Annotated in this window: 112 protein-coding genes and 2 other annotated features (1 of these 114 only partly in view); of the genes, 84 read left to right on the plus strand and 28 right to left on the minus strand. The window is 35.8% G+C overall.

Annotated features, from left to right (window positions below; all coding sequences use genetic code 11):
* Nucleotides 1-523 precede the first annotated feature (523 nt).
* The 16 genes from B9N79_RS07485 to B9N79_RS07560 all read left to right on the plus strand — a co-directional run bounded on the left by B9N79_RS07485 (nt 524) and on the right by B9N79_RS07560 (nt 17,671).
* Nucleotides 524-1,480, plus strand: a complete 957-nt coding sequence (locus B9N79_RS07485; RefSeq protein ID WP_046217072.1) for a catechol 2,3-dioxygenase — start codon at nt 524-526, stop codon at nt 1,478-1,480.
* A gap of 113 nt (nt 1,481-1,593) precedes the next feature.
* Nucleotides 1,594-2,955: an MFS transporter gene (locus B9N79_RS07490; RefSeq protein WP_040057967.1), complete on the plus strand. Its 1,362-nt coding sequence runs from the start codon at nt 1,594-1,596 to the stop codon at nt 2,953-2,955.
* Nucleotides 2,956-3,390: 435 nt separating this feature from the next.
* Nucleotides 3,391-4,032 (plus strand): GntR family transcriptional regulator, encoded by a 642-nt coding sequence (locus B9N79_RS07495; RefSeq protein WP_019395284.1) that lies wholly within the window; start codon nt 3,391-3,393, stop codon nt 4,030-4,032.
* A gap of 245 nt (nt 4,033-4,277) precedes the next feature.
* Nucleotides 4,278-5,009, plus strand: coding sequence for a PIG-L deacetylase family protein (locus B9N79_RS07500; RefSeq protein ID WP_019395285.1), 732 nt, complete (start codon nt 4,278-4,280; stop codon nt 5,007-5,009).
* Nucleotides 5,009-5,731 carry a 4-carboxy-4-hydroxy-2-oxoadipate aldolase/oxaloacetate decarboxylase gene (locus B9N79_RS07505; protein ID WP_040057966.1) on the plus strand — a complete coding sequence of 241 codons (723 nt, stop codon included), beginning with the start codon at nt 5,009-5,011 and terminating at the stop codon, nt 5,729-5,731. Before B9N79_RS07500 ends, B9N79_RS07505 begins: the two co-directional genes overlap by 1 nt.
* Before the next feature lie 36 nt (nt 5,732-5,767).
* Nucleotides 5,768-6,148 carry a RidA family protein gene (locus tag B9N79_RS07510; RefSeq protein ID WP_040057965.1) on the plus strand — a complete coding sequence of 127 codons (381 nt, stop codon included), beginning with the start codon at nt 5,768-5,770 and terminating at the stop codon, nt 6,146-6,148.
* Nucleotides 6,149-6,344: 196 nt separating this feature from the next.
* Nucleotides 6,345-6,650 (plus strand): hypothetical protein, encoded by a 306-nt coding sequence (locus B9N79_RS07515; RefSeq protein WP_094041228.1) that lies wholly within the window; start codon nt 6,345-6,347, stop codon nt 6,648-6,650.
* A 40-nt stretch (nt 6,651-6,690) separates the two neighbouring features.
* On the plus strand, nt 6,691-8,445 hold the full coding sequence (locus tag B9N79_RS07520) for an ABC transporter ATP-binding protein (RefSeq protein ID WP_040057964.1): 1,755 nt from the start codon (nt 6,691-6,693) through the stop codon (nt 8,443-8,445).
* Entirely contained in the window at nt 8,432-10,276 is a 1,845-nt protein-coding gene (locus tag B9N79_RS07525) for an ABC transporter ATP-binding protein (RefSeq protein ID WP_046217074.1), read from the plus strand. The genes B9N79_RS07520 and B9N79_RS07525 overlap by 14 nt, the downstream gene beginning before the upstream one ends.
* Nucleotides 10,277-10,573: 297 nt before the next feature.
* The gene (locus B9N79_RS07530) at nt 10,574-11,782 is read left to right on the plus strand and encodes an MFS transporter (RefSeq protein WP_085118095.1); all 1,209 of its coding nucleotides are present in this window, start codon (nt 10,574-10,576) and stop codon (nt 11,780-11,782) included.
* Nucleotides 11,783-12,162: 380 nt separating this feature from the next.
* Entirely contained in the window at nt 12,163-13,230 is a 1,068-nt protein-coding gene (locus B9N79_RS07535) for a hypothetical protein (protein ID WP_040057962.1), read from the plus strand.
* Between the two features lie 38 nt (nt 13,231-13,268).
* On the plus strand, nt 13,269-13,709 hold the full coding sequence (locus tag B9N79_RS07540; protein WP_046217076.1) for a DUF5367 domain-containing protein: 441 nt from the start codon (nt 13,269-13,271) through the stop codon (nt 13,707-13,709).
* Nucleotides 13,710-14,355: 646 nt separating this feature from the next.
* The gene (locus tag B9N79_RS07545; RefSeq protein ID WP_046217077.1) at nt 14,356-15,255 is read left to right on the plus strand and encodes a macrolide 2'-phosphotransferase; all 900 of its coding nucleotides are present in this window, start codon (nt 14,356-14,358) and stop codon (nt 15,253-15,255) included.
* Nucleotides 15,256-15,463: 208 nt separating this feature from the next.
* Nucleotides 15,464-15,946 (plus strand): small multi-drug export protein, encoded by a 483-nt coding sequence (locus tag B9N79_RS07550; protein WP_040057960.1) that lies wholly within the window; start codon nt 15,464-15,466, stop codon nt 15,944-15,946.
* 444 nt (nt 15,947-16,390) lie between these two features.
* The gene (locus tag B9N79_RS07555; RefSeq protein ID WP_048896759.1) at nt 16,391-16,996 is read left to right on the plus strand and encodes a TetR/AcrR family transcriptional regulator; all 606 of its coding nucleotides are present in this window, start codon (nt 16,391-16,393) and stop codon (nt 16,994-16,996) included.
* A gap of 18 nt (nt 16,997-17,014) precedes the next feature.
* On the plus strand, nt 17,015-17,671 hold the full coding sequence (locus B9N79_RS07560) for a CPBP family intramembrane glutamic endopeptidase (protein ID WP_046217078.1): 657 nt from the start codon (nt 17,015-17,017) through the stop codon (nt 17,669-17,671).
* 193 nt (nt 17,672-17,864) lie between these two features.
* On the opposite strand, the gene B9N79_RS07565 is transcribed toward B9N79_RS07560, so the two are convergent.
* Entirely contained in the window at nt 17,865-18,359 is a 495-nt protein-coding gene (locus B9N79_RS07565) for a DUF2798 domain-containing protein (protein ID WP_040057957.1), read from the minus strand.
* A 345-nt stretch (nt 18,360-18,704) separates the two neighbouring features.
* On the opposite strand from B9N79_RS07565, the gene B9N79_RS07570 reads away from it, so the two are divergent.
* From B9N79_RS07570 to B9N79_RS07590, 6 genes are all read left to right on the plus strand, one after another.
* Nucleotides 18,705-20,582, plus strand: coding sequence for a glycoside hydrolase family 3 protein (locus B9N79_RS07570; RefSeq protein ID WP_046217505.1), 1,878 nt, complete (start codon nt 18,705-18,707; stop codon nt 20,580-20,582).
* A gap of 14 nt (nt 20,583-20,596) precedes the next feature.
* Nucleotides 20,597-21,820 carry an exo-beta-N-acetylmuramidase NamZ family protein gene (locus tag B9N79_RS07575; RefSeq protein WP_019395300.1) on the plus strand — a complete coding sequence of 408 codons (1,224 nt, stop codon included), beginning with the start codon at nt 20,597-20,599 and terminating at the stop codon, nt 21,818-21,820.
* Between the two features lie 444 nt (nt 21,821-22,264).
* Complete coding sequence (locus tag B9N79_RS26020; RefSeq protein WP_019395301.1) at nt 22,265-22,438, plus strand: hypothetical protein; 174 nt, start codon at nt 22,265-22,267, stop codon at nt 22,436-22,438.
* A gap of 216 nt (nt 22,439-22,654) precedes the next feature.
* Entirely contained in the window at nt 22,655-23,905 is a 1,251-nt protein-coding gene (locus B9N79_RS07580) for a M20 family metallo-hydrolase (protein WP_085118097.1), read from the plus strand.
* A 99-nt stretch (nt 23,906-24,004) separates the two neighbouring features.
* Nucleotides 24,005-24,529 carry a type 1 glutamine amidotransferase domain-containing protein gene (locus B9N79_RS07585; protein WP_019395303.1) on the plus strand — a complete coding sequence of 175 codons (525 nt, stop codon included), beginning with the start codon at nt 24,005-24,007 and terminating at the stop codon, nt 24,527-24,529.
* Nucleotides 24,530-24,728: 199 nt separating this feature from the next.
* The gene (locus B9N79_RS07590; protein WP_019395304.1) at nt 24,729-25,346 is read left to right on the plus strand and encodes a cell wall hydrolase; all 618 of its coding nucleotides are present in this window, start codon (nt 24,729-24,731) and stop codon (nt 25,344-25,346) included.
* Between the two features lie 52 nt (nt 25,347-25,398).
* Here B9N79_RS07590 and B9N79_RS26025 read toward each other — a convergent pair whose 3' ends face one another.
* Nucleotides 25,399-25,566 carry a hypothetical protein gene (locus B9N79_RS26025; protein ID WP_019395305.1) on the minus strand — a complete coding sequence of 56 codons (168 nt, stop codon included), beginning with the start codon at nt 25,564-25,566 and terminating at the stop codon, nt 25,399-25,401.
* A gap of 432 nt (nt 25,567-25,998) precedes the next feature.
* A complete protein-coding gene (locus B9N79_RS07595; RefSeq protein WP_040057953.1) occupies nt 25,999-26,631 on the minus strand; it encodes a DUF1796 family putative cysteine peptidase in 633 nt (210 codons plus the stop codon).
* Between the two features lie 197 nt (nt 26,632-26,828).
* Between B9N79_RS07595 and B9N79_RS07600 the strand changes: the two genes are divergently transcribed.
* On the plus strand, nt 26,829-27,605 hold the full coding sequence (locus tag B9N79_RS07600; protein WP_019395307.1) for a class I SAM-dependent methyltransferase: 777 nt from the start codon (nt 26,829-26,831) through the stop codon (nt 27,603-27,605).
* A 4-nt stretch (nt 27,606-27,609) separates the two neighbouring features.
* Here B9N79_RS07600 and B9N79_RS07605 read toward each other — a convergent pair whose 3' ends face one another.
* Together B9N79_RS07605 and B9N79_RS07610 are read right to left on the minus strand one after the other, a co-directional pair.
* Nucleotides 27,610-28,725: a DUF418 domain-containing protein gene (locus tag B9N79_RS07605; protein ID WP_040057952.1), complete on the minus strand. Its 1,116-nt coding sequence runs from the start codon at nt 28,723-28,725 to the stop codon at nt 27,610-27,612.
* The gene (locus tag B9N79_RS07610; protein ID WP_040057951.1) at nt 28,722-29,276 is read right to left on the minus strand and encodes a hypothetical protein; all 555 of its coding nucleotides are present in this window, start codon (nt 29,274-29,276) and stop codon (nt 28,722-28,724) included. The genes B9N79_RS07605 and B9N79_RS07610 overlap by 4 nt, the downstream gene beginning before the upstream one ends.
* Before the next feature lie 86 nt (nt 29,277-29,362).
* Between B9N79_RS07610 and B9N79_RS07615 the strand changes: the two genes are divergently transcribed.
* The 3 genes from B9N79_RS07615 (at nt 29,363) to B9N79_RS07625 (ending at nt 30,798) form a co-directional block, all read left to right on the plus strand.
* Complete coding sequence (locus B9N79_RS07615; protein ID WP_040057950.1) at nt 29,363-29,953, plus strand: TetR/AcrR family transcriptional regulator; 591 nt, start codon at nt 29,363-29,365, stop codon at nt 29,951-29,953.
* Nucleotides 29,954-30,066: 113 nt separating this feature from the next.
* A complete protein-coding gene (locus B9N79_RS07620; protein ID WP_019395311.1) occupies nt 30,067-30,354 on the plus strand; it encodes a hypothetical protein in 288 nt (95 codons plus the stop codon).
* A 75-nt stretch (nt 30,355-30,429) separates the two neighbouring features.
* Complete coding sequence (locus B9N79_RS07625) at nt 30,430-30,798, plus strand: VOC family protein (RefSeq protein ID WP_019395312.1); 369 nt, start codon at nt 30,430-30,432, stop codon at nt 30,796-30,798.
* A gap of 27 nt (nt 30,799-30,825) precedes the next feature.
* On the opposite strand, the gene B9N79_RS07630 is transcribed toward B9N79_RS07625, so the two are convergent.
* On the minus strand, nt 30,826-31,224 hold the full coding sequence (locus B9N79_RS07630; RefSeq protein WP_040057949.1) for a hypothetical protein: 399 nt from the start codon (nt 31,222-31,224) through the stop codon (nt 30,826-30,828).
* 69 nt (nt 31,225-31,293) lie between these two features.
* A complete protein-coding gene (locus tag B9N79_RS07635; RefSeq protein ID WP_046217080.1) occupies nt 31,294-31,899 on the minus strand; it encodes a LysE/ArgO family amino acid transporter in 606 nt (201 codons plus the stop codon).
* A 125-nt stretch (nt 31,900-32,024) separates the two neighbouring features.
* On the opposite strand from B9N79_RS07635, the gene B9N79_RS07640 reads away from it, so the two are divergent.
* The 3 genes from B9N79_RS07640 to B9N79_RS07650 all read left to right on the plus strand — a co-directional run bounded on the left by B9N79_RS07640 (nt 32,025) and on the right by B9N79_RS07650 (nt 35,936).
* On the plus strand, nt 32,025-33,488 hold the full coding sequence (locus tag B9N79_RS07640) for an aminotransferase-like domain-containing protein (RefSeq protein ID WP_046217081.1): 1,464 nt from the start codon (nt 32,025-32,027) through the stop codon (nt 33,486-33,488).
* Between the two features lie 70 nt (nt 33,489-33,558).
* Nucleotides 33,559-34,071, plus strand: a complete 513-nt coding sequence (locus B9N79_RS07645) for a YfiT family bacillithiol transferase (protein ID WP_040057946.1) — start codon at nt 33,559-33,561, stop codon at nt 34,069-34,071.
* Between the two features lie 65 nt (nt 34,072-34,136).
* Nucleotides 34,137-35,936, plus strand: coding sequence for a right-handed parallel beta-helix repeat-containing protein (locus tag B9N79_RS07650; protein WP_046217082.1), 1,800 nt, complete (start codon nt 34,137-34,139; stop codon nt 35,934-35,936).
* A 55-nt stretch (nt 35,937-35,991) separates the two neighbouring features.
* On the opposite strand, the gene B9N79_RS07655 is transcribed toward B9N79_RS07650, so the two are convergent.
* Nucleotides 35,992-37,041: an NAD(P)/FAD-dependent oxidoreductase gene (locus tag B9N79_RS07655; protein WP_040057944.1), complete on the minus strand. Its 1,050-nt coding sequence runs from the start codon at nt 37,039-37,041 to the stop codon at nt 35,992-35,994.
* A 199-nt stretch (nt 37,042-37,240) separates the two neighbouring features.
* On the opposite strand from B9N79_RS07655, the gene B9N79_RS07660 reads away from it, so the two are divergent.
* From B9N79_RS07660 to B9N79_RS07670, 3 genes are all read left to right on the plus strand, one after another.
* Nucleotides 37,241-38,248 (plus strand): FecCD family ABC transporter permease, encoded by a 1,008-nt coding sequence (locus tag B9N79_RS07660; protein WP_040057943.1) that lies wholly within the window; start codon nt 37,241-37,243, stop codon nt 38,246-38,248.
* Nucleotides 38,245-39,258: a FecCD family ABC transporter permease gene (locus B9N79_RS07665; RefSeq protein WP_040057942.1), complete on the plus strand. Its 1,014-nt coding sequence runs from the start codon at nt 38,245-38,247 to the stop codon at nt 39,256-39,258. Before B9N79_RS07660 ends, B9N79_RS07665 begins: the two co-directional genes overlap by 4 nt.
* Nucleotides 39,259-39,350: 92 nt before the next feature.
* Nucleotides 39,351-40,247: an NAD(P)/FAD-dependent oxidoreductase gene (locus B9N79_RS07670; protein WP_040057941.1), complete on the plus strand. Its 897-nt coding sequence runs from the start codon at nt 39,351-39,353 to the stop codon at nt 40,245-40,247.
* A 44-nt stretch (nt 40,248-40,291) separates the two neighbouring features.
* On the opposite strand, the gene B9N79_RS07675 is transcribed toward B9N79_RS07670, so the two are convergent.
* Together B9N79_RS07675 and B9N79_RS07680 are read right to left on the minus strand one after the other, a co-directional pair.
* Nucleotides 40,292-40,810 (minus strand): GNAT family N-acetyltransferase, encoded by a 519-nt coding sequence (locus B9N79_RS07675; RefSeq protein WP_019395322.1) that lies wholly within the window; start codon nt 40,808-40,810, stop codon nt 40,292-40,294.
* Nucleotides 40,811-40,956: 146 nt separating this feature from the next.
* Nucleotides 40,957-41,160 (minus strand): alpha/beta-type small acid-soluble spore protein, encoded by a 204-nt coding sequence (locus B9N79_RS07680; RefSeq protein ID WP_019395323.1) that lies wholly within the window; start codon nt 41,158-41,160, stop codon nt 40,957-40,959.
* Between the two features lie 142 nt (nt 41,161-41,302).
* On the opposite strand from B9N79_RS07680, the gene gloA2 reads away from it, so the two are divergent.
* Nucleotides 41,303-41,695: an SMU1112c/YaeR family gloxylase I-like metalloprotein gene (gene gloA2, locus B9N79_RS07685; protein WP_019395324.1), complete on the plus strand. Its 393-nt coding sequence runs from the start codon at nt 41,303-41,305 to the stop codon at nt 41,693-41,695.
* Here the strand turns inward: gloA2 and B9N79_RS07690 are convergent.
* A complete protein-coding gene (locus tag B9N79_RS07690) occupies nt 41,690-42,142 on the minus strand; it encodes a 2-thiouracil desulfurase family protein (RefSeq protein ID WP_026009784.1) in 453 nt (150 codons plus the stop codon). The genes gloA2 and B9N79_RS07690 overlap by 6 nt on opposite strands.
* Before the next feature lie 141 nt (nt 42,143-42,283).
* Nucleotides 42,284-42,688: a hypothetical protein gene (locus B9N79_RS07695; RefSeq protein WP_019395326.1), complete on the minus strand. Its 405-nt coding sequence runs from the start codon at nt 42,686-42,688 to the stop codon at nt 42,284-42,286.
* A 168-nt stretch (nt 42,689-42,856) separates the two neighbouring features.
* On the opposite strand from B9N79_RS07695, the gene B9N79_RS07700 reads away from it, so the two are divergent.
* The 3 genes from B9N79_RS07700 to B9N79_RS07710 are packed head-to-tail and all read left to right on the plus strand — an operon-like array spanning nt 42,857 to nt 44,163.
* Entirely contained in the window at nt 42,857-43,402 is a 546-nt protein-coding gene (locus B9N79_RS07700) for a TetR/AcrR family transcriptional regulator (protein ID WP_019395327.1), read from the plus strand.
* Between the two features lie 12 nt (nt 43,403-43,414).
* On the plus strand, nt 43,415-43,774 hold the full coding sequence (locus tag B9N79_RS07705) for a DMT family transporter (RefSeq protein WP_048896907.1): 360 nt from the start codon (nt 43,415-43,417) through the stop codon (nt 43,772-43,774).
* Nucleotides 43,771-44,163 (plus strand): YvaD family protein, encoded by a 393-nt coding sequence (locus B9N79_RS07710; RefSeq protein ID WP_019395329.1) that lies wholly within the window; start codon nt 43,771-43,773, stop codon nt 44,161-44,163. Before B9N79_RS07705 ends, B9N79_RS07710 begins: the two co-directional genes overlap by 4 nt.
* Here the strand turns inward: B9N79_RS07710 and B9N79_RS07715 are convergent.
* Nucleotides 44,160-44,822: an MBL fold metallo-hydrolase gene (locus B9N79_RS07715; RefSeq protein WP_085118099.1), complete on the minus strand. Its 663-nt coding sequence runs from the start codon at nt 44,820-44,822 to the stop codon at nt 44,160-44,162. The genes B9N79_RS07710 and B9N79_RS07715 overlap by 4 nt on opposite strands.
* A 108-nt stretch (nt 44,823-44,930) precedes the next feature.
* On the opposite strand from B9N79_RS07715, the gene B9N79_RS07720 reads away from it, so the two are divergent.
* Nucleotides 44,931-46,274 carry an MATE family efflux transporter gene (locus B9N79_RS07720; RefSeq protein ID WP_019395331.1) on the plus strand — a complete coding sequence of 448 codons (1,344 nt, stop codon included), beginning with the start codon at nt 44,931-44,933 and terminating at the stop codon, nt 46,272-46,274.
* A 30-nt stretch (nt 46,275-46,304) separates the two neighbouring features.
* Here the strand turns inward: B9N79_RS07720 and coaA are convergent, their stop codons facing one another.
* Nucleotides 46,305-47,240, minus strand: coding sequence for a type I pantothenate kinase (gene coaA / locus B9N79_RS07725; protein WP_019395332.1), 936 nt, complete (start codon nt 47,238-47,240; stop codon nt 46,305-46,307).
* A 216-nt stretch (nt 47,241-47,456) separates the two neighbouring features.
* Here coaA and B9N79_RS07730 point away from each other — a divergent pair, with 216 nt between their 5' ends.
* A complete protein-coding gene (locus B9N79_RS07730) occupies nt 47,457-47,681 on the plus strand; it encodes a DUF3951 domain-containing protein (protein ID WP_082864708.1) in 225 nt (74 codons plus the stop codon).
* A 63-nt stretch (nt 47,682-47,744) separates the two neighbouring features.
* Here the strand turns inward: B9N79_RS07730 and B9N79_RS07735 are convergent, their stop codons facing one another.
* Complete coding sequence (locus tag B9N79_RS07735) at nt 47,745-48,689, minus strand: D-2-hydroxyacid dehydrogenase (protein ID WP_082864709.1); 945 nt, start codon at nt 48,687-48,689, stop codon at nt 47,745-47,747.
* 123 nt (nt 48,690-48,812) lie between these two features.
* Here B9N79_RS07735 and B9N79_RS07740 point away from each other — a divergent pair, with 123 nt between their 5' ends.
* The 3 genes from B9N79_RS07740 to B9N79_RS07750 all read left to right on the plus strand — a co-directional run bounded on the left by B9N79_RS07740 (nt 48,813) and on the right by B9N79_RS07750 (nt 50,184).
* Nucleotides 48,813-48,989 carry a CsbD family protein gene (locus B9N79_RS07740; protein ID WP_082023604.1) on the plus strand — a complete coding sequence of 59 codons (177 nt, stop codon included), beginning with the start codon at nt 48,813-48,815 and terminating at the stop codon, nt 48,987-48,989.
* Nucleotides 48,990-49,163: 174 nt separating this feature from the next.
* Nucleotides 49,164-49,562, plus strand: a complete 399-nt coding sequence (locus B9N79_RS07745) for a hypothetical protein (RefSeq protein WP_046217085.1) — start codon at nt 49,164-49,166, stop codon at nt 49,560-49,562.
* Between the two features lie 142 nt (nt 49,563-49,704).
* Nucleotides 49,705-50,184: a site-2 protease family protein gene (locus B9N79_RS07750; RefSeq protein WP_019395338.1), complete on the plus strand. Its 480-nt coding sequence runs from the start codon at nt 49,705-49,707 to the stop codon at nt 50,182-50,184.
* Nucleotides 50,185-50,293: 109 nt separating this feature from the next.
* Here the strand turns inward: B9N79_RS07750 and B9N79_RS07755 are convergent, their stop codons facing one another.
* The gene (locus tag B9N79_RS07755) at nt 50,294-51,679 is read right to left on the minus strand and encodes an amino acid permease (RefSeq protein ID WP_372450214.1); all 1,386 of its coding nucleotides are present in this window, start codon (nt 51,677-51,679) and stop codon (nt 50,294-50,296) included.
* Between the two features lie 605 nt (nt 51,680-52,284).
* On the opposite strand from B9N79_RS07755, the gene pruA reads away from it, so the two are divergent.
* From pruA to B9N79_RS07770, 3 genes are all read left to right on the plus strand, one after another.
* Nucleotides 52,285-53,847, plus strand: coding sequence for an L-glutamate gamma-semialdehyde dehydrogenase (pruA, locus tag B9N79_RS07760; protein ID WP_040057938.1), 1,563 nt, complete (start codon nt 52,285-52,287; stop codon nt 53,845-53,847).
* A gap of 73 nt (nt 53,848-53,920) precedes the next feature.
* Nucleotides 53,921-54,835 (plus strand): proline dehydrogenase family protein, encoded by a 915-nt coding sequence (locus tag B9N79_RS07765; RefSeq protein WP_019395341.1) that lies wholly within the window; start codon nt 53,921-53,923, stop codon nt 54,833-54,835.
* Nucleotides 54,836-55,207: 372 nt separating this feature from the next.
* Nucleotides 55,208-56,887, plus strand: a complete 1,680-nt coding sequence (locus B9N79_RS07770) for a sigma-54 interaction domain-containing protein (RefSeq protein ID WP_046217086.1) — start codon at nt 55,208-55,210, stop codon at nt 56,885-56,887.
* Between the two features lie 133 nt (nt 56,888-57,020).
* Here B9N79_RS07770 and B9N79_RS07775 read toward each other — a convergent pair whose 3' ends face one another.
* Nucleotides 57,021-57,704, minus strand: coding sequence for a YIP1 family protein (locus B9N79_RS07775; protein ID WP_046217087.1), 684 nt, complete (start codon nt 57,702-57,704; stop codon nt 57,021-57,023).
* A 461-nt stretch (nt 57,705-58,165) separates the two neighbouring features.
* On the minus strand, nt 58,166-58,477 hold the full coding sequence (locus tag B9N79_RS07780) for a putative sulfate exporter family transporter (protein ID WP_046217088.1): 312 nt from the start codon (nt 58,475-58,477) through the stop codon (nt 58,166-58,168).
* A 114-nt stretch (nt 58,478-58,591) separates the two neighbouring features.
* Between B9N79_RS07780 and B9N79_RS07785 the strand changes: the two genes are divergently transcribed.
* From B9N79_RS07785 to B9N79_RS07820, 8 genes are all read left to right on the plus strand, one after another.
* Nucleotides 58,592-59,470: a LysR family transcriptional regulator gene (locus tag B9N79_RS07785; RefSeq protein WP_019395346.1), complete on the plus strand. Its 879-nt coding sequence runs from the start codon at nt 58,592-58,594 to the stop codon at nt 59,468-59,470.
* Nucleotides 59,471-59,879: 409 nt separating this feature from the next.
* Nucleotides 59,880-61,205: an LLM class flavin-dependent oxidoreductase gene (locus tag B9N79_RS07790; RefSeq protein WP_019395347.1), complete on the plus strand. Its 1,326-nt coding sequence runs from the start codon at nt 59,880-59,882 to the stop codon at nt 61,203-61,205.
* A 25-nt stretch (nt 61,206-61,230) separates the two neighbouring features.
* Entirely contained in the window at nt 61,231-61,728 is a 498-nt protein-coding gene (locus tag B9N79_RS07795) for a GNAT family N-acetyltransferase (RefSeq protein ID WP_040057934.1), read from the plus strand.
* A 57-nt stretch (nt 61,729-61,785) separates the two neighbouring features.
* Nucleotides 61,786-62,457, plus strand: coding sequence for an amino acid ABC transporter permease (locus B9N79_RS07800; RefSeq protein ID WP_019395349.1), 672 nt, complete (start codon nt 61,786-61,788; stop codon nt 62,455-62,457).
* A gap of 12 nt (nt 62,458-62,469) precedes the next feature.
* A complete protein-coding gene (locus B9N79_RS07805; protein ID WP_040057933.1) occupies nt 62,470-63,207 on the plus strand; it encodes an amino acid ABC transporter ATP-binding protein in 738 nt (245 codons plus the stop codon).
* Between the two features lie 15 nt (nt 63,208-63,222).
* Entirely contained in the window at nt 63,223-64,389 is a 1,167-nt protein-coding gene (locus B9N79_RS07810) for a M20 peptidase aminoacylase family protein (RefSeq protein ID WP_040057932.1), read from the plus strand.
* Entirely contained in the window at nt 64,380-65,723 is a 1,344-nt protein-coding gene (locus B9N79_RS07815; protein WP_046217089.1) for an MmgE/PrpD family protein, read from the plus strand. Before B9N79_RS07810 ends, B9N79_RS07815 begins: the two co-directional genes overlap by 10 nt.
* A 79-nt stretch (nt 65,724-65,802) precedes the next feature.
* The gene (locus B9N79_RS07820; RefSeq protein WP_040057930.1) at nt 65,803-66,600 is read left to right on the plus strand and encodes a transporter substrate-binding domain-containing protein; all 798 of its coding nucleotides are present in this window, start codon (nt 65,803-65,805) and stop codon (nt 66,598-66,600) included.
* Nucleotides 66,601-66,641: 41 nt separating this feature from the next.
* Here the strand turns inward: B9N79_RS07820 and B9N79_RS07825 are convergent, their stop codons facing one another.
* Nucleotides 66,642-67,694, minus strand: coding sequence for a sulfotransferase (locus B9N79_RS07825; RefSeq protein ID WP_040057929.1), 1,053 nt, complete (start codon nt 67,692-67,694; stop codon nt 66,642-66,644).
* A gap of 338 nt (nt 67,695-68,032) precedes the next feature.
* Between B9N79_RS07825 and map the strand changes: the two genes are divergently transcribed.
* Nucleotides 68,033-68,782, plus strand: coding sequence for a type I methionyl aminopeptidase (gene map, locus B9N79_RS07830; RefSeq protein WP_019395355.1), 750 nt, complete (start codon nt 68,033-68,035; stop codon nt 68,780-68,782).
* Between the two features lie 64 nt (nt 68,783-68,846).
* Nucleotides 68,847-69,470: a pyridoxamine 5'-phosphate oxidase family protein gene (locus B9N79_RS07835; RefSeq protein WP_040057928.1), complete on the plus strand. Its 624-nt coding sequence runs from the start codon at nt 68,847-68,849 to the stop codon at nt 69,468-69,470.
* 41 nt (nt 69,471-69,511) lie between these two features.
* On the opposite strand, the gene B9N79_RS07840 is transcribed toward B9N79_RS07835, so the two are convergent.
* The gene (locus B9N79_RS07840; RefSeq protein ID WP_019395357.1) at nt 69,512-70,810 is read right to left on the minus strand and encodes an MFS transporter; all 1,299 of its coding nucleotides are present in this window, start codon (nt 70,808-70,810) and stop codon (nt 69,512-69,514) included.
* A gap of 552 nt (nt 70,811-71,362) precedes the next feature.
* Here B9N79_RS07840 and helD point away from each other — a divergent pair.
* Nucleotides 71,363-73,678: an RNA polymerase recycling motor HelD gene (gene helD / locus B9N79_RS07845; RefSeq protein WP_040057927.1), complete on the plus strand. Its 2,316-nt coding sequence runs from the start codon at nt 71,363-71,365 to the stop codon at nt 73,676-73,678.
* Nucleotides 73,679-73,733: 55 nt separating this feature from the next.
* Here helD and B9N79_RS07850 read toward each other — a convergent pair whose 3' ends face one another.
* Nucleotides 73,734-74,162: a cell wall hydrolase gene (locus tag B9N79_RS07850; RefSeq protein ID WP_040057926.1), complete on the minus strand. Its 429-nt coding sequence runs from the start codon at nt 74,160-74,162 to the stop codon at nt 73,734-73,736.
* A 322-nt stretch (nt 74,163-74,484) separates the two neighbouring features.
* On the opposite strand from B9N79_RS07850, the gene cspD reads away from it, so the two are divergent.
* Together cspD and B9N79_RS07860 are read left to right on the plus strand one after the other, a co-directional pair.
* Nucleotides 74,485-74,685: a cold-shock protein CspD gene (gene cspD, locus B9N79_RS07855; RefSeq protein ID WP_019395360.1), complete on the plus strand. Its 201-nt coding sequence runs from the start codon at nt 74,485-74,487 to the stop codon at nt 74,683-74,685.
* Nucleotides 74,686-74,995: 310 nt separating this feature from the next.
* Complete coding sequence (locus B9N79_RS07860) at nt 74,996-75,367, plus strand: hypothetical protein (RefSeq protein WP_040057925.1); 372 nt, start codon at nt 74,996-74,998, stop codon at nt 75,365-75,367.
* Between the two features lie 33 nt (nt 75,368-75,400).
* On the opposite strand, the gene B9N79_RS07865 is transcribed toward B9N79_RS07860, so the two are convergent.
* A complete protein-coding gene (locus B9N79_RS07865) occupies nt 75,401-76,027 on the minus strand; it encodes a YitT family protein (RefSeq protein WP_085118102.1) in 627 nt (208 codons plus the stop codon).
* A gap of 177 nt (nt 76,028-76,204) precedes the next feature.
* Between B9N79_RS07865 and B9N79_RS07870 the strand changes: the two genes are divergently transcribed.
* Entirely contained in the window at nt 76,205-76,645 is a 441-nt protein-coding gene (locus B9N79_RS07870) for an Lrp/AsnC family transcriptional regulator (protein WP_019395363.1), read from the plus strand.
* Between the two features lie 16 nt (nt 76,646-76,661).
* Here the strand turns inward: B9N79_RS07870 and B9N79_RS07875 are convergent, their stop codons facing one another.
* Nucleotides 76,662-78,239: a hypothetical protein gene (locus B9N79_RS07875; protein WP_019395364.1), complete on the minus strand. Its 1,578-nt coding sequence runs from the start codon at nt 78,237-78,239 to the stop codon at nt 76,662-76,664.
* Nucleotides 78,240-78,420: 181 nt separating this feature from the next.
* Here B9N79_RS07875 and B9N79_RS07880 point away from each other — a divergent pair, with 181 nt between their 5' ends.
* On the plus strand, nt 78,421-78,723 hold the full coding sequence (locus tag B9N79_RS07880; protein ID WP_040057923.1) for a hypothetical protein: 303 nt from the start codon (nt 78,421-78,423) through the stop codon (nt 78,721-78,723).
* A 196-nt stretch (nt 78,724-78,919) separates the two neighbouring features.
* Nucleotides 78,920-80,359 carry an aldehyde dehydrogenase family protein gene (locus B9N79_RS07885; RefSeq protein ID WP_040057922.1) on the plus strand — a complete coding sequence of 480 codons (1,440 nt, stop codon included), beginning with the start codon at nt 78,920-78,922 and terminating at the stop codon, nt 80,357-80,359.
* Between the two features lie 72 nt (nt 80,360-80,431).
* Here B9N79_RS07885 and B9N79_RS07890 read toward each other — a convergent pair whose 3' ends face one another.
* Complete coding sequence (locus B9N79_RS07890) at nt 80,432-81,724, minus strand: hypothetical protein (RefSeq protein WP_048896760.1); 1,293 nt, start codon at nt 81,722-81,724, stop codon at nt 80,432-80,434.
* Between the two features lie 271 nt (nt 81,725-81,995).
* On the opposite strand from B9N79_RS07890, the gene B9N79_RS07895 reads away from it, so the two are divergent.
* The 5 genes from B9N79_RS07895 (at nt 81,996) to B9N79_RS07915 (ending at nt 88,538) form a co-directional block, all read left to right on the plus strand.
* On the plus strand, nt 81,996-83,399 hold the full coding sequence (locus B9N79_RS07895) for a M20/M25/M40 family metallo-hydrolase (protein WP_046217090.1): 1,404 nt from the start codon (nt 81,996-81,998) through the stop codon (nt 83,397-83,399).
* Nucleotides 83,399-84,640 carry an MFS transporter gene (locus tag B9N79_RS07900; RefSeq protein WP_040057920.1) on the plus strand — a complete coding sequence of 414 codons (1,242 nt, stop codon included), beginning with the start codon at nt 83,399-83,401 and terminating at the stop codon, nt 84,638-84,640. The genes B9N79_RS07895 and B9N79_RS07900 overlap by 1 nt, the downstream gene beginning before the upstream one ends.
* Nucleotides 84,641-84,719: 79 nt before the next feature.
* A complete protein-coding gene (menC, locus tag B9N79_RS07905; RefSeq protein ID WP_046217091.1) occupies nt 84,720-85,832 on the plus strand; it encodes an o-succinylbenzoate synthase in 1,113 nt (370 codons plus the stop codon).
* Nucleotides 85,833-85,862: 30 nt separating this feature from the next.
* Nucleotides 85,863-87,194, plus strand: a complete 1,332-nt coding sequence (locus B9N79_RS07910) for a D-serine ammonia-lyase (RefSeq protein ID WP_040057918.1) — start codon at nt 85,863-85,865, stop codon at nt 87,192-87,194.
* A 171-nt stretch (nt 87,195-87,365) separates the two neighbouring features.
* A complete protein-coding gene (locus B9N79_RS07915) occupies nt 87,366-88,538 on the plus strand; it encodes an iron-containing alcohol dehydrogenase (protein WP_085118104.1) in 1,173 nt (390 codons plus the stop codon).
* Nucleotides 88,539-88,576: 38 nt separating this feature from the next.
* Here the strand turns inward: B9N79_RS07915 and B9N79_RS07920 are convergent, their stop codons facing one another.
* On the minus strand, nt 88,577-89,773 hold the full coding sequence (locus B9N79_RS07920) for a macrolide family glycosyltransferase (RefSeq protein WP_040057916.1): 1,197 nt from the start codon (nt 89,771-89,773) through the stop codon (nt 88,577-88,579).
* Nucleotides 89,774-90,113: 340 nt separating this feature from the next.
* Here B9N79_RS07920 and B9N79_RS07925 point away from each other — a divergent pair, with 340 nt between their 5' ends.
* The gene (locus B9N79_RS07925) at nt 90,114-90,896 is read left to right on the plus strand and encodes a hypothetical protein (RefSeq protein WP_046217094.1); all 783 of its coding nucleotides are present in this window, start codon (nt 90,114-90,116) and stop codon (nt 90,894-90,896) included.
* A 244-nt stretch (nt 90,897-91,140) separates the two neighbouring features.
* Here B9N79_RS07925 and B9N79_RS07930 read toward each other — a convergent pair whose 3' ends face one another.
* Nucleotides 91,141-91,653, minus strand: a complete 513-nt coding sequence (locus B9N79_RS07930) for a hypothetical protein (RefSeq protein ID WP_019395375.1) — start codon at nt 91,651-91,653, stop codon at nt 91,141-91,143.
* Nucleotides 91,654-92,106: 453 nt separating this feature from the next.
* Nucleotides 92,107-92,338 (plus strand) — a binding site (T-box leader).
* Between the two features lie 35 nt (nt 92,339-92,373).
* Nucleotides 92,374-92,604: a binding site (T-box leader), on the plus strand.
* 42 nt (nt 92,605-92,646) lie between these two features.
* On the opposite strand from B9N79_RS07930, the gene thrS reads away from it, so the two are divergent.
* Nucleotides 92,647-93,843, plus strand: a complete 1,197-nt coding sequence (thrS, locus tag B9N79_RS07935) for a threonine--tRNA ligase (RefSeq protein ID WP_053102077.1) — start codon at nt 92,647-92,649, stop codon at nt 93,841-93,843.
* A 20-nt stretch (nt 93,844-93,863) separates the two neighbouring features.
* Here thrS and B9N79_RS07940 read toward each other — a convergent pair whose 3' ends face one another.
* The gene (locus B9N79_RS07940) at nt 93,864-94,304 is read right to left on the minus strand and encodes a DMT family transporter (protein WP_040057914.1); all 441 of its coding nucleotides are present in this window, start codon (nt 94,302-94,304) and stop codon (nt 93,864-93,866) included.
* A gap of 127 nt (nt 94,305-94,431) precedes the next feature.
* On the opposite strand from B9N79_RS07940, the gene B9N79_RS07945 reads away from it, so the two are divergent.
* Nucleotides 94,432-94,725 carry a hypothetical protein gene (locus B9N79_RS07945; RefSeq protein WP_040057913.1) on the plus strand — a complete coding sequence of 98 codons (294 nt, stop codon included), beginning with the start codon at nt 94,432-94,434 and terminating at the stop codon, nt 94,723-94,725.
* Between the two features lie 175 nt (nt 94,726-94,900).
* On the opposite strand, the gene B9N79_RS07950 is transcribed toward B9N79_RS07945, so the two are convergent.
* Nucleotides 94,901-95,101, minus strand: a complete 201-nt coding sequence (locus B9N79_RS07950) for a cold-shock protein (protein WP_019395379.1) — start codon at nt 95,099-95,101, stop codon at nt 94,901-94,903.
* 472 nt (nt 95,102-95,573) lie between these two features.
* Here B9N79_RS07950 and B9N79_RS07955 point away from each other — a divergent pair, with 472 nt between their 5' ends.
* The 16 genes from B9N79_RS07955 to B9N79_RS08035 all read left to right on the plus strand — a co-directional run.
* Entirely contained in the window at nt 95,574-97,025 is a 1,452-nt protein-coding gene (locus tag B9N79_RS07955) for a sugar porter family MFS transporter (RefSeq protein WP_019395380.1), read from the plus strand.
* A 563-nt stretch (nt 97,026-97,588) separates the two neighbouring features.
* On the plus strand, nt 97,589-98,539 hold the full coding sequence (locus tag B9N79_RS07960) for an ABC transporter permease (RefSeq protein WP_019395381.1): 951 nt from the start codon (nt 97,589-97,591) through the stop codon (nt 98,537-98,539).
* Nucleotides 98,532-99,482, plus strand: coding sequence for an iron chelate uptake ABC transporter family permease subunit (locus tag B9N79_RS07965; protein WP_019395382.1), 951 nt, complete (start codon nt 98,532-98,534; stop codon nt 99,480-99,482). Before B9N79_RS07960 ends, B9N79_RS07965 begins: the two co-directional genes overlap by 8 nt.
* Complete coding sequence (locus B9N79_RS07970; RefSeq protein ID WP_019395383.1) at nt 99,479-100,240, plus strand: iron ABC transporter ATP-binding protein; 762 nt, start codon at nt 99,479-99,481, stop codon at nt 100,238-100,240. The genes B9N79_RS07965 and B9N79_RS07970 overlap by 4 nt, the downstream gene beginning before the upstream one ends.
* An 87-nt stretch (nt 100,241-100,327) precedes the next feature.
* Complete coding sequence (locus B9N79_RS07975) at nt 100,328-101,281, plus strand: siderophore ABC transporter substrate-binding protein (RefSeq protein WP_040057911.1); 954 nt, start codon at nt 100,328-100,330, stop codon at nt 101,279-101,281.
* A gap of 116 nt (nt 101,282-101,397) precedes the next feature.
* Nucleotides 101,398-102,258 (plus strand): AraC family transcriptional regulator, encoded by an 861-nt coding sequence (locus B9N79_RS07980; RefSeq protein ID WP_046217095.1) that lies wholly within the window; start codon nt 101,398-101,400, stop codon nt 102,256-102,258.
* Nucleotides 102,259-103,013: 755 nt separating this feature from the next.
* Nucleotides 103,014-103,937, plus strand: a complete 924-nt coding sequence (locus tag B9N79_RS07985; protein WP_040057909.1) for a TIM barrel protein — start codon at nt 103,014-103,016, stop codon at nt 103,935-103,937.
* Nucleotides 103,938-104,549: 612 nt separating this feature from the next.
* Nucleotides 104,550-105,449 (plus strand): myo-inosose-2 dehydratase, encoded by a 900-nt coding sequence (gene iolE, locus B9N79_RS07995; RefSeq protein WP_040057908.1) that lies wholly within the window; start codon nt 104,550-104,552, stop codon nt 105,447-105,449.
* A gap of 11 nt (nt 105,450-105,460) precedes the next feature.
* Nucleotides 105,461-106,867 (plus strand): sugar porter family MFS transporter, encoded by a 1,407-nt coding sequence (locus B9N79_RS08000; protein ID WP_040057907.1) that lies wholly within the window; start codon nt 105,461-105,463, stop codon nt 106,865-106,867.
* A 453-nt stretch (nt 106,868-107,320) separates the two neighbouring features.
* A complete protein-coding gene (gene fba, locus B9N79_RS08005) occupies nt 107,321-108,190 on the plus strand; it encodes a class II fructose-1,6-bisphosphate aldolase (RefSeq protein WP_046217096.1) in 870 nt (289 codons plus the stop codon).
* 54 nt (nt 108,191-108,244) lie between these two features.
* Nucleotides 108,245-109,006: a DeoR/GlpR family DNA-binding transcription regulator gene (locus tag B9N79_RS08010; protein ID WP_040057905.1), complete on the plus strand. Its 762-nt coding sequence runs from the start codon at nt 108,245-108,247 to the stop codon at nt 109,004-109,006.
* Between the two features lie 499 nt (nt 109,007-109,505).
* Nucleotides 109,506-111,440, plus strand: coding sequence for a 3D-(3,5/4)-trihydroxycyclohexane-1,2-dione acylhydrolase (decyclizing) (gene iolD / locus B9N79_RS08015; protein WP_046217097.1), 1,935 nt, complete (start codon nt 109,506-109,508; stop codon nt 111,438-111,440).
* 39 nt (nt 111,441-111,479) lie between these two features.
* Complete coding sequence (gene iolB / locus B9N79_RS08020; RefSeq protein WP_046217098.1) at nt 111,480-112,298, plus strand: 5-deoxy-glucuronate isomerase; 819 nt, start codon at nt 111,480-111,482, stop codon at nt 112,296-112,298.
* Nucleotides 112,299-112,310: 12 nt separating this feature from the next.
* A complete protein-coding gene (iolC, locus tag B9N79_RS08025; protein WP_046217099.1) occupies nt 112,311-113,318 on the plus strand; it encodes a 5-dehydro-2-deoxygluconokinase in 1,008 nt (335 codons plus the stop codon).
* A 40-nt stretch (nt 113,319-113,358) separates the two neighbouring features.
* Nucleotides 113,359-114,816, plus strand: coding sequence for a CoA-acylating methylmalonate-semialdehyde dehydrogenase (locus B9N79_RS08030; RefSeq protein ID WP_040057902.1), 1,458 nt, complete (start codon nt 113,359-113,361; stop codon nt 114,814-114,816).
* Nucleotides 114,817-114,929: 113 nt separating this feature from the next.
* On the plus strand, nt 114,930-115,343 hold the 5' portion of the coding sequence (locus B9N79_RS08035) for an MFS transporter (RefSeq protein WP_040057901.1). It continues 774 nt past the right edge of the window; 414 of the gene's 1,188 nt are visible here — the first part of the coding sequence; its start codon is at nt 114,930-114,932; its stop codon lies beyond the right edge, outside the window.

The raw sequence follows: 115,343 nt of genomic DNA on the forward strand, positions 1-115,343 counted from the left end.
AAGTACTACATGTTTAGCCTCTATTGTTGGACTTTCCCCATTCTTTTTTAGATTCTGTTATCCCTTGGCTTTTATCTAAACAGCGAATATTCTCTCTAGTTAGAGGAGATGCAAAAACTTTAGTACGGTATAAGTTTCTTCTTCCTCATTTGGTTGTGAATTTTTGGATTTTATGTACGGTTTTTAAATGATTCATTTCAGACTCTTATATATCGAGCAGATGTCAGATACTTAAACAAAAACAAAATTGTTAAACAATGTTGTAATAAAATTGTAATTTACTTTGATTATTCTGTCAATTGCAAATGGGGATAAAGGGATTTAGTTTTATTAGAGAGGGAGTTAAACGGCTTTAATGATTTAGTAGTTTTATCTATTATAAAACATTCCATAATCTAGTTGTTCTTTATAATCTTTAAGAATCGGTAGTTTCTGACTATTCAAACTTTGATTGACAGTAAAAGAAAACTTAATTATAATCAAAATTGTTAAACAATATTGTTCAGTAAAAGGGGATGTTGAAATGCTTAATAATGAACAAGTAAGGGATGTAGCGCATTTAGGGCATGTAGAATTGTTAACACCAAAAATTGAGGATAGTCTTAATTTCTTTACAAATATTTTAGGGATGGAAGAAGTAAAGAGAGAAAAACAATCTGTGTACTTAAGAGCGTGGAATGATTATGAATTGTATAGTTTAAAGTTAACAGAAGATAAAAAAGCAGGTTTAGGGCACATGGCGATGAGAACGTACAGTCCAGAAGCGCTAGAAAGAAGAGCCAATTCAATAGAAAGAACGGGCTATGGACGTGGCTGGACGGAAGGTGATATTGGCCATGGCAAAAGTTATCGTTTCACTGACCCAGATGGTCATGTGATGGAAATATATTACGAAACAGAAAAATATGCTCCGCCCGCTCATTTAAAACCATCGTTAAAAAATCAACCACAAAAGTATACTGCTCGAGGGGTAGGGGTGAAGCAACTGGATCATATTAACTTGCTTGCTTCAAAGATAGATAAGAATAGTATCTTCATGCGTAATGAATTAGGTTGTAAATTAAGTGAACAAATTGTTCTCAATAATGGAGAACAAGCTGGAGCTTGGTTGCATCTTACGAACAAAGCATATGAAATTGCTTATACTTTGGATGGAACAGGAGAAAAAGGGAGATTACATCACCTTACATTTAATTTAGAAAGTCGTGAAGCGGTTTTGAGAGCGGCCGACATCTTTTTAGATAATGGGGTGTTTATAGAATTTGCCCCAAGTAAGCATGCTATACAACAAACCTTTGCCACGTATGTATATGAACCAGGTGGAACAAGAATAGAGATATGTACAGGGGGATACTATATTACAGCCCCAGATTGGGAACCAATTACTTGGACAGAAGAAGATCGTGCGAAGGGCCAGGCTTGGGGAAACAAAACGGTATCTACCTTCCATACGTATGGTACGCCAGTATTAAATAAATAAACATTGAAATTGTTTCGAACTTAAAATTGTAAACGTTGTCAAATTTTAAGTTCGAAACATGATATATAACAACCTCTAGTTTTATCAAAATATAATAGCGGAGGAGAATATTTATGAACGTATATGCTCTGCAAAGGTTTCTCGATGAAAGTAAATTTAAGCGCTTTCATTACCATTTGGTATTTTGGTGCTTGTTTATCATTTCATTTGAAGGCTATGATTTAGTTGTTTACGGATCTGTCGTACCTGTTTTAATTAAAGAATGGTCTTTATCGCCAATTCAAGCGGGTGTCATTGGAAGTTATGGCTTGTTTGGTATGATGTTTGGTTCTATCATCCTAAGTATGTTAGCAGATCGATTTGGAAGAAAAAAGCTGTTAATTGTATCCGTCATCTTTTTTAGTGGGTTCACAACCTTATCTGGCTTTGCAAATGATCCCGTTTGGTTCTCATGGTGTAGATTTCTTGCTGGGATTGGATTTGGTGGGGCTTTACCTACTGTCATTACCCTATTAACTGAATATATTCCTAAAGAGAAACGAAATAAGGCTATTACTCTTGTTCTTTGTGGAAATCAAGTTGGGGGAATGTTGGCACCAGCTGTTACTGTGTTGTTTATGTCCTCTATTGGATGGCGTTCTGTTCTGTGGTTTTCCATTATTCCGTTGTTTTTAATTCCTTTAATGAACAAAGTTTTACCAGAATCGATTCATTTTCTTACTCGAAATGAAAAGTTAGATGCAATAGAAAAGACATTTTATAAAATAGATAAAAGCTATAGAGCAAAACTTAAAAGTGAATACAATGATGTAAAAGATGTAGAGGATAAAAGTACAGGTATGTTTATTTCAAAATTATTCAAGAATAAACTTGCGCTAAGCACTTTCCTTTTTTGTGCGGTATATTTTATGAGTTTATTAATGATTTATGGACTAAATACTTGGTTACCTAAATTAATGGAACAATCTGGTTATCCTCTTGTATCGAGTTTAAGTTTTGCTATTACCTTAAATGGTGGAGCTCTAGTAGGAACCATTTTATTAGGTATTATTGCAGATCGAAAAGGTTCTAAGAAATTATTGATGTGTATGTACATGCTTGGAGCAGTGTGTCTTGCATTGCTTGGAATAAAAGGTAACACTTTTTTTCTTTATTCTTTAGTTGGTATTACAGGGGTTTGTACAATGGGGGCTCAAAGCCTGTTAAACGCCTTTGTATCACAATATTATCCTAATGATGTACGTTCTACAGGTATCGGTTTAGCAAATGGTGTTGGAAGATTAGGTGGAATGCTTGGACCTACTTTAGGTGGAATGCTACTCACATTTAATATTTCTATGAGTTTATGTTTTATTACTTTTGCCCTTCCTGGAGTATTTGCTTGTATTTTTCTATTTTTTGTGAAGAAAAACTCGACTACTGTTTCTTTGACATATAAAGAGAACATACAAGTTCATTTTAATGACTCAAAGTAACGGTTCATTTTATTAATATCTAAAAACTTCTGTTATTATCCCCAATCTAGCTGCTAAACAGCTAGATTGGGGATTTTGTTATTCTCTTAATAATTGGCTTCATCATATAGTCATTTAATAATATATAACTCTCCATATTGGATCTTGTTCATCCTAGTCTAACTAGCAGTATAAAAATATATATGAAATGGGAATTTGGATTATAACATCAATAGCTAACATATAAGATTAGTGCTCTAAATTAGGAAGGATCTTGTTGTAATGCGCTATTGTCACGTTAAAAATTATATAGTACATCAGCGCTACCCGTTCTACTTATGAAATAAGGATGTAAAAGCATGTTATATTACTATTTATTGTTCAACAATATTGTATTAATTAATCAATGATGTTGGTATAATATAACTATAAACTTGAGTAAAGAGGGATCAATCTATGAGTAGACCCATGGAGAATGCTTATCAATTTATAAAAGAAAAAATATTAGATGGAAGTTATAAACCTTCTCAAAAATTAACAGAGAATGAACTTTCGGAAGTCATTGGAGTTAGCCGAAATACAATTAAAAAAGCTTTATTAAAACTAGAACAAGAAAATTTAGTAGAGATTGAAAAGAATAAAGGGGCATTTATCAAAGCATATACTTTAGAAGAGATGATGAACTATTTAGAAATACGTGAAGTGTTAGAGGGATTAGTAGCCCGTACAGCGACCAAAAACATCAGGGATGTTGAACTGAATAAGTTAGAAGAAATATTAGAACAGATGGACGTTTCATTGAAACAAAATCAATTTGATGAGTATTCTAATTTAAATAAAGAATTTCATCGCATTATGTATCAAGCCTCAAAGAATCAACAAGCAGTTAAAATTTTGAATGTCATTAGAACACAATTATCAAGGTATCATTTTAGAACAATATTGATTCCTGGGAGAAACCAAAGCTCTTTTCAAGAACATAAAAAAATTTTTGAAGCATTAAAAACTTATGATGAAGAATTAGCCCAAGAAGCGGTAATGGACCATATTGCAAATGTACGTACTACAATTAAAGAGAATTTTTCATTGCTATTATAATCTAGTTTAAGATGAGGGAGACCTCATCTTTTTTTTATAATGATTTATGAAATCGCTTTAAAAGTTCCTAAATGTTCATTATAAATGTTACATCATTCAACATTTCCTTTTGTTCTTAGAAAGAAATGAATATTGACAAGAATGAAAACGCATTCTATACTAAATATGTAAACAAAATTGTTGAACAATATTGAGTATCAAATTCGTTTTTTAGAACTTAATCAAAGAATTTAGGGGGATGGAAAATGATTGATAAGAATACGAATTTATTAGTTGTAAGTGCACACGCTGCAGATTTTGTTTGGAGAGGTGGCGGTACAATCGCTAAGTACGTAAGCCACGGAGCGAACGTATCGCTTGTCATTTTAAGTTATGGAGCAAGAGGAGAATCAAACGATCTTTGGAATATTGAAGGCCAAACGTTAGAAGGTGTAAAAGCTCATCGACAAGGAGAAATTGAAGCAGCAGCAAAATGTCTAGGGGTTGAAAATTTCGAAATTTGGGATTATCAAGACTATCACATGGAGATTAATTCAGAGCGAATGGATCGCCTCGTTCGTAAAATTAGAGAAGTAAAACCTCATCATATATTAACTCACGGACCTAGAGATGCCTTTAACCCTGACCATGAGACAGTCTCTAAATTTGTATTTGATGCAAGTGTTTTATCAACTTCGAATGGAGTTAGATTAGAGGGAACAGAGAGAACAAAACAAGCTAGTATCTTTGGTTTTGAACCACACCAATCGGAAATTAGTGATTTCAAACCAGAAGTGATTATTGACATAACTGAAACGTATGAGCAAAAGCAAGCAGCTATGAATTGCTTTAAAGCACAGAACCATTTAATTAATTATTATGGAGCAAAGGCACAACTGCGCGGGAACCATGCTCGTAGATGTTCTGGAAACAACGAATATAAGTATGCTGAAGCATTTAGCCGTTTTTTCCCTTATGTTGGGAGTGAATTCATCTAATGGAAAAATACGTTGTAAAGAATATTACAAGACCCCACGCAACACTTATTGAAGAATATAAGAAACTTGATGTTTCAACTGTTTATGAAGCGCAAGGTAAGATTGGACTTATGAATAATAGTTTGAAGCCTATTTTAGAGAAAACATTAGTCTGCGGTCCTGCAGTAACGGCTGTTTGTCATGCAGGAGATAACTTAATGATTCATGCTGCAATTGAAGTTTGTAAACCAGGTGATGTCCTTGTTATTACAACTGTAGGCGAGGGAGTAGCAGGTATGATTGGGGAATTAATTGTTTCTGCCTTAATTAAACGTGGGGTTCAAGGTGTTATCATTGATTCAGGAATACGAGACGTAGCTCAAATTCGTGAATTAGGTTTTCCGATTTGGACGAGAGCAGTATTATCTCAAGGAACGACTAAGACAAGAGGTGGTTGGGTAAATGCACCTACTGTTTGTGCCGGAGCTTCGGTTGATCCAGGTGATTTGATCATAGCGGATGAGGATGGCGTTGTTGTTGTGAAAAAAGAAGATTTTCAGTCTACATTAGAGTTATCAAAACAACGTCTCCAAAAAGAAGAGGGAACAAAGCAGAAAATTACACGAGGAGAACTAAGCTTAGACTTCTACAATCTTAGACCAACGCTTGAAAAAGAGCAGGTTGTTTATTATGAAGATGAGTTTAAAAAGAAATGCCTGAAATCAAATGAATTAAATGTATAGAGAATTGGTGAATTTTGAAAAGGAGCGAATGGATGAATGGCAAAACGTCAAGTTTTACATGTGAAAGGATCTAATCATCAGAATCCAATACCAACAGCAGTGAAAATCGGAAATATGGTATATACGTCAGCAATCATTGGTTCTGATCCAGAAACAGGTCAAATGCCAGAAAGTGTTGAAAAAGAGGTAGCTAATCTTTTTCATTATATGAGAGAAATTATGGAGCTTGCTGGGGGAACTACCGACGATATTGCTCATCTAAGCGTTTCATTAACTGATCGTGAATATAAAAAAATGGTTAATGTAGAGTGGCTGAAGATGTTTCCAAAAGAAGATGATCGTCCGGCAAGACATAGCACTGTTCAAAAATTAAGAGACGGACTTAGAGTGCAAATTGAAATGACAGCAGTTTTGTAACATCTAACAGGAAGAAAATATTTATTCAATCCCTACCTTATGCAAGGTAGGGTTCTTTTTATTCATAAAATCTATGAGCAAATGAGCATTAAGAGATTGGAAAATAAGAAAAAATTCGTTTGACAAATCGTATACGTTTGTATACAGTATAAATATAAAAAAGTGTATACAAATGTATACGGAAGGGTGTTTATGAATGGAGGATTTTAAGGATTATATGAGAAGTGAAAAGCATCGAGGCGGTCATAAAAGAGGGCATCATCATGGTGCTAAAACATTTCGAAGAGGTCGAGCATTAGATTTTTTAGAAAGACTACATATAAAACGAACAATATTAAAACAACAGCTTGATTCACCAGAATATGCAGAAATTAAGCAAGTTATTCTTGGTGAGTTGAAAGCAATTGAGTTAGTTATTGATGAATTTACGAAACATTTTGAGCTCCATGAAACCGAGGAGAGAGAGCTCTCTAGAGAGAAAACAGAGAAAGAAGAAAAATAATGATTTTATTGAAAGAACAAATTTTAGCTCAAGGAGACGAATGAAAGTGAGTGGATTAAAAGGATACATAAAGCCTTATTGGAAATTCGTTATTCTCGGCCCTCTTTTTATGTTGTTTGAAGTGTTCTTTGATTTACTACAGCCAAGGTTAGCCGCTTATATTGTAAACAATGGGGTAGTAGAGCGAGATTTCAATGTTATCGAACATACAGGAATACTCATGTTTTTAGTAGCATTTCTTTCCTTAATAGCGGGGGTCGGATGTAACATCTTTGCGAGTCGGGCGTCGCAAAATATTGGAGGAGATATTCGAGCAGATTTGTATAAGAAAGTGCAAACCTTCTCATTTCAAGATATAGATAAGTTTAAATCAGGATCTTTAATTACGCGCATGACAAATGATGTTGTACAAGTTCAAACATTAGTGCAAGTAGCGCTTCAAGGTCTTGTACGAGCCCCATGTTTACTCATTGGTAGCGTCATTATGTCGTTATTGATGAACCTTCGGCTTGGCCTTATTTTGCTTGGAACTCTTGTTGTACTCATTGGCGTTTTGATTGTCCTTATGCGTTTTTCTTATCCACTGTTTTCAAAAGTTCAACAAAAACTAGATATGGTAAATACGAGAATACAAGAAAACCTAGCAGGTATTCGTGTTGTAAAAGCTTTTGTGCGCTCAAGTTATGAAACAAACAGATTTCAAAAAGTTAATAGGGATTACACGCAAAGTTCTATAAAAGCTTCACGTTTTATTGCCTTGAATTCTCCTATTATGACGCTCATTATGAACATTTGTCTTGTTGGCATTCTCTTATATAGTGGTCCTCTTGTTTGGAGAGACTCTTTTAAAGTAGGAGACTTGGTTGCTTTTGTTAACTATGTGGTGCAGGCTCTTTCTTCGTTAATTATGGTAAGCGGCCGATTGATGGACGTGTCTCGTGCGAATGTATCAGCTCAACGTATACAAGAGGTTTTGTCTACTGAACCTAGTATTGTAGACGCTAAAAGTGAGAAAAAATCTTTACTTCTAGGAGAACATATCTCATTTAAACATGTAAACTTTTCGTACAATAATAGCAAAACAGGAGAGGACTCAATATTACGGGATATCAACTTTGAAGCTTCTCGAGGAGAGACTGTGGCTATTATTGGCTCTACAGGAGCTGGAAAATCAACGCTTGTGCAGTTAATTCCAAGGTTGTATGATGTAACATCAGGCTCTGTTGTCATCGATGGAAGAGATATTCGAAATATTCCACTTGCAGAACTTCGACACAATATTGGAATGGTTCTTCAAGATTCCTTTTTATTTACGGGCTCTATAAGAGATAATATTTCACTTGGTAAAGTAGATGCAAAAGAAGAAGACATTATAGAGGTTGCTAAGATAGCCCAAGTACATGATTTTATCTCCAAACTACCTCATGGTTATGACACAAAGGTCGGCCAAAAAGGGGTTAATTTATCTGGAGGCCAAAAGCAACGTATTTCAATTGCTAGAACACTGCTAATTAAGCCTTCTATTTTAATTATGGATGATAGTACAAGTGCTTTGGATTCTGAAACAGAAAGAAAATTGCGCGATGCTTTAAAAGGGTTAATAAAGAATAATATAACATTCATCATCGCACAGCGCATCTCATCTTGTATAGATGCTGAAAAGATTCTCGTAATGGATGAGGGAACAATTGTAGGAAGCGGTACACATCAAGAGCTATTAGAGAGTTGTGGCGTGTATCAAGATATTTATCGCTCTCAGTTTGGTGAAAGGGAGGTGTCTTATGAGCACAAATAATCATGGGGGATCCAAAGACGCTACTAACCTAGCACAAATGGGGTTTCAGCCTGGTAGGGGGCCACGACCAGGAACAGTGAAAGGTGAAAAATCTAAGGATGTAAAAGGGACATTACGTAGAATATGGCAGTATTTAAAAAAGCAACGCCGTAGTTTATTGTCAGTTATCATCTATACTGCGATAACTTCCCTTTTGCTGTTGCTTGGTCCATATCTTATCGGTAAGATGATTGATAACTATATTGTTCTACATCGATGGAACGGACTTGTGAAAATGAGTATTGTTTTGTTAGTAATTTATGTGCTTGGAGCAGTATTTACATGGCTTCAACAATATACGGCTGCGAGTTTATCACAAGAAACAGTACGAGAAATGCGGCAGGATTTATTTGAGAAATATCAAGCATTGCCAGTTAAATTTTTTGATCAGAAGACACATGGCGAACTAATGAGCCGAACAACAAATGATATTACAAATGTGTCAAATACCCTGAATCAAACGGTCATTCAACTTATTTCAAGTATCTTTATGTTAGTTGGTAGTATTGTAATGATGCTTAGTTTAAGTCTCCCGATGACTCTGGTTACAATGCTTACTGTGCCAATTATTGTATTCATTACAAAGAAAATTACCAAATATACGCGTCGCTATTTTTCAGAGCAGCAAAAAAGTTTAGGAGAAGTGAACGGGTTTGTGCAGGAGAGTATTTCAGGATTAAGAGTTGTTAAAGGATTTGGAAGAGAAGATAGATTTATTGAAGAATTTCAAGATATGAATGAGAACCTAAGATCAGTTGGTGTTAAAGCTCAAAGTCTTTCCGGCTCAATGGGTCCTATTATGAATACGATGCGTAACTTAAGTTTTTTAATTATTGCGGTAAGCGGTGGAGTCTTCGCTTATCACGAGATGATTACAATTGGTATTATTGTTAGTTTTCTTAACTATTCCAATCAATTTAGTCAGCCGCTTAACCAGCTCGCTAACCAATATAATATGCTTCAATCAGCTATTGCAGGAGCTGAACGCGTATTTGAAATACTAGATATGAAGTCTGAGGATGGGGAAGAAAGTCATGCAGGCTCTCATTCGGAATTTAAAGGGGACGTTAAGTTTAACAATGTACATTTCAGTTATAATGAGGATGTATCCATATTAAAAAATCTGTCTCTCCATGCTAGACCTGGTCAAAAGATTGCTCTAGTCGGTCCAACAGGAGCAGGAAAAACAACAATTATTAATCTATTAACCCGTTTTTATGATATTCAATCAGGAGAGATTTTAATCGATGGAAAGGACATATATACATTAGATAAGAAAGAGATAAGAAAACAAATTGGCCTTGTCTTGCAAGATGCTTATGTGTTCTCTGGGACGATTCTGGAAAATATTCGTTATGGTCGTCTAGATGCAACAGACAAGGAAGTAGAAGACGCTGCAAGGCTTGCTAATGCAGATTCTTTTATAAGAAAGCTGCCAAATGGATATAACACCCCCTTAAGCGTGGAAGGAAGTAATCTAAGTCAAGGACAAAGACAGCTGTTAACAATTGCTCGAGCCCTGCTTGCGAATCCTTCTATTCTTATATTAGATGAGGCAACAAGCAGTGTTGATACAAGAACAGAGCTTCATATTCAAGAAGCAATGAAAACTTTAATGAAGGGTAGAACAAGCTTTGTAATTGCTCATCGACTTAGTACAATTAAAGATGCAGATGTTATTCTAGTTATTAATGACGGCAAGATTATGGAACAGGGATCACATGAACAGTTATTAGAGAAGGATGGGTTTTATGCTAACCTTTACAATAACCAGCATAGTCAGGTCATGTGAGTTGAAATAATTGAAACCCTAAAAAAAAGCGGTATTAATCTGACGGACAGCTGAAAGAAGATAAAGTAGAGGAGCTAGACAGTTATTGTCTAGCTTTTTTATAATGGGCCATAAACTAGCTTCCACTTGTCATATTTAAATATGAAAGCATTGAGAAAGGTATTCTATCAAATAATTAAATATTGACAGAAGAATAAAAGGAATATAACATGAATATAGTTTAGTTAACTTAACTTAACCTAATTATTTTAGAGGGAAGAATCTGAAAATAATGTTTTTCTACAGGGAGATTTCTAAATGTATACTTTGTCAAAAAATAAAAAATTTATGTTTCTTTTAGGTGCTGAACTTTTTTCAGTATTAGGTTATTCCATGTTTCTCCTTACTATATCTTGGTATGTAGTTGATCAGTTAAAACAACCGCAATATATGGGGCTTCTTTTAGCCGTTGCCTCGTTGTCGCGTATGTTCACAATGATAGTAGGGGGAGTAATGGCCGATCGCATCCAAAAGTCTAAAATCCTTTTTAGCACAGGAATAGCTAAAACCATTCTTATAGGGGTTCTCCTTTATGCTTATCTTGGTGGAAATCTTACGTTTGCTATTCTCTTAGTTGTTTCGTTTCTACTTGGTTGTTTGGATGGACTATTTTTTCCTGCTTTGTCTTCATTAATACCAGCGCTAGTAGAGAAAAAGGAGCTTCAAGGCGCAAATACAATGATCCATAGTTCTCAAGAGTTAGTTTTTTTAATAGGTCCAGTTCTTGCGGGAGCTTTAATTAATTACTATTCCTTTTCTATTCCTTTTATCATAAGCATGATTAGTATGTTCATTTATTCATTACTTGTTTTTCCCGCTATAATTAAGGATGAGAAACCTTTGTCAACTGGGGAAAAAAGTACAGTTTTTAGAGAACTTCAAGAAGGGTATAACTACGTTCGGACTTCACCCTTATATATAGTAGGAATCGGAATTATCATTGTCATTAATTTCTTCATTTTTGGACCTCTTTTTCTAAGCCTACCTTTATTAGCGAAAGAAGAGGGAGGGACAGCTCTTCACTTAAGCTTTCTAGAGGCAGGTTTTTCAATAGGTTCTCTCGTAGCTACAGTGGTTTTACTGATCGTTACACTTCATAAAAATCGTGGGAAGTTAACATTATATTCGTTAATAACAAGCGCCATTCTTATGTGTGTGTTCAGTCAAATCCCTTCTATATGGGGCCTCATTCCAATGGTAAGTTTAATTGGTTTCCTAGGCTTTATGACCTTTATACCAACAGATGTGATGATTCAAGAGAATACGGATCCAAAAATGATGGGAAGAGTCATGGGGATTGTTTTCTTAGCTCAAACAGCTTTCGACCCTATTTCTCAGACGTTGTTTTCCTTTTTAATGACATTAGGTATTTCCGTTCGCTACTTATTATTTGGATTTGCCTCTATAGGAGTGGTATTTTCTCTTTTTATCTTTATGAAGGCTAAGAATTGGCGTATGATGCATTAATTATCTCAAGGCTAAAATAGTTTAGTAAATAGTTGCAAGATAAATTATACCGTTAGAAAAAAGAAAAAACTTAATTAGTTTATAAAATTTCTTAGGAGCAGTACGAAGTCATTTACAAAGGGAATATGCTATATAAAACTAAAAGGTGTAAAATATGAAAAGATTCCTCTCAAACATTGAAAGAGGAATTTTTTTATACAGAATACTTTATCATTATTTAGTTCTTCAGTAATAAATAAGAATAAATGTAATTGGATAAAATATACAGTTGTGATAGATAAAATAGAAGGATTTATTACTTAGTACAGTTGTTAACTTTAACTGATTGTATTGTTGAGATAACAATAAAGAAAATAAAATAGTATTGGAGAGCTTTCTTAATGAAAAGTATTGAGCCTAAAATTCTTTTCAATATGTTAGAAGGGTATAAACCTTTTACAAACTTGTTAGGGATTGGTGACCCTAACGTCCATAAAATAGATAATCAGTGGTGGATGTTTTTTAGTGGGTTTCAAAAAAATTTTAAGAATAACGTATTTAGCGCTACATTACCAATAGGAGAGCATTTAAATAGGGAAATGAAATGGACGATTACATCAGATCCTCATCATCCTAAAAAAGCATTGCCCCTTGTTCAACAACCAAATAAGAATGAGTGGGATAGCTGTGGTCTTCATGAACCTTGTTTTGTTAGCGGAGTAAAAATGAATAATAGAGGACAAAGAGTTCCTTGTAGACGCATTTACTATACTGGTAGAAGTACGAGAAGTCCATTGCGTAATAAAAGACCATTTTCAATTGGGCTCATAGAATTAACAACAAATGGGTGGAAAAGGTATTCAAGACCTATTATTACAGGAACAGAGATTGCCCCTAATGTTTGTGCTCCAAAAGTGATATTTAGTAATGGAAAATGGCACATGTGGTATGCGATGACACCAGAAGAACCACCCAAAAAGAATAAACCAAGATATGAAGTTTATTATACACAAAGTGAAAATGGAATAAATAACTGGACAAATCCAAAGCTTTTTTTTACAAGGGAAGATGGTTTTACACATGCTTATCCGCTAAGAACGCAAAAATCCTACGAAATGATAGTAAGTAGGAGTGGGAATTTGTTTGGAAAATCTGGCTATCCACAACAGAATTTATGGCATCTTAAAGCATCTAAATTAAGTGGAGAACGTACAGATTGGACTAGAGAACCAATGTCAATTATTGAAGCGGATAAGGGGGATCCTTGGTATCAGGGCGGCTTCTTCGGGTCAAGTATTTGTGAAGGAGATTCAGTAACGGAGACGGGAGTTCGCTATGTTTTTTTCTCAAGTATCCATGAGCCTATTAACTGGTTCTCGATTTCCATTGCTAGACTAAAAACATTAAAAAAACCCCCTGTTCCAGCTCCTTTTTATTTTAGCCTTGGTTTCTTTCGAATTGATGATTAATCTTAGAAGAATTTCTTTTAATCGGAGAGTGAGGGAATATGTTTTTTCTAACTTGGGGATTTTTAGTTTGGTTAGGAGCTACAGCTTTATTAAGATTTTTAAGGCATTTTTTCTTTTCACTAGAAAACCCCGTATTGTTAGTCACTGCATATATTTTGGTTATTCCTTTACTATTAATCCTTACCTTACCCATTTATCGATACAAACACTTAGATCCCTCTAATCGATTAAAAGCAGCGATTTTAATTGCTATACCAGGTATGTTATTTGATGCTGTATCTTTAATTTACTTCTCAAGTATCTTTATAAATTTAGATAGTAAAATGGATGGAATCTTCGGTTCTTGGCTTTTACTAGCTTATTCTGTTATTCTTCTTTCAGGATTTACGGTAGGAAAAAAACAACCAAATAAAGAAAAAGCTAATGTAGAAGCTGGTGGAACGAGGAATTCATCTAATAGTTTCTATTTGTATAATTAGTTGAAACCAAAAAGTGAAATAAGAGTGAGCAGGATTAGAGGTATTTTTAAAGAACATAACAGGTGATAAAAATCAACCTGAAAAATTCAGCAAAACCTATATTAATACATCATGGAAAGTTAAATAAAACAACCTTTCGTTAAAATAAAGGGATTGAAAATCACAATTTTGTAATATAAAATGAAATTATTATAAAATAAGGAGGATTATTAAAAATGACAGCTTCTATGAGACTACGTATCCATGCTTTGAACAACTAATTGAATATGTTCAAGGACTCTGTTTAATAATTGCAGAGTAAACAGGATAAGTCTGCTCATTTTTAATCATCTTCAACGGAAATTGTAATATGTGACATTAACAAAAAGGAGAATTTATTTGTCTTTCTTTTGTTATGTTTAAAAATGTGCTCTTTTCCATCCAATGATATATGAATTGGGTTTCTCACTGTGTTATAAAGTGTAAAACATAGTTGAGGAATGTTTACTTCAAGCTGCAGACAGAGAATTCTGCAGCTTTTTTTATGTTTAAAAATCCGATCTATATCCATTCTTAACAAGTATGTTGTGTTATTAATTATAAGAATTCGGGCTAAAGAGAATAGAAAGAGCAGCGGAAAAACTTAAAAAAGTATGGAGGAATTTATATGAATAAAGTAGAGATTAAAGCATTAGCAAAACGTAAAGGCTTAAATATAAACGAAAAAACAATAAGATTAAATGAATCAGGTCTTGATTTTCAGGTTGCACATGTAGAAGATGAGCAAGGACAAAAATGGATTTTACGAATTCCGCGCAGACCAGATTCTATGGCAAAAGCGGATCAAGAGAAGACGGTATTAGATGCTGTTAATCAATATACCACAATTCAAGCACCAAATTGGGAGATTTTTGCTGATGAGGTTGTAGCGTATAAGTCGCTAGACGGAGTGCCTGCTGGAACTATTAACCCTGAAATTCAAAATTATGACTGGGTTCTAAATATAGAAGACATTCCATTAGCATACCATGAATCGTTCGGACGTACGTTAGCGGAAATACATCAACTGCCAATAAGTTTAGTGGAAAATAATGGCATTAAAATTTATACAGCATATGAGGCAAGAGAATTAATGAAAACGAGAATGCATAAAATAAAGAATGAATATGAGGTTCGGGAGGATTTATGGAATCGTTGGATGAAATGGGTGAATAACGATAATATGTGGCCAAAGCATACTGGACTGAGTCATGGAGATGTTCATCCAGGACATATTTTAATTAATCGTCAATCAGAAGTTACTGGCTTAATTGATTGGACTGAAGTAGCGGTTACAGATGTATCGCGTGATTTCATTGTTCACTATTTATTTGCTGGAGAAAAAGGGTTAGAAAAAGCTATTAAGGCTTATGAACAGGCAGGCGGGAAGACGTGGCCGCTTATGAAAGAACATATTTTAGAATTGGAAACAACCAGGGCAATTTCAGTTGCTGAGTTTGCTGAAAGCTCTAGACTGCAAGAGTATAAAGAAATGGCTAAACAAATGCTAGGTTCTATTAATCAATAAAAAGTTTTTTATAACAGGAGACTTGGTTAGCCAAGTCTTCTGTTATGAAAGATTTAAATAAAGGATATTATAAAGAAATCAATTTAATAAGATAACAGTTTGTTTATTTCCTTATTAAATATGAACCCTTTCTTATTAAGGGAATACATTGTTTATTGGATGCTTATTTGAAAGTTAAATGAATATTAAAGGATAAAGGAGAGGTGAAATGAATCTAATAGAATGGGCACAAGACGCTCATATTTTATGGCAGTATACAGTTCTATTTCTGCTTGCTGCAGCTCCTTGGATGGATGTGTCTATTGTTGTTCCACTCGGAATTGTGTGGGGATTATCTCCTTTTAGTGTTGGAATAACAGCATTTTTAGGGAATTTTCTTTTGATTTTATTGCTTGGGCTATTTTTTAGGCAGTTTTCAGTATGGAGAGCGAAAAGAAGAATGGAAAAAGGAATTACTACTCCAACCAAAAAGGAAACGAGATCAAGACAAATTTGGGAAAAATACGGTATACCAGGCTTAGCTTTGCTTGCACCTATTTTAGTAGGTACAGATATAGCTGCAGTTTTGGCCCTAACTTTTGGTTCTTCACGCCGGCATGTAATCGGATGGATGACGGTTAGTTTAGCAATATGGACAATTTTATTTGCTGTTGGATCGATTTATGGTTTTAGCTTTTTGAACTTAATTTGATTCTTTAAAAATGGATTTCTGTATATATTAGGTTTACCTAGCGTGTTGTAGTTATTACGATTTTAGCAGCAACTGCGCAAGGGGGTACCAACTTTCTATTTAGCACGACAGTGCCTTATTTCTTACAGAGGTATATTCCTTTTGTATTAGTTTGCCTTTTAAGTTTTTTAATCTGAAAGATAACAAAACTAATAATTGATAATTTGTTTTTACATAAAGATGATTAAAAAAGCGCAGATCTCTTGTTTTTCAAGAAGCCTGCGTTTTTTCTTTACTACAACGAAATAAAAGGACTAAGTGTAGATGAAAGGAAAGCGTCCAGGAATAAACGACATAAACGTATTCATAAAAACAAAAAATGTTGACAATTAGTAAATTTATAGAATAATATACAAATAGTTACATTATTGACTGATTAGTCAATCAAAAAGAGGGGAGTTAATAATGCCTAGACAAGATCAACAAAATAAACAAATCCGGGATGAAAGAAGAGCGCAAATATTACAAGCAGCTTTGCGAGTATTTGCACGAAGAGGTATGGTAGCAGCAAAAATTAGCGATATTGCAAAAGAAGCTAAACTTAGTCATGGACTTGTTTACCATTACTTTAAGTCAAAAGAAGAGATCTTCATGACATTAGTACAAAAAGCATTAGAAAGTTCTCTTAATGTTATTTATTATGCTAATGAACAGGTGGGAACTCCTTTAGAAAAGTTACGTTGGATGACAGAACAAATTATGAAAAGTATTAATAACGGTGAAGAAGTTCTTCTTTTTCTAATCATGATTCAAGCTAGCACCTCAGATATTGTATCAGAAGAAGTAAAAGAAATTTTAACAGGAGAGCATGCTGTTTCGCCTGTTATGGCTACTATCCCGCTAATTATGGAAGGACAAAAAGTAAAGGAAATTAAGCAGGAGGATCCAGTACAATTAGCTGTTACATATTATGCCTTTATCCAAGGGCTAGCCATAAATAAAATTCAATGGGAAGAATGTCCAATGCCAGAGGCTCATCTTATTATGAACATATTTAAGAAAACTCCATAATGTAAAGGAGCTCTTGCCATGAAATTAGAGAGCAGTAAGAGAAAAAAAGTAATTATTTTACTATCCCCCATTATTGTTATCTTACTTGGATTTATCACAGCTACTGGTTTCTCAAGATTTATAGACGGATGGGCATGGATTCCCTTAGCAATTGTGTATTGGAGTTCTCTTGGATTTTGTATTGTATACTTTAAAGAAAACAAACAGGTTAAAGACTGGTTAAAGAAACCCGAAAACTCCATATTACCTATTATCTTATCTCTGCTTCTTGGCATGTTTCCTCTCTCTATATTAATCATAAATTATAAATTATTTGATTCAATTGTACTGATTGTTCTTTGGATTTTATTTGCTTTAATCAATCCTTGGTTTGAAGAGCTGTATTGGAGAGGTGTATTATTAGATGCCGCGATTGAATGGTTTCCAAAGTGGATGAGCATTTTGTATACAACAATCCTTTTTGTACTAAGCCATCCGCTTATGTGGGGAGTATTTTCAATTGCAAGTACATCTTATCACCTTTATATTTACTTAATGGTTATGGGGATCGTTTGGTCCCTTACGTATTTTAAAACTAAGAGTTTAAGGTGGGTGATCCTTTCGCATTTTATTGTAGATGTAGGAAACTTAACGGTCTTAACTTTTCTTAATATATATGTACCGCCAATTATGTAAGAAGAATGATTTAAAAAGATGATGAGAAAACAGGGAAGTAGCGGTCCATAAAGGGAGATCTCCAGCTTCCCCCTGTTTTCTCTGTTGATTTTGCAGACACATAGCTTAGAAATCGTGGATAAAAACAATTAATAACAGAGCTCTTTGTTCCTCAAGAGGCCCCTAGTTTACAATGAATTTCCTACTACTTGTGCTAGCTTACTCCATCTGTTTGAATCACTTTCTGTCTTTTCACAAATTTTGCAAATGAAAAGCGAACTAAAGGTCCGATAATGAGAAGCTGAAGCGGAAGAGCAAAAATGAAATTTTTACCTACTGTTAAAAAATAGTGTTTAAACAATGAACCTTCTCCTAATGCATTGGCAAAATGGGCCATTGCGACTCCATAAATAGACATTGATAGTACCATTCCAATGACCATACAAAAGGCAAGAGATAAAATGACAAAAAGCTTGTTTGATTTGTCATATGGTAATGAGAAAGCCACTTTATGTGCGATAGGTCCGACGATAAATAGTTCTAAAATAAAAGCAATTGTGAACCCTAAAATAAGTTGAAGCAGCATTCCTTGTAATGAGATAGTACCAATTAAGTCATTTATAACGAGGTTATAAAAAGTCATACCGATAACCATTCCAATACACATCATCATTCCGAAATAAAAGTTTTCCTTTTTTGTTGTTGGCAATGTTGATCATCCTTTCTTTTCAATTCTTTGCTATTATAGCGAGAGAGGAATACTCTTCATAAGTGAACATTTTGTGAACAATTTAGTTTAGATAATTTTTGCATCGCAGCGTTTGGATTTTAAAAAAGAAAAGATAGCAAAAAGTGTTGTGAAGGTTATCGTTGTAGGAATAAAGCGGTATATACATCTATACCTTATATATGGTAAATTTTATTTAACAGATTTTTTCTTTATAAAAATAGCAGAACTTGCCAAACTACTCAGTAATGATGTGAGAACGAAAACCGAAAAAGAGGAGGAACAGCCTTGAAAAAAAGGAAGGTAATTAGTGTCTTCATCGCAGGGATGTTAGCGCTTACAACGTTTGGATGTAGTGGAGAAGCTAAAAAAGAAGAAAAAGCGAAAGAGAGAACGGCAAAAGAAATTGTGCAAGATATGACAGTTGAAGAAAAAGTAGGGCAAATGATTATGCCAGACTTTAGAAATTGGAAAGAACAAGGAGCTGAGAAAGCAACAGGCTTTACTGAGATGAATGAAGAAGTAGGAAGTCTTATTGAGAAGTATCATCTTGGTGGGGTTATTTTATTTGCAGAAAACGTTGTAGATACAGAGCAAACAACAAGGCTTGTGAACGGATTAAAAAAGAGCAGCAACGATGTGCCGCTTTTTGTAGCAATTGATCAAGAAGGAGGAATTGTGACAAGGCTTCAGTCAGGAACAAATCTTCCAGGAAATATGGCATTAGGAGCAACAAGAAGCGAGAAAAATGCCCATCAAACAGGAGAAATCATTGGACGTGAACTTCATGCGCTTGGGATTAACGTGAACTTTAGTCCTGTCCTTGATGTAAATAATAATCCAAACAATCCTGTTATCGGTGTCCGCTCTTTTAGCTCTAACGAAGAACTTGTTTCAAACCTCGGTGTTCAAACAATGAAAGGCTTGCAAGGAGAAAAAGTAGCGACAACTGTCAAACATTTTCCTGGTCATGGAGATACGGCAGTTGATAGTCATTATGGTTTGCCTGTTGTTAATCATTCCAAAGAACGCTTGCGTGGGGTGGAGCTAGCACCTTTTAAAAAAGCAATTGAAAATGGTACAGATATGATTATGACTGCTCACGTGCAGTTCCCAGCTTTCGATGATACCGTCTATAAGAGCAAAAAAGACGGAGAAGACATTATTGTTCCTGCCACACTATCGAAAAAAGTATTAAATGATTTGCTTCGAGGAGAAATGAATTATGACGGCATTATTGTGACAGATGCGCTTAATATGAAAGCAATTGCTGATAATTTCGGGCAAGAGGAAGCCGTTATTATGGCCATTAATGCAGGGGTTGATATTGCGCTTATGCCTGCTTCTGTTACATCGCTTGAAGAAGAAAAAAATTTAGCGAACGTTTACAATGCAGTTGTTGAAGCTGTTGAAAAAGGTGAAATTAAGGAAGAAGAAATTGATGATTCTGTTGAAAGAATTCTTGATTTAAAAATAAAAAGAGGATTGTATGAGGAAAAAAATATTTCAGAGGACAAGAAAGTTAAAAATGCTCTAAAGGTGGTAGGCAATAAAAAACATAAGAAGCAAGAAATGAAGATGGCCCAAGAAGCGGTAACCGTTGTGAAAAATGAGCAAAAAACGTTGCCATTAAACCCGAAAAAAGGAGAAAAAATTGTTGTATTTACTCCATATGATTATCAAGGGGAAGCAGTAAAGAAAACAGTTCAAAATATGATCAGTGAAAAGAAAATAAAAAATGTTGAAGTTGACGTTGTCCCATTTGAGAAAAAGGTGTTTAACGAAGAGATGAAAAGAAAAATAGATGAAGCAGACTATGTTTTGACAGGTTCATATGTTATACAAAACGACCCTGCTGTAAACGACGGAGTCATTGAGGATGAAATTAATGAACCTTCAGCATGGGCAGTTTCTTTTCCTCGCGCAGCTATGATGTATACGCAAAAAAGTGAGAAGCCTTTCGTGCTCATGAGTCTGAGAAACCCATATGATGTTGCTAACTTTGAAGAAGCTCATGCTGTTTTAGCTCTATATGGTTTTAAAGGCTATAGTAACGGAAGATTTCAACAGCCTAACATTTCAGCAGGAATTCACGTTATCTTTGGTGAAGCAAAACCAAAAGGGAAATTGCCTGTTGCCATCCCTTCTGTAACAGCTAAAGGAGAAACACTTTATCCGTATGGCCATGGAATCAAGCTTAAATAAGGGGAGGAGAAAAGATGAGAAAGAAACTGACGTTGTTAGCCCTTTTTCTACTTGTTTTTTCATCATGGAATACAGCCGAAGCAAAGCCGCGCCAAAAGAAAGTTGAGCTTGGTGTTGAAACCCTTTTTCGTGAGCATAAAGACCTTTTAAAAGGAAAGCGAGTCGGCCTTATTACAAACCCAACAGGAGTGGATTCAGAGTTAAGAAGCAGCGTTGATTTATTTGCTGAAGACCCGGATATTGAGCTAACTGCTCTTTATGGCCCTGAGCATGGTGTAAGAGGAGACGCTCAAGCTGGAGATAAAGTTGACTATTATATGGATGAAAAAACCGGATTACCTGTTTATAGTCTTTATGGAGATACGAGAAAGCCAACACCTGAAATGTTGAAAAACGTAGATATTCTTGTTTTTGATATTCAAGATGTTGGTGCACGTTTTTACACTTACATTTATACAATGGCATATGCAATGGAAGCCGCGAAAGAACAAGGAATTCCGTTTGTTGTGCTAGATAGACCAAACCCACTTGGGGGAGAAGTTGTGGAAGGACCTGTTCTTGAAGAAGAGTATTCTTCATTTGTTGGGAAATATCCTATTCCACTTCGACATGGCATGACAGTTGGAGAGCTTGCTCAACTTTTTAACGAAGAATTTGGGATTGGTGCAGATTTAACAGTTGTTAAAATGAAAAAATGGAAGCGATCTTTTGACTATGATGAAACAAACCTTCCTTTTGTAATGCCTTCCCCTAATATGCCGACTCTAGAAACGGCGTTTGTTTATCCTGGAACAGGTCTTATTGAAGGAACGAACGTGTCGGAAGGAAGAGGAACAACAAAGCCATTTGAACTGTTAGGAGCTCCGTTTATTAATGGAACAGAGCTTAGTGAGAAGTTAAATAATTTACATTTAGATGGAGTGAAATTCAGAGCTGCTTCTTTTACCCCTTCTTTTTCAAAGCATAGCGGACAGCTTAGTCATGGTGTTCAAGTTTATGTAACAGATAGAGAGAAATATCAAGCAGTTGAAACAGGTTTGCACATTGTTAAAACGATTCATGATTTGTACGGAGAAGAGTTCTCGTTTAATAAGAGTGGAAACTTCGATTTATTAATCGGAAACAGCTGGGTAAGAGAAGAGTTGGAAAAGGGAACAGATGTAGAGGATATTATAGCAAAGTGGCAGAAGGATACGAAAGTTTTTAAAAAGGTAAGAAAGCAATATTTACTTTATTAAAATAGAAAAAGCTCTCCTCTTGAAGAGGAGAGCTTTTTACTGGACAAAGGAGCCCATTCGTCTACAATGGGCGATTGTTAATGTGAAACAAACATTAGCTTCTTTTCTAGTATATCATTTTGCTGAAATAAAATAAATAAAAAAAGTTTAGTTTGTTAAATCCATCATGTCAAGAAAACTGTAAAAAGCATGTATAAATTTAACGTATTGTTAAGCTTATACATGCTTTTTATGCGAAAAACAATATAGTTTATGTAAATCCCTTTGTTTGTCCCCAATTGTTATTCTAGCATATTTCATTAATAAATAAAATATTTTAATTAAAAAAAGTTCGCCAATCAATGTGTTAGAATACAGGGTGAGGTATATTTCTTTAGGTTTACAATAACCTAAAACTATCATAAGCTAAGGGGAAAGAGCTGTATAAAGGGGAGGGAGTTAGCAATGAAAGTACAGCAGCTTGTACTACTTAGTGTGTTTGTGGGGCTTTTATTTGCAAGCGCTATCAATTTCATAAAAGAAGGCTTTATCCCTATTGCTTTTTTAGCAAGCGGAGTTAGTCTTGTTATTATTGTGGCTCTTATATTATGGACAGTGAAATGGCGCCATGAATCATAGGAAGAGTCTATGCATTTGCATAGGCTCTTTTTTTGTAAGAGTTACTTCAGAGACGGAAGGATTTTTTATACATATGAAAAGCGGTCTCTTTCATACGAAGAGTAATGAGGAGACAGTGGATTCGCTTAGTTTCTTCTATTTAACATTATGTCTAATGTAGATGAAGAGAAGCTATGCTATATTTTTTAGTAATCTTATCATTTAGGAGGGGTTGTTATTCTTACATCTTCCATTATTAATCATAAAAGGGTAGAAAGCAGAATAAAAGAACTATCGGCTATAGGGAAAATTGAGGAAACGGGGGTTTGTCGCTTAGCTCTATCAAAGGAAGACAGACAAGCTGTTGAACTTGTTCAATCCTGGATGGAAGAAGGGGGGTTGAAGACTCATATTGACAATTTTGGGAATCTCGTTGGCCGCTTAGAAGGTCGGGATAAAAGCGCCCCTATGCTTAGAATTGGCTCACACATTGATTCCCAGCCATATGGGGGAAGGTTTGATGGAGTTATTGGAGTTATTGGTGGATTGGAGGTTGCCCAAACGTTACATGAAAAAGGCATTGTCCCCCCTGTTTCAATTGAAGTTGTTGCCTTTTGTGATGAAGAAGGATCACGGTTCAATAAAGGCTTGTTTGGTGTACGGGGGATGCACGGAAGATTAGAAGAAGACGAACTAGAGCGAAAAGATCAATATGGCACAACAAGAAAAGAGGCACTCATTGAGTTTGGTTGTGACCCTAATCAATTTTCAAAGTGGGAATATAAAGATGAAGAAATAGCGGCATATTTAGAACTTCATATTGAACAAGGCCCTGTTCTTGAAGAAAAAGGGCAAGGAGTAGGAATTGTAACGGGTATATCTGGGCCGTTATGGCTAACTGTTGAATTGTCAGGGTTTGCAGGACATGCAGGAAGCGTCCCAATGTCAATGAGACAAGATGCGCTAGTTGGAGCAGCTGCCATTATTACAGCGCTTAACAACATAGCTTCTCAAAATATCAAAAACCCTACAGTAGGTACAGTGGGAAATATTGAAGTGTTTCCAAACTCCCGCAATATTATTGCTGAAAAAGTACGGTTTACGATTGATTTACGCGATATGGACATGGAAAGACGAAATGCTTATGAGCAAGATCTTCGTAAAACAATTGGAGATATTTGTGCAGAACAAGGCTTAACTTATACAATTAAAGAAGATACAAACTCAGAGCCTCGCTACTGTGCCAAATGGATTAAAAATTGTATGAAAGAGGGGGCCGTGCTTATGAATATTTCTCCACCAGAACTTATGAGCGGGCCATTTCATGATGCATTAGTTATGTCTTATATTTGTGATTACGGAATGATTTTTGTTCGTTCTAAAGATGGGATAAGTCATAATCCAAAAGAGTATTCTTCATATGAAGATATTGCATTGGGAACAGAGCTTCTTTATCATACAACTGAAAAAGTATTAGAAAAGCTTTAATCTATGGAGAGCTGGATGTAGTAAAGCCAGCTCTTTTTGTGCGTTCTTCTTTTTCTATTGGAAAAGACAATGTTATACTAAAGCCTGGAGGTGGGAAATGTGAGATTACAAAATAAGAAAGTAATTGCCCTTGTTAGTGATGAATTTGAAGATTTAGAACTTTGGTATCCAATTCTTCGTCTGCGTGAAGAAGGAGCAATCGTTCATGTTGTAGGAGAGGAAAGCAATAAAACGTACATAGGAAAATATGGTGTTCCTATTCAGTCTGACTACAGCTTCAAAGAGGTTGCCTCGTCTGACTACGATGCTGTGTTAGTTCCTGGAGGGTGGGCTCCTGATAAGCTCCGTCGCTATGAAGAAGTTATTACTATTATTAAAGAAATGGATGAAGCGAAAAAGCCAATCGGTCAAATTTGTCATGCTGGATGGGTCCTTATTTCAGCTAAAATTTTACAAGGTGTAAATGTAACAAGTACACCAGGTATTAAAGATGATATGGAAAATGCCGGAGCTGTTTGGCATGATCAACCTGTTGTAACAGATGGTCATATTGTATCAAGCCGTAGACCTCCTGATTTACCTCCATATGTAAAAGAATTTGCCGACGTTTTAGCAGCCAAATAAAAAGAAAGGGGAAACCCTTTCTTTTTTTATGGGTCAAAATGAGTGAATGCCTTGCTCTATATAAGGTAGCTTCTTTTTTTGAGTAGAATTTACCTTTTTTAGATTTCTTTACATTTTAAAGTGTTGCTTTCCATAAAACTGTGTTTTAATAGACAAGAAGACTTTCAAATTCAAAATCAAGTTGTAAGGAGGAGAGATGGTGAGACATCTAAAGAAAATTATTCCTCTTTCTATGGGGCTAAGTTTGTTCGCAAGTCCTCTAGGAGCGGATAATACAGTAAGCGCTGCAAGTACAGATACAAATGCTGATATTATGCAACTTCAGCGTAAACTTAGTTTACTTGGCTACTTTAATACAACACCAACGGGATACAATGGAGAGATTACGAGAAACGCTGTAAGTAATTTTCAACGAGACTTTGGGCTTGGCATAGATGGAGTTGCAGGTCCATTGACATTGCAAAAGTTAGAAGACGTAGAAAAAATAGCGCATGTTGTATATGGTGAAGCACGAGGAGAATCTTTTGAGGGACAAGTTGCTGTTGCGGCTGTAGTGATAAACAGAGTTCATTCTCCAGAGTTTCCTAGCAGTGTCGCATCTGTGATTACCCAACAAAATGCATTTACAGCTGTGAATGATGGACAATATTATCTTTCACCAAATGCAACTGCTTATCAGGCAGTGAAGGCTGCTTACAAGGGATGGGATCCTTCTTATGGATCGACTTATTATTACAACCCTGTCGACTCAACAAATACGTGGATTTTCTCTAGAAAAGTGATCCGAACAATTGGTAAACACAATTTTGCATACTGAACTTATTGGCTCTTATACATAAAAAACGAATTCCATCTCGGGATTCGTTTTTTTATATAATCAAATGACAAACAACCAAAAGTCCAGAAATCATGCCTACACCAATCAAACGCATCACCCATTTTTGAATGGAGGACGACGATTTCGGGAAAATAAAAAACAGTTGAAAAGCAACTGTCGCAACTATAATAGCAATAGCTGCCCAAAGAAGATGAATCATAAAAATTCCTCCTATTCATGGTGGAAAAACCACCGTATTTTTCTAATACAGAATTCGCACTTATTCGTCATTTTCGGTCCGTCTTTGAAAAGTTTTTTGAAGATGGACCAAAGCAGAAGTCAAATCAAAGATGGTCGTAAACTTTTGTAAGAAAAACGAAATTATAAAAAGTGGAAGGAGTCTTTAATTAGCTTTTATAATAGAAAATGTAATAGTCACAATATAAACCCCTTTGTTTTGTGACTCCCATCCCCTGAAATAGAAGATAAGAAGCCTTTCAATTTGAAAGGCTTCTTTTTTTGAAAAAAAAAATCTCCAAGAAAACTTGGAGAGGGCGCAATATCTAATATTTTTTAGGGGGAAATATCAGATATATAGATGTTCATTATTTTTATACCCGCCATAATGACACTTAAACCCTTTTTCGAAAAATTATTTTAATGACATTCCATCAAAAAGTTTCGTCCATTTTGCTTCATCACGAAGCTTATCCATATCAAAAATAGGATACTGAAGAACGCAAGTATGAGCCAAATTCCACTGTAATTCTGTAAAATCTTCTACCTCTCCATTTATGACTAATAGCACTTTGAAATTTCCCTTCACTAAACTCGCAAGAACGCTTTCAAGTCGTCTTGCGTCTTCATATGTGCCTCCGAGTCTTACAAAGAGAAGATCATCGCTTTTCTCAAGCGTATTTAGGAAACGTTCAGCACGTCGCTTGTATTTGGCATATACTTCATCATATTCTGGCCATGATGTTGGTGTATTGTTTTTCGCTAAAAAGTCGTGTGCTGAATCAATATTATAAAGGTTATCACGAATTTTAAGAGTTAGACCGTTTGCAAAATAAGATTCAAACGTTAGGTTTTCTTTCTTGAGAAAGTTAGCAAAACGATTTTCTAAAAGCTTGTTCACCTCACTTAATGAAAAGCTAATCATCCAGTCTAGCACCCCTGCAAAAGGGCGTAGATTATGATTACGTAAGTAGATTGCAGGAAAACAATTATGCCCTAAACTAAATGCAGCGTCATAAGGTTTTTGAATATCTTTTAAAGTAGCCATGTTTTATAATATGAAGAAAAAAAGGAGTGGAAACGGCGCCTGTCCTTATCCTTAGTGCCCTTTTCAAAAGAACGAAGAAATTTATGGTGGAGAAGGCGCATAGGATTAAAAGAGATGATGAAATTTGAGTGATCAAAGAACCCCGTTTTTTATAGAAGATGTAGATTATAACTTGGTGAAAGAATGGAGAGGAGTTTATGGACAATAAAGATGTGGTGCGAAAACAGTTTGGGGAAAATGCGGAACAATATATTAAAAGTCCAACACATGCAAAAGGACAAGATTTAAACGAAGTAGAACAAATTATAAAAAAACAAGACTGTGCTTCTCTTCTTGATATTGCAACAGGGGGAGGACATGTTGTGAATAAACTCGCCCCTCTTTTTAAAAAAGTAGTAGCTCTTGATCTTACAGAAGAAATGCTTCAAAAAGCAGAATCATTTTTAAATAAGAATGGACATAGAAATGTTTCGTTTGTTTGTGGAGATGCTGAGAACCTTCCTTTTGAAGATAGCACGTTCACTGCTGTTACTTGTCGTATTGCCCCACACCATTTTTCCAATGTTAAAGCTTTTATTTCTGAAGTACAGCGAGTGCTCACTCCAGGAGGGGTGTTTGTCCTTATTGATAATGTGGCACCTGAACAGGAAGAATACGATACCTTTTATAATAACATTGAAAAATTTCGTGATCCGAGCCATGTTCGAGCTTATAAAAAGAGTGAGTGGGTTTCTCTTATTGAGAAAAATAGCCTAAAAATAGAAAGCGCTACTCTTTTTCCGAAAGAGTTTCAGTTTTATACATGGTGTAACATGATGAAGTTGGCGCCTGAAAAAGTGGAGGAATTAGAAGACGAAATGAAGAATGCTTCTGATGATATTAAACGATATTTCTCTATTGCTATAGAAAAGGAGAAGCTTCATTCATTCAAAGGAGAAGCCCTCTTATTAACGGCTCATAAAAAAACGAACTAGATTTCTAGTTCGTTTTTTTAGTAGGCAAGTATGAAAGCCATCTCCACCAAGATTCAAAAGGTCCTCTAGGAAAAAATCTAAGCCAGACATTAGAGAAAAGAGAAAGGAGGCATGAAATGATTATGAGAACTGAAACAGTAAGAAAGGCGTTATCTCTATCACCTAAACCAAGTCCCCAGCCATAAAATATATATGAGGAAAGTATATTTTGTAAAATGTAGCAGCTTAAAGCAGTTCGCCCAATCTCGGAAAGTCTTTTGAAGAAAAAACGGTTTTTCTTTTTTTCATATAACATGATTACAAGGCTAATATAGCCTAATGAAAGAAGGGGAGCAAATAAATAACGCACAGAAAACATAAAAAGCTCGCCTTGCACTATAAGAAGAAAGTTAAACGGAAGTGCTCCTATTCCGATCTTTAATAGCTTTTTTCTCCATCTTCTTCCACTTTCGTCAAAAGCGAAAACTCCAAGACATAAAAGCTTTCTGCCAAGCAGAAAAAGAAAAACGTTAAGAGGAATAATGAAAATAGACTCAGATCGGTAAATCCAAAAAGAATCAAAACGATACATAACTTGATCAATCCAGCTACCATCTCTATATAAATTTAGATTAACTTCATCAGAAAGGGCTGAAGAAAGTAATGTGAGGAGGAAGACAGAGACTACCATTAAAAAGTGAAGACTTCCTGTGCTAATCATTACTCTTTTGACTGTGCGATCACTTTTTGTGACAACAAATGAGACAATGATCGCTGTTATGGCATAGCTCATCAAAATGTCATATTCCATAACAAGAAGATAATGAACGTAGCCTTCTATTAAAAGTAGAAAGCAAGACCAGAGATAAAGTCCAGGCCAGCGTTCACCTCGTTTCAGCGCTCTTTTTCGTTTTAGTTCTAAACCAGCACCGAAAAGGAGTGTAAGCATTCCAAGAAACTTTCCGTTTACAAGGAAGAGCACAAATGCTTGAAGAATGCCGTTTGCTGTCTTCCAAAACTCTTCACCATTTCCAAAAAGTACGCTCGTATCTCCAAAAGAGGAAAAGAGCCAAATATTTGTGCCGAGCGTTCCAATAATGGCTAATCCACGCAGTATATCAAGTGCTTCTAATCGCTTCATTGAGATATCCTTTTCGAACGAGGTTTTTGCCGTGGCCAAATGGTGTAGCTAAAGCTAATAAAGAAATCAATGAGCAGGATGATTCCCCAATATTTTAGGAGAGAAGCAAGCCCAGCTGTTTGACTGTTATTTCCTATAAAAAAGATGAGGAAAAGGATAAGAAGAGAGCTAACGAGAAATGAAGCAGCATGCTTATAAAAACCATATCTTTCAAATGAAGCATGCTCTTTTCCATAAAGGCGTCTCTTTTCAGGCTTTTGTTTTTTTATAAATCGATAAGAAAACTGTTTATCAGCCCACTGAATCATACTATGACCATAAATAAGACTTACGCCAATGTAAACGGCTGCTAATCCATGTAGAGAAGTAGAGGTAGCGCCATTTTTTAAATCAATGTAAGTGAAAATAAGTAATAAAAGGTCAATAAGCGGTGTACAGGAAAGAACGATAATACTTAGCTTTTTTTGCCTCCATTTATATCTTAGGAAAAGACCTCCTAAGATAAATATCCAAAAGCTAATCTCACATAAGACGATGAAAAATCCAATCATATAAATGTCCCCCTTTTTTAATACAGTTGTATTAAAAACAATATAGCACATGTGTATTAAAAAAGTAAATATGTTATAATAAAGTTATGCCAAAAATCGTCGATCATCAAAAACAACGTGAAAAAATCGCAGCAGCAGCATGGGAAGTAATTCGAACAAAAGGTATGGAGCAAGCTTCGATTCGCAACATTGCGAAACAGTCTGGATTTTCTGTTGGTTCTATTCGTCATTATTTTCCTTCTCAAGCTAGTTTGCTGACATTTGCAATGAACTTAGTATCAGAGCGGGTGAATGAACGAATTCACTCTATGTCTTTTGAGGGAGAACCTTTTAAAGTAATGAAAGAGTTTCTCCTGCAGTTTCTACCAACTACAAAAGAAAAAGAAGTCGAAATGGAGGTATGGATGGCCTTTATTATTAAATCTTTGTCAGACGATTCGTTGAAAGAAGCGAGTGACGAAGTGTATAAAGGAATCAAGTTTGGAGCAGCAAGCGTTATTGATGCTCTAAAAAAACTAAAACTGTTAAAGGACCACCTTGATGAAGAATATGAAGTTGAGCGACTTTTTGCTCTTCTTGATGGACTTGCTCTTCATGCAGTCTTACAGAAAACAGAATTTTCAACGGAGAAGCTTGAGAGAATTATTGAACAGCATTTAAAGTCTCTCTGTAAATAACAAAAACCCTAGTTATGCTAGGGGTTTTTTGATGTTTAAATTAAGAAGAATTAGTATTTCTGCTTCAGTAGGGAAGGCTATTTCATAAATACATTGATTTGGAGAGATGGAAAATGAAAAAATGGCTTTTCTTACTTGTGTTTGTTTTCTCAACTTTAACTTTACAAGCATGTGCTCCTAGTAAAGGGGATCCTTCTACATCAAACCGGAAAGAAGAAAATGAACAAAAAGACGGAAAAGGGGAAGAATCAAAACAGGAAAAAGAAAACGAGAAGAAAGAGGAAAAAGAAAAGAAACAAGAGGGAAAAGATGAGAAAGAGAACAAAGAATTAAATATGGACGATTACCAAGGTGACAGTGATGATAGTGATGAGAAGAAAAAGAAAAAAGATGATGATTAATCGTGTACTTTACTCTAGGCGTTCTTCTTCTTTTTGATTACAATAAAGAGAGCTGAAAAAGAAAGAAGGGCACATATGCTATTTTCATTTTCTCGTATTGACCACGTTCAACTTACAGGGCCAAAAGGGTGTGAAGAAAAAGCAAGGAGCTTTTACAATGGAATTTTAGGTTTGAAGGAAATTCCAAAGCCGTCAAGTGTTAAAAGTAGTGGAGGATGCTGGTTTGTGATAGGAACACAGGAAATTCATATTGGCATCGAAGATCCGTTTACACCGCCAGTTAAAGCTCATCCTGCGTTTGTTATTCAAAACATAGAAGAGTTAAGAAGTCATCTCAAGGAGCAGGCAATTGAAATAAAGGAAGATCGTCCAATTGTAGGAAGAACGCGTTTTTTCGTTCGCGATCCTTTTGGTAACCGCCTTGAATTTCTAGAATATGAATAAGCGCAGGAAACCTCCTGCGCTTATATTCTAAAGCGGTAACGAAAAAGCAATATAGTCTAGAGCTAAAGCTTGTTCTTCTTCCTCATCTGAAACATGATGTTTTTTAACGGCTGCTGAAAGAACATCTCCAACTGTTTCATATTCCTCAAAGTGCTCTTCAACTGTTTTGATAAAAGAATCTTGATCAAAAGCAGAACTTAACGCATCTGGCAACTGTTTTACAGTATTGCCGACTGCTTCTAACAGTTCTTTTTTATCAACAGCGAGCTTTGTAGCTGGCTGTATTGTTCCATGACTTTCTCTGTGTTCAAGTGGTGTTTGTTTTTTCTCATTGATGATGCTTTGTTGTTCATCTGTAAATGAAAGATGTGAAATGCCTTCATTAAGCTGTTGCTCTTGTTCATTTGTTAGTTCAGTTGTAGCCATGATATCTCTCCTTCATTTTCAGGGTTACATAAAAAATACCACAATCAGAAAAAACTAAACGTCCTACGCTTAGAAAGAATGTATAATCATATAAATAACAATCCCCCAAATAATAAGTGCGGCACTTTTATTTAACAGGTAGACGGTTTTTCCAGAGGAATCAACAGTTTGTACAAAACGACCTGCAACAGCCAGAAAGAAAAACCATGCCCATGAAACTAAAATAGCAGCAAGCGTAAACCAGATTTTATTTTCTCCGCTATAAAGAAGCGAGTTAGAACCAATAACTCCAATTGTATCTAAAAGGGCATGAGGGTTAAGAAGAGAAACGGAAAGGGCAAAGCTTATCTGTTTTTTTGAAGATAAAGCTTCTGTTTTTTCGTTCTCTTGCTGCTTTGTTTGCCAAATTGTCCATCCCATATAAGTTAAAAAGATAATTCCACAGCTATAAAACACAGTTTTTAAAAAAGGGACTTGCAATAACAAAATGGAAAGGCCCAGAACAGAAGTTAAAATAAGAACTGTATCACATATTGAAGCAGTAATGACAGAAGGGAAGGCTTTTTTTAAAGAGGATTGACTTCCTCCTTGATTAAAAATAAATACATTTTGAACTCCAAGGGGCAAAATAAGCCCTAAAGCTAAAAAAACTCCATGAATAAATGCTTGAATCATCATTTTCTCACCTTTTCTTTATAGTCTTTCTATAGAATAGTAAAAGAAAAAGCTCTTGTCCCCACCCATTTAAGAGGGCATTAACCCAACCAAATGCTAAAATAAAGAAAGGAGGTGGTGTATTTTTGGATTGGAAGCCAAATCGTTATGAAGAGAAACCGCTATATAAGCAAATTACCGACTATATGAAAAGGAAAATCGAAAGAGGAGAATGGGGATATGATACAAAAATCCCTTCACAGCGGTATCTTGCCTCTTGGTTTAATGTAAATCGGAGTACGATTGTCTCAGCTCTTCAAAATTTAATAGCAGAAGGATATGTTGAAGGAGAGTATGGGGGAGGAACAAAGGTCACATATGGAAAATGGGAGAAGCAATCACCTTTGCCAAATTGGACCGCATATATTGAAAAAGGGAGTCACTATCCAAACCAGCCTTTTATTCAGAAGATTAATCAATATGAATTTGAAAAAGATCTGATTCGGTTAGGAACAGGAGAATTAAGCGCGGATTTACTTCCGAAAAAGCTTTTTCAACAGTTGATGAGTTCCGCAGATGAAACAGACTTTCATCTCGGCTACTCTGAGCCTAAAGGGGATGTGCAGCTAAGAGAAGCGATTAGCAAACGATTGCGAGAAAAAGGAATTTATACAACACCATCTTCTATTTTAATCGTCTCAGGAGCCCTTCAAGCTATCCAACTGCTGTCACTTAGCTTATTAGAAAGATCAGCCCGTATTTTAGTAGAACGTCCTTCTTATTTATATTCAGTAAATGCCCTTCAGTCTGCTGGAATCAAATTAATTGGAATAGAAAGAAGTATGAACAAACCTCTATCAATTGAAAAAGTAGAACAGTTAAAAAATCGTTTTGATCTTTCCTTGTTTTATGTGAACCCAACGTTTCATAATCCAACAGGAGCTTTAATGGGGGAAGATGAAAGAAAAGCACTTGTTGAAAACAGTATTCGCATGGGGCTTCCTATAATTGAAGATTCAGCTTATGAAGATTTATGGATTGATGAAAAGCCTCCTCTTCCGCTTAAGAGCTATGATAAAAGTGGACAAGTTCTTTATTTAGGAACGATGTCCAAGTTAGTAAGTCCAGGGCTAAGGATAGGATGGGTTGTTGGACAAGAGGGAGTTATTGAACGTTTAGCAGATACAAAAATGCAAACAGACTATGGATCAAGTACAGTTTCACAATATGTTGCTAGAAGGTGGATGTTAAGCGAAAAATATGAAGAACATGGCGCATATGTACGAAAGATGTTAAAAAAGAGAAGGGATTTTATGCAATTTCTTCTAGAATGCTATTTTTCGCATCTTGCTACATGGACTATACCAAAAGGCGGATTTTATATATGGGTTGTGTTTCACTTTCCTTTGAACTTTGATAAGTTATTTAAAAAAGGAGTCGAAAAAGGCATTTTAATTGCACCTGGACATATATACGACAGATTAGACCGTACATCACTGCGTCTTTCATATTCTTATGCTTCACTAGAAGAAATGGATAAGGGACTTAGAATACTAGCAGAACTTATTGAAAAAGAAGTGTTAATGCAAAAAAAGGAAAATAAGCTGTGATGCAGCGAGAACATAAAAATAAATTTTATCGATGAAGACGTTTACGTATAAGCATTGGGAGGGAAAGGAAATGGAAAGACGTTATCCAATTGGAACATTTGTTAAGCCAAGTACGTTTACTCAAGAAGATAAGAAATCTTACATAGATGAAATAAAAAACTTGCCAGAGCGACTAACAAAAGCTGTTGAATCTCTTGAAGAAAGAGCACTTGATAAAGCGTATCGTGATGGTGGTTGGACGATTCGCCAAGTTGTGCATCATGTGGCAGACAGTCACATGAACAGTTTTATTCGTTTTAAGCTAGCGTTAACAGAAGAAAATCCAACAATTCGTCCGTATGATGAAGGAAAGTGGGCGGAACTTCCAGATTATAAAGCAGACGTGCATGAATCTTTGCTTCTTCTACAAGCACTTCATAGACGCTGGGTAACCCTTCTAGAAAGGATGACTGAAGAAGATTACGGGCGAACGTTTAGACATCCTGAAACAGAAGAAACGCTAACATTATACGAAGCTCTTGCTCTATATGCATGGCATGGAAATCACCACCTTGCACACGTGAATATAGTTGGAGAGAAATAAGAGTGTAAAAGAAAATCGAAAAAGTAGAATGTAATAAAAAATTGATGAGTTGTGAGGTGGCTTTCATGATTAACGAAAACGTTCTTTTGGTGTCCAAGACATCTTCTGATTCTTTTAGGTCTGTTAGTGAGGCGATTGCCAATGCAGACAATGGAACCAAAATTATCATTGAACCTGGTATATATTATGAAAATGTCCCTCTTAAGATTGACAAAGAAATTTCTCTTGTTGGACATGGACATCCTTCTGAAGTAATTGTATGTAATATTTTAACGCCAGTTGCGTCTGTCTATGCGAAAGAAGCAAAAATCCAAAATATAACCTTTTACCGCGGTACAGAAAAGAAACAAAGCGATTTTGGAGTGGTGGTCTTAGCTGGAGAGAGTATTTTTGAAAATTGTCATTTCATATCTGAAACGGCTTACGGTATAAAAGTTGCTGGAATAGAAGCAAACCCATTTTTTAAAAACTGTCAGCTTTATTTCTGTAATGGAGTTGGAGCACATCTGACAAGCAATGCAAAGAGTCGATTTGAGAATTGTTCTATTTATCACAATAAGGGTTCAAATGTTGTTGCAGATAATGGGGCACATCCTTCCTTTGAAAACTGCCGTATTTGGGGAAGCAAGCAAACAGGTGTGTATGCGAGTGGAGAAAGCATTGTATCTATTCGCTCCTCTAAGATTTTTCAGAATGAGAATACAAATCTTGTTGTAACAGATGAAGCTAGAGGGGACATTTATTCATCGAAAATTTTTGAAGGAAAAACCCGGGGAATTGTCGTAGAAAACAACGGTCATGTTTGGATTGAGCACAGTGATATTTACGAACATCTTCATTCTAATATTGCGGTTCTCTCAGATAGTACATTTCGTGCCACTCGCTGCCGTATTCATCATAGCGTATACGAAGGAATTTTTATTACACAGCGAGGTGAAGCGTTTTTAAAAGAATCCTCTGTTTATAGCAATAAAGGTCATAATGTTTCGGTTTCGGAGAAGGGCCATATAAGTATGAGTGATTCGCAAATTTATGATAGTAAACAAAACGGCCTTCTCCTTGAAAAAAACGGAGAAGGCACGCTTGAGAGATGTGATATTCATCATAATCACTATGCAAATATTAAAATAAGAGAAAAAGGAAGCATAACGGCAAGTGAATGCTCTGTTTACAATAGCGAACAAAATGGCCTTTGGATTAAGGAAGAAAGCTCGGCTTTTTTCTATCGTTGCCGCTTATTTAAAAACGGTTATTCAAATATTCATTCAAGGTTGAACAGCCATGTTACGCTTTCCCATTCTGAAAGCTATGAAAGTCGGGAAAATGGCATATGGGCAACAAGATCAGCAAATGTACATTTAAAAAAATGCCATATTTATAAAAATGAAGCTGCAAATGTTCAAGTTGAAAAAAAGTCTGTAGTTACAATAGAAGATTGTCATATTTACGATGGAGAGCAAGAAGGAGTTCTCGTTAACGAATGGTCGAAAGTACTTGTTTCACACTCGAAAATTTGTGCTCATGAATGGGATGGCGTTGTTGTAAGGGAAGGAAGCTACCTTTCAATGGAGCATAGTGCTATCTATGACGGTGCACAGCATGGGTTGTTCGTTGAAAGGGAAGGAACATGTGAAGTCATTCATTGTGAGATTTATAATCACCAAGGTTCAAATACAGGTGTTGCAACAAAGGGATTTTTATCTCTTAAAAAATCTTTTCTTCACAATGCGAACAAATTTGGTGTTTTTGCTGTTGATGAAGGGGAAGCAACAGTAAGTCAATGTGAAATTCATCATCATAAAGAAGGCGACTTTCGTGCAACTGAAGAAAGTCAAATTTATCGAAACGAAAAAAAACAAGAATAAGAAAAAAGGTGAAAAAGCAAGAAAAGCTCTTTTTCACCTTTTTTAAATGAAAAATCTATTTTACAAGTCGTTTTACAAGTTCTTTGTTTCGTTTTTTAAATATTTCATTATGAGAAGATACCATGGCACTTTTATGAGCGGTTGGTTCAATAAACAATTTTGCTTTGTTAACAGCATTTGCTGCATCTTGGAATGCCCCAGCAATTAAATGTAGTTTCCCATCATGGTGGAGAATATCCCCAGCAGCATAGAGTCCTTCAATAGAAGATTCGCTGTTTGAACTTCCTGAAATAAAATAGTCTTTTGCAATATCAACATTAAGATCACTATTTTTGAGAAGAGCTTGATCTCGTTCATAGCCATGATTAATGATGACTTCGTCAATTGAAACAATAGTTGTTTCACCTGTTTTATGGTCGGTTAACTCAACGTGTTCAACTGTATCTTGTGTATCTGAAGCAATAAGTTTTGTAATAGATGTATTGAAAAAGCAGTGAGCAGAGCTGTTTAATAGTTGTTTGACTTGTGCTTCATGTCCTGTTAATGTCTCTTTTCGGTATGTAACATATACTTTTTTAGCAATTGGCTCAAGCTCATTTGCCCAGTCTACAGCTGAATTTCCGCCTCCAGAAATAATAACGGTTTTATCTTTGAAACGCTGTAGAGATTTCACAGTATAGTTTAAGTTTGAAACTTCAAAACGCTCTGCGCCTTGAATGTCTAATTTCTGAGGATTTAAAATGCCGCCTCCAACAGCAACGATTACTGTTTTTGAAATATGCTCGTTACCTGAAGCTGCTTTTAGTACAAAAAATCCTTCGTTATTCTTGGAAATAGAAATAATTTTTTCAGACAGCACAACAGTAGGATCAAATGTTAATCCTTGTTCAATAAGTTGTTCAATTAATTTCGCTCCAGGAACAGGAGTAAGTCCACCAATGTCCCAAATCATTTTTTCTGGATAGACATGCACTTTTCCACCTAACACTGGCTGGTATTCAATAATTTTTGTTTTCATTTCGCGAAGTCCGCTATAAAAAGCTGAGTAAAGCCCAGCTGGTCCGCCTCCAATAATTGTTACGTCAAAGAGTTCTTTTTCACCCATATGTTGTGCACTCCTTTTAAAAATCAATAGTATTGATTATCATTATCAATTAAATAGTACACCTTTTTTGCTTTTTTTACAATCCTAAATCATATTGACAAGGAAAAAGAACAAGTATAACATTGATAAAGGTTATCAATTAAAAGAGCTTTTTCTAGTTGTTGTCATACATAAAATAAAAAAGATATGAGAGGATATCATGAATAAGAAAAGGGGACGTATTGCTTTTACATATAAAATGATTGCCTGTATTATCATTTTAATTGGCATATTTATAGCAGGCTGTGTATTTGGAGCAGCAGAAACGACCATTAAAGACGTTTGGCTTACTTTTACTTCAGATGTAAAAAATGAGCAAATTACAATGCTTCGTGAAATTAGGTTGCCGCGTGAAGTAGCAGCTGTTCTTGTTGGAAGTGCCCTTGCTGTTGCAGGAGCGATTATGCAAGGGTTAACGAGAAATCCGCTCGCAGATCCTGGGCTTTTAGGATTAACAGCAGGAGCGAACGCGGCCCTTGCGATAGCCGTTGCTTTTATTCCGGGCGCAAGTTATATGGGAACAATGGTTGCTTGCTTTATTGGAGCTGCTGTCGGGTCTATTATTGTATTTGGAATTGGCTCTGTTAAAGGAGGTCGTTTCTCACCTCTTCGTATTGTTTTAGCAGGTGCTGCAGTTTCTGCTTTCCTGTATGCTGTTGCAGAAGGAGTAAGCCTTTATTTTAAAACGTCAAAAGATGTCTCAATGTGGACTTCAGGAGGAATGATTGGAACAACGTGGACACAGATAAAATTCATGGCTCCCGTTGTGGTTATCGGTATTCTTCTTGCTCTTCTTCTATCTAAACAGCTTACAATTTTAAGTCTTAGTGAAGAGGTAGCTGTTGGATTAGGGCAAAAGATTGGGCTTATTAAAGCGCTCCTTTTTATCGTCATTATTTTATTAGCAGGTGCAGCTGTATCACTAGTAGGGAACATGGTGTTCATTGGCCTTATGGTTCCTCACATCGTTCGAACGATTGTTGGGACAGATTACAGGTTTATTTTGCCAATATCAGCTGTTGTGGGGGCTGCTTTCCTTGTCCTTGCCGATTTGATTGGGCGGACGATTAGTGCTCCTTATGAAACGCCTGTAACTGCTGTTGTAACTGTGATAGGATTACCCTTCTTTCTATTTATTGTTCGTAAAGGAGGAGGGAAGTACTTATGATTTCACCATCTTTGCAAAAAAAGCAGCGCCTTTTATTTAGCTTGTTTGTGCTTGTTCTTTTGATTACTATTTTTATTTGTCTTGGTATAGGTTCTTCTGCTCTTTCGTACAATCGTCTTCTTCCTGTATTTTTAGGAGATGGTACATTTAAAGAAGAATTTATCTTATTTTCCATTCGACTTCCACGCATTTGCATAACTATTTTAGCGGGAATGGCTCTTGCGTTATCAGGCTCTATTTTACAAACGATTACAAGGAATGATTTAGCAGAACCTGGTATTATCGGTATTAATTCAGGTGCAGGTGTAGCTGTAGCTCTTTTCTTTTTATTTTTACCAATTGAAGCTGGCTCATTTATTTATATGCTTCCACTAGCTGCTTTCATCGGAGCGCTTGTAACCGTATTGCTTATTTACTTTTTCTCTTATGATCGTTCGTCTGGCTTACAGCCTGTTCGACTTGTACTCGTTGGAGTTGGTTTTTCATTTGCTCTTTCGGGGCTGATGATTGTGCTTATTTCGTCTGCAGGACGGGAAAAAGTAGACTTTATTGCTAAATGGATTAACGGTAACATTTGGGGAACAGATTGGCCTTTTGTTTTGGCGCTGCTTCCATGGGTTGTTATTCTTATTCCATTTACAATGTACAAAGCAAACAAACTTGATGTTTTAACATTAAGTGAATCAGTTGCAATAGGAGTAGGGCTGAGAATTGAAAAAGAGAGAGTTATTCTACTGTTATCTTCTGTAGCACTAGCTGCATCAGCTGTTTCTGTTACAGGGGGAATTTCATTTATTGGTCTTATGGCTCCACATATTGCCAAAACGCTCGTTGGACCAAGAAGTAGAATGTTTATTCCACTTGCAATTGTCTTAGGAGGATGGTTACTTTTTGTAGCCGATACAATTGGTCGAAATATTATCGAACCAAATGGTCTTCCAGCAGGAATTGTCTCTGCACTGATTGGTGCTCCATACTTTGTTTATTTACTTTTAAAACAAAAAAAATAAGTAAAAAAGGCTTCTGTATATAGCAGAAGTCTTTTTTATGTATAATTTCTTCCCTATTAATGAACGTTAATAAACAATAGAGGAGGGATAATATGAGGGTATATGATTGTATCATTATAGGTGGGGGAATTGCCGGTCTTCAAGCTGCCATTCAGCTTGGAAGATATCGCTATAAAATTCTTGTTCTTGATACAAGTGAAGGTCGTTCCATATTATGCAAAGGATATCATAATTTATTAGGGTGGCCCCAAGGGGTAAGCGGTGAAACATTAAGGAAGTTAGGTCGAAAGCAAGCCTTATCATACGGAGTTGCTTTTGAAGGGGAAAAAGCTGTTTCTGTTATAAAAAACCAAATCTTTGAAGTACAAACAGAGCAAAACACTTTTGTTGGAAAAACACTCCTATTAGCGACAGGTCTTCGCGATCATTTTCCTCCTATTTCTTCTTTAAAAGCTTGCCTAGGAAAAAGTATATATGTTTGTCCAGATTGTGATGGGTACGAAATTATTGGGAAAAAAACAGCCGTATTAGGGGCTGGAAAAGCTGGAGCTTCCCTCTCATTAGAACTTGCATACTTTGATCAACCCATTACATATATTAATCATGGTGAAGAACTCGATCTAGAAATGCAAAAAACTCTCCACGAACATAACATTTCTATTCTTTCTGGTAGTGTAGCATCTATTAAAGAAGAAAATGGGATAATCAAATCAGCTCTTTTAAAGTCAGGAGAGAAAATAGAAATGGAACGCGCTTTTTTAGCTTTTGGTGGAAATAAAATTCATAATGAGCTCGCCCTTATGCTGGGAGTTGAACATGAAAAAAAGGGACATGTTATTGTTAATCCACGCACGAAAGAAACCAATATAGAAAACGTGTGGGCAATTGGGGATTTAGTTGCTCATTCTCAGCAGGTAGCTATTGCTTTAGGAGACGGAGTGCAGGCGGCTATTTGGATTCATAAACGATTAAAAAAACAGAACATCTAATCAAAAACCGTACTCTTCAAAAGGCGAAAAGTACGGTTTTGTTATTAGAATGATTTTACGTTTCTTTTTTGTCTGATAAGCTCCCAGTATGTTCGTTCCCCGCTATTACTAGTGTTACAAAACCCGCATTTTTCAAGCACTCTTGCTGATGCTTTATTTTCTATCACACACTCAGCAACTATTTTATGTATATGTTCATGTGAAAAGAGCCATGAAATAAATGCTTTTACAACTTCACTTCCATATCCGTATCCTCGGTAGTCTGTCACAACTCCGTATCCAATCTCAACATGACCCTTTTGGCCAGGATACTCGTAACAGCTTATTTGGCCAACAAGCAGCCTTTGTTTCTTGTGTACAATGAATCTATTCCACTGTTGTTTAAAAGGGTGATTAAGCACATCTAGAGCAATGATAGGAAGGAGAAGAGAGTAGTTTGCATTTGGCCACTGAGGAGAGATAGCGTAAGGGAAAAGTCTTTCTAAATGTGAGCGACCTTTCAAAACTGCTTGGGCATACGAACTTTTAAATGAGACGAGCTGCAAGCGCTCTGTTTCAATCATAATATTTCCTCCAGCTTGTTCATTCGCGAAATAACGAGAACCAACAGAACAAAAAACATTAAGACCTTTTCTAAATATAAGGGAGAAGGTAAAGGAAAACAATTTTAGATGTTCTAAGAAGAAAAAGAGGGATAAAAAACGTCCCTCTAATGGTAAGTTGATCCGCCTAATTTTTGTTCAGCCATTTGAACTAAACGTTTTGTAATTTCTCCACCAACTGAACCGTTAGCGCGAGAAGTAGTGTCAGCACCTAGTGTTACACCAAATTCAGAAGCAATTTCATGCTTCATTTGTTCAATAGCAAGTCTTGCTTCATCACGAAGTAAATCATTTGAACGATTGTTAGCCATAAAGGTCACCTCCTTTTTTATATAATTTCACCATTTTTTAGAAATATGTATAAAAGAAGATTTTTTTTTAGATTATGATAAATCTCAATGTAGGATAGGAGATTTACCGTTATAATAAAAGAAAAAAAGAGAGGGGAAACATATGAATATTAAAGGAATTCATCACGCTGCCATTATTTGCTCAGACTATGAAAAATCTAAAGATTTTTATATGAATGTGTTAGGATGTAAAATGCTTCATGAAAGCTACCGTGAGGAGAGAGGTTCTTTTAAATTAGACTTAGAAATAGGAGGAAAGGATAGAATTGAACTGTTCTCTTTTCAGAATGCACCAGAGCGTCCAAACTATCCTGAGGCAAGAGGGTTACGTCATCTTGCTTTTGAAGTAGAAAATTTACAAACATGTATAAAACATTTAAACAAATATGGCGTTCAAACGGAACCTGTAAGAATAGATAAAATTACAAATAAGCGATTTACTTTTTTCAAAGATCCAGATGGATTACCGCTTGAGCTTTATGAAGAAGTTTTATAGATAGTAAAGATCTTCTTCACTTAGCACGGTAATGCCTGCTTTTCTCAATAGAGCGCTTGTTACACCTTCTCCTTGTATTCTCTCGCCGGTGAACGTTCCGTTGTATATAGATTTGCTTCCACATGATGGACTAAACTGTTTTAAGACAACATGAGTTACCTGGAGCTTTAAGGCCATTTCTAGTGTTTTATAAGCACCTTTTACATAGAGATCTGTCACATCTCTTCCTGACTTTTCAATAACTTTTGCGTCTCCAGACAAAACATCTTTACCAGTTCCACCAACAATTTCTGCAGATTGTCGGGGTGTAGAAAATCCACCTAGGAGTTCAGGACAGACAGTAACCGCTTTTTTTTCTTCTACTAAAAAACGTATTTTCTCTTTCAAACGATGAGTGCCGTCATACCGGCACTCTATACCTGCTAAACATGAACTAACTAAAATCAAGAACAACACCTGCACTTTCTCCTCTGGTAGTCAAAGTATAAAATGAGATGGAAAAAACAAGAGGATTTCCAAAAAAAGTTGGAAGGTATAGTGAAAATAAGAAAGGCTAAAAGAGGACGTATAGGTAACAGTTAAAATCCATTATACAGAAGCTTCAGCATAGATTTCGTGTGATAAGGTCATATAAAGATCTTCAAGTTCTTTATGATATTGACGAGTATGATGCATTGTATCCTCAACTGCAAATGAATCCAAAAACTCATGATCAAACATTTCAAATTTTTGAATAAACGCTTCAAGCAACCTTTTGTTCTTTTCAGAAAGAAAGTAATAATATGTATCTTCTATTGTTTCCTTAAGTCGATATGCTCTACTTAATAGTTCAAGAGCAACTTGTCTGCTTGAAATAGATACAGCGGATGGATAGAGATGATTATACGAAATTTTCAAGTAGTATAAAGCATCTGCAGAGAGAGACATAAGCTTAGCGAGCTTGTTACGCAACGCCTTCACTTTACAATCTTTCACTTCGCCATTTTCTGTCAACTAAGATTCCTCCTTATAAATATTTCTTCCCTTATTTCATTCGACACGGCGTCTAAAAACCCTTTTAATATTCAGAAGATTGTGCAGTGTTTAGTTAGGGAAAAAGTGGAAAAATAGATGGTACTAAAAAAACTTTTATGGTACCATTAGTTTTAGGAGGTGGAAAATATGGAAAATAGAATAATGGAGGAAGCAACAAAACTTTTAAAATTAAAAGGAGTAAAATTTACAATGAATGAGCTTGCTACTGAACTATCTGTAAGCAAGCGAACGTTATATGAACATTTTCCTTCTAAAAACCATCTTATCAATAAGATTGTGGACTGTTTTTTAGCGGAAATAAAAGTAAAGGAGGAGAAAATAGCGTTAGATACAACACTTCCTCTTATAGAAAAAATCAGACTGTTACTTGTTTGCGTTCCAGCAGAAGGGGAAGCAATGGATGCAAGACTCCTTCTTGAACTAAAAAAGTATCACTATGATCAATGGGAAAAAGTTCAGCTATTTTTAAAAGAAGAGTGGAACATCATAACACATTTATTAGAACAAGCAAAAGATGAAGGAATTCTTAAGAACATATCGATTCCGCTTTTTATTGAAATGTACATTGGAGCTTTTAATAATGCTTATACTTCCTTGCACGAACACAACCTTACGCTGGGGGAGCTTCTTCAACAGATTGTGGAGGTTTTAATGAACGGAATTAAAGCTTAGGAGGAGAGAATGTTGCATTGGATATATTTAAGTATAGCGATTATTTTGGAGCTTGCAGGAACTGTAACAATGAAACTAACAAATGGGTTAGAGAAATGGGGGCTTAGCCTCCTTATGCTCATATTTTATGGAGGAAGTCTTACTTTTTTAACCCTTGCCTTAAAAAACATAGAAATTTCAATTGCTTATGCTATTTGGTCTGGAATGGGGATTGTCCTTATTACAGGGGGTGGCTTTCTGTATTTTAAAGAAGAAATAAGTATAGTAAAAGTTATCGCTATTCTTTTTATTTTGATAGGAGTCATAACGCTAAACATCACATCAGGCGAGCATGAAGCTTATAAAAATGAGAAAGTTGTGGAAAACAGATGAAATCTCTTCCCTATTTTTTTCTCGTTACAGATATCGGATTTATTCTTTATTGGTTGCTCACGTTTTTTAATTTGATTCCTCTTCACTATGCATTCAAAGATTACGAAAATCCCATTCTTGTAGCATGGAATTGGTCGTTCTTTCCACTAGATATCCTTATTTCAATTACGGGATTTATAAGCTTAGCTCTATATAAAAGAAACAATAGGAAATGGGAAGCTTTTGCTTTTTGTTCTCTTGTTCTTACTTTTTGTGCAGGCCTTATGGCACTTAGCTTTTGGAGTGTAAGAAAAGACTTTGACATCATGTGGTGGGGAGTAAATTTATTTTTGCTCATTTATCCATGTTTCTTCCTCAAAAGCATGTTTACCTTAAGGGAAAGAAGTTAAAATTCCCGCTTTTGAATGTCTCGAAAAGTTAGAGGACCACCGTGGCCAACATAGATTTTACTTGGTTTCTCATGAAGCAAACGTTGAATACTTTTTTGAGCAGTATCCATATTATGAGCAAAGTAATGGTGTCTCGGTTTGTGAGGAAGAAAAAAGCCGCCAATGTGTCCACCCATTAAAAGATCCCCTATAATCATTTCCTTATTTTTTAAAATAACAGAGAGGGAACCGTCTGTATGACCAGGAGTATGAACAACTTTTCCGTTTACACCAAAAGGCTTAAGTGAAAGCGTGGTATCTATCAACATATCAGGCGATGTTCCTTTGATTTTACCGTGTAAAAAAGGTTTGATAAGGGCTCCCCGTTTTCGGGTCGGCTTTAAATAGGAGTCTTGTCCTTTTTCTAAGGCGCCTACATCTTCTCTGTGAATGGCTACGGGCGCATTGAATACGCTCCTTATCTCATTGATATTGCCAAAATGATCAAGATGACCATGTGTTAAAAGAATAAGGGATACGCTGTTTTTAGTTACGCCAAGTTTGTAGAGAGATTGAAGTAAAAAATCGCTTTTCTTAGGGGACCCTGTATTAACGATAATTGTTTTTTCTTCTTGAATGACGAACACGTTTGCTCGCCCAACTTTTAATGAATGAATCATCTTTACGCTCCTTTTTAAATGTATTAAAAAATGTGAAGTCAAATAGCATGAATTACCTTCTTCTTTTTGGCATAATAGGGAAAGACAATAAAAAGGGGGAGGATGAATATGGCACGGTATGACTTTACAGAGGGAAATATATTTAAGCAAATGTTATGGTTCTCAACCCCCATTTTACTAACAAACTTGCTTCAGACGTCTTATCAGTTTATTGATAGTTTGTGGGTTGGTAACTTGCTAGGGGCTCAGGCGCTTGGAGCTGTTGCAGTATCAGGTACCGTGATTTTTACGATCTTATCATTTGTCATTGGGGTAAACAATGCCTCATTAACCATTTTATCTCAGCAAAAAGGAAAAGGAAATGAAGAAGGCTTAAAAAACTATTTAAATGCCTTCGTTGTTACGCTTACATGTTTAGCATTTGTGCTTGGAGTTGTTGGTTATTTCTTAGCTCGTCCGATTTTAATGATGCTAGGAACGCCGCCATCAATGGTTGATGAAGCTACGTTATACTTAAAGATTAACTTTGTTGGTATTCTCTTTTTGTTTGGCTATAATTTTATCGCAACCGTTTTACGAGCATTAGGAGATAGCCGAACACCATTAAAGTTTGTATGTATTGCGGTTCTCCTTAATACAGTGCTTGCACCGTTATTTATTATACAGTTTCATTTTGGAATAGAAGGAGCTGCATATGCAACACTTATTTCACAAGCTTTCGCTTTTCTGTATGGACTAGCTTTAATGATTAGGAAAAAGCTTGTTCCATTCACAAAGCCAAGTTTACCTCAAAAGGAAGAAATCCTGCTTATTTTAAAGCTTGGTATTCCTGCAGGACTGCAAATGATGGTGATTTCTTCAGGAGTAATGGCCATTATGAGCGTTGTGACAAGCTTTGGAGAACATACTGTAGCTGGTTTTGGGGCAGCACAGCGTCTGGATTCGTTGCTAATGCTTCCAGCAATGGCTCTTGGTACAGCTGTCAGCAGTATGGCTGGTCAAAATATAGGCGTTTCGAAGTGGGATAGAGTGCATAAAATCGCTCGGTATGGCGTTTTATACAACTTAGTCATTATGCTTGTTGTTTCTGTTATCATTTTCTTCTTTGCTCATGAAGCTGTTAGTCTTTTTACAAATGACGAGAGTGCTATTAAGTTTGGAGGAGAGTACCTCCAAATTATCGCCTTTTTTTATCCGCTCCTTGGGATTAATTTTATTTTAAACGGAGTTGTCCGGGCTTCGGGAGCTATGATTCAAATTTTACTTTTAAATGTTGTTTCCCTTTGGGTGCTACGCTATCCCCTCACATATGGTTTATCGTCTTTTTTTGGAGAGATGGGCATTGGTCTTGGAATGGGCATTAGCTTTTTAATTAGTAGTATCGTTGTCTATTTCTATTACAAATATGGAAAATGGAAAGAAAAGGAGCTTTTTAAAAAGAAGAAAATGTGAAAAGAGAGCCACTATATGTGGCTCTCTTTTTTATAGTTGCTTCATGCGAATTTTTTCTACTCCATGGTCTTGGCCTTTACGAAGGATAAGATCTGCACGATAGCGGGTTGGAAGAATGTTCTCATGAAGGTTCTTTTGGTTAATATCTTTCCAAATGTTTGTTGCTATGTTTGTTGCTTCTTCTTCAGAAAGGCTTGCATAGCGATGAAAATAAGAATCTGGGTTTTGAAAAGATGTTTGACAAAAGATTTTAAAACGTTCTACATACCAACGGAAAATATCAGACTCATCAGCATCTACATAAATCGAGAAATCAAAGAAATCAGACACGGAAAGCTGAGGGGTCTCAAAATTTTGCATTTGTTGAAGAACGTTAATGCCTTCCAAAATTAAAATGTCAGGCTGTGAAATATGAGTATATTCATCTGGAACTCTATCATACAGCACATGTGAATAAAGGGGCGCATTAACATGTGGGTCCCCAGATTTTACAGCTGTTAAAAAATCAATTAAATATTTTGTATCATAGCTTTCAGGAAAACCTTTGCGGTGCATAAGTCCTTTTTCTTCTAATACATGTTTAGGATATAAAAAGCCATCTGTTGTTACAAGATCAACACGCGGATGTTCAGGCCAGCGAGACAAAAGCGCTTGAATAACGCGTGCTGTTGTACTTTTCCCAACGCCGACACTTCCGGCAATTCCAATAATGTAAGGTACTTTACTGCCTTGTTTACCAAGAAAGTCGTGTGTACCTTTGAAAAGCATTTGAGAAGCTTTTACATAAAGATTTAAAAGACGAGAAAGCGGTAAGTAAATGTTTGATACTTCACGGACGGATAGTTTATCATTAATGCCTCGGAAGTTTTCGACTTCTTCTTTTGTTAATGGAAAAGGTGTAACAGAACGAAGCTTAGACCATTCCTTTTCCGTGAACGTTATGTATGGAGAGTATGTTCCATTCATGATTTAATCCCTTCTCTACTACTAATAATGTAATTATAAAAACTATAGCACATAAAAAAGAAGATGAATAGAGGAGAAAGAAAACGTATACAAAATTCAATGGATCTTTCTAGTCTTTATCTTCCTTTTTTTATTCATCCATAGTTTTCATTTAGTCGGTTCTATTGAAACCAACAAAGTGAAGAAAACGTATAAAAACAGAGGAGGGGAAGCTCGTTGCTTTTTTTATCTCTGATGTTTCTTACTTTTACAACAGTTTTTATTTTGATAGTTTTGGTTGCGTGCTACAAATTTTTTATTTTAAAACGTACGGTTTCTAAAAGCCACTATACACCATTTGATTATATTACAGGACAAAATACTGTCGAATTTCATGAAGAAGAAAATAATAGGGAAGAAGATAATGATAATGGAGAAAAATTTAAAAAATCTCCCTGTTAGAGCTGTATTCCATCAAAATCTTAGAGAGGATTTTGATGGAAATACAGTGTCTCTTTTGTAAAATTAGTAGCCTTTTTCGTAGTCTACTGTATTAATAGAAGGTGTTTTTCCACTGAGATAGTCTTTTATATTTGGAAGAAAAATCTCTTCTACAACTCTCTTCGCATAATATTCAGTAGCGCCAGAAGTATGTGGAGTCACAATCACGTTTGGAAGCTCCCAAAGCGGGCTGTTTTCTTCAAGTGGTTCTTGTTCAAAAACATCAAGTCCAGCTCCTGCAATTTCCTCGTTTTGTAAAGCTTGAATAAGTTCTCTTTCACGAACAAGCTCACCTCTGCCAATATTCACAAGAAATGCTGAGCTTTTCATTTTTTTAAACTGCTCTTCACCGAACATTCCGTGCGTATCTTCAGTGAGAGGAAGTGTAATCACAACATAATCACAGTGAGGTAAGAAAGAAGAGAGAGCTTTTGTTGTGTACATTTCATCAACATACTTTTCTTCTTTACCTGAATGGCGAAGACCTAGCGTTTTCATATTAAAAGCTTTTGCAATTTTAGCTGTTTCTTTACCAATGGCGCCCATTCCAATGATTCCAATTGTTTTCTCATGAAGTTCTAGGCTCAATCCGCTATTATGCCACTTTTTCTCGAGCTGATTTCTTACATATGTATGAATCTTTCTTGTTAAAGATAAAAGAAGTCCAAAAATAGTTTCTGAAATAGGATAAGCATGAACGCCGCTTGCTGTAGAAAGAAAAACCTTCTTTTCTTTAAGTTCTGCGAGAGGAAGTGTATCAACACCAGCGCTCCAGCTTTGTAAAAAGCGAAGATTCTTAAATTCTTCAACATTCATCTCGTTTCTCCAACCGAGCACAACTTCTGCTTCTTCTACATAGTTTTTCCATTTGCTTTGGTCTTTTTCAATAATTACCTTGAATCCTACGGCAACTTCTTCAATTGTGGAACGGTATTCTTCAACATCGTGTACGATAAGCATTGTTTTCATCTTTATTCCTCCTTAGAGCTAGTCTATCATAAAGCTCTTTTCAATCAGAATTTATAATATGTTTAATTCTTTTAAGAGAGGGAAAAGAAAAAGTAACAATTTAAGAAGGAGAAGGTGATGTAAATGAGTAAAAACAACGGACTTAGTGAAAAAGTAAAAAGTGCAGTGAATAAAGTAAAGGGAGAAACAAAAGATCAAGTCGGGAACGCAACGAATGATTATCACATGCAAAATGAAGGTAAGAAAGATAAATTAAAAGGCGATGTTCAAAAAGAAATTGGAAAAGCAAAAGACCGCTAAGAATAAGCTCTTCTCTTCAGAGAAGAGCTTATTCTTATGTGAAAATGTCTTCTTAATAGAGGTAAAGGTCTTTAGATAGAAGTGAAGAGGAAAAAGAGTCTTTTTTACTATCCAATACCTTACTTTATCCCTTTATAATGGAAAGATAGAGTTGTATGGAAGGAAGGATAAGATATGGCAAGACAGCAAGGATTAGAGCATCTTACACATGAGATTAGCGATGCTGCACATAAAGTAGGAGATGCGCTACATCATGTGAGTGATACAGTAGGAGAGGCAATTGAACGAGAGTTTCTAAAAGCAAAATATTTAGCACAAGCTCTTGTCCTTGAAAGCTACGCAAACACAGTAAGAAGAGCTGTTAACAACTTCAATGAAGGAGCTCACGAAAACGTAAATGCTTGTGGTGTGCATGCGAGCTCTTGGCTTGGACATCAAAAAGACGTTTACATAGAGCATCAGGCTCAGCTTACAACAAAATCTCGAAAGGCAAATGAAACAGGCTCAATTCTTATTCAAAAACTAGAAACACTTGCTGCTGACTTACGGGGCAAGGCTAAAAACATAGCATAGCATATGTAAAGAGCACATCTTTGTGTTCTTTTTTTCTTTTCTATCTAAAAAAAGGTTTTGAACAAAAAAAAGGTGGAATGTAGGAGAGAAAAGGAAACTTTTTTTAAAGCTTCCTTCCATTAAATTAACAGGAGGGACCATCATGTTTGGGTTTGAAGATTTACCTAAGTTTTTCTTTTCATTTTTAATTGTCCTTCCACTTGTTGCCATCACTCATCAACTAGGACATTTAATCGTTGCTATTCTTTTTGGGGGAAGAGTAGATTTTACAATTGGTCGTGGTAAAACGATTTTTAAAAAGGGGAAATTTAAAATTAAGTCTGTTTATTTTTTAGATTCCTTTTGTGTTTATGAAGAATTAAAGATTGATAATCGATTTACTCATGCTTTTGTATATGCAGGAGGAATAATTGCTAATCTAGCTTCTATTTTGATTATGAATGGGTTAGTAGTATACAGTACAGTGGAACCTTCTCTATTCTCTTATCAGTTTGTTTATTTTTCTGTCTACTATGTAGCATTGTCTCTTTTACCTATTAAGTTTTCAGAAACAACGTCAAGTGATGGTCGGGCGATCTATGATGCCCTTCGCTATGGAAAAATTGCCTGTAATCCAGACTGAGTCTAATTGTTACGTAACAAATAAAACTTAGAAGGAATTTCTGAGCGTGAGATAAAATAATGAAGAGATAATGAAAAAGCCCCTTACACGGAAGTAAGGAGCTTTTTCATTATGAAATTTCTTCTTTTGTAGTTGTTGCAACGCTTGTTACATCCTTCTTTTTAATTAAGAAATAAGATCCTACAACACATAAAGCAATCAATGTTGTGAGATAAAACTGTGAGCGAAGCGAATCAATGAATGCCATTGCAAAGAAAATGCTAGCCATTGCAGCGATTGTAATATACGTTAAGTAAGGGAAAAACCACATTTTAATTTTAAGCGCTTCAGGGTTTGTTTTCTCATACATACGGCGCAGTCTTAACTGTGAAAAGGCAATAACGAGATAAACAAGTAGCGCAACTCCACCAGAAGCATTTACTAAGAACAAAAAGATTTTATCTGGTGAAAGATAGTTAAAACCAACGCTAATGTAAGAAACAATTGTACAACCTATAATGGCGTTAAATGGAATTCCTTTTTTGTTCACTTTCAAGAACATGCGAGGTGCATCACCTTTTTGAGCCATTGAAAACAGCATACGTGAGCTTGTATAGAGACCTGAATTCAAGCAGGAAAGGACAGCTGTTAATACAATAAAGTTCATAATTTGGGCTGCTCCTGGAACGTTTACAAGCTCTAAAATAGACACGAATGGACTTTTTAAAAGAGTTGGAGAGTCCCAAGGTAGAATTGTAACAAGAATCATCATTGATCCAAGGTAGAAAATCAGAATACGGTAAATAACTGTTCTTGTAGCAATTGTAATCGCTTTTTCGGGATCTGCTGATTCTCCAGCTGCTGTTGCTACAATCTCAGTTCCCATGAATGAGAACATTACAAGTGCAACACCTAAAAAGACAGAGCTTATTCCATTTGGAAGAAAGCCACCTCGGTCTACAAGGTTTGTTGTTCCTGGTGATTCAACGCCTGGGATAAGACCTAAAATGATTGCTCCACCAAGAATTAAAAATAAAGCAAGACTAACTACTTTTATAAGAGAAAACCAGTACTCAAATTCTCCAAATGACTTAACGGAGTACACGTTTGTAAGGGTTAATAAGAAAGTAAGAATGAGACTCATAGTCCAAGACGGAATGCCTGGAAACCAATATTGAATAATATTTGAGCCTGCAATAGCTTCAACAGCAATAACGATTACCCAGAAAAACCAATAAAGCCAGCCAATCGTATATCCTGCCCAAGGACCTAAAGCTTGTCTTGCATAAGTAGCAAAAGAACCGCTGGACGGATTAGCTGTAGACATTTCACCAAGCATTCTCATGATGAGAATAACGAATAAACCTGCAAAAGCGTAAGAGAAGATAGATCCTGGTCCTGTTTGACCGATAAGGGTTCCGCTTCCTATAAAAAGCCCAGCTCCGATTATTCCTCCTAAGGAGATCATTGTAATATGCCGAATTTTTAGTTCTTTCTTTAGTTGCGGTTGTTCCATATTCATTATGTAGTTCCTCCTTTGCGACAGTGAAATAGAAAACGCTTTCAAAGTCGTAGATTTGTTAGGAAACGAGCTATATTCCTCCTTTACTAAAAAAGATAAATAAAAATAGGGTTCATAAATATTCTTAATTGTATGATAATTTAAGTTATACAACATTGTCTACTATTTTTAGCAAATTAAAGTATTTTTTATACAGTTTTACTTGTAATGCTCTTAAGTATATATAAGAAATAAGAGAAAGTATAATATATTGTTCGACTTTCTCACATGGAATTTTACATTTTTAGATTTAAAAGGCAATTTTTTTCTTTAAGATCCTTTTTTCTATAGAAGATAATGTTAGAAAAAGGGGTTAATTGGTATATAATTTTTGAACACTTTTGTTTAAAAATAAAAAAATGAACATTTTTGTTAAAAAAGTGTGTACAAATGAAAATGAATATGTTTATAATAAAGCATAGAAAATTTAATAAATTATAAAAAGTCAGATAACTAAAGAGGAGATATACTCCAAAAGATGTTTTTAAAGAGATGGCTTTACACGTAATTTGTTATGAAAGTGGTTTTACAAAATTGACTGTTTAAAAGGAGAGAATAAAATGACAACAAATACAGAAATCAAAGCATACAAACATGAACCATTTACAGATTTTACGGTAGAGGAAAATAAGACACAGTTTCAAGAAGCTTTAAAGCTTGTTCAATCATCTCTTGGAAAAGATTATCCACTTGTTATTGGTAAGGAAGAAATTGAAACAGAAAACAAGATCGTTTCTGTGAATCCAGCAAACAAGAGTGAAGTTATTGGTCGTGTTTCAAAAGCGGATCAAAAGCTAGCGGAAAAAGCAATGGAAGTAGCACTAGAAACTTTTAAAACATGGAAAAAAGTTGATCCTGCCGAACGTGCAGAAGTACTATTTAAAGCCGCTTCTATCATTCGTAACCGCAAACATGAATTTTCAGCTTATTTAGTGAAAGAAGCAGGTAAACCATGGAAAGAAGCTGATGCTGATACAGCTGAGGCAATTGATTTCCTAGAGTTTTACGCTCGTCAAATGCTGAAACTAAAAGACGGTGTTCCTGTTGAAAGCCGTGAAGGAGAGAAAAACTCATTTGGTTATGTACCATTAGGGGTTGGAATCGTTATTTCTCCATTTAATTTCCCATTTGCAATTATGGCTGGAACAGCAGCTGCTGCCGTTGTAACTGGTAACACAGTGCTTCTTAAACCTGCAAACAACACTCCTGTTATTGCAGCGAAGTTCATTGAAGTAATGAAAGAAGCAGGCCTTCCGGATGGTGTGCTAAACTATATTCCTGGAAGCGGCGCAGAGTTAGGTGACTATCTTGTAGATCATCCAAAAACTCGCTTCGTATCTTTCACAGGATCTCGTGAAGTTGGTTGCCGTATTTATGAGCGTGCTGCAAAAGTACATCCTGGCCAAATTTGGCTAAAACGTGTTATTGCTGAAATGGGCGGAAAAGATACTGTTGTTGTTGACCGTGATGCAGACCTAGATTTAGCAGCTTCTTCTATTGTTTACTCTGCGTTTGGCTTCTCTGGACAAAAGTGTTCAGCAGGATCTCGCGCAGTTGTACATCAAGATGTGTATGACGAAGTATTAGAAAAAGCAGTTGAGTTAACAAAAACATTAACATTAGGAAATCCAGAAGACGTAAATACGTATATGGGTCCTGTTATTGATCAAGCTTCATTTGATAAGATTTCAAAATATATTGAAATTGGAAAAGAAGAAGGAAGATTAATGATTGGTGGTAAAGGAGACGATTCAGAAGGTTACTTTATTGAACCAACAATTTTCGCAGATGTAGATGAAAAAGCGCGTCTTATGCAAGAAGAAATTTTTGGCCCTGTTGTTGCTTTCTCAAAAGCGCGTGACTTTGATCATATGATGGAGATTGCAAATAACACAGATTATGGTTTAACAGGAGCTCTTTTATCAAATACAGAAAGCCATATTGAACGTGCGAAAGAGGAATTCCACGTTGGGAACCTTTATTTTAATAGAGGTTGTACAGGAGCGATTGTTGGTTACCATCCATTTGGTGGTTTCAATATGTCTGGTACAGATTCAAAAGCAGGCGGCCCTGATTATTTAATTCTTCACCTACAAGCTAAAACAACGAGTGTAACTCTTTAATTAAGAAGAAGGAGAGCATTTTGCTCTCCTTTATTAAAAAAGTGTAAGGAACATAGAGAGGGGAGAGAATCATATGTTAGCAAATGTATCAAAAAATGTGTTTCTTCACGCTTCACAAAATAGAGTGCTAAATAAAGCAGCTAAAAAATGGGGACTTCGATTTGGTGCTGGGCAAGTTGTTGCTGGAGATACAATCGAAGGGGCAATGAAAAAAGTCCGTGAACTTAATGAAAAAGGATTAGTTTGCACGTTGGATCATTTAGGTGAATTCGTCTCAAGTAGAGAAGAAGCAACAGAAGCCACTCAATATAACGTACGAACATTAGAGGCAATGGCCGCTAATGGGGTAGACTGTAACTTATCTGTTAAAATGACGCAGCTTGGACTAGACATTGACCGAAGCTTTTGTTTAGATAATATGCGTCGTATTTTGGACACAGCGAAACAGTATAATAACTTTGTACGAATTGATATGGAAGACTATGCTCATTGTCAAATGACACTTGATATTTTACGAGAACTGCGAGAAACATATGATAACGTTGGGACTGTTATTCAATCATATCTGTTCAGAGCAGAGCAAGATGTAAAAGATTTGAAAGGAGTTCCGTTACGCCTTGTGAAAGGAGCGTATCAAGAATCTCCAACAGTTGCTTTTCAAAACAAAGAGGATGTTGATAAAAACTACGTACGCATTATTGAAGAACATCTATTAAATGGAAGCTATACAGCTATTGCTTCTCACGACCATAATATTATTGACAAAGTGAAAGAAATGGTCAAAAAGTATAATATTCCTCGTACGCAATTTGAATTTCAAATGTTATATGGATTCCGTTCAGAGCTTCAGCTAAGTCTAGTTCAAGAAGGATATAAAGTGCGCGTTTATGTTCCTTTTGGAAAAGACTGGTTTGGCTACTTTATGCGCCGTCTAGCAGAAAGACCGCAAAATGTGGCATTCGCTCTTAAAGGATTCTTCTCAAAATAAATAAAATAAGGGTGTCATTTTTCGAAAGAATTGCCTACATTAAAACAACAGCGAAAAAAACACCCTTCTAAATAATGCATCTTTTTCTTCTATTATATAATCATCATTTATAACCTTCATTTTCTCCCGAAAAATTCTTGTTCCATTCGTATTACTTCAATACATTCACTTTTCTTATTAGAGAGATATTGGTTCCTTTCGTAATTATTTGTTATGCTAAAATTACAAAACTTTCTTCATTTCTTATGTAATGTTAGAATTATTAAAATAAGCGAGTTCTCTATATTGTAAGAGAAAAACGCTCAAAATAAGATTAAGCATAGCATCACATATATATATTAGGTGAAAAATATAGAATGAAAGGAATCTCATATGCTCGAATTTGAACAAAATAATCTTCACGCGTCTTTCCTTATTACTTCTTTGGATCAAGACATCTCTGAGATAAAAAATAAACTAACAGAATATTCGTTCGTTGTCGTTGAAGGAGAGAAGTACTATGTTATCTCTCACAATGAACGCCATTTCCTTGCGGGTGATGATATATTAGTAAAACAATGGATTGAACAAACAGAATGGCCATCATCTCCTGTTTATGTAGAAGAAGAACTTTCATTAAACGATCAAGAGTGGAATCGCCCTGTTCTTGTTTCAAACAGGGAAGGAAAAATAAAAGGCATCATAAACGCAACTTCCTGGATTAAAACATTGGAACGAAGAAACGAGAATTTAGAAAATGCTTTTTTTACGCTTGCTGAAACGATTAATGATGCTGTGACAGCTGTTGATCGAGATGGAAACGTTGTTTGTTGGAATACAGCCGCTGAAAATACATATAAGATTAGGCGAGAAGATATTATTGGCCAGAAGATAGGTGAGCATTTTCAGTCCGATTCTATCATTTTGCATCGGATTTTAAATGAAGGACGTCCTGTTCGAGGAACCTACCACAGGCCGAACAGCGATAATCATGTCCTTATTAATGCATCCCCAATTACAAGCCAGAATCAGATTATCGGTGGTATTGCAACAGAGCAGGATATTACGCAGATGGTTCGGTTAAATGAAGAGCTAGATTCTTCGCTTCCGCTCTTAATTCAGAAGCCCAAACCTTTTTCGTCCATTGTTGGCACTAATTCAGATCTTCATCAAGCGCTAAAAGTAGCTCAAAAAGTAGCATATGCAGAAATTCCTGTTCTTTTAACAGGGGAATCTGGATCCGGAAAAGAGATGCTTGCTCAAGCTATTCATTATGGTGGTTCAAAACGTACAGGACCTTTTATAACCTTAAATTGTTCAGTTGTTCCTCCGAATTTTCTAGAGTTTGAGCTTTTTGGATATCAAGAAAGAACATTTACTGAAGATGAACAGGTTACTCAAGAAGGGAAAATTCAACAGGCATCTAATGGAACGCTGTTTATTGAAGAACTTGATAAAATGCCGCTCGATGTTCAGCAAAAGTTCTTAAATTATTTGGATGATCAGGCTTTTTATCGTGTAGGGGAGAATGAACCTGTAACCCTTTCAGAAAATACGCGTGTTATTGCATCAACATCTCAAAACTTAGAAGAAATGATGCAAAATGGAGAGTTTAACGAAAGTCTTTATTATCATTTAACAGTTATGAATATTTATATTCCACCGCTTCGCGAACGTAAGGACGATATTCAAGAACTTGTTGAGCAGTTTACGCAAGAATTCAGTACAAAATATAAGAAAAAAGCACCTGAAATTTCCAAAGAAGTCATGGAAGTGTTGCATACTTACAGCTGGCCTGGAAATGTCCAAGAACTTAGAAACGTTATCGAGCGATTTATTTTACTCTGTGATGGAGATCATGTTAGTGTTAGTTACCTTCCACATAACATGAGAGAAGGTTTTTCTTTGCCAGAAGATGAACAGGAAGTAGAAGAAAATGAAGAGAAAAATGAGGCTGTTCTAATTGAGGAAGCACTTAAGAAAACGTATGGCAATAAAAGTGCAGCAGCGAACTTATTAGGGATATCGCGAGGGACATTATATAATAAGTTAAAAGAATATGGACTAAACTAGCGATATTAAAAAGAAAAGCGACATAACGTCGCTTTTTCTTTTTTTGTATAATGGTGAAAAGCTGTACGCTGTTTGAAAAAATGCGCAGATAATTTCGCCTATGTATTCTCTCCTAACGTTTTATCTTCATTTTTTAAGAAGAGAAAGGGATTGAAGCAATCGAAAGAATAAATACAACAATCATTAAGATGATCCATAATCCAATTGTCATCACAATAATCGTAAGGAATCCTTTCCACGCTGACATTTCTTCAGCTCTTCCAATAGAAATACACCATACAAAAATTGACCATATACTTGCTACAATATGTAAAATGATCCATATCCCGATTAGTACAGGTAAAAATGTAAAATCACGTTCTACATAGACTTGTTCTGGGTTTTGTAAGAAAAGAATGGTAGATAAGACTGCTACTATAAGCAAGGCAATATTTGATGGTAAATAAGTTAACATGCTAAATAAATAAGTTTTGCGATGGTCTTGTAGCATATTGCCTTTCCCACCTATCCACTTTGAGACCGTTTTAGTGGAAAATCCTATGACATATGAAATGATAAAAGCAATGAGCCAGGAGATTAAAAATAGAACAAGAAAGCTCAGTGGAATAAAAAGGAAACTAATTTCAGAAACATCACCAAGCATCATAAAACCATAAAGAAAAAAGCCGAGGGCAAGAGTTAAAACAACTCCATAAAAACCAACACCCGTAAAGCCCGCATTTAATAATAGAAGAAACATAGCCCACTTACTTTTGATTACTTTGTTCTGCTCCCAGAAGGCTGAGGGCCGATAAAAAAGGTACCAGTAGTTTTTCATTGTATTTCTCCTTTTAAAAATTCAAAATGTTATCTTAAATAGAAAAAAATGAAAAAAGACAACAGAAACAATCGTAGCAAAGGAAGAAACTCTTTCACAAGAGACATTTAGCATATTTATACAATTAAGGGGATTGTTCCGAGGGGGGTGGCGGGGGTATTATGATCTACGAATAAGGAATTAAATGTATAAAAAAGCTCATTTCTTCTCGAGTGAACAAGTGGTTTGTAACGAAAGATTTAAAGTGATAATTATTTATGATAGTTATTAAGAACTATATAATATTCCTAAAAACAATCTTTTTCCTCTCTTTGCGTATATTATTTATAGGTGTAAAAGGCATTGTAATTATAGAAAAAGCGGCTGAGGAGAGAAGCGAGAAAAGCGTATAGAAAAGAAGGATCGTATATGATCCTTCTTTTCTATACTACATACTTTAAATGTGACCTATGAAATACAGATCAATAAGTCCAAAAAACGATGAAAAACCCACCAACAGATAAAACGAAAGAATCGAACAAACAGGCAAAGAAAGCACTCTTCCCGTTTTTTATGAGGGTTTCTATTCTGACCTGTAATCCAAGAGCTCCCATAGCCATGAAAATGAGCAAGTAAGCAATTGTTTGCAAATAGAATCTTGTTTCTTCTGTAAAAAGCCCAAGCGTATTGAGAAAACTCATGATAAGAAATCCAATGATAAACCAAGGAAAAGTAACGGTCGTACAGGGGAGTTTTTCTTTGTCCTTATTAAAAAATAAACGCTTCTTATCCATAAATGCTGCTTTTTCCTCTTTTAGCTATTATTAACTTTACGTAAAGGAAAAGGATAAGTAAAATACATGTAAATGATAGTAATGATTAGTTTCTTTAATAATAGGAGGGAAGTTATGTACTATGATGCTTTGAAAACATTTGTTAATGTAGTCGAGGAGAGAAATTTTACAAAAGCAGCCGAGAAACTACGGATTTCTCAACCTAGCGTAAGTTTACATATTAAAAATCTTGAAGAAGAATTTCAAACAACACTTCTTAAAAGAACGCCTAAAATGGTTACAGTAACTCCTACGGGAGAAATGCTTTATGAAAGAGCAAAGCAAATTCTTCATTTATACAAACAAGCAAAACAAGAAATTTACGAACATCATCACTTTGTTCAAGGTAAATTAACGATCGGGGCAAGTTTTACAATTGGTGAGTATGTGTTACCAAAGTTACTCAGTGAATTTCATCAACTATATCCACATGTAGAAATTGAAGTACTTATTGATAATACAGCACAAATTGCTGAACATGTACGACTTTTTCAAGCTGACATTGGCCTTATTGAAGGCCGAATCAATCATACTGAACTTCAGATTTCGCCATTTTCAGAAGACGAGCTTTCTATTATTGTAGAGGAAAACAGTTTGTTTCTGACTCAAAAAAATCTTTCTTTGTCAGATTTGCAAAATCAAACGTGGATTACGCGAGAAAAGGGATCAGGCACAAGAGAGTATTTAAAACATGTGCTTGATTCTAACGGTTTAAAAGCCCGTGCATTTATTACAATGAGCAGTAATCAAGCTATTAAAGAAGCGGTGTTGAACGGAATGGGAATGTCCATGTTATCTACATATGCTCTTAAAAAGGAGGAAAGGATAGCGATTCTTCCTGTGAAAGAAGCAGTTTTTAAACGTAAATTTTCTTATATAGAAAGTCCTGTTATAGAAGAAAACAAAAATAAAGCTCTTTTTCTAACATTATTAAAGAAACTAATGAAAAAATAAATAGAATAAAATGATCTTTTTCTTTGTCGAAATTTATCGAAAAATTAGCGTTAAATCGTTGAACCCGACTAATATTATCGGTATAATCAATCATTAAGCGTTAATTTCAAGGAACAAGAGACTTTTGCAATAATTTTTGTTTGACAGATGAGGGTCTGTCATATAAATTATAGGAAGGACTTTAAAGTTGATAATACTTATTAGAATACTTGGTTTTAAAGCCTTTATTATATAGTAAAGGCTTTAAAAAGACTGAATATCTCGAATTCAATATGATTACTTGTTCATTTTTCTACATAACCTAAGGAAGTATACAAAATATAAAGTGAAAAATTGAACATATGAGTGCCTTTAACTTTTGTTTATAAAAAGATTAAACGTAAATTTTTTATAGGAGGAAATCGTTGTTATGAGTAACAAAAAAGAAATAAAAGTTGGCCTGTTTCTTGCTGGTACTGGCCATCATATCGCATCTTGGAGACATCCGAAAGCAGTTGAGGATGGAGCAATGAATCTCCCTTATCTAATCAATTTAGCTCAGACAGCTGAAAAAGGGAAATTAGACATGATATTTTTAGCTGATAGCTTATCTGTTAACAAAAATTCTCATCCAAATATTATTACACGCTTTGAGCCTCTTACCCTTTTAACAGCTATGGCAGGGGCAACAAAACATATTGGCTTAGCTGCAACAGCTTCTACAACGTATAGCGAACCTTTTCATATTGCAAGACAGTTCGCTTCTTTAGATCATTTAAGCAGTGGACGTGCTGGATGGAATGTCGTAACATCTTCTATCCCTCAAACAGGTCTAAACTTCAGTAAAACCGAGCACCTTGAACATGACAAGCGCTATGAGCGTGCAGAAGAATTTGTGGAAATTGTAAAAGGTCTTTGGGATTCATGGGAAGAATCCGCGTTTATTCGCAATAAAGAAGACGGTAAATTTATTAATGAAGATAAAATGCACGAGCTTGGACATAAAGGTGAATTTTTCTCTGTTCAAGGTCCTTTAAATATTGCCCGTGCTCCTCAAGGATATCCAGTTATTATTCAAGCTGGTTCATCGCCGGCAGGACAGGCTCTGGCAGCGCAAATTGCTGAAGTGATTTTTACAGCCCAAAACAATATCGAAGACGCTAAAAAGTTCTACAAGGGAATTAAAGAGCAAGTGCGTTCTTTTGGTAGAAATCCTGATGAAGTTCTTGTTATGCCTGGGATTTTCCCGATTATTGGTGATACGGAAGAAGAAGCACATGCTAAATATCAAGAACTTCAAGATCTAATTCCTGTTGAGCTTGGATTAAGTATTTTATCCAATTACTTAGGTGGCATTGATTTAACTCAATATCCACTCCAAAGTCGGTTTTCTGACTTGAATATTGAAAAAGTAGACGGTGTCCAAAGTCGCTATGAACTTATTAAGAAAATGGCTGAAAAAGATGATCTTACATTAGAACAATTATATAAGTCTGTAGCAGGTTCACGTGGACATCATATCTTCATTGGTACACCAGAACAACTTGCAGATAAAATGGAAGAATGGGTTGAAGGAGAAGCTTGTGATGGTTTTAACCTTATGCCGCCACTTCTTCCTGAAGGCTTAGAAACCTTTGTTGAAAAAGTCGTTCCGATTCTTCAAGAGAGAGGCGTATATCGAAAAGAGTACGAAGGTAAAACACTTCGTGATCATCTTGGGTTAAAAGAACCTAAAAATCGCTATGCTTCTAATTGATTTTAAAAGATGCTGAGGTGACAAAATGAGAAACTATCGATTAGCAACTGAAGAAGATGCAGAGAAGCTTTTAGACTTAACACTTCGAGCATATGAGCCAATTCGAGAGCTAGGAATTAACTTTGCGGCAGCAACAGCAGACCTTGCATTCGTGAAGAAAAACGTTCGAAATAATATGTGTTATGTGTTGGAAGAAGATAGAAACATTATTGCAACAGCTTCACTTAGGATGCCTTGGGGCCCTCAGCCAGGACCCTTTGAATATCCGCATATTTGGTGGTTTGCAGTAGATCCAAGCTATGGTAAAAAGGGCATTGGAAGCTTAATGATGGAATGGTTAGAAAATACGGTACTAAGCGAAACCTTAAAATGTCCAGCAGTTTCTTTAGGAACGGCTGACAAACATCCTTGGCTTATTGAAATGTATGAGCGCAAAGGATATAAAAAGGCAGGGTCACAAGACTTAGGAAAAGGACATATTACCGTATATTTAGTTAAGAAGCTTCGTGAAGATTTTCAGTAAATCTTTATAGAGTATAAAAATAAAAAAGTTATTTAGAGAAGTAAGGTGGTGTGGAATATGAATTTTGATTTAAATTATTTCATTAACGTTTTTCCGGACGTTATCCCGTATATTCCGGTTACATTGTTAATGGCCGTAGTTTCGATGATTGTTGCAATTATTGTAGGACTTGTACTTGCTCTTATTACAAAGAGTAAAATCCCTGTTTTGCATCAGTTAGCAAGCTTATACATTTCATTCTTTAGAGCGGTACCAACGCTTGTGCAACTTTTCTTAATTTATTATGGACTTCCACAGATTTTTCCGGGACTGCAGGCAATGCAAGCTCTAACAGCTGCCATTATTGGTCTAAGTGTGAAGAATTCCGCATATTTAGCTGAAATCTTTCGCGCAGGGTTAGACTCTGTTGATAAAGGGCAGCTTGAAGCATGTACATCTGTTGGAATGACAAAGTTTCAAGCATACCGAAGAGTGATTTTACCACAAGCAGCGAGAAATGCAATTCCTGCAACAGGGAATACGTTTATTGGATTGTTAAAAGAAACGTCTCTAGCATTTACACTAGGCTTAACAGAACTTTTTGCACAAGGTAAGATTTTAGCGTCTGCATCTGCTCGTTACCTTGAAACATATTTAGCAATTGCTATTTTATATTGGTTATTAACAATTATTTACAGTATTGTTCAATCTGTAATCGAAAAAATCATTGGGAAACCGTACCGAAACTAGGAGGTGTAACAATTGATCGTTGTAAAAGACTTGGTAAAAAAATTCAAAGATTTAACGGTTCTAGATGGAATAAGTCTAGAAGTTGAGCGAGGAGAAGTTGTTGCAATTATCGGTCCTTCTGGTTCTGGTAAATCAACGTTTCTTCGCTGCTTGAACTTGCTTGAGACTCCTAATAGGGGAGAAATTCAAATTGGGGATGTTAAGCTGAATGCAGAGAGATATAGTCGCAAAGAAGCGAATGCTTTAACAAGGCAAACAGCGATGGTTTTTCAACATTACAATCTTTTTAAAAACAAAACAGTGCTTCAAAATGTAACAGAGGCACTTATTATAACGAAAAAAATGAAACCAAAAGAAGCGAATGAGATTGGAATGAATCTTTTAGAACAAGTTGGCCTTGCTCATAAAGCGGACAGCTACCCTATTACACTTTCAGGGGGACAGCAGCAGCGAATTGGAATAGCAAGAGCACTTGCTATTGATCCATATGCTCTTTTGTTTGATGAGCCTACATCAGCTCTAGACCCTGAACTTGTATCTGGAGTGCTTGCGGTTATTAAAGAAATCGCAGAAAGACAAACAACAATGCTAATTGTAACTCATGAAATGGACTTTGCGCGTGAAGTAGCAGACAAGGTTATTTTTATGGCGGATGGCCATATTGTTGAGCAAGGAACACCAGAGGAAATCTTTGACTTCCCAAAACATGAACGTACCAAAAAATTCTTACAGCAAGTTGGTAGTCAATAAACAAAAAGGAAAGGAATGAAGAACGTGACTTCACCTCAAAAAGGAAATGAAAAGCTTTTAGAACAGCTTACAAACATGCGTCGTGAACTTCATGAACATCCTGAGCTTTCTATGATGGAAATTGAGACAACAAAACGAATTCGTCGCTGGTTAGAAGAGGGGGAGATTGATATTCTTCCTTTTGAAAACCTTGAAGTCGGGGTTATCGCAGAAATTAAAGGTACAAAGCCAGGACCAACGATTGCGATTCGCGCAGACATTGATGCATTACCTATAAAAGAAGAAACAAACCTTCCATTCTCATCTAAAGTAGATGGGGTAATGCATGCTTGCGGCCATGATTTTCATACTGCTTCAATTATCGGAACAGCTCTTCTCCTAAAAGAGAAGAGAGATCAACTGCAAGGGACTGTGCGTTTTATTTTTCAACCAGCAGAAGAAATAGCTTCTGGTGCCAAGAAAGTCATCGAAGCAGGAGCGCTTGAAGGAGTAGAAGCTATCTTTGGTATGCACAACAAACCAGATCTTCCAGTTGGAACAGTAGGCGTACGCGAAGGGGCCTTAATGGCAAGTGTTGATCGTTTTGAAATTGACGTTATTGGTGTTGGCGGTCATGCAGGTATCCCGAATAGCAGTATTGATTCAATTGTGACAGCAAGCTCTATTGTGACAAGTTTGCAATCTGTTGTAAGCCGAAACGTAAGCTCGTTGCAAAATGCGGTTGTAAGTATTTGTACTATTCATGGAGGAAGTTCATGGAACGTCCTTCCTGATAAAGTGAAACTTGAAGGAACCGCAAGAACATTCCAAGATGATGCACGGGCGAAAATTCCAGAGTTTATGCAGCGAACAGTTGAAGGAGTTGCAGCAGGCTATGGAGCGAAAGCTGAATTTCGTTGGTACCCATATTTGCCTTCTGTTCAGAATGATGCTCGCTTTGCTGAAGTTGCAAAAGAGGCAGCTATTGAGTTAGGGTATGAAGCAGTGGAAGCAGAAAAAAGCCCAGGTGGAGAAGACTTCGCTGTATATCAAACGAAAATTCCAGGTTTCTTTGTATGGATGGGTACAAATGGTACCCAAGAATGGCACCATCCAGCCTTTACATTGGAAGAAGGTGCGCTTGAAGTTGCATCTTCCTATTTTGCCAATTTAGCATTGAAAGTGCTAGAAACATGGAAATAACAAAAAAACTATCCGAGCTTGTATATTCTTCATACCCGCTTAAAGATAAAAGAGCGCTAGAAATGGCGAAGCTTGGGGTAATTGACTATCTTGCTTCAAGCTTTGCAGCCCGAGATGACGAAGGAGTTCAAAAGCTGTTAAAACTTATTGAAGAAGAGGGCGGTTATCAGAACGTCCCCATTATCGGTCAGAACAAAAAAGCAAACTTTTTGCAAAGTGCTTTAATAAATGGTTTTCTCGGTCATGCGCTTGATTACGACGATGTTCACTCAGATGTAAGAGGGCACCCAAGCACTGTTATCTTACCAGCGCTTTTGTCTCTTTCCTCTTGTGAAAATGTAAGTGGGGAACGTTTCTTGAGTGCTTATGTGATAGGTGTAGAAGTTATGGCGAGATTAGGGCAAGCCATTGGCAGTGATCACTATATTAAAGGGTGGCATAATACAGCAACGCTTGGAACAATTGCTGCAAGTATAGCATGTGGATATTTAAAAAATGTTTCTGTAGAAACATTTCAAAAAGTTATCGGCTTTGCAGCAACGCAGACGGGGGGAATGAGGGCTCAGTTTGGAACAGAAACAAAGCCCCTTCATGCAGGATTTGCAGCACGTAATGCTTTGCAAGCTTTAAAACTTGCAGAAATCAATTTTGGAGGAACAAAAAGCGCATTAGATGGCGATAGCGGTTTCTTTGCTCTCTATGGGGAAGATCCTGCTCCTTCAGCTCTTCTCTTCTCACGTTGGGGAGAAGAGTGGAAAATTTATTCACCAGGTCTTTGGTTTAAGATTTATCCATTTTGTTCTGCTGCTCATCATGCAGCAGATGCTGCTGTTAGGCTTTCATATAAAAATGAATTTCGTATAGAAGATGTGACAAACGTTAAAATCTCTTTTCCGAAAGGAGGAGATGCTGCACTTGTAGAACAAAATCCGCAAACTGGTGAACAAGGTCGCTTTAGCGTTGAGTACGTTGTGGCGCTTGCTTTACATAAAAAAGCACTTGGACTAGAAAATTTTAAAAATAAATGCATTGATTCTAGCATCAAAACTTTTTTACCTCGTATTGAGAGGGTGTATAGAGAGGACGTAGAGCCTTCGCCAACTGCAGTTCCAAAAGGTCGCTTTACAATTGTTGAAGTTGAAGCAAACGGTGCTACTTTCACAGAACGTGTTGATCTTCCTAAAGGAGCGCCTGGAAATGGATTAACTTTTGAAGAACTACAAGAGAAAATGTCCAGTGCTTTGCAAGATGAAGAAAAAACAGTGAAAATAGTAGATGAAATTCAACAGCTTGAGAGAAGTCAAACAATGGGGAAGCTTCTTGACGTATTATAAAAAGAAAAAAAGAGCACATAGTATGAAGAGATCAAGAAATTTTAAAAGGTATTTTAGGTGAAAGAAGGGAGTTCATTAAATGAAAAAGCTATTAACGCTTGTTACTGTAGTTCTCTTATCTGTTGCACTTGCTGCGTGCGGAAATTCTTCAGATGAGAAAAGCAAAGGTTCGGATGAAAAAGTAATTAAAGTTGGAGCAACAGGTCAAAGTTTTCCCAACGCATATCAAGAAGATGGTAAACTTGTTGGTTATGATGTAGAGGTAATGAACACAATTGCTAAAAATCTTGGATACAAAGTAGAATGGACAAAAACAGATTTTAGTGGTCTAATGGGACAGCTGAACTCAGGTCGAATTGATACCGTTGCAAATGCGGTAGCAGTAACAGCTGAGCGTGAAAAAATGTATAAATTTACTGATCCATACTCTTATATTGGAACACAAATTGTTACAGGCAAGGATAATAAGAACGTAACTCAAATTGATGATTTAAAAGGAAAAACAGTTGCTGGTGTCTTAGGTTCTAACCATGTTGAAAAGCTTCAAGAGTATAATACAAAAAATAAAATGAACCTTAACATCAAAACGTATGAAACGCGTGAAGGAGCAATGAACGATGTTGAATTGGGCCGTATTGACGGATATGTAAACTCAGGTTCTGTTCTTTCAGCTGAAATTAATAAACATGATTTCAAAGCAAAGCTTGTTGGAAAGCCAATTGATGAGGATGCAACTGCATTTCCTTTCCAAAAAGATAACGATGAGTTAAGAGAAAAAGTAAACAAAGAGCTCCAGAAACTTAAAGAAGATGGCACATTAGAAAAACTTTCTCAAAAATACTTTGGTACAAACACTGTTGAAAGTCAAACAAAATAAAAAGAGAACTCTTACACAATATGTGTAGGAGTTCTTTTTATTTACGTATAGTTGAGTTTTTTTAACGCTGGTTCACAAATATTTTGTAGTTCTTTTTTCTTTTCTTCTGGTAGAGTTGGCCATGTATCAGGCTTGGCGCGGAATGTTGGTGCTGCTTTTTCGACCCAAATATCGTCTGTTTTCTCATCCCAGCCGTTATTTATGAATGTAATAAGTTGTTTTAAGTTGTCTTTGGGGTTTTTTACAAGCTTTTCGTAGCACAGGTGATGCACTTGATGAGAAGGGAGCTTAGCAAGTATTTCCTCTGTGTGAAGAACAGCAGAAGCGAGCTCAGCACCGAACGTTTGAAAAGGAATCTCAAATTTATTTAATTTTTCAACACTAAACTGATCTGGATGAAGCCATGAAAGGTCCCCGAAATCTTCAGGTCGGGTGTTATGATCTGATGGCTTTAAGCCTGTTTCTTCAAAAGCTTGTTTAAATGCCATGCCAAGCTTAAATCCTTGAAAACGATTAAATGCCATAATATTTTCTCTGACGTCTCGATACAGAAAAACAAACTTTGCATCTGGAAACATCTTAAGAAGTCGATCTACAAAGAGAATGGATAAACCAGAGCGTTCAACCCATACCTCTTTTTGAAATTTGTTTAAAAGCCAGGAAAATAACCGATTATATTGATTTGAAAGATGATCTTTAGGAAAATGCTTAACAACGGTTTCCATTTCCTCAAAAAGAGAATCAGGATCATTTGTAATGTGTGGCAATGGCATTGACATAATCCCAGGTATGCCTGTTTTTTCGTTGAATTTTGACGTTTCAGTTATGTTGTACAGAAATTCTTTGAATGAAACACCTTTCTTCATATAGAAAGGAATAAGGTTCGGTGCTTTTTCAGATAAAAAGCTCCAAAACTTTTCTCCATCCCATACCTTATCTGAAAGGCCAATCCACTTATCTTCTTGACTTGCTTGAAAATGAATCGACATAAAAAATTCTGATAAGCTTAAAAGGTGTGGGTGCATGTTAATGCAATTAGAAAGAGCTGTTGACCCACTTCTTCCAGCTGAAATAATAAATGTTTTCTCACTCATGCTCTCCATCTCCTTTGTTCAGTGTTTAGAGTTCATTTGAAGAAATTTTCATGTTTGCTTTTATATGTATATTTTAACAACTTTACTTAATTCACTTCAATTTTGAACTGTATTAAAAAAGAATAAAATAAATGGTTGCGGTCTCTTTTTCTCACTCATACTATAAAAGACCAAAAAAGCAGAGGAAAACAAAATCTCAAAATATAAGGCTTCCCGTATTATGTTTCTGTAAAGCATATGTTAATATAGTAAAGATGTATCTTTGCGTACGGACAAATGAAGTAAAGCAATGCTACAAAAGAAATGTGAATTTAATTCATGAGTTAGGAGTTATGAGAATGATTACTTTAAAATCAGCGAGAGAAATTAACTTAATGCATGAAGCGGGAAAGCTGTTAGCTTCTTGTCATAAAGAAATTGCAAAAATGATTAAACCGGGCGTAACAACGTTAGAAATTGAACGTTTTGTTGAAGGGTTCCTAAAAAAGCATGGGGCAACAGCTGAACAAAAAGGATACAAAGGTTATAAATATGCAACATGCGCATCTATTAATGATGAGATTTGTCACGGTTTTCCGCGCAAACAACCATTAAAAGATGGAGATATTGTTACGATTGATATGGTTGTAAACTTAAACGGAAGTCTAGCGGATTCTGCTTGGACATATGAAGTTGGAAATACAGATGAAAAAACAAAACATCTTTTAGAAGTTGCAAAAGAATCTTTATATAAAGGAATTGAAGTAGCACAAGCAGGGAATCGTTTAGGTGACATTGGCCACGCTATTCAGTCTTATGCAGAGGGAGAAGGCTTTTCTGTTGTAAGAGATTTCACAGGTCATGGCATTGGACCAACAATTCACGAACCACCCCACGTTGCTCATTACGGTCCAAAAGGAAAAGGTCCACGCTTAAAAGAAGGAATGGTTATTACAATCGAGCCAATGATTAATGAAGGAACATGGCAGGCGAAAATGGACGATAATGGTTGGACAGCGCGAACTGTAGATGGCAAGCTATCTGCTCAATATGAACACACTATTGCTATTACAAAAGAAGGTCCTATCTTATTAACAAATCAAGATTAACAAAAAAGATCCTAATTATTAGGGTCTTTTTTTGTTAAAATGAGGAAGTGAAGGGGGAGTGTTTATGACGTTGCTTTTCTCGCAGAAAGTTAAGACAGAAAGAGAGCTTTTAGCTCTTATTGGTGAACCAAATGAAATGGCTCGTAAGAAAGTGATTAATTACATTGATCAACACTGTCGTGATTTTATTGAGCGGTCACCGTTTCTTATCTTATCTTCTTCAAATGGGAGTTGTTGTGACGCCTCTCCACGAGGTGATTCACCTGGGTTTGTTTCTATTTTAGATAACAATTATTTATTAATTCCTGAACGAAGAGGAAATAAACGAATGGATTCGCTCCGTAACATTTTAAAAAATCCTTACGTTGGCCTCCTGTTCCTTATCCCAGGAATGGGAGAAACCCTACGTGTAAACGGAAAAGCAACTTTAGTAAAAGATGAAGAATTACTTAAACAACTAGAAGTAGAAGGAAAAGTCCCGCTTATCGGTATTTTAGTTGAAGTTGAAGAATGTTTTATTCATTGTGCGAAAGCCTTTAAGAGGTCTTCTCTTTGGGAACCTGAACATTGGCCTAAAAAATATCCATCAGCAGCTAAAATATTAGCACATCATGTTAAGCTTCCTAATACCACAGAAGAAAGCATTCAAAAAAGCCTTCAAGAAGGCTATGAAAAGCGACTATATTAACAAAAAAGCTTTGAGCAATTGAGCTCAAAGCTTTTTTATGTTTATTCTTTTTCGATGTAAGAGCTTTTAGAAGATTCACCCATTCGCCAGTAAACAAGAAAACTGATAGCGATACATCCTGCAACATAAAAGAAGAAAAGGGATTCAACTCCAACATTTTTTAATCCAAGGGCAATAAATTCTGCTGTTCCACCAAATACGGCAACTGTGACTCCGTACGGGAAGCCAACTCCTAATGCACGGATTTCTGTTGGGAAAAGTTCCGCTTTTACAATGGCATTAATGGACGTGTAGCCTGTGACCATTATCAGCCCCCCCATCATAAGTAGAAAAGCTATGATAGGACTGTTTGTCTTTTGGAGAAGAAAGAAAAGCGGGACTGTTAAAATCGTTCCTGCGATTCCAAAAAACATAAGCAGAGGGCGACGTCCAATTTTGTCAGAAAGTGCTCCCGCGAGTGGCTGTAAAATCATGAAAACGAGAAGAGCAACAAAGTTAATAATACTAACAACATCTTTTTCTAATCCTGTTGTGTTAATCATGAATTTTTGTAAGTATGTTGTATATGTATAAAAAGCAACCGTCCCACCAAGCGTTAGTCCAACAACCGTTAAGACTGCTTTAGGATGTTTCATTAGTTGTTTTAACGTTCCTGCTTCTTTAGGATGTTTTGATTTCTCTTTTGTTTTAGTGAACTGTTCAGATTCATCCATTGTCCGGCGGAGCCAAAGAACACTCAGGGCACCAATAGCACCAATAACGAACGGAATTCTCCATCCAAAAGCAAGCATATCGCTTTCAGAAAGCGTATTTTGAAGAATAATTTGCACGCCAAGTGCGGTCATTTGCCCACCAACAAGAGTTACATATTGAAAACTTGAATAGAAGCCACGGCGTCCGCTGCTTGCCATCTCAGAGAGATATGTGGCAGATGTTCCATATTCTCCTCCAAGTGAAAGCCCTTGAAGAAGACGAGCCAATACTAAGATAATAGGAGAAAATATTCCAATGCTTTCATAACTCGGTGTACACGCGATAATCAAAGATCCACTTGCCATAATTGTGATGGAAAGCGTTAATGCAGCTCGTCTCCCATACTTGTCTGCATAGCGTCCAAAAATTAAACTTCCAAGCGGACGCATAAGGAACCCAACAGCGAAAATGGCTGCTGTGTTTAAGAGTTGACTTGTCGAGCTACCTTGAGGGAAAAATTGAGAAGAAAAATAAATAGCAAAAGCTGAGTAAACATACCAGTCATACCATTCAATTAAGTTCCCGACAGAGCCTTTAAAAATATTGCTTGTGATACGTTTTGTTGACATATTTTCGGATGGATTCATTGCTACGCTCCTTTCTAAAATAATAATAACGACTTTTTAGAATTTTCGTTATTATTACACAACATTTTACCATTTAAGGAACTATATCGGTACCTTTTTTTAAAAGTTGAGGAATTAAAAGGGGCCTAGAGTCTTTCTATAAGAGAAGAGTTAAAAAGAGAGGAAGATATTGGAGATGCTTCAATATTAGAGTATGATAGCAGCAATAGCAAAAGATTTGGTCACAAGATGTTGGTCTTGAGTTTAAACAAGTAATCGAGATTTTCAAGTTAAAGATGATAAAGTTTCTATATTAGGGATTACGTTAGGCAAAAGAGAGAAAATAATACAAAGATTAAGAGGGAATAAGAAACTAATTCGCGAGTTTATTATTTAGTAGGAAAAATCAAAATGGCAGAACAGCGCTGTTCTGCCATTTGCTTATTGTTAATATAGTCTAAATAGGTTATCATAGGTAAGGATACATTAAATATATATTATTATAAACTTATCCAATTTAATTATATAATAAGTTTATCTAAATGTCAAACTTTTTAAGGGCGTGAGAACAAAATGGAAAAAAGTGAAGAACGTAAATTTGAAGAAAAGAGAATAGAGAGAGTAAAAAAGGAAATTGAACGTCAGCTTAATACGATTACTTCTTATTCCGGAGACTTAAAAACAGATGTTGTCCATTTGCGCAAAACGTTTTGGGATGATGTGACAGTAAACATTGAGAATGATGAAGATGCTGTTGAAACGTTAGCAAGTATAAAGCAACAGGCTGAAATGCTTTCAGAGCGGGAGCGAACTCACGGTCAGTTACATAAAAGATTTAAAACTTTATCAAGATTAAAAGATGCTCCGTATTTTGGTCGAATTGATTTTCAAGAAGATGGAGAGAAAGACAAAGATATTGTGTATCTTGGCATTTCTTCTTTAATGGATGAAAAGCAAGAAAACTTTCTTATTTATGATTGGAGAGCTCCTATTTCAAGTCTTTATTATGATTATTCACCAGGCTATGCTAAGTATGAAACAGTCGAGGGAACTATTGAAGGCTCTATGTTGTTAAAACGACAATTCATTACAAAAAACGGTAGAATCACAAGTATGTTTGATACAGGAGTAACAATAGGGGACGAATTATTGAAAGAAGTGCTTGGAAACAATGCTTCAACACATATGAAGACGATTGTGGCTACGATTCAAAAAGAGCAGAATGCGCTCATTCGAAATGAAAAAAGTCGCTATTTAATTGTTCAAGGTGCAGCGGGAAGTGGGAAAACATCAGCTGCTCTTCAACGTGTAGCATATTTATTATATCGTCATCTTCACCATTTAACAGCTGAAAATCTTATGCTCTTTTCCCCAAATCCGCTTTTTAGCAGCTATGTTGGTACAGTGCTTCCAGAGCTTGGGGAAGATAATGTTAAACAAACCACATATCGTGAGTATGTTGAAAAAGAGATTGGCGGTCGTTTTAAAATAGAAAATCCATTCAAACAGCTTGAATATGTTTTAACATATGAGAAAAATGATTTTTATGAAGCAAAGTTAGCAGGCATTCAATATAAAGCAACGCTTTCGTTTCAAAAGCTTATTGATGCTTACATTGACCATCTTAAAGAAGGAGATATGATTTTTAAACATATTCGTTTTCGCGGTAGAATGCTCATTCATGCTGTTAAAATAAAAGCTTACTTTTATTCTCTTGATTCTTCAATATCTATTCCAAATCGAATTAACCTTGTTGTCGAGTGGCTTTTAACAGAGCTTTCAAAGAAAGAAAGAGAAGAAAGGGAAGAAGAATGGGCACTAGAGGAAAGTGAACTTTTAGAAACAGAAGATTACGTGAATGTCTATGATCAGCTCCAAAGAGAAGCGGAGTTCTCAGAAAATACGTTTAATGATTTTGAACGAGAGCAAAAGAGACTTTCTCGAAAGATTGTTAAAAAGTATTTTAAACCGCTAAGAGCGGCAGTGAAAAAATTAAGATTTATTGATGATGTTGCTCTTTATAAGCAATTATTCAAAGTGAATGGGCTTCCTGTTCCAGAAAATTGGGAGGAAATAAAAGCTTATACTTTAAAAAACTTACGTAAAAAGTATCTTCCGTATGAAGATACAGCTCCATATATATATTTCCTCGGAAAGCTTCAAGGACAAAGACGCAACCTTCTTGTTCAACATTTGTTCATTGATGAAGCACAAGACTACTCGCCGTTTCAGCTTATGCTGTTTCAAAAGCTTTTCCCAAGGTGCCAAATGACGATTTTAGGAGATAAAAATCAGGCGATTTATGCTCATGCGATGAATGGAGAAACATTGCTGTCACCGACTCTTTATAAAGAGGAAGAAAGAGAGGAAATGACGCTTTTAAAAAGCTATAGATCAACAAGAGAAATTGTGGAGTTTACAAAGCCGTTAATCCACGAAGGACAGAAGATAGAACCTTTTAACAGAAGAGGACCAAAACCTCTTGTTAGCGAAGTTGACGATTCTTCTCATCATATGAAAATTGCTGATTATGTGAAGGGTTTTATTGATAAGGGGCATAAGACAATCGCAATTATTTGTAAAACAGCTCGAGAAAGTCGCGAAGCTTATGAAAAATTAGAGAGTCTTTTTCACGTTCAGCTTATGGATGAGGAAACCTATTCTTTTCAAAAAGGAACGATTGTCTTACCTGTTTATTTAGCAAAAGGAATTGAATTTGATGCTGTGATTGTTTATGATGCATCTTCTCATAAGTACGCGAAAGAGTTTGAGAGAAATCTGTTTTATACTGCTTGTACAAGAGCAATGCACGAGCTTTGCATTTGTTCAAGAGGACCTGTTAGTTCATTTATTCAACAAGCAAATCAAGACACATACAGGGAAGAATAACAGTAAAGAAAACTAAAAAGCTCAAACTGCTGTATTTGAGCTTTTTAGTTTGTTTTTAAAACGTACTAAACACACTTCCGCATGTTTCAGCTGTTGGTTGATAAAAGCAGTGACTCTTAAAGCGAGCAACAAGCGGCTGGTCGTACCATGTTGCTGGGCAATCTCCTTCAGGGCGGAAATACCAGAGGCTGTACCGAGCGGGCCATAAATATTCTCCGCCGATAACGCGACGAGCTAATCGTCTTTCTTTTTCACGTGCTCTTTGATAAAAATAGCCGTGTGTCACAGCTTCAAAAGCATGTGGCTGATAAATCATTTGAGGGATTGTCCGAAGCCCTTTAAAATCAGAGCAGTTTGCACGAATTCGATTAATACCGACATTTCCAACGAGAAGCATTCCTTGTTGTCCTTCACCTTCCGCTTCTGCTCTAAGTAAGCGAGCGAGAAGATCGATATGTGCATTTGTTGCTTTTACAACACCCATTTATTCACCTCCATGTTCTTGGTCATTCTATTTTATGTTTTTGGACGATTGTCTCATGAACCTTTAGAGAAACAGGCACAATTCTACATTTTTAAAAAAAGTTTGCGATATTTTTTGCTTTTTTTTGGTTAACGTGTTATAGTTTATCTAAACCATTTTACTTTTAATAATATAGAGATTTAAATAAGCTGTAACTGAAGAGGGGATAGCAAGGTTAAATCTCCAAATTCTGTTGCAGCTTTTTTAATTGACTATAATTATAAGTAGATGGTTATAATAGGATATTGTACATATAGGTACAGTTATTTAGGAGGATTTTTTCATGCAAAACGGTAAAGTAAAATGGTTTAACGCAGACAAAGGTTTTGGATTCATCGAAGTTGAAGGTGGAGACGATGTATTCGTACATTTCTCAGCTATCCAAGGCGAAGGTTTCAAAACTTTAGAAGAAGGTCAAGAAGTTACTTTCGACGTTGAAGAAGGCAACCGCGGACCTCAAGCTACTAACGTAGTTAAAGCATAATTTTATAAAATTATGGATAAAAGCGAAGGAAATATATTTCCTTCGCTTTTATTTATTTATAGAGTCATTTTTATTTCGATTCTTCGATATGAAAAACAGTATAACCTTAACTACCTTACCCGATAATACTTCTAATTTACTTCTTCAGAATAAAAGAACTCATTTCAAAGCTTCACCTTATTGATATAGACCTGTTTTCTTCTAAGAGTCATTGTTACATGGAAGAGAAGCCTCGCAAAGTAACCCTAGCGCATTGCAAGGTTTCAAGTTAAATGTAATAGGGGAAATGCTGTAACAGAGGTGATAAGACATGTTAGAATTGCAAGATATAAAAAAATTGAGAGAAACTGTCCAAGAGAATTTTGCTTTGCTATCTACAACATATCATGAAGATTATGCTGGCGTTCCTATGATTAAAACAGAAGTTGAAGAAGGAAAAATTCGCGGTGGTTTTGATGTATTAACAAAAAATCGTGAGCTATATGCAACGAGAACAGGATGGGATCTTTTTGAATATGAAGGGAAAACACATTCCTACGAGTATTCAGGAGAACAAATCACCAAATCATCTCATGCTCCCTTAACAGATGAAGAACTTTTGAATTTATATGTGCAGCGTATTTTCAATGAGAAAGAGCTCAAGCAGTTTGAAGAAAGCTATCATAAATATTGCGAAAAATAAGAAAAAACCGAGCCGCATTTTGTGCTCGGTTTTTTAAGCTCCTGCTTTATGTTGAAAAGGCATTTTTATCGAAGGTTGTATAGCTTGTTCTTTGCTACTAGCTGCGATTTGACGTTTGAAATAGCCTATGATAAAAGAGGTCACAGCAATAGAAACAACGGAACATAGCCCTTTGAAAATTCCGATGCTATACATACTCAATAAAACAACAACAAAATCAAGTGAAAAATTTACTTTTCCGGGGTTTAGTTGAAATTGTTTTTGAAAATAAAGAGTTACAATATTAAATCCACCAAGAGAAGCTCCATTTATAAAAAGAAGGGATAATCCGAGGCCAATTACTGCTCCACCAATTACAGCCCCGACGATGCTTGGAATCTCAAAAGGAGGAAGAATGGGGTTAACAGCTGTTATTAAAGATAACAGTGTTACAGCACAAATTGTTGTAACTGTAAACTTCATGCCCATTTTAAAAAAGGAAAAAATGTAAAAGGGAATGTTAATAAGAAAAAATAAAATCGTAAAAGGGACGTCGGAAAGATACGCCAAGCTTAACGACAAACCTGCAGTGCCTCCTGTTACAACATGAGAATGATTTAAAATAATAACGCCTGTTCCCGTAAGAAGGCAAGTGAGTAAAACGTTTAAAAGTCTTTTCATCATATCCTCCATTCAAAAGCTTTCTTTATTTCAAAAAGAATAGTTTGATACTTCACAATTTAATGATATGATGACAGAGAGAAGAATTACATATCAAAAGGAAGGGAATAAAAGTATATACTTTCTCTTTTGAAATATATTTTGAATTTTTGTTTTTGTTTTGAAGGAGTTGTTCATATGGATATAATTGATGTAAAACTCTTAGAACTTTTGCAGCGAAATAGTCGCATGACCGTTAGTGAACTTTCCAAAAGGTTAGCTCTTAGCAGACCGAGCGTTTCAGAGCGCCTTCATCGTTTACAACACAACGGAATTATTGAAGAATTTAGTGCACGCATTTCATTAAGCAAGGTTGGTTTAGATATTCAGCTCTTTATCCAAATAGGGGATTTAAAAAAGTCTCCAGCCGAGATTGAAAAGTTTATTGAAAAAGAGGAGGGAATTATTGAAGCTCATCGCGTAACAGGTACGTCAGGCTATATTCTAAAAGCCGCTGTTCCAGATATGGCAAAAATGAGGATGTTAATTGATCGACTTATGCCGTTTGGAACGTTAACAACGTCTGTTATTCTAGCTTCCCCTATACCTCACCGTCACGTGAAAATAGAAGTAGAATAAAAAAGCTAGCGCATTTTTAAAAAAACGCGCTAGCTTTTTTATTTGATGGCGTAGTTTCTAGCTTATTTGCACTTGCTGTAAAAATAAAGGAAGCGAGCAAAGAAGCAATCATAGCAATAATAAATCCTGATGTATGATTGGATAGGAATGGAGCAATAACGGAAGGAACGTAAGCTGTACCACGTAAATCATAAAGCCCAACGATCATCCCTCCGATCCCTGACGAAAGGAGTGCGCCGATAAAGACTAGTTTGCTTGCGAACATAAATGGATAAGCGGACTCGACAAACGTTCCAAACCCAATGTTGATAAGGAATGAGGGAGCTGCTGCTGCGGATTCCCCGCGTTTTTTAGGGAAGATAATATTCGCAAGATTGATACCAGCTGCAACCATAACGAGTCCAACCATATCGACAGATCCCAAAAAGCTGTTTCCTGTTTTCTCCATTTCTAAAATAACAATAGGTAAAATAGCTGCATGGTAGATACCAGCTAAAATAGCCGGCCAAATGAGCAATCCTGCTAAAGTTCCAGCTACGATTGGATTAAAATCAATCATACTTTCAATTGTGTTTCGAATTAGATTGCCGGCTTTGAGAGCAATGGGACCAAGGATAAAGTAGACAGCAAGACCAGGCAATAGTCCTCCTAATCCACCTGCAACAATATTAACAGTTGTGGTAGGAAAGCGCCATTTTGTACAAAGCGAGAACAGAGCTGGTACAAGATAACCTGCACAAATTCCTGCAAGTAACCCACCTAAGATACCGCTATCTGTTGCCATCACCCCGGCTACAACACCTGCCACGATTGATATTTCATCTAAGTCAGCTATTTGTCGGGCTGCAATAACAGCAATTACAACAGGCAGAGCTGCAATTAATAAGTCAAATATATCTTCAACTTTCTCAAGGCCTGGAATTTTGCTTAATGCTAAAATAATAGCTAAAGAGATAAAAGCAGGAAGTGAAGAGGTCATAATGCTTCTAAAATTCACCTTTTTGCTTCTAGAAGATAAATCATTCTTGTTTTGTTTTTCATTTAGCACTGGTCGATATTTTATCCCCCAGTGTTTAGCAAGTGACGTAACAAAGCCAATTGCTCTTGTCTTGTTCGAAGTGCCTGTTGTACCTGACTGTGAAATAATATGAGCTCCGAGTGATCCAAAGGATGCCATTGATGTTCCTCCTGTTCCAACAAGAGGAATCTTCTTTTCAGCTGTTGCTTTAGCAGCCAATTTATTTGCTCCCTTTGGATCAGCGCTCATAGCGATCACACCGTCAATATTTCCTGTATAAATGCTTTTAGCAACTCTTTGATCTATTTCTTTAGCCTTTTCATTAACAGCTTCTAAACTATCTTCTAAAACGAGCGTCAGCTGTTCTTTTTCTTGATTCCACTCGAGTAGTTGTGCTTTTGTATTCTTTTTTAGGGCATCCATCGAAGCATCTGTTGCAATAAATTGAGCACCTTCAATCACAAAACCAGCTTCTTTTACTTGTGTATTTAATTCTTTCATCAATTGATCTGGACTGCTGCCCCCTAGATGATATAAATTGCCCCCGCTGCTTGCCATTACAAAAATCTTTTTCATATTTGTTATCCAACCTTTACTGTTTTATTTCTCTAATAGTTTACTATGTTAAAGTGTAAAATGAAAGATATTTCTGAAAAATACAAATGGAAAAGAAAGTTAAAGCAGGGGAAACAAAATGCAGAGAACAATCGTATACAGATTTAAATGAAAACGGAAGGATAAGGAGGGGGCTTTTTTGATGATTAAGCGTCTTTTAGTGATTTTTTTGAGTCTTTTTATCATTTATGTAGGAGTTAAAATTAGAAAACGAGAAAGGGTTGATTTCATTGCAGGCTATAACGTCATCTTCAAACCTCGAAACGAAAAAAAACTTGCAAAGAGGGTAGGAGTTCTTGTGATGTTGTTTGGTATCGAAACCATTGTTTTTATTACTCTATCTTTATTTCTTTCGAATTTAGTTGGTTTTTATGGAACTTTAGTAGTTCTTAATATCTTATTCATAGGCATTTTTATAATTGTAGATCAGCTGTCAAACTTTTAAACAATAGAGATATTATGTCTTTTGAGTCCTATTATTAAAAGGATACTAGCCTTAGCATAAGAGCACATCCAACAGTTCTTTTCCAATTTTCTTGTTTTAAATGTATAAAGACGGGTAAACAAAGACTAGACAACATTATAACAGAATAACATTTAAAAAATAGAAAAGAGTAATTTGAAAAGGGAGAGATGTAGTTATGTATACAAACTTAAAACATTTTATTAATGGTGAATGGGTAGAATCAACAGGTAATGAAACAGAAGATGTTATCAATCCAGCAACAGAGGAATCGATTGGACAAATTAGCCTAGGAACAAAAGAGGATTTAGATAAAGCTGTTAGAGCGGCAAAAGCAGCTCTTCCAAAATTCTCAAGAACATCAAGAGAAGAGCGAATTGAAATGCTTGAGAATATTGCAAAAGGATACGAGAAACGCAAAGATGAGCTTATACAAGTAATGACGGACGAGCTTGGCGCCCCGCTTAAAATTTCTAGGGAAGTTCATTATGAAATGGGTCTTGCGCATTTCAAGAAAACGGCGGAAGCTTTAAAAGACTATAAATTTGAAGAAGATCGTGGAAATTACAAACTAATTAAAGAAACAATCGGTGTTAGCGGTCTTATTACACCATGGAACTTTCCAACAAACCAAACGTCTACAAAAATCGCGAGCGCCATCGCGGCAGGAAGTCCAATGGTATTAAAACCTGCTGAGCTTACACCATTTGCAGCGATGATCCTTGCTGAGATTATTGATGAAGCTGGGGTACCAAAAGGGGCGTTTAACCTTGTAAATGGTACAGGCAGCACAATCGGAGACGGCATTAGCTCACACCCTGATATTGACTTTGTATCCTTTACAGGTTCTGCAGGTGTTGGTGAAAAAATTATGCAAAATGCAGCAAAAACAATTAAAAAAGTAGCACTAGAACTTGGGGGTAAATCTCCATTAATCGTATTGGATGACGCTGATATTGAAGAAGCTGCAAAAATTGCCGTGTCTCATATTTCATTGAACTCTGGCCAAGTTTGTACAGCAGCAACTCGTATTATCATCCCAGAATCTATGAAGAAAGATTTTGAGGAAGCAATGAAAAAAGCTATTCCGTCATTCCCAGTCGGAGATCCATTAGATGAAAATATTGTAACAGGTCCTCTTGTAGCTAAAAAGCAATGGGATCGTGTTCAATCTTATATTGAAAAAGGAATTGATGAAGGAGCAACGCTTCTTACAGGTGGTACAGGAAAACCTGATGGATTAGAAAAAGGGTATTATGTAAAACCAACAATCTTTACAAATGTATCAAACGACATGGTTATTGCCCAAGAAGAGATTTTTGGACCTGTAACAGCAGTGATTACGTACAAAGATCTTGACGAAGCATTAGAAATTGCGAATGATACTGTATATGGTCTAGCGGGCTATGTAGTTGGTAAAGATCAGGAAACTCTTGATTATGTGTCTAAAAACATTCGCGCAGGTCAAATTGTTGCAAATGATGCTGAACAAGATCGCAGCGCGCCATTTGGAGGTTTTAAACAATCTGGTATTGGCCGAGAATGGGGAGCATTTGGGATTGAAGAATACCTTGAACCAAAATCTGTATTTGGTGTTAAAGTACCTGCAAAAGCATAAGGATAGAAAAAAGGAAGGAGAAAATCTCCTTCCTTTTTTTATGATAAAAATTAGAGCTTACAAGAATTTTATTTAAAAATTTACTTTATAGATGGAGCGAGGTCTTCCTTTTTGGTAAGGTTGTTCTTCTCCTACAACTTGAGCTAAATGATGATCCAGAAGTTTTTTAAGCATCCGCTCAGCACTTCTTTTGCTTAAATGTAAATAATCAGAAAGGTCATTTGCTGAGAAATGATTAAAGTTATGGAAATTTAGAAACTCTACAATTTTGCTTACGTTTGCTACGCTTATCCCTGTTTTTTTAGAGATCGAAAGAATATCTTCATCCATGCTTCTTAAGGCATATTGCTGAGGTTGACTGTCTAAAGGACCAATGACTATCTTTTTTTCTGTCACAACATAAGCTTTTCCTTGTACTGAATTTTTTGAATGATAAAGAGCAATATTGGCATTTTCCTGCGCTTCCTTTGTTGTTAACCCAAATCCAAACCCAAAGCTGACTGAAACTTCTAGTCTTTTTTCTATCTCAGCTGCGATAGGAAGCTCACTATAACCATTTGTTATGTTCTCTATAACGCCCCTTGTTGCATAAAGAATAAATTGATTCTCCTCTAACTGTAACAGAGATGCATTAATCTTTTTTACGAATTCTTTTAATATTTGGTAAGCTTTCATCGATGAGGGATGATGAAGCTCATTTTCAGCGTTATGAAGAGAACACGAAGAATCTTCAATTGTAACAAGACCTACAACAATTTGTGCTTTCTTACTATTTCTAATTTTTCCTTGATCAATAGCGCGATCTAGAGCATCGGAAATGTTTTTTTTGGATTTAATAATGTGCATACTTTTTACGCCAAGTTCGTTTAATTTCACATATACAGCTTCAACACTTGTAAGAACAAAGTCAACTTTTCCTTGTTTCCAAAGGTTATAATGAAAGGCTACAAGTGAATCGAGGTTATAATTTCCTTCATATTCTTTAACAAATAAGGAATCTTTACTTATGTCTAGCTCATCAAACACGTTATATACATAATCTTGGTCTGATATATCAATAGAAATTCTCTTTGTTTCTTCTTGTAAAATATATCGAATATGATACAAGGATAAAATAATGCTATATTCATCTGATGGAATATATACAGAGGGAAGACCACTTTTTTGAATTTCTTGCTGAGATAAAAAGTAAGGAATGGGACCTGCGAAAAACAACACATGAATATCGTTCTTTACTTCTTTGACGAGAGCAGGGGCTTCCTCAGGAGTTTTGTATATGCATGGTACGAGTTCAATATCATCTTTTCTAGTCTTTAACACATGTTTTATAAGTTGTTCAGAACCAATAACAGCAATACGTATCATTATTTTCCCCTTCTCAACGTTAGTAGGTAATAATGTCATCATAAAACAAATTATAAAATTTTGGAAGGGAAATAAAAGGTTTACGAATAATGTACTAAAAAATAATATTGTAAATATTCTGAAAATTATTTATAATACTTTTATCGGGTTACTTAACGACAATATAACGTCAATTTAACGATTTTATATTCATAAAATCAAGGGTCGTTAGTTCCTGTCTATTAAAGGTTGATTGAAAACTTTACATTTAACGAAAAAGGGGAGATGTGTGATGACCTTAAAAAACGTTTCAGCAATGATTAAAGAAAGAAAAGAAGAATATTTAAATCAATTGTTTACTTTACTTCGCCAAAAAAGTATAAGTGCTCAAAATATAGGAATAAGGGATTGTGCAGTTCTACTTAAAGGAATGATGAATGAAGTAGGTATTGATACACGTCTTATTGAAACAGACGGTCATCCTGTTGTATATGGAGAGCTAATGAACAGTAAAAATAATTTTACTCTCTTAATTTATGGACATTATGATGTCCAGCCTCCAGACCCGCTTGATGAATGGGTTTCTCCTCCATTTGAGCCGACAGTTAGAGAGGGGAAAATTTATTGTCGCGGTGCAGGAGATAATAAAGGACAACTAATGGCGCATGTGTTAGCTGTTAAAACATATTTAGATGCCGTAGGGGAATTGCCGATTAATATTAAATTTGTTTTTGAGGGAGAGGAAGAGAATGGGAGCGTCAATCTTCCTTCATTTGTAGAAGAGAATAAAGAGCTTTTAAAAGCAGATCTTGTATATAGTTCTGATGGATCTTCTCACGAAAGTGATGCGCCGCTTATGTTGCTTGGTGTGAGAGGAATGCTTTATCTCGAACTTACAGCTAAGGGAGGAGAGTGGGATAATCATTCAGGTAACAAAGGAAATATTGTACCAAATCCAGTCTGGAAACTTTTCGATTTGTTATCAACGATGAGAGATTCTTCTGGACGAGTATTAATTGAAGGGTTTTACGATAATATTTTACCTCTATCTCCAAAAGAGACAGAGCTATTAAAATCTATTCCCTATAATCAAGAGGAAATAGGGAAAAAAATCGGTTATCCTGATTTAAAAATGGATGGAGAGACGTACTATCGTAAATTAACAATGGAACCAACATTTAACATATGTGGTATTCACAGTGGGCATATAGGAGAGGGAGCTAAAACAATCATTCCTTCTAAAGCGACATTAAAAATGGATATTCGCCTTGTTGTTGATCAAAGTCCAGATGATATCTATAAGAAGTTTTGTACTCATGTAAAAAAATATGCACCAGATATTAATGTTAAGAGAATTGGCTCTTTTAAACCTTCTCGAACGTCAGCAGAATTGAAATGTGTTGAAGTTGTAACAGAAGCATTGAGAGAAGCTTATAATGAAGAGCCTATTATACAGCCAAGTCTGGGAGGTAGCTTGCCAGACCATGTATGGACAGAGGTTTTACAATTGCCATCTATTCTTGTTCCATATGCAAATTTCGATCAAGGAAATCATTCGCCAAATGAGAATATTGAAATTGATTATTTTCTTAACGGAATAAAATGTACGTGCTATGTCATTCAGAAGCTAGGAGATTATGAAAAAGATATTAAGAAGGAAGGCACAATTTCAATAGATAAAGGGGGAATGCTTTAATGCATAACTCACCTGCCAAATCGTCCGGCAAATACTCGGTTTTAGCTTTTTTATTTCTTGGTTGGTGTATTTCTTATATTGATCGAGCTGCAATTAACATCGGGATTGCCGCCATTGGCAGTGAGTTTAATTTAAGTACAACGGTACTTGGAGTAGTATTAAGCAGTTTTTTTATTGGTTATGCTATTATGCAGCTACCAGGCGGATGGCTTGCTGATAAATTCGGTTCAAAAAAGATTATTATCAGTGCTATTTTAATTTGGTCTGTTTTTACAATATTCACTGGACTGTCTTGGTCATTAGCTTCACTGGTTGTGATACGCTTCTTATTTGGAATTGGTGAAGGAGCTTATCCATCTGCTAGCTTAAAGGGAATCGCAGAAACGTTCCCTAAAAAAGAGAGACCTAGAATGGCTTCTATTTTAATGTCTTCTAACTATGTTGGAAGTGCTTTTGCTCCCCTTATTATTGCTCCGATGATTTTATTGTTAGGATGGAGAGAAACATTTTTCATTATTGGGGCAGTAGGGATTGTTTTCGTGATATTTTATTGGCTTTTCATAAAGTCCCCTGTACAGAAAGAAGAAAAGCAAAGTAAAAGACCAGTAGAGAAAACGTCTTTAAAACAACTATTAAAGATGCCGCTCATGTGGCAACTCGTTATTGCTTGGTTTGGATTAAGTATGGTCAATAAGGGCTTAGATTCTTGGATGCCAACGTATTTGATGAATGTACGTAATTTAGATCTGAAAGCAATTGGGATTTTAACTCCTCTCCCTTTTGTTGCAGCAGGAATTGCTATGACAATGGGTGGATGGATTATGGACAAATATTTTAGCGGCAAGGAAAAATATTTGTTGATTTCTAGCGCATCTTTAACAGCTATCTTTCTATACCTCATGTATAATGCTTCTTCTGTTGCAATGGTTATCACCTTTCAAGCTCTTGTTTATTTCTTCAAATCTTTCGTTTTTGCAACAGTTACAGCTCTTCCTCAGAAAATGTTTTCAAAAGATATTATTGGTTCAGCAAGCGGAATGATCAATCTTGGCGGTCAATCTGCTGGATTTGTCTCACCTCTTATGATTGGAATTTTAATTAGCGCATTTAATGGCTCATATGATGCAGCTTTTTGGTTTCTTATTGCGTCAGCAGGACTCTCCATTATTTCAGGTTTAACGATTCAAAGAGTGCGAAAGACAACCGAGATAGACGATGCCCCAACGCCTACTGTTTCGTAATAGTCAAACTTTCTCTGCGATAAAAGAAACGTTTATTTTTTAGTAACAGATAGAGGATATAAACATTAGGAGGACGAAGATGGAAATTGAAAAAGTAGTCTTGCGAAAAATGAAAATGAGATTGAAAAAGCCGTTTAAGGTTAGCTTTGCAGTTATAAAAGAAAGAGACTTTATTGTAGCGGAAGTTTATTCTGGAAACTATGTAGGATATGGTGACTGTTCAGCTCTCCCTTTTCCTTTTTATAATGAAGAAACAAATCAAACAGCTTGGCACATTCTTAAAGACTATCTTATTCCTATTCTTTTTGAAAAGCGAACGATTGATCATCCGGAGGAAATTAATAAACTATTCTCTCATATTCGGCGAAATCAGATGGCAAAATCAGCCTTAGATTGTGCTGTATGGGATTTGTATGCTAAAGAAAGTAATATGTCATTATGGAAAGCTTTAGGTGGGGAGCGTTTGCAAGTTGAAACAGGAGTGAGTATCGGAATACAACAAACTCCAAATGACCTCTTACGCGTTATAGAAGGTCACTTAGAAGAAGGGTATCGCCGTGTAAAAGTTAAAATTAAGCCAGGTCAAGATTTTTCCTATTTAGAGGAGGTTCGTAAACAGTTTGGAAATATTATGTTAATGGCAGACGCAAATTCTGCCTATTCTTTAAAGGATATAGAACTACTAAAACAGCTAGACGATTTAAACTTATTAATGATTGAACAACCTTTAGCACATGATGATATTGTGGACCATGCAAAACTACAAAAGGAAATGAAAACAAGAATTTGTTTAGATGAAAGTATTCATTCTGTAGAAGATGCGAAAAAAGCTATTGAGTTAGGAAGCACAAAGACTATAAATATTAAAGTAGCACGTGTAGGGGGATTAACAGAGGCAAAAAAAATTCACAACTTGTGTGCTGATCATAACATTCCTGTATGGTGTGGAGGAATGCTAGATACAGGTATCAGTCGCGCTCATAATATTGCTGTTGCAACTCTACCAAATTTTAAGTTTCCAGGTGACATCCCTGCCTCAAACCGTTACTGGGAAAAAGACTTTGTTTCTCCTGAAGTTGTGATTAATCAAAATAGTATGATTGAAGTGCCAAAAGGGCAGGGAATAGGTTTTCAACCCATTTCATCTTTGTATGAGGAATTCACTTATGAAAAGAAAGAGTTTGTAAGATAAAAGTTTTAGATGTAGAAAGGAGTGAGCAAGATGCCATCAACAAATATAGCCGAGACTTGGAAAAAAAATCTCCTTGTCCAGCAAATTATGAATTATAAAGAAGTGTTATGGCTAAATGGCGATTATTTTATGAATAATGAAGCAACAATGAATCTATCTTTAAGTGAAAAGGATATTCTAGAAGCTGAACAGCGGTTAGAACGCTTTGCTCCATACCTTGCAAAAGTGTTTTCAGAAACAGAAGAGAAGGGCGGAATAATTGAATCTCCCTTAACAAATATAGTTTCTATGAAAACAGAACTAGAAAGCCGATATAACGTGTCTATACATGGTGAGATGTTTTTAAAGGAAGATAATAAACTTCCCATATCAGGTTCGGTAAAAGCGAGAGGCGGTATTTATGAAGTTTTAAAACTAGCAGAAGATTTGGCAATGAAAAATAATATGATTCACCATGATGATGACTATACAAGATTTTCTCACTCTCAATTTAAATCTTTCTTTTCCAATTATTCTATTGTCTGTGGATCAACAGGGAATTTAGGATTAAGTATAGGAATTATGGGAGCTGTATTAGGATTTAATGTGGTTATCCATATGTCTAAAGACGCCAAACAGTGGAAAAAAGATTTATTAAGAAGTAAAGGTGCGAAGGTAGTAGAACATAGTGATGATTATAGCAAGGCGGTAGAAGTAGGGAGAAAACAGGCTCTTCAAGATGAGAGAAGCTATTTTGTTGATGATGAAAACTCAAGAAACCTATTTTTAGGATATGCTGTTGCTGCATTACGATTAAGAGAGCAGTTAAATGAAAAAGGGATAACAGTTAATAAAGAAAATCCGCTTTTTGTTTATTTACCTTGTGGAGTAGGAGGCGCTCCTGGAGGTATTACATTTGGTTTAAAGACCGTATTTGGGCATGGTGTTCATTGTTTCTTTGTTGAGCCTACTCATTCTCCATGTATGTTACTTGGACTTATGACGAAGCAGCATAGTAATATATGTGTACAAGATTTTGGATTAGATAACCAAACAGAGGCAGATGGTCTTGCAGTCGGTAGGCCTTCTCGGTTTATTGGCGAGTTTTTAGAACATCTAATTTGTGGTGTGTATACAATATCAGATAATGAGTTGTTTTCTTTGTTGCATCTCTTAAAAGACAAAGAAGCGATTAAAGTAGAACCATCCGCAGCAGCTGGAATAGCTGGTCCGGTCGTTTTATATAGGAATAAGGAAAACCATCTTGTTACCGGTCAGTTAGAAAAAGCAACCCATATTGCGTGGAGTACAGGAGGTAACATGGTACCAGAAGATATTTGGTACTCTTACTATGAAAAAGGAAAAATCATAACTCATAAATAGTTTTATTCGAGAAGGCTATCATAAATAGCCTTCTTGTTTTTTTAGTTATGTAAGTTTTGTGAAGGTGTACACAATATCCTTGAATTCTTGCAATAGAATGTTTATAATAGCACACCTGTGCACAATTTATAACAGTGCTTGCAAATTTATAAAATGGAGAAGATTATACATATGGAGAATTTCACGTATCGTAACCCAACAAAATTGATTTTCGGAAAAGATCAGTTAAACGTTTTACCGGAGGAACTAAAAAACTACGGAAAAAATGTTTTGCTTGTTTATGGAGGCGGCAGTATTAAGCGAAATGGCTTATATGACAAAGTGATTAGCCTTCTAAATGACGCGGAAGCTAGCATATTTGAACTTGCTGGAGTAGAACCAAACCCACGTTTATCAACAGTAAGAAAAGGAATTGAAATTTGCCAAAACGAGAAAATTGATTTCATGCTTGCTGTTGGGGGAGGAAGCGTAATCGACTGCACCAAAGCAATTTCAGCAGGAGCTGCATATGATGGTGACGTATGGGATATTATCAATAAGAAAGTAACAGCTACAAAAGCATTGCCATTTGGTACTGTGCTAACTTTAGCAGCAACAGGTTCTGAGATGAATCCAGACTCTGTTATCACAAATTGGGAAACAAATGAAAAATACGTATGGGGTAGCGAAGTAACGCATCCAAAGTTTTCTATTTTAGACCCTGTTAACACGTTCTCTGTTCCTCGTGATCAAACAGTGTATGGCATGGTAGATATGATGAGTCATGTTTTTGAACAATATTTTCACAATGTCAAAAATACAAAGCTACAAGACCGTATGTGCTATTCTGTACTGCAAACGGTTATTGAAACAGCTCCAAAATTGCTTGAAGATCTTGAAAGCTATGAGCATCGTGAAACGATTTTATACTCAGGCACAATTGCTTTAAACGGTACGCTTCAAATGGGATACTTCGGAGACTGGGCTTCTCATACAATTGAGCATGCGGTATCTGCTGTATATGATATTCCACATGCAGGTGGACTTGCTATTCTATTCCCGCACTGGATGAGACATACGATTGATCAAGACGTAGATCGTATGAAAAATCTTATGACAAATATGTTTGAACTCGAAACGGAAGGAAAAACAGATAAAGAAATTGTACTAGAAGGAATTGATAAGCTAAGTGTATTTTGGTCAAGTCTAGGAGCGCCATCTCGATTAGCAGACTACAGTATTGGCGATGACCGACTAGAAGAAATTGCAGAAATTGCAGCTCGTGAAATGGAACACGGGGGCTTTGGAAACTTTAAAAAGCTGACGAAGGAAGACATACTTTCTATTCTTCGCGCATCATTATAAAAAAAAACCTCCAGCCCGGCTGGAGGTTTTTTTATTATTTAGGATGAAACAGAAAGCTTTCCTTCCATATATCCAATAATTCTTTCTGCTTCTCTAACAGGGCCTGGGGCTTTTTCAAAACTTCGCTTGATAGCCTCAATTCCTTTTTTATACTTTTCATCTTTCAATACTTCTTCAACAGCATTTCTTAAAACAGCTGAAGTGACTGTCTCTTTTTCGATTCGATATCCTGCTTCGAGATCAACAAGGCGCTGTGCAACCATTGGCTGATCTTTGTCAAAAGGCATTACAACAAGTGGTACTTCGAAATGAATACCTTCATTAACACTATTCATTCCTCCATGTGTAATAAAAACATCTGCTTTTTTCAAAACATCAAGCTGTGGCACGTAGCTGAAAATAAGAAAATTTTCAGGTGCTTCTTTTAGTTTTGAAAAGTCTGTTCTTTCACCAGCAGCGATGACCACTTTTCCATCGAAATCTGAAAAAGCTTCAATGCACTTGTTGAAAAATCCTTCGATATCATCTAATACAGTGCCCATTGAGATATAAATCACTTTTTCATTTTCAAGCTTCCAAAGTGGAAAAGAATGTTCTACATTTCGATTAGGGAAGCTTGGTCCGATAAAGTGACATGTGCTGTCAAACAGTTCTCTCGTAGGTTGGAAAAATTCACTTGTATACACAACTGTTAGTTCTCCCTGATTGTTCATCAACTGAAGAAGGCTTTTTAGTTCGACGCCATATTCACTCTTAAATCTATCAATACTGTTTTGAACTTCCTCGCTAGGGAGAAAGTTAGCAGCGTTATGTGGATGAAGAGGGATCGCTTCTAAACGCTCTTCAGGCATTAAGAAGGATGCAGAAGATACAACTCCAGGAATGTTCAAATAATCACGTACAAGTTCGCCAGCACCAAACTTATCATAAAAAACAAAGTCAAATTGAATGTTTTGTTTTAAAGTACTAACAATTTCAAGAACATGAAGGCATGTTTTAACTTGAATATTTAAAAATGCGTTAAGCCCTTCAGGTGTAAAAGGTTTAATCGAGACACCTGTTACTAAATCAGGATGCGTATGTACAGAAGCGCCGACTCCTTCAAGACGAGTTCTAAAGCGTTCGGTTGTAACATAATGGACGTTATCTCCTCGCTTTTTGAAAGCTTCTACGATACCAAGGGTTGGATTTACGTGTCCTTCAGCAGGAAAATTCACCATTAAAATATTTGCCATTATATTCACTCCGTTTCTTTATTCTCTTTTATCGTAACGAACTCTGTTTACTTTTACAACTGAAAAGGATAGGGATAACACTCTTATAATACAATGTCAATGAAAAAATATTTACAAAAAAGGATAGTTTAACCTAATATTCTTTATTGAAATAGATTTCACTGTGTTAAAATTTAAGTATGAACTAAAATCCATTTTTAATAAAAATGTAGATTGGTATAGATTTCTGTGCTAATAAGAAGTGGAAATCCATTTTGTTTTATTCCAAAGTGATGAGCTAAATTAAAAAACTAGTATAGGAACATATTCAACGCTCATAAATTTTGGGAGGTCGTTTTTAATGTTAGATTATATCAGCTCTGTGGCCTACTTTGGATCGATTGCTGTAACGATGCTATCCATTCAAATTCTTCCGTTGCTTTCTCTTGTTATAGCCCTTATTCAACTCTTTTTTAAAGTCCGAGCTAAAACATCATTCTTGACTGTTTTGATAACTATCTTTATTAAGGTTGGCCATGATAGAGGAACATTAGACAAAGGGCACATAGAGATAGGAAGACTCATAGATTATATTTACGATCATTCTTTGTTAGGATATACGCTCCTACTCTCTTATATATACTTATTTTTTTGGTTCATTTACTCGCTTGTATGGTGGATAAGAAAATACATAGAAAATCGTTTCAAAGAGGTCAATGACAGGAGAGATAAAGATCAAGCGATAGTTACTAGGAAAAGAAAAGTGCTCGTTCTTTTCTGTATCCTCGCCTTTCTTCCGTTTATTCTTTTCACAGGTTATTATTCACATCAATATTATTTACAAAGAACACTGATTGTAGAAAGTCATTCTCCAAGGAATATAAATAAAATAGAAGTTTTTGAGAAGGGAAAGCCCGCGTTTATTGGTCCTTCAATGATAGAGGCTAGAGGCCATTCCTTAATTTATATAAACCGTCCTGTTTTCAATGACGGAAATGCGCTTTCCTCAGGCAATGTACTTGTCATATGGGAAGGTGATTATCGAGCGACGATTATTCTCCAAGGGAAAGGGCAGGAAGATGAAAAAATACAATTTATGATTTCTCCTAAGACAGGGGAAGAGACATTCAAAGTTTTACGTTAACAAGATCTCGCCTATTTTGTAAAAAAGAACTCCACCTTCAAGGGAAGGGGAGTTCTTTCTCATAGAAGGAGATAAAACGAAAAGGAACGGTCATCGACCACAATTGCAAAAGTTGGTTATTTGTAAAAGGTAAAGGTGTGATTGGTTAATAGTCATTGGTTTTGCTAAATCCATCACATGAACCAAACTTATTTTGGGAGGTTTCTCCTTCTATGCCTTGAAGGGAGTCTCACCGCTTCAAGGTTTAAAAATATTTATCGCCATCAAATGAAAGATAAACAGCATAATTTTTAGCATTAATGCTGTTTGATAAACGATTAGCTCTTTTTTCTGCTTCCAAAGCTTTTAGGCGATATTGCTCTGGGTCAAACATTGCGAGCTTAACAATTTGTACTCCATCTCCATAGTATTGGTATTCTTCAATAGAAGATGAAGCATATGTTTTATATTTACGTGCTTTGGCTCTAAGTTGAGTTGCGAGCTCAATCGCTTCTACAATTGTAAGTGAAGTTTCATCAAACATAACTTTATTTTGTACGTTTGCTTCATACATAAGGCGATCAAGTAAACGTAAATCTCTTCTTACTTCTTCTACATCATTTTCAACATGTTTTAGAGTACGAGATTGTTGAGGTGGCTTTTGATCTTTTTCAATTTCTACAAAAGCGACACGATCCATTTCTTCCTCTAGCTCATGAATACGTGAAGATAGAACGCTTTTTAATTTTACAGCTTCAGCCAATGAAATAGTTGCCATCTTATATTCTCCATTTCTTTCTCATTTTTTTATGAATATATAGTTTGTTTTTTTATTTTTTAGCTTGCTTTTTGAAGAGAACAACATAAAATATACTAGGAAAAAGAACGGCAGAAAATAGGGATCAGAAATTTTCCAAGAAGAGAAGACGTTAAAGAAATAAATAGTCATAACTACGCCTTCTAAAAAAACATATAATAACATTTCATAGCATTTTAGACATATTGTACCATAAAATTCTCTTTTGAATAGTAAAACATTTGAATGTTTTCTCTTGAATGATGATGCGTCTTATCATTACAAAAGGATTTCATCCCCTAACTAGGGAGTGAGGTAAGAAAGGAAAGGGATGGGAAAACTCATGTTTTATAAAAAAGGTATAACCGATTCTAAAAAAACTTGACTTTTTAAAAAGATGTTCGCTATAATCACTACAACATAAAGTCAAATAGTTATTTAGCGATGAAAAGGACATGAATTGTTTTTACCTTTCTTTTTCAGAGAAAAGGGCCTTTGGCTGAGAGCCTTTAAGAAAGAAAAACAATTTACCACCTTTGAGCTTTTGCAGGGAAATAGATGATTAGAGTATCTGCAAACGGAATAAACCGTTATCAAATCTTTGAGCATAGAGCCGGTTACGCTTTATGGAACTTAGGGTGGAACCACGACCGCACTCGTCCCTTGTATTGGGAGGAGTGCGGTTTTTTGTATAAAATTTTATAAAAGGCGTTGAAAAGGACATGAATGATTATCATTTTTTCTTTACAGAGAAAAGAGCATCTGCTGAGAGCTCTTAAGAAAAAGAAATCGTTTACCACCTTTGAGCTTTTGCAGGGAAATAAATAATTAGAGTATCTGCAAACGGAATAAACCGTTATCAAATCTTTGAGCATAGAGCCGTTTACGCTTTATGGAACTTAGGGTGGAACCACGACCGCACTCGTCCCTTATATTGGGAGGAGTGCGGTCTTTTTATTTTAAGGAGGAATAGAGATGGACCAAGGAGCAAAGGAAAGAAAAAGTCATCAAAAGCTAGGAATGGAGCTTGATCTTTTTACAACAATGGAAGAAGCACCAGGGATGCCGTTCTTTTTACCACATGGAATGATTGTACGTAATGAGCTTGAGAATTATTGGAAAAAAGCACATTACAAAGCAGGTTATCAAGAAATTAAAACACCTATTATGATGAAACAAGAAATGTGGGAAAAATCAGGACATTGGGACCACTACGGCGAAAATATGTATTTTACTTGTGTTGATGAGCAAAATTACGCGATTAAGCCAATGAGCTGTCCAGGAGCCGTGTTAACATTTAATCATAAAAGAAAAAGTTATCGTGAACTACCGCTTCGCTATGCAGAACTTGGGCTTGTCCATCGACACGAGCTGTCAGGCTCGCTTAATGGCCTTTTACGCGTACGCTCTTTCACGCAAGATGATGCACATATCTTTGTAGCAGAAGAAGGAATTCATCGTGAAGTAGCTGATATTTTAAGTTTAATTCATCAGTTTTATACTCATTTTGGTTTTCAGTACAAAGTTGAACTTTCAACAAGACCAGAAGATTTTATGGGCGAAATCAATATGTGGGAAAAAGCAGAAGAAACATTAAAGAGTGTGCTCAAAGAAAAAGGTGTGTCATATAGCGTAAATGAAGGAGATGGAGCTTTTTATGGCCCTAAAATTGATTTTCATATTTTAGATTCTTTAGGCCGAAGCTGGCAGTGTGGAACAGTTCAACTTGATTTTCAAATGCCTGAGAAATTTCAATGTACCTATATTGGGGAAGATAACAAATCTTATCATCCTGTTATGATTCACAGAGCAATTTACGGTTCTATCGAACGCTTTATGGCCATTTTAATTGAACATTATGACGGTGCTTTTCCGTTTTGGCTCGCGCCTGTTCAAGTAAAGATTTTACTTATTAATGATGCTCAACTTCAGTACGGAGAAAAGGTAAAAGAAAAGCTAGAAGGATTAGGATACAGAGTTGAAATAGATGACCGCGTAGAAAAAATAGGTCTAAAAATTAGAGAAGGGGAAATGAAGAAAATTCCGTATATGTTTATAATCGGAGAGAAAGAAAAGAATGAGAATGCTGTTGCTGTAAGAAAACGTGGCAATGAAAATAGAGGAATGATGAAAGTAGAAGAAGCTATAAAGCTAATCGGAGAAGAACTCTAACATGTAGAGTTCTTCCTATCCTAAAACTTTTGAATAATAATAACCCCTAAAGCAACGAGCCCTACACCTGCTAAGCGAGGAAGGCTTAACTGGTGAGTATGAACACCAAGAAGTCCATAATGATCAATCAGTACAGAAGCAATCATTTGACCGCCTAAAATGTAAGCAACAGTAGCAGTTGCTCCAATTCTAGGAATAAGAATAACGGTTGCTACAACATAAAAAGCGCCAAGAAGTCCTCCAGTCCATACCCACCATGGTGCATGTAGCCATTCTTTCTTAGCTTGCAGTCCCTTTCCACTTATGGAAATGATGAGCAGCGCTAGAGCTCCGACAATAAAAGAAATTGTTGAAGCAACAACAGGGGACCCAACAACATGACGAAGCTGCGCATTGATGCTAAACTGTGTTGGTAAAGCCATCCCAGCAATAAGAGCAAATAAAATTAAGATAAGAGCCAAAACGTTTCATCTCCTTTTCACATCCTCTTTATCGTACAGCATTTTTGCCTTGAAAAATAGAGGGCGTTTGCTTCATTAGGTAAGGAACGAACATTTATGGTAAATTTGTAAGAGGAGGTTTTGGCTAATGCGCAAAAAAATGTATATAAGAGCTATTTTTGAACTTGTTCTTTGTCTTATCATTGGATGGTTACTAACAACAACTATGTTGAAAAACATATATGAAAGTGAAGGGATTTCTTATGGAGGTCATGAGGGAGTTGTATGGCTTGGCGTTTCTTTGCTTTTATTTTGTATTTATACGGCAGTTCGACAAATATTTCAAAAGCGGAATACGCTCATCAAGTCTGCTATGTTTTGGATTGTAGTTGTGTTCTCTCTCTATGTCATTGTGGCACCTTTTATAAAAGGACATATGTGAAAAATAAAATCTATAAAAATAAAACACCAGCGTGAATTTTTGTGCTATACTTAAGCATACCATTTGCTTTACAAATTACTATTTTTGCTTTAACGAACCCTATTCACTATGAATAGGGTTTTTTACTTGAATGAATGTACAAAAAAAGCAGACTCAGAGGAGTCTGCTTTTACAATTATGCTTTTACAACGTTAGTTGCTTGTGGACCACGTTGGCCTTGTTCTACTTCAAACGTTACGTCTTGACCTTCGTCTAAAGATTTGAAACCTTCGCTTTGGATTGCAGAGAAGTGTACGAATACGTCGTCTCCACCTTCACGCTCGATGAATCCAAAACCTTTTTCTGCATTAAACCATTTTACTTTACCTTGTTCCATAGTTGTTGCCTCCTTGTGCATTGTGCACATACGTTAATACTATCCTTGTCCAAATCTTAAGACGAAAATTACTTAACTTCTAGATTGTTTCCGAACAAAAATAATTCTTCTTAACTTTAACAGAAAGAAAGAGGAATTACAAGGAAAGAAAAGAGATAAAAGTAAAATAAATTTATGTTTTTTTAAATTTAAGGGATTTTATTCTCTGAGATACCATTTGAAATTGAAGAAAAATATTATATTAGAAGGGAATAAAACGCTTTCTTTAAGAGAGCTTGTGAAATGTTAAAATCTTTTTAGGGGATAAATAATTCTTACAGCAACAAGTGATTTCTGCGAAAAATCAGAATCTACTTCTTATAAATTGCATTCTTTTCACATGTTTTGTTTTCCTATCAAATTTTGTGGGTATAGTAAAAAACACAAGATATACATTTTACTAGTCGATATTAAAAAGATAGGAGCAGTGAACATGAGTAACAATGGAAATGAAAAATCAGCGCTGAGGATGATTATCCTCGTTGCTACGTTCGGTGGGCTTCTATATGGCTATGATACAGGAGTAGTAAATGGAGCCTTACCCTACATGTCTAGGGAAGATCAATTGAATCTTACCTCACTAACTGAAGGACTTGTAACAAGTGCTTTACTCTTAGGAGCAGCATTTGGAGCCGTAATTAGCGGGAAATTATCGGATCGCTATGGACGTCGTACAACCCTTTTATATAGTGCTATTTTATTTTTTATTACAACGCTTGGATGCACGTTTGCTCCAAACGCGGCTGTTATGATTGCTTTCCGCTTCTTATTAGGTCTTGCTGTTGGAGCAGCTTCAACAATTGTACCAGCATACTTAGCAGAAGTTTCTCCAGCTGAACGCAGGGGCGGAATTGTGACCCAAAATGAATTAATGATTGTAAGTGGTCAGCTTTTTGCTTTTACATTTAACGCTATTATTGGGAATACGCTTGGGCAATATCCAAACATTTGGCGCTTTATGTTGCCAATTGCCGCCATTCCAGCTGTTATCTTATTCTTTGGAGGACTAAGGCTTCCAGAAAGCCCGAGATGGCTTGTAGCAAAAGGAAAAAAAGAAAAAGCGCTATCTGTCTTAGAAAAGATGCGTACAAATGATCGTGCAAAAACAGAACTTCATGATATTGAGATGGCTATAAGTCGTGAATCAGAAATTAAAAAGGCATCTTTTAAAGATTTAAAAATCACATGGATTCGTCGTCTCATTTTGATTGGAATTGGAATTGCTGTTATTCAACAAGTTACAGGTGCCAACTCGATTATGTATTATGGCACAGAGATTTTAAAAGATTCTGGATTAGGTACTGAAGCAGCCCTTATTGGTAATATTGCAAATGGAATTGTTTCAGTATTAGCAACTTTTGTTGGTATTTGGCTTCTTCAGCGAGTAGGCCGCCGCAAAATGTTGATGGGAGGTCTTATGGGCATTACAGTGACGCTGATTTTAATCGGAGTAAGCTCACTATTATTAGAAGGAACAACTGCTCTACCTTACGTTGTTTTAACCTTAACGGTTACATTTTTAGCATTCCAGCAAGGAGCTGTTTCTCCAGTAACATGGTTGATGCTTTCAGAAATATTCCCTCTACGGTTAAGAGGAATGGGAATGGGGATTGCAGTCTTTTGTCTTTTTACGGTCAACTTTCTCGTTGGCTTAACATTTCCAATGTTAAAAGGAGCAATCGGGCTCTCCTCAACATTTTTTATTTTCGCAGTACTAGGTGTAGGAGCGCTTCTTTTCGTTAAAATTTGGGTTCCTGAAACAAAAGGAATGACGCTTGAACAACTTGAACAAAAGTTTCGTAACTATAACAGGAAGAAGCCAAAAGTATTAGAAAAGACAGAAGATGTTCTTAACAGAAATAAAGAAAGCAATAACTATTTGTAGACCTTTTATGTTAAAAAAAGCACAAAGAAAAATTTTCAATGAAAAAAGGTACTCTATTATTATATAGGAAGAAAAAGCAGCTCTTGCTAAGAGCTGCTTTTTCTTAATCACCCTTATTCCAATGAACTTTTCCTAGTTGAAAATCCTACTGTAGCAGGAATTATATGAAAGACATTTAATCTCATTTTATGCTATGCTCACAGTATAAGAATTAGTTAGATCCCTAAAACAAAGGGAAGAATGCTATAGGAAATAAGTTCTGTTAGATGAAGAAATAATAAAGAAAGTTTTTATGATCTAGTAATATAGTTTTGATAGGTTTGAGAATAAAAAAAACTATTTTGTAAATAATCACTTGCATAAAGCCGATAATTCCGATAATATAAATTCATAGTTATATTTTATCTGTCTTCTTCCAAAGTAGGGATAATGGCCCTTTTTGGTGAAGAACATCCAAAATAATTCAAACGAATTATTTTATTTTTTAACATCAATTGAGAATGATTCTCTTTATTGAAACGTTATTTTCGAAAAAAAACATAAATAAAGGAAGAGTTTGGACAGTGAAGAAAAGGTATCTCGTTGCAGCACTAATCGTACTATCTCTTGTGTCCCTTTTTGTTGGGGTTACAAACATTAGCCCTTTTGATATTAAAAGTTGGACAAAAGACGAAATAGAAATTCTCCTTATTAGTCGAGTACCACGGCTTATAAGCATTATCATTGCGGGAGTAAGTTTGAGTATTGCTGGACTTATTATGCAGCAGCTTACGCGAAATAAGTTCGTATCACCAACAACAGCAGGAACAATGGACTCGGCTCGCTTTGGTATTCTAATTTCTCTTATGCTGTTTTCAACAGCAGGACCAATGGTAAAAATGCTTGTGTCCTTTTTATTTGCTTTATTAGGCACGTTTATTTTTATGAAAATCTTAGACAGAATAAAATTTAAAGACAAAATTTTCATTCCACTTGTTGGTCTTATGTTTGGAAATATTGTGAGCTCTATCACGACGTTTTTTGCTTATAAAAATGATCTTATTCAAAACATTGCATCATGGCTTCAAGGAGATTTTTCTACTATTATTACAGGGCAATATGAACTCATCTACATAAGTGTTCCTGTTATGATCCTAGCCTACATTTATGCAAATAAGTTTACAATCGCCGGAATGGGTGAAGATTTTGCAGTTAATTTAGGCTTGAATTATAAAAAAGTCGTGAACATTGGTCTTATTCTCGTTGCTTTAATCTCATCCGTTGTTTTACTAACGGTTGGAATGATTCCTTTCTTAGGACTTATTGTTCCAAATATTGTGTCAATTTATGCTGGAGATAATTTAAAAAAGACACTTTCTCATACAGCATTAGTTGGAGCCATTTTTGTTCTCCTATGCGATATTTTAGGAAGAGTCATTATTTATCCATACGAGATTTCAATAGGTTTAATGGTAGGGGTTATTGGAAGCGGAATTTTTCTGTACATGTTAATTAGGAGAAAGGCATATGAGTAATCGAAATAAACTTCTTATTTTATCTATAGCAGCTATTACACTAATTTCTATTTTCTTATTTTATCAAACAGGTGGAAATTGGGATTACATTTTACCAAGAAGGATTACCAAGATCTTAGCGATTATTTTAACCGGTTATTCTATAGCGGTTTCTACCGTTATATTTCAAACTATTACAAATAATAGAATTTTAACACCAAGTATCTTAGGATTAGATTCGCTTTATCTTCTTGTACAAACGGTAATTATCTTTATTTTTGGTTCTATTCACGTAGCAGTGATGAACCCAAACATTAATTTTATTCTTTCCATTGTCTTTATGGTGCTTTTTACAAGCATCCTTTATAAGATATTGTTCAAAAAAGAAGGAAATAATAATATCTATTTTCTTCTTCTTGTTGGATTAATTTTCGGTACATTTTTCCAGAGTATTTCTTCTTTCATGCAAGTATTAATTGATCCAAACGAATTTTTAATTGTTCAAGATAAGATGTTTGCAAGTTTCAATAATGTGCAAGTCGAGCTTCTTGTTTTCGCAGGTGTTCTCGTTATTTTACTTTCTCTCTATCTATTCCGTTTCTTTAAGTATTTAGATGTACTTGGATTAGGAAGAGATGAAGCAGTCAATCTAGGGGTTCCCTACGATCGTGTTGTGAAGCAGCTTCTCATTATTGTAGCAATTTTTATCTCTATTTCTACAGCGCTTGTTGGACCTATTACATTTTTAGGGTTGCTTGTTGTAAATATCGCTTATGAAATGTTTAAAACATACAAACATTCCTATTTACTTGCTGGTTCTTCATTGATTAGTATTGTCGTTCTTGTTGGAGGGTTGTTGCTTGTTGAGCGAGTATTTACGTTTTCCACAACGCTTAGTGTGATTATTAACTTTATTGGTGGCACCTATTTTCTTTATCTTTTATTAAAGGGGAGTAAATCATGATCGAAGTGAAAAATGTCTCTAAAGCATATGGTTCAAAAAAAGTCGTAGAAAACGTTTCGATTAACGTTGAAAAAGGAAAGATTACGTCTTTTATTGGTCCGAATGGAGCCGGTAAAAGTACGCTTCTATCAATGATTAGCCGCATTCTTTCTAAAGAAGAAGGAGAGATTGAGATTGATGGAAAAGAAGTGAGCGAGTGGAAGAGCACTGAGCTTGCTAAAAAGATTTCTATTTTGAAGCAAACAAATCATCTGACAATGCGACTTACAATCCGAGAGCTTGTTTCCTTTGGAAGATTTCCTTATTCCCAAGGAAAACTCACAAAAGAAGATTGGAATTATGTAGATGAAGCAATAGAATATATGGAACTTGAGAATATTCAACACAAATATATTGATCAACTTAGCGGTGGACAACGCCAACGTGCTTATATTGCAATGGTAATTGCTCAAAATACAGAATATATTTTACTTGATGAACCGCTTAACAACCTTGATATGAAGCATTCTGTTCAAATTATGAAAGTATTAAGAAGACTTGTTGATGAACTCGGAAAAACGGTGATTATCGTTATTCATGATATTAACTTTGCTTCTTGCTATTCAGACTATATTGTAGCTTTAAAAGATGGAAAGGTTGTTGAAGAAGGAGCAACAGCGACAATCATTTCTGAAGACGTATTGGAAGACATTTATGATATGCATATTCCGATACAAACAATTAATGGTAATAAAATTGGCGTTTATTTTTCAGCCTAATATTTCATCATGAGGAAAATGGTTGAGGTGATTTTCATAAAGAGGTTACTTCAGCTATTCATATAAAATTTTTTAGAGGTGAAAGACATGAGAAAGTTTCTATCTATGTTTTTAGTAGCTCTTGTTGCCCTAGTAGTTGCAGCTTGCGGCTCAAACAATGAAAGTTCGTCAAGTAAAGCGGACGAAGAAAAAAGCAGTAAAACAGAGGAAATTACTGTTAAACATAAGCTTGGAGAAACAAAAGTTACGAAAAACCCTGAAAAAGTTGTTGTATTTGACTTTGGTGCCCTAGATTCTTTAGATGAGCTAGGCGTAGACGTAGCAGGAGTTCCACAGGACAGCATTCCATCGTACTTATCAAAATATGAAGATAAAAAATATGAGAATGTTGGAGGCTTAAAAGAGCCAGACTTTGAGAAAATTAGTGAAATTAATCCAGATTTGATTATTATTTCTGGTCGTCAAGCAAGTCAATACGATGAATTTTCAAAAATTGCTCCAACAATTGATCTTGAGCTTGATACAACAAAATACATGGATTCATTTGAGCAAAATCAAGAAACATTAGGAAAAATCTTTGATAAAGAGAAAGAAGTAGAAAAGAAAATTGCTGATGTAAAAGCAACAATGAGTGAAGTGAAAGAAAAAGCTGAGAAATCGAATAAAACAGGTTTAATTGTATTAGCAAACGAAGGAAAAATTAGCGCTTATGGTCCAAACTCTCGTTTTGGTATTATTCACGATGAGCTAGGCGTAAAACCTGCTGATCCTAATATTGAAGCTTCTACACATGGACAAAGTGTTTCATTTGAGTATATTGTAGAAAAAAATCCAGACTACTTGTTTGTGATTGACCGCAGTGCTGTAGTTGGTGGAGAAGATTCAGCTAAAAAGACGATTGAAAATGATCTTGTAAAGAAAACAAATGCATATAAAGAAGACCATATTATTTATCTAAATCCAAACTACTGGTACTTATCAGGTGGAGGACTGCTTTCAGTGCCTGAAATGGCTAAGGAAGTAGAAAAAGGATTAAAATAAAAAAACGGGTGCCTTGCTTATGAAGCAAGGCACTATTTTTTTTGCTATTTTCATCTATTAAAGAACCTTTTAAACTTATAGTAACTTTATATAATGAAAAACTGGAGGCAATAAAGATGGGTCAGTATTTTATTAATTCGATGAGTAAATCGCATTTTAAAAATGGAGCAACTCCTCAGCTTGTACATATGTGCAATGTAGAAACAAAACATACGATGTGGCCTCGTGTATTGCATATGCATGAAGATATAATGGAAATCGTATTTATCAAAGAAGGAAGCGGATGTCATCTTATCGGAGAAAAGAAGTATTCTGTATGTGAAGGAGATATATTAATTTATAATAGCAATGTTCTTCACGACGAATATACGAATCAGGATCAAAATATGAGTGTATACTGCTGTGGAATTTCGAATTTACATATAGAAGGGTTGTCTGCAAATCACCTTGTATCTCAAAATCAATCGTATGTATTAAGCAGTGGGGAAAAGAGAGAAGAAATTGAGAATCTTCTTCAAGTTATGTTTTCTCAAGTTCAAAAAGGTGAAGATGGCTATGAAGAAACATGTCATTACCTGCTAAGTGCTCTAATTTCAATCATTTTGCAAATTCCTCAAGAAAATTCTTCTTTGCCTAGAGAAGAAGAGTCTATTTTATTTAGCCAAATTAAAAGTTACATTGATAAATATTATAGAGAGGAGCTTACGCTAGCATCCATTGCTAAAGACCTTTCCATAAGTTCCTATTATTTAACTCATTTATTCAAGAAAAAAACGGGATTTTCACCCATTCAATACATTATGCGACGGAGAATTGGAGAAGCTCAATCATTGCTTATGAATACTGATTACAATGTAACGATGATTGCTGGAATAGTTGGATATGATAATCCAAACTACTTTACAACCCTTTTTTCTAAAATAGTCGGAATGTCACCCAAAAAGTATCGTCAGCTTTGGAGCATCAGTCACTCTTAATTGATGTATATAGAAATTTCATTATAGAGCAAGATAGTAAACTTTCTCGTAAACATAAGTTCAAAATAAGGGGTTTTTTTGATGAATGTTAGCAATAATGTGAAGGATTTAAAGCTTCCCTCTCTTTATACTAAATATAAGTAAAATAAGTAGATAAAAAATAAGTAAAGCTCTTTTTTTGACTCTTGTTTGTATACGCTTTTCTTTAGAGAAGGAGTTTAGAGTAAAGTAGGCATACTTCTCTTTATAATCGGAGAGGGATGAGAACAAGGAGGGCTCTCGTCTTATCTTGCTGAACAGGAAATGTCTGCTACACAGTCGGCATAGGGGCTTGCTGTTAGGAATGCATCATGGATTTCTGATGTAACAGCTCACATTGGAGGAATTCATAAAACTATATAATTTGGTTTTATTATATTTATTCCTGCATCCATTTCCTTTGTCATGCTTGGTGTAGCTTAATGATTCAGTTATGCTAATTCCCTACATTTTACGAGAGTGTAGATCTTTCTTTTTTTGTTGTTTGAATTACATATCAGGCTGAACTTAAAATCTTAGCCTCTGTTTATATTTTAGATTCTAGATTAAACTTGTTTGTTGCTCCTTTTATGATGATTTATACATTTGCAATCCTTTATCCATTAAGGGAATTTTTCATAATACTTTTAAAAATACAGGAAGAAATGCTGGAAAGTTAACCAAAAATTAATCAAAATAACTTTATTTCAAAATAATAATGTGAGGAGGGAATTTATATGACTATTAAAATAGCTGGAGCACCTTGTTGTTGGGGTGTTGATGATCCTAAAAATCCATACTTGCCTCCATGGGAGCTTGTCTTAGAAGAAGCATCACAAGCTGGATATAAAGGAATTGAGCTTGGACCTTATGGATATATTCCAATGAACATTAAGAAAGTCAAAGAAGAACTTGCAAAACATGATTTAACGATTATTGCCGGAACTATTTTTGATAATTTAGTTGATAAAGAAAATGTAGAAAACTTATTGCATCAAGTAGATGATATATGTTCACTTATCACTCAATTACCACAAGTGCCACAAGTACAAGGTCAGCATTTCAAAACACCATATCTTGTCATTATTGATTGGGGACATGATGAAAGAGATTATAGAGCAGGACATCCTAACAAAGCGGAACGGTTATCTGGAGAGAAATGGGCTGGCATGATGCAAAACATTAGAACCCTTTCTGAATATGCGCGAGACAAGTACGGCGTCCGTCCTGTTATTCATCCTCATGCTGGTGGATACATTGAATTTGAAGATGAAATAACAAAACTTATGGGAGATATTTCTTATGAAACAGCTGGCTTATGTTTAGATACGGGACACTTATATTATTCTAAAATGGATCCTTATGTATGGATCAAAAACTGTGCTGATCGCTTAGATTACGTTCACTTCAAAGATATTAATTTAGAAATATATAAAGAGGTGATGAACGAAAAAATTCGCTTTTTTGACGCTTGCAAAAAAGGTGTCATGTGCCCTATTGGACAAGGAATCATTAATTACTCCTCAATTCATGAATTATTAAAAGAAATCGATTATCACGGATATATTACAATTGAACAAGAGCGAGATCCAAGGAACTATAGTACAAGTTTACGAGATGTAAAGCAAAGCGTTAATTATTTAACAAGTGTTGGTTATTAACATAAGGAAAGCTAACAAAAGAGGAAATGCAGATGATTAATAGTTAAACAGCCAATTCGCTTGGCAATGGTAGAAGGAGAACGTGAGAGCAAATTGTAGAGGAGATCTTGAAGGATTGTTTAAAGTATGGTCTTATACAAACTTTGCGCAGACAAGGGAAGTAGCCGATGACAGAAGGGAATACATAGTATTTGATATTCTGGAATTAAATCAGGAGTTGAAGGAATTCAATAGGTTGAAAATTGCGTTCGTTCAGCTAACGAAGGGGCAGTATAGGTAGAGTATCAATAACAGTATACAAAGGATGAAAGAGAAAAAGCTTGTTCAGGAGATGAATAAGCTTTTTCTTTTTTAGTAGATTAGAAAACTTTTAGGAAAAGAGATTTAATGAGATTTAACATTTCATAGGTGTGTAAGGAAATAGGAGTTGATGGAAAAATTCTGATTTTTTTGTTGACTGAAAGCGCTTTTAATATTAAAATTAAAAACAAGTTAACCAATAGATGACAAAGAGATAACAAAAAGTTAGTATTTATCTTGCTTTGTTAACTCTGAAAGCGTATTCAGTTAGAAAGAGAAATGAAAACATGTTACATGAAAGAGGGAGAAAAGATGAAAACAGAGGATATTTTATGGGGGATTGCTCCGATAGGTTGGAGAAATGATGATATTCCTGAAATTGGCGCAGAAAATACATTGCAACACTTGTTAAGTGATATTGTCGTAGCGGGGTTTCAAGGTACGGAAGTTGGCGGTTTTTTTCCTGAAGCCAAAATTCTAAATAAAGAGCTTGAACTTCGTAATTTAAAAATAGCGGGTCAATGGTTCAGCAGCTTCATTATTCGTGATGGAATCGAGAAGGTAGAACAAGATTTTCATCAATATTGCAAATTCCTTCAAGAGGTGCGAGCAGATGTTGCTGTTGTATCAGAACAAACATATAGTGTTCAAGGTACAGATAAAAATGTTTTTGATGAAAAACCTTATTTTACAGATGAAGAGTGGGATGTTTTATGCTCTGGATTAAACAGATTAGGTGAAATTTCTGGCGAGTATGGGTTAAATCTTGTTTATCACCATCATATGGGAACAGGAGTTCAAACGTTAAGTGAGATTGATCGCTTAATGGAAAATACGAATCCAAATGTCGTGCATCTGCTTTATGATACAGGTCATATTTACGTATCAGATGGAGATTATATGACGCTTTTGCATAAGCATATCAACCGTATTCGACATGTTCACTTTAAAGATGCAAGAAGAGAAATAATGGAGAGATGCAGAAAAGAAGGAAAATCGTTTCAACAGTCGTTTCTAATGGGGATGTTTACAGTACCTGGAGATGGATGCGTTGATTTTACCGAAGTTTATCAAACTCTCCTTGAATACAACTACACAGGATGGATTGTTGTCGAAGCAGAACAAGATCCATCAGTTGCACATCCTTTAGAATATGCTTTAATGGCTAGAAAGTATATTAACGAGAAGCTCAATCCACTCGTAAAAAGATAGGAGAGATTGATATGAATCGAAATTCCTCATTGAGTATGGTCATTATTATTTCAACGTTTGGCGGTCTTCTTTTTGGCTATGATACAGGAGTTATTAACGGTGCATTGCCTTATATGTCAGAAAAAGGCCAACTTGATTTAAATTCTGTTACACAAGGTCTTGTAACAAGTGCCCTACTCTTTGGTGCTGCATTTGGTGCCATTTTTGGTGGAAGGCTTTCAGATCATCATGGTAGGCGTACAAACATTTTATATCTTGCTGTTTTATTCTTTATTTCAACATTAGGATGTACATTTGCTCCAAACGCTACTGTCATGATTATTTCTCGCTTTGTACTAGGACTTGCTGTAGGGGGAGCCTCTGTAACGGTTCCTGCATATTTAGCAGAAGTGTCTCCATCTGAAAGAAGAGGTCGAATCGTAACCCAAAATGAACTTATGATTGTAACTGGTCAGCTTTTAGCGTTTACGTTTAATGCTATTCTTGGTACAACATTTGGACACAATCCAGAAGTTTGGCGCTATATGCTTCCAATTGCTGCGATTCCCGCTGTTATTCTTTTCTTCGGTATGTTAAAAGTTCCTGAAAGTCCCAGATGGCTTGTTTCAAAAGGAAGAAGTCAAGAAGCATTAACGGTTTTAGAAAAAATGCGCGAGAAAAAACGAGCTAAAGAAGAAGTATTAGAAATTGAAACAGCGTTTAAACAAGAAGAGAACATGAAGAAAGCAACATTAAAAGATCTTTCTGTTCCATGGATTCGCCGCCTTATTTTCATCGGGATTGGGATTGGGGTTGTTCAGCAAATCACAGGTGTTAACTCAATTATGTACTATGGAACTGAAATTCTAAAAGATTCAGGGTTTGGAACAGAGGCAGCTCTTGTTGGGAACATTGCCAATGGTGTCATCTCCGTTCTAGCTACATTTGTTGGAATTTGGCTGCTTGGTAAAGTTGGGCGTCGTCCAATGCTTATTACAGGCCTTATTGGTACAACATCAGCACTTCTTTTAATTGGAATTCTTTCCTTAACACTTGAAGGATCACCGGCTCTCCCATACATTGTACTAACGTTAACAGTTACGTTTTTAGCGTTCCAACAAGGAGCTGTTTCACCTGTAACATGGCTCATGCTTTCAGAAATTTTCCCGCTTCGCATGCGTGGAATGGGAATGGGAATTACCGTATTTTGTCTATGGATTGCCAACTTCCTTGTTGGGTTAACTTTCCCAATTTTGCTTGCGGCTATTGGACTTTCTACAACATTCTTCGTTTTTGTTGTATTAGGAATTGCGGCTATTACATTTGTGAAAAAAGCTCTTCCTGAGACAAAAGGGCTTACACTGGAGCAAATTGAGGAAAACTTCAGAAACCATAAACAAGCTCCTGTTATAGCAGATAAAGAAGTTATCTCAAAATAACTAACTGAAGATTCTATCATTTTTAATCTTGGGGAACGGCTAAGAGTGTTGAAAGTTCTAATTTCATTGCGAAATCGATCATCGTAAAGTCTCTCAAAAGAAGTAATGAGGAATATAAGCAAAAAGGTTTTCTGGAAACTTCCGGAAAACTTTTTTGTTTTGTTTAGATTGAGAATCAATCGCTAGTTTCCTGCTCCAAAATGTTCAATTTATTCCTATAAACCTAACCAAAAGAGGATAGTTCTTTGCTGGAAAAGGAAAAAAATATTGACTGATAACGCTTTTATACTTATGATAAGAATAGATGTAACCAAAACATAACCAAGAATTAATAATAAAGTGATAACTTTAAAAGTTGATTCTAATTTTTAAAAGTTTTAATGAAAGTGCTTACAAATCATTTGTTTTTAAATGGGTTTAAATCTGATACTTTAATAGAAGAGGTGCTGTATAATGACAGTAGTGCAAACGAAACTAATTTCAATGAAAGAAATACTAGTAAAAGCAAAAGAAGAAAAATATGCAGTTGGACAATATAACATTAATAGTTTGCAATGGATACAAGCTATTTTACAAGCGGCAGAGGAAGAACAGGCCCCTGTTATCGCGGCTGCATCGGATCGTCTTGTAGATTATCTCGGTGGATTTAAAACAATCTCAGCAATGGTGAAATCCCTTGTTGAAGAGATGGATATTACGGTTCCTGTTGTTTTACATCTTGATCATGGAAGCAGTTTTGAACGTTGCAAAGAAGCTATTGATGCAGGATTTAGCTCTGTTATGTTTGATGGTTCTCATTCTCCAATTGATGAAAATATTGCGGTTACTAAAAAAGTGGTTGAGTATGCTCATGCAAGAGGAGTTTCGGTTGAAGCAGAAGTGGGAACTGTTGGTGGTATGGAAGATGGACTTTTTGGTAATATAGTGTATGCAGACCCTCAAGAATGTTTGCGTCTTGTACAAGAGACAGGAGTAGATGCGTTGGCTGCTGCCCTTGGCTCCGTTCATGGTCAATACAAAGGAGAGCCAAAGCTTGGGTTTGAAGAAATGAAGGTCATTTCAAACTTAACGAACGTTCCCCTCGTATTACACGGTGGTTCTGGAATTCCAAATTATCAAATTCAAAAGGCTATTGACTATGGTCATGCTAAAATTAATGTAAATACAGAATGTCTCATGTCATGGACAAAAGCCGTTCGTAATGCTCTTGAACAAAATACAGAAACGTATAATCCACATGATTTCTTAATACCTGGAAAAGAAGCTGTTATGAATACAGTAAAAGAAAAAATGAGAGAATTTAAAACGAGCGGCAAAGCATAAAAGGGAAAGTGGACGTTTATGAACTCAATATTATAAAAGAATAGGAAGATAGAAATGTTAAAAGCTAAACGAATTCAACAAATTCAAGACTACGTGCTTGAACATCAGTCCGTCTCTTTAGATGAGCTTGTAACCGTATTTGACGTTTCTAAAAATACTATTCGAAGAGATGTACAAATGCTCGTGGATCAAGGGGTAGTAAAAAAAGTATATGGTGGAGTTGCGGTTGATCATGCTCAGCTTGAGTCATTTAACGATCGAAAAACTCGCAACCAGCTCGCAAAGCAAGCAATTGCTAAAGAAGCGGCAAATTATGTAGAGGACGGAGACGTTATTTTCATCGACTCAGGTACAACCACGCTTGAGATGTTAGAGTTTGTGAAAAATAAGAATATAACCGTTATTACAAACAATCTTGATTTCATTGTATATGCTCTTCCTTATGAGAATTTAAAAGTCATTTCAACGGGTGGGGCACTTGAACGGGAAACAAAATCATTTTCAAGTTTTAAGAACATGGACTTATTAAAAACGTATAACGTGAACAAAGCTTTCATGGCTTCAACAGGTGTTTCCATTTCAAACGGGGTTACAAACTCTTCTCCTGTTGAAAGTGAAATTAAACAAGCTGTTGTAAGGAGAAGTGTTGAAGTGTTTTTACTTATTGATCATACAAAGTTTGATAAGTATGCGCTTATTACGTATTGTGAATTAGAAGAGTTAGATTATTTAATTACAGATGCTTCGCCAAATGAAAGCTATGGAAACTACGCACAAAGAAATAACATAAATATTGTAATTGCTCAAAATGATTAGAGAATGACATGAAAAAGGGCATCCATTTCTTATGGATGCTCAATCATAAAGAGGATATTTTAATATTAGAAATTTTTCAAAAAAAGGTTTACAAAAGCGTTTTCATATTATACACTAAGACCATAGAAGAAAGCGTTTTATTATTAAGTTAATGAAATCGATTTCAAAAGATTTCTGCTTTACCTCTGAAGCTTTCAAGTTTTCTATAAGTTTTGAAGTTACTTATACGATAACGTTCATTCAACAAAAAGTGCTGAAAAGTGAAAGAGGGAGAGTGGAACAAAGGGTAAAAGAAAAATTTAATGAAATCGATTTCTTTAAAAGGGAATAATAGTTCATCTATTAGTTTTCTTTTTGAATAAAAAAGAGCTTAATAATAAAGTATTATAGTATTTTAAAAGAAAAGAGATTTATATTTTTTTAAGTTTAAATGAAATCGATTCCATTTAATTTTATATAGAATGGAATCAGCAATCTACAAAGATAAGGTAGGAATGCTATGAAAACAATTCGTTTAACAACAGGTCAAGCATTAGTAAAGTTTTTGAATCAACAATATGTAGAGTTTGATGGTAAAGAAGAGAAATTTGTACAAGGAGTTTTTACAATCTTCGGTCATGGAAATGTGTTAGGTCTAGGACAAGCACTTGAAGAAGATGCTGGCGATCTACGAGTTTATCAAGGAAGAAATGAACAAGGAATGGCTCTTGCTGCAACAGCTTATGCCAAGCAAAATCATCGCAGAAAGATCATTGCTTGTACATCATCAGTAGGGCCAGGAGCGGCGAATATGGTAACAGCAGCTGGAACAGCCTCAGCAAACAATATTCCGCTTTTGCTTCTTCCAGGAGACACATTTGCAACACGTCAACCAGATCCAGTGCTGCAGCAAGTTGAGCATTATCATAACTTAACGGTAACAACAAATGACGCGTTTCGTGCGGTAAGTAAATATTGGGACCGCGTAACTCGTCCAGAACATTTAATGACAGCTATGATTAACGCAATGCGTGTATTAACAGACCCTGCAAATACTGGAGCTGTTACGGTTTGTCTTCCACAAGATGTACAAGGTGAAGCATATGAGTTTCCAGAATATTTCTTTAAGAAACGTGTTCATCGTATTGATCGCCGTGTTCCAACAGAAAGTGATATCAAAGAAGCGGTGGCTCTTATTAAAGAAAAGAAAAAGCCAATCATCGTTTGTGGTGGAGGGGTACGTTACTCAGAAGCCGCTGAAGCCCTTAAAAGCTTCTCAGAGAAATTTAATATCCCTTATGGAGAAACACAAGCTGGAAAAAGTGCTGTTGAAAGCTCTCACTCTCACAACTTAGGGGGAATTGGAATCACAGGAACACTCGCTTCTAACCTAATGGCAAAAGAAGCTGACCTTGTGATTGGTGTGGGAACTCGCTACTCAGATTTCACTACAGGATCTAAACAGCTTTTCCAAAACGAAAATGTTCAGTTCTTATCTATTAATACATCTGAATATCACGCTTACAAACTTGATGCAACAAAAGTTGTTGGTGATGCGAAGTTAGCTCTGCAAAAACTTGAAGAAGAACTTTCAAACATCGACTACAAATCAAGCTATAGTGATGAAATTCAAAAAGCGAAAGAAGCATGGAACAAAGAAGTGGATCGTTTATACAGCATTCGATATGATGAAAATCAATTTATTCCAGAAGCAGGAGATCATCTTCCACACGTATTACCTGAGTTTGCTCGGCAATTTGGCTCAACGATTACACAAACAGAAGTGCTTGAATTTATAAATGAACATGTAGCAGATGATGCAATTGTTGTAGGGGCTGCGGGAAGTCTCCCAAGTGACTTACAAAGAATGTGGAATTCGCGCACACCAAATACGTATCACATGGAGTATGGCTATTCTTGTATGGGTTATGAAGTTTCAGGAGCGCTTGGTGTTAAGCTGGCTGAGCCTGAAAAAGAAGTATATGTAATGACAGGAGACGGAAGTTACCTTATGCTTCATTCTGAACTTGTGACAAGTATTCAAGAACGCAAAAAAATCAATATTGTTCTTATCGATAATGCAGCATTTGGATGCATTAATAACTTACAAATGAACAATGGAATGGGAAGCTTTGGTACAGAGTTCCGCTACCGTAATGAAGAAACAGGCAAGATGGATGGCGATCTTATCAAAATTGATTTTGCAAAAAGTGCTGAAGGATACGGAGTGAAAACGTATCAAGTAACAACGATGGAACAGTTGAAAGAAGCGCTTGAAGATTCTAAAAAACAGGAAGTTTCAACGCTTTTAGATATTAAAGTATTACCAAAAACAATGACAAGAGATTTTGAATCATGGTGGAACATTGGCGTTGCAGAAACGTCTAAAAAGCAATCAATTCAAGATGCTTATGAAAGAAAAGAAAGCGTATTACAAACGGCTAGAAAGTATTAAGCATATCGTTAAAATTCTTAACTAGGAGCGTGACAAAGTATGGCAGATTTAATTGTACCAAGTCAAACACCTGATGAAGAAGGAAAAGTATTAAGTATTACACCAGAATCAGCAGGATGGGAATATATCGGATTTGAAGTATACGCTTTAGAAAAAGGAAAAAAACTTAAAAAAGAAACAGGAAATCAAGAAGTATGTGTTGTGTTACTAACAGGTAAAGCGAACGTGTCTACTAAAAAAGAAACATTCGAAAATATCGGAGAGAGAATGAGTGTTTTTGAAAAAATCCCTCCATACTCCGTGTATATTCCAAATGAGGATGAGTACGAAGTTGAGGCTTTAACAGATTTAGAAATTGCCGTATGTGCAGCGCCTGGTAAAGGTACATATGAAGCTCGCCTAATCGGCCCAGAGGATGTAGGTGTTGAAGATAGAGGAGCTGGCAATATTTCAAGAAAAGTGCAAAACATTCTTCCAGAACAAAAACCAGCTGATAGCCTTCTTGTTGTAGAAGTTTTTACACCTGAAGGAAATTGGTCAAGCTATCCTCCTCACAAGCATGATCAAAATAACTTGCCGCACGAGTCATATTTGGAAGAAACATACTACCACCGCGTGAATCCTGGTCATGGATTTGCCGTACAGCGCGTCTATACAGACGACAAATCGCTTGATGAAACAATGGTTATTAAAGATGGAGATGCTGTATTAGTTCCGAAAGGCTATCATCCTGTATCAGCTCCTCCAGGATATGAAGTATATTATTTAAATGTTATGGCTGGGCCTGTTCGTACATGGAAATTTAACAATAGCAAAGACCATGAGTGGATTATGGAAGATAAGATAGCGCTAAAGTAAAGGGAGGATAACATGAGCTATTTAACATTCAATTCTGAAAAGAAATTTGATTTAGTGGCTATTGGCAGACTTTGTATCGATTTGAATGCAAATGAAATCAATCGTCCAATGGAAGAAACGATGACGTTTACAAAATATGTTGGAGGTTCTCCTGCAAATATCGCGATCGGTTTATCTCGTTTAGGAATGAAAACAGGCTTTATTGGTAAAATTGCCGATGATCAAATGGGTCGCTTTATTACAAGCTACCTAAAAAAGCACGAGATTAATACAGAAAGCGTCATTACAGATAAAACGCGAGCTGTAACAGGGCTTGCTTTTACAGAAATCAAAAGTCCTGAAGAGTGCAGTATCCTGATGTATCGAGACAATGTAGCAGATTTAAAATTAGAACCAACAGAAGTATCTGAAGAGTATATTAAACAATCAAAATCTCTTCTAATCTCTGGAACAGCTCTTGCTAAAAGTCCTTCGCGTGAAGCTGTGTTTATGGCACTTGAATATGCACGAAAAAATAATGTTCCAGTTTTCTTTGATATTGACTATCGTCCATATACATGGACATCTGAAGCTGAAACAGCTGTTTACTACAACTTAGCTGCGGAAAAATCAGATGTAATTATTGGAACACGAGAAGAATTTGACATGATGGAAAAACTGTTAAATCTAGAAGAGTCAAATGATCAAGTAACAGCAGAGCGTTGGTTCTCCCACAATGCCAAAATTGTCGTAATTAAACATGGCGGGGATGGATCTATTGCGTATACAAATGACGGGAAATCTCACCGCGGCGGCATCTTTAAAACAAAAGTGTTGAAAACATTCGGTGCTGGTGACTCATATGCTTCAGCTTTCATTTATGGACTCATGCATGATTACTCTGTTGCAGAAGCGATGCGCTTTGGAGGAGCTTCCGCCTCTATTGTAATTTCTAAGCACAGTAGTTCGGATGCAATGCCAACCGTAGAAGAAATTAAAGGATTTATGGAGACGGCTGAAGAAGTATTGCAAAAAGCATAAAAATTACGAAGTATAAAACAACCAAAAGGAGAGAATATTCATGGCACAAACAACAGTAAAAGAAGTTCAAAACTATATTGGTGGACAATGGGTAGCATCATCTACAACACTTACAGAATCTGTTTACAATCCAGCAACAGGCGAAGTAATCGCTGAAGTACCTCTTTCTACAAAATCAGACGTTGATCAAGCAGTTCAAGTAGCAAACGAAGCTTTCAAAACATGGTCAAAAACAGCGGTTCCAAAACGCGCTCGTATTCTATTTAAATATCAGCAGCTTCTTGTTGATAACTGGGATGAGCTTGCAAAACTTGTTACAATTGAAAACGGAAAAAGCTTTAACGAAGCTCGTGGTGAAGTACAGCGCGGAATCGAATGCGTAGAGTTTGCTGCAGGCGCTCCAACGCTTATGATGGGAAAACAGCTTCCAGATATCGCAACAAATATTGAATCTGGTATGTATCGTTATCCAATCGGAGTTATTGGTGGAATTACACCGTTTAACTTCCCAATGATGGTACCATGCTGGATGTTCCCACTTGCAATTGCTTGCGGAAATACATTCGTGTTAAAACCATCTGAAAGAACGCCGCTTTTAGCAGCTCGTCTTGTAGAGCTATTTGAAGAAGCTGGTCTTCCAAAAGGCGTATTAAATATCGTAAACGGTGCACATGATGTTGTAAATGGACTTCTTGAGCATAAAGATGTAAAAGCTATTTCATTCGTAGGTTCTCAGCCAGTTGCTGAATATGTATACAAAAAAGGAACAGAAAACTTAAAACGCGTTCAAGCACTAGCTGGTGCAAAAAACCATTCTATCGTGTTAAATGACGCAGATCTTGATGGTGCAACAAAACAAATCATTGGTGCTGCTTTTGGTTCTGCTGGCGAGCGTTGTATGGCTGCATCTGTTGTAACGGTTCAAGAAGACGTAGCAGACGAGCTTATTGCTAAACTTGTAGAAGAATCTAATAATATGGTAATCGGAAATGGACTAGATGAAAATGTATTCCTAGGCCCAGTAATCCGTGAAAATCATAAAGAGCGTACGCTTGGCTACATCCAAAACGGCGTTGAAGAAGGTGCAAAACTTGTTCGCGATGGTCGTAATGATGAAGCTGTAGAAGGAAACGGATATTTTGTTGGACCTACAATCTTTGATAACGTAACACAAGAAATGAAAATTTGGCAGGATGAAATTTTTGCTCCTGTACTTTCTATCATCCGTGTTAAAACGCTTGAAGAAGGAATTGAAGTTGCAAACAACTCTCGTTTTGCAAACGGTGCTTGCCTATACACAGACAGTGCATCAAGCGTTCGTACATTCCGCGAAACAATTGAATCAGGCATGTTAGGTATTAATGTAGGAGTTCCAGCTCCAATGGCATTCTTCCCATTCTCTGGATGGAAAGACTCTTTCTATGGTGATCTACATGCAAATGGTACAGATGGCGTTGAGTTCTATACAAGAAAGAAAATGGTTACAGCTCGCTACTAAAATAAAAGCCAGGAAGGGGAAACCTTTCCTGGTTTAATAAAATTAAAATGAAATCGATTACAAATATAGTTTACCTTTATAAAACCTGTGAATAGATAATTGGAAGTGGTTGATTGAAAGCTTTTCATAGTATTAGAGATATCGGCATTTTTTCTGTTGTATCTTTTCTTTTTTGGTTTTCACAGTTTATTTATGTTCCTACATTTTCACCTTATATGAGTTCATTAGGTGGCAACTACGCTTTTATTGGGCTTGTTTTAAGTAGTTATGGTCTGATGCAGCTGTTTTTCAGGCTTCCGCTTGGAATTTTTTCAGATCTTACGCGTGTAAGAAAACCATTTATTATTTTGGGAATGTTAGCAAGTTCAACAAGCTGCCTTTTGTTCACTTTTACAGATAGCTTAACTCTCGTTTTTATTTCACGCTGTTTAGCTGGATTCGGTGCTGCAACGTGGGTGGCATTTACAATTCTCTATGGGAGCTACTTTAAGGGAGAAAAGTCAAATAGAGCGATGAACAGCATTTCC

It is taken from the genome of Priestia filamentosa, from assembly GCF_900177535.1.
Taxonomy (GTDB): domain Bacteria; phylum Bacillota; class Bacilli; order Bacillales; family Bacillaceae_H; genus Bacillus_I; species Bacillus_I filamentosa.

Excerpts from the sequence above, each read along its gene's own strand:
- B9N79_RS07790 (WP_019395347.1), top strand. The coding sequence starts at position 59,880 with ATGAGTAACAAAAAAGAAATAAAAGTTGGCCTGTTTCTTGCTGGTACT.
- B9N79_RS07945 (WP_040057913.1), top strand. The coding sequence starts at position 94,432 with ATGCGCAAAAAAATGTATATAAGAGCTATTTTTGAACTTGTTCTTTGT.
- B9N79_RS07975 (WP_040057911.1), top strand. The coding sequence starts at position 100,328 with ATGAGAAAGTTTCTATCTATGTTTTTAGTAGCTCTTGTTGCCCTAGTA.
- B9N79_RS07770 (WP_046217086.1), top strand. The coding sequence starts at position 55,208 with ATGCTCGAATTTGAACAAAATAATCTTCACGCGTCTTTCCTTATTACT.
- B9N79_RS07540 (WP_046217076.1), top strand. The coding sequence starts at position 13,269 with ATGTTTTTTCTAACTTGGGGATTTTTAGTTTGGTTAGGAGCTACAGCT.
- B9N79_RS07700 (WP_019395327.1), top strand. The coding sequence starts at position 42,857 with ATGGAAAATAGAATAATGGAGGAAGCAACAAAACTTTTAAAATTAAAA.
- iolC (WP_046217099.1), top strand. The coding sequence starts at position 112,311 with ATGAGCTATTTAACATTCAATTCTGAAAAGAAATTTGATTTAGTGGCT.
- B9N79_RS07520 (WP_040057964.1), top strand. The coding sequence starts at position 6,691 with ATGAAAGTGAGTGGATTAAAAGGATACATAAAGCCTTATTGGAAATTC.
- B9N79_RS07835 (WP_040057928.1), top strand. The coding sequence starts at position 68,847 with ATGACGTTGCTTTTCTCGCAGAAAGTTAAGACAGAAAGAGAGCTTTTA.
- B9N79_RS07865 (WP_085118102.1), bottom strand. The coding sequence starts at position 76,027 with ATGAAAAGACTTTTAAACGTTTTACTCACTTGCCTTCTTACGGGAACA.
- iolD (WP_046217097.1), top strand. The coding sequence starts at position 109,506 with ATGAAAACAATTCGTTTAACAACAGGTCAAGCATTAGTAAAGTTTTTG.
- B9N79_RS07560 (WP_046217078.1), top strand. The coding sequence starts at position 17,015 with ATGAAATTAGAGAGCAGTAAGAGAAAAAAAGTAATTATTTTACTATCC.
- B9N79_RS07750 (WP_019395338.1), top strand. The coding sequence starts at position 49,705 with ATGTTTGGGTTTGAAGATTTACCTAAGTTTTTCTTTTCATTTTTAATT.
- B9N79_RS07525 (WP_046217074.1), top strand. The coding sequence starts at position 8,432 with ATGAGCACAAATAATCATGGGGGATCCAAAGACGCTACTAACCTAGCA.
- B9N79_RS07545 (WP_046217077.1), top strand. The coding sequence starts at position 14,356 with ATGAATAAAGTAGAGATTAAAGCATTAGCAAAACGTAAAGGCTTAAAT.
- B9N79_RS07715 (WP_085118099.1), bottom strand. The coding sequence starts at position 44,822 with ATGATTCATTCATTAAAAGTTGGGCGAGCAAACGTGTTCGTCATTCAA.
- B9N79_RS07965 (WP_019395382.1), top strand. The coding sequence starts at position 98,532 with ATGAGTAATCGAAATAAACTTCTTATTTTATCTATAGCAGCTATTACA.
- B9N79_RS07620 (WP_019395311.1), top strand. The coding sequence starts at position 30,067 with ATGAAAAAATGGCTTTTCTTACTTGTGTTTGTTTTCTCAACTTTAACT.
- B9N79_RS07600 (WP_019395307.1), top strand. The coding sequence starts at position 26,829 with ATGGACAATAAAGATGTGGTGCGAAAACAGTTTGGGGAAAATGCGGAA.
- iolE (WP_040057908.1), top strand. The coding sequence starts at position 104,550 with ATGAAAACAGAGGATATTTTATGGGGGATTGCTCCGATAGGTTGGAGA.
- B9N79_RS07915 (WP_085118104.1), top strand. The coding sequence starts at position 87,366 with ATGGAGAATTTCACGTATCGTAACCCAACAAAATTGATTTTCGGAAAA.
- menC (WP_046217091.1), top strand. The coding sequence starts at position 84,720 with ATGGAAATTGAAAAAGTAGTCTTGCGAAAAATGAAAATGAGATTGAAA.
- B9N79_RS07575 (WP_019395300.1), top strand. The coding sequence starts at position 20,597 with ATGAGAAAGAAACTGACGTTGTTAGCCCTTTTTCTACTTGTTTTTTCA.
- B9N79_RS07630 (WP_040057949.1), bottom strand. The coding sequence starts at position 31,224 with ATGGCTACAACTGAACTAACAAATGAACAAGAGCAACAGCTTAATGAA.
- pruA (WP_040057938.1), top strand. The coding sequence starts at position 52,285 with ATGACAACAAATACAGAAATCAAAGCATACAAACATGAACCATTTACA.
- B9N79_RS07745 (WP_046217085.1), top strand. The coding sequence starts at position 49,164 with ATGGCAAGACAGCAAGGATTAGAGCATCTTACACATGAGATTAGCGAT.
- B9N79_RS07910 (WP_040057918.1), top strand. The coding sequence starts at position 85,863 with ATGCCATCAACAAATATAGCCGAGACTTGGAAAAAAAATCTCCTTGTC.
- B9N79_RS07550 (WP_040057960.1), top strand. The coding sequence starts at position 15,464 with ATGAATCTAATAGAATGGGCACAAGACGCTCATATTTTATGGCAGTAT.
- B9N79_RS07785 (WP_019395346.1), top strand. The coding sequence starts at position 58,592 with ATGTACTATGATGCTTTGAAAACATTTGTTAATGTAGTCGAGGAGAGA.
- B9N79_RS07755 (WP_372450214.1), bottom strand. The coding sequence starts at position 51,679 with ATGGAACAACCGCAACTAAAGAAAGAACTAAAAATTCGGCATATTACA.
- B9N79_RS07670 (WP_040057941.1), top strand. The coding sequence starts at position 39,351 with ATGAGGGTATATGATTGTATCATTATAGGTGGGGGAATTGCCGGTCTT.
- B9N79_RS07555 (WP_048896759.1), top strand. The coding sequence starts at position 16,391 with ATGCCTAGACAAGATCAACAAAATAAACAAATCCGGGATGAAAGAAGA.
- B9N79_RS07595 (WP_040057953.1), bottom strand. The coding sequence starts at position 26,631 with ATGGCTACTTTAAAAGATATTCAAAAACCTTATGACGCTGCATTTAGT.
- B9N79_RS07800 (WP_019395349.1), top strand. The coding sequence starts at position 61,786 with ATGAATTTTGATTTAAATTATTTCATTAACGTTTTTCCGGACGTTATC.
- gloA2 (WP_019395324.1), top strand. The coding sequence starts at position 41,303 with ATGAATATTAAAGGAATTCATCACGCTGCCATTATTTGCTCAGACTAT.
- B9N79_RS07860 (WP_040057925.1), top strand. The coding sequence starts at position 74,996 with ATGTTAGAATTGCAAGATATAAAAAAATTGAGAGAAACTGTCCAAGAG.
- B9N79_RS07610 (WP_040057951.1), bottom strand. The coding sequence starts at position 29,276 with ATGATTGGATTTTTCATCGTCTTATGTGAGATTAGCTTTTGGATATTT.
- B9N79_RS07505 (WP_040057966.1), top strand. The coding sequence starts at position 5,009 with ATGGAAAAATACGTTGTAAAGAATATTACAAGACCCCACGCAACACTT.
- iolB (WP_046217098.1), top strand. The coding sequence starts at position 111,480 with ATGGCAGATTTAATTGTACCAAGTCAAACACCTGATGAAGAAGGAAAA.
- B9N79_RS07930 (WP_019395375.1), bottom strand. The coding sequence starts at position 91,653 with ATGGCAACTATTTCATTGGCTGAAGCTGTAAAATTAAAAAGCGTTCTA.
- B9N79_RS07950 (WP_019395379.1), bottom strand. The coding sequence starts at position 95,101 with ATGGAACAAGGTAAAGTAAAATGGTTTAATGCAGAAAAAGGTTTTGGA.
- B9N79_RS07820 (WP_040057930.1), top strand. The coding sequence starts at position 65,803 with ATGAAAAAGCTATTAACGCTTGTTACTGTAGTTCTCTTATCTGTTGCA.
- B9N79_RS07665 (WP_040057942.1), top strand. The coding sequence starts at position 38,245 with ATGATTTCACCATCTTTGCAAAAAAAGCAGCGCCTTTTATTTAGCTTG.
- cspD (WP_019395360.1), top strand. The coding sequence starts at position 74,485 with ATGCAAAACGGTAAAGTAAAATGGTTTAACGCAGACAAAGGTTTTGGA.
- B9N79_RS07780 (WP_046217088.1), bottom strand. The coding sequence starts at position 58,477 with ATGGATAAGAAGCGTTTATTTTTTAATAAGGACAAAGAAAAACTCCCC.
- B9N79_RS07680 (WP_019395323.1), bottom strand. The coding sequence starts at position 41,160 with ATGGCTAACAATCGTTCAAATGATTTACTTCGTGATGAAGCAAGACTT.
- B9N79_RS07765 (WP_019395341.1), top strand. The coding sequence starts at position 53,921 with ATGTTAGCAAATGTATCAAAAAATGTGTTTCTTCACGCTTCACAAAAT.
- B9N79_RS07495 (WP_019395284.1), top strand. The coding sequence starts at position 3,391 with ATGAGTAGACCCATGGAGAATGCTTATCAATTTATAAAAGAAAAAATA.
- B9N79_RS07840 (WP_019395357.1), bottom strand. The coding sequence starts at position 70,810 with ATGAATCCATCCGAAAATATGTCAACAAAACGTATCACAAGCAATATT.
- B9N79_RS07895 (WP_046217090.1), top strand. The coding sequence starts at position 81,996 with ATGACCTTAAAAAACGTTTCAGCAATGATTAAAGAAAGAAAAGAAGAA.
- B9N79_RS07810 (WP_040057932.1), top strand. The coding sequence starts at position 63,223 with ATGAAGAACGTGACTTCACCTCAAAAAGGAAATGAAAAGCTTTTAGAA.
- B9N79_RS07535 (WP_040057962.1), top strand. The coding sequence starts at position 12,163 with ATGAAAAGTATTGAGCCTAAAATTCTTTTCAATATGTTAGAAGGGTAT.
- B9N79_RS07530 (WP_085118095.1), top strand. The coding sequence starts at position 10,574 with ATGTATACTTTGTCAAAAAATAAAAAATTTATGTTTCTTTTAGGTGCT.
- B9N79_RS07500 (WP_019395285.1), top strand. The coding sequence starts at position 4,278 with ATGATTGATAAGAATACGAATTTATTAGTTGTAAGTGCACACGCTGCA.
- B9N79_RS08030 (WP_040057902.1), top strand. The coding sequence starts at position 113,359 with ATGGCACAAACAACAGTAAAAGAAGTTCAAAACTATATTGGTGGACAA.
- B9N79_RS07710 (WP_019395329.1), top strand. The coding sequence starts at position 43,771 with ATGAAATCTCTTCCCTATTTTTTTCTCGTTACAGATATCGGATTTATT.
- B9N79_RS07625 (WP_019395312.1), top strand. The coding sequence starts at position 30,430 with ATGCTATTTTCATTTTCTCGTATTGACCACGTTCAACTTACAGGGCCA.
- B9N79_RS07890 (WP_048896760.1), bottom strand. The coding sequence starts at position 81,724 with ATGATACGTATTGCTGTTATTGGTTCTGAACAACTTATAAAACATGTG.
- B9N79_RS07985 (WP_040057909.1), top strand. The coding sequence starts at position 103,014 with ATGACTATTAAAATAGCTGGAGCACCTTGTTGTTGGGGTGTTGATGAT.
- B9N79_RS07515 (WP_094041228.1), top strand. The coding sequence starts at position 6,345 with ATGGAGGATTTTAAGGATTATATGAGAAGTGAAAAGCATCGAGGCGGT.
- B9N79_RS07570 (WP_046217505.1), top strand. The coding sequence starts at position 18,705 with ATGTTAGCGCTTACAACGTTTGGATGTAGTGGAGAAGCTAAAAAAGAA.
- B9N79_RS07735 (WP_082864709.1), bottom strand. The coding sequence starts at position 48,689 with ATGAAAACAATGCTTATCGTACACGATGTTGAAGAATACCGTTCCACA.
- B9N79_RS07675 (WP_019395322.1), bottom strand. The coding sequence starts at position 40,810 with ATGATTGAAACAGAGCGCTTGCAGCTCGTCTCATTTAAAAGTTCGTAT.
- B9N79_RS07970 (WP_019395383.1), top strand. The coding sequence starts at position 99,479 with ATGATCGAAGTGAAAAATGTCTCTAAAGCATATGGTTCAAAAAAAGTC.
- map (WP_019395355.1), top strand. The coding sequence starts at position 68,033 with ATGATTACTTTAAAATCAGCGAGAGAAATTAACTTAATGCATGAAGCG.
- B9N79_RS07605 (WP_040057952.1), bottom strand. The coding sequence starts at position 28,725 with ATGAAGCGATTAGAAGCACTTGATATACTGCGTGGATTAGCCATTATT.
- B9N79_RS07925 (WP_046217094.1), top strand. The coding sequence starts at position 90,114 with ATGTTAGATTATATCAGCTCTGTGGCCTACTTTGGATCGATTGCTGTA.
- B9N79_RS07795 (WP_040057934.1), top strand. The coding sequence starts at position 61,231 with ATGAGAAACTATCGATTAGCAACTGAAGAAGATGCAGAGAAGCTTTTA.
- B9N79_RS07660 (WP_040057943.1), top strand. The coding sequence starts at position 37,241 with ATGAATAAGAAAAGGGGACGTATTGCTTTTACATATAAAATGATTGCC.
- B9N79_RS07885 (WP_040057922.1), top strand. The coding sequence starts at position 78,920 with ATGTATACAAACTTAAAACATTTTATTAATGGTGAATGGGTAGAATCA.
- B9N79_RS07955 (WP_019395380.1), top strand. The coding sequence starts at position 95,574 with ATGAGTAACAATGGAAATGAAAAATCAGCGCTGAGGATGATTATCCTC.
- B9N79_RS07650 (WP_046217082.1), top strand. The coding sequence starts at position 34,137 with ATGATTAACGAAAACGTTCTTTTGGTGTCCAAGACATCTTCTGATTCT.
- fba (WP_046217096.1), top strand. The coding sequence starts at position 107,321 with ATGACAGTAGTGCAAACGAAACTAATTTCAATGAAAGAAATACTAGTA.
- B9N79_RS07815 (WP_046217089.1), top strand. The coding sequence starts at position 64,380 with ATGGAAATAACAAAAAAACTATCCGAGCTTGTATATTCTTCATACCCG.
- B9N79_RS07655 (WP_040057944.1), bottom strand. The coding sequence starts at position 37,041 with ATGGGTGAAAAAGAACTCTTTGACGTAACAATTATTGGAGGCGGACCA.
- B9N79_RS07645 (WP_040057946.1), top strand. The coding sequence starts at position 33,559 with ATGGAAAGACGTTATCCAATTGGAACATTTGTTAAGCCAAGTACGTTT.
- B9N79_RS07850 (WP_040057926.1), bottom strand. The coding sequence starts at position 74,162 with ATGGGTGTTGTAAAAGCAACAAATGCACATATCGATCTTCTCGCTCGC.
- B9N79_RS07615 (WP_040057950.1), top strand. The coding sequence starts at position 29,363 with ATGCCAAAAATCGTCGATCATCAAAAACAACGTGAAAAAATCGCAGCA.
- B9N79_RS07775 (WP_046217087.1), bottom strand. The coding sequence starts at position 57,704 with ATGAAAAACTACTGGTACCTTTTTTATCGGCCCTCAGCCTTCTGGGAG.
- thrS (WP_053102077.1), top strand. The coding sequence starts at position 92,647 with ATGGACCAAGGAGCAAAGGAAAGAAAAAGTCATCAAAAGCTAGGAATG.
- B9N79_RS07485 (WP_046217072.1), top strand. The coding sequence starts at position 524 with ATGCTTAATAATGAACAAGTAAGGGATGTAGCGCATTTAGGGCATGTA.
- B9N79_RS07490 (WP_040057967.1), top strand. The coding sequence starts at position 1,594 with ATGAACGTATATGCTCTGCAAAGGTTTCTCGATGAAAGTAAATTTAAG.
- B9N79_RS07880 (WP_040057923.1), top strand. The coding sequence starts at position 78,421 with ATGATTAAGCGTCTTTTAGTGATTTTTTTGAGTCTTTTTATCATTTAT.
- coaA (WP_019395332.1), bottom strand. The coding sequence starts at position 47,240 with ATGAATGGAACATACTCTCCATACATAACGTTCACGGAAAAGGAATGG.
- B9N79_RS07900 (WP_040057920.1), top strand. The coding sequence starts at position 83,399 with ATGCATAACTCACCTGCCAAATCGTCCGGCAAATACTCGGTTTTAGCT.
- B9N79_RS07510 (WP_040057965.1), top strand. The coding sequence starts at position 5,768 with ATGGCAAAACGTCAAGTTTTACATGTGAAAGGATCTAATCATCAGAAT.
- helD (WP_040057927.1), top strand. The coding sequence starts at position 71,363 with ATGGAAAAAAGTGAAGAACGTAAATTTGAAGAAAAGAGAATAGAGAGA.
- B9N79_RS07740 (WP_082023604.1), top strand. The coding sequence starts at position 48,813 with ATGAGTAAAAACAACGGACTTAGTGAAAAAGTAAAAAGTGCAGTGAAT.
- B9N79_RS26025 (WP_019395305.1), bottom strand. The coding sequence starts at position 25,566 with ATGATTCATCTTCTTTGGGCAGCTATTGCTATTATAGTTGCGACAGTT.
- B9N79_RS07825 (WP_040057929.1), bottom strand. The coding sequence starts at position 67,694 with ATGAGTGAGAAAACATTTATTATTTCAGCTGGAAGAAGTGGGTCAACA.
- B9N79_RS26020 (WP_019395301.1), top strand. The coding sequence starts at position 22,265 with ATGAAAGTACAGCAGCTTGTACTACTTAGTGTGTTTGTGGGGCTTTTA.
- B9N79_RS07920 (WP_040057916.1), bottom strand. The coding sequence starts at position 89,773 with ATGGCAAATATTTTAATGGTGAATTTTCCTGCTGAAGGACACGTAAAT.
- B9N79_RS07720 (WP_019395331.1), top strand. The coding sequence starts at position 44,931 with ATGGCACGGTATGACTTTACAGAGGGAAATATATTTAAGCAAATGTTA.
- B9N79_RS07635 (WP_046217080.1), bottom strand. The coding sequence starts at position 31,899 with ATGATTCAAGCATTTATTCATGGAGTTTTTTTAGCTTTAGGGCTTATT.
- B9N79_RS07875 (WP_019395364.1), bottom strand. The coding sequence starts at position 78,239 with ATGAAAAAGATTTTTGTAATGGCAAGCAGCGGGGGCAATTTATATCAT.
- B9N79_RS08000 (WP_040057907.1), top strand. The coding sequence starts at position 105,461 with ATGAATCGAAATTCCTCATTGAGTATGGTCATTATTATTTCAACGTTT.
- B9N79_RS07870 (WP_019395363.1), top strand. The coding sequence starts at position 76,205 with ATGGATATAATTGATGTAAAACTCTTAGAACTTTTGCAGCGAAATAGT.
- B9N79_RS07980 (WP_046217095.1), top strand. The coding sequence starts at position 101,398 with ATGGGTCAGTATTTTATTAATTCGATGAGTAAATCGCATTTTAAAAAT.
- B9N79_RS08010 (WP_040057905.1), top strand. The coding sequence starts at position 108,245 with ATGTTAAAAGCTAAACGAATTCAACAAATTCAAGACTACGTGCTTGAA.